105 protein-coding genes, 12 tRNA genes, 1 rRNA gene and 1 pseudogene (1 of these 119 running past the window's edge) are annotated in these 115,343 nt (G+C 39.3%); 7 read left to right on the forward strand and 112 right to left on the reverse strand.

Features of this window, described 5'->3' with window-relative positions; genetic code table 11:
- The 18 genes and pseudogenes from VPHSUH08_RS05360 to VPHSUH08_RS05440 all read right to left on the reverse strand — a co-directional run.
- Window positions 1-490: ribosomal RNA gene (locus tag VPHSUH08_RS05360) — 16S ribosomal RNA — on the reverse strand; the annotation flags it as partial.
- 332 nt (window positions 491-822) lie between these two features.
- Window positions 823-898 (reverse strand) — tRNA-Lys (locus VPHSUH08_RS05365).
- A gap of 4 nt (window positions 899-902) precedes the next feature.
- Window positions 903-977: transfer RNA gene (locus tag VPHSUH08_RS05370), tRNA-Gln, on the reverse strand.
- 24 nt (window positions 978-1,001) lie between these two features.
- Window positions 1,002-1,077, reverse strand: a tRNA-His gene (locus VPHSUH08_RS05375).
- A gap of 218 nt (window positions 1,078-1,295) precedes the next feature.
- The gene (gene speE / locus VPHSUH08_RS05380; protein ID WP_004695340.1) at window positions 1,296-2,135 is read right to left on the reverse strand and encodes a polyamine aminopropyltransferase; all 840 of its coding nucleotides are present in this window, start codon (window positions 2,133-2,135) and stop codon (window positions 1,296-1,298) included.
- An 83-nt stretch (window positions 2,136-2,218) separates the two neighbouring features.
- Complete coding sequence (locus tag VPHSUH08_RS05385) at window positions 2,219-2,848, reverse strand: hypothetical protein (RefSeq protein WP_004695338.1); 630 nt, start codon at window positions 2,846-2,848, stop codon at window positions 2,219-2,221.
- 4 nt (window positions 2,849-2,852) lie between these two features.
- Window positions 2,853-3,287 carry a peptidylprolyl isomerase gene (locus VPHSUH08_RS05390; protein ID WP_004695336.1) on the reverse strand — a complete coding sequence of 145 codons (435 nt, stop codon included), beginning with the start codon at window positions 3,285-3,287 and terminating at the stop codon, window positions 2,853-2,855.
- The gene (locus tag VPHSUH08_RS05395) at window positions 3,284-3,991 is read right to left on the reverse strand and encodes a ThiF family adenylyltransferase (RefSeq protein ID WP_004695334.1); all 708 of its coding nucleotides are present in this window, start codon (window positions 3,989-3,991) and stop codon (window positions 3,284-3,286) included. Before VPHSUH08_RS05395 ends, VPHSUH08_RS05390 begins: the two co-directional genes overlap by 4 nt.
- Complete coding sequence (locus VPHSUH08_RS05400) at window positions 3,991-4,365, reverse strand: VOC family protein (RefSeq protein WP_105086971.1); 375 nt, start codon at window positions 4,363-4,365, stop codon at window positions 3,991-3,993. The genes VPHSUH08_RS05395 and VPHSUH08_RS05400 overlap by 1 nt, the downstream gene beginning before the upstream one ends.
- 92 nt (window positions 4,366-4,457) lie before the next feature.
- On the reverse strand, window positions 4,458-5,354 hold the full coding sequence (locus VPHSUH08_RS09650) for an SbcC/MukB-like Walker B domain-containing protein (protein ID WP_369907514.1): 897 nt from the start codon (window positions 5,352-5,354) through the stop codon (window positions 4,458-4,460).
- A gap of 1,593 nt (window positions 5,355-6,947) precedes the next feature.
- Window positions 6,948-7,541 (reverse strand): annotated as a pseudogene (locus tag VPHSUH08_RS09655) (AAA family ATPase); the annotation flags it as partial.
- Window positions 7,542-8,774 (reverse strand): exonuclease SbcCD subunit D, encoded by a 1,233-nt coding sequence (locus tag VPHSUH08_RS05410; protein WP_004695328.1) that lies wholly within the window; start codon window positions 8,772-8,774, stop codon window positions 7,542-7,544.
- A 265-nt stretch (window positions 8,775-9,039) separates the two neighbouring features.
- The gene (locus VPHSUH08_RS05415) at window positions 9,040-9,876 is read right to left on the reverse strand and encodes a deoxyribonuclease IV (RefSeq protein ID WP_004695326.1); all 837 of its coding nucleotides are present in this window, start codon (window positions 9,874-9,876) and stop codon (window positions 9,040-9,042) included.
- 193 nt (window positions 9,877-10,069) lie between these two features.
- Entirely contained in the window at window positions 10,070-10,489 is a 420-nt protein-coding gene (locus tag VPHSUH08_RS05420; RefSeq protein ID WP_004695325.1) for a Fur family transcriptional regulator, read from the reverse strand.
- A 171-nt stretch (window positions 10,490-10,660) separates the two neighbouring features.
- The gene (locus tag VPHSUH08_RS05425; protein ID WP_004695322.1) at window positions 10,661-12,208 is read right to left on the reverse strand and encodes a DEAD/DEAH box helicase; all 1,548 of its coding nucleotides are present in this window, start codon (window positions 12,206-12,208) and stop codon (window positions 10,661-10,663) included.
- 97 nt (window positions 12,209-12,305) lie between these two features.
- Window positions 12,306-12,734: a hypothetical protein gene (locus VPHSUH08_RS05430; protein ID WP_004695321.1), complete on the reverse strand. Its 429-nt coding sequence runs from the start codon at window positions 12,732-12,734 to the stop codon at window positions 12,306-12,308.
- 105 nt (window positions 12,735-12,839) lie between these two features.
- Window positions 12,840-13,232, reverse strand: coding sequence for a hypothetical protein (locus VPHSUH08_RS05435; RefSeq protein ID WP_004695318.1), 393 nt, complete (start codon window positions 13,230-13,232; stop codon window positions 12,840-12,842).
- Between the two features lie 21 nt (window positions 13,233-13,253).
- The gene (locus VPHSUH08_RS05440) at window positions 13,254-14,204 is read right to left on the reverse strand and encodes a hypothetical protein (RefSeq protein ID WP_105086972.1); all 951 of its coding nucleotides are present in this window, start codon (window positions 14,202-14,204) and stop codon (window positions 13,254-13,256) included.
- A 303-nt stretch (window positions 14,205-14,507) separates the two neighbouring features.
- On the opposite strand from VPHSUH08_RS05440, the gene VPHSUH08_RS05445 reads away from it, so the two are divergent.
- Window positions 14,508-15,083: a hypothetical protein gene (locus tag VPHSUH08_RS05445; protein ID WP_058948040.1), complete on the forward strand. Its 576-nt coding sequence runs from the start codon at window positions 14,508-14,510 to the stop codon at window positions 15,081-15,083.
- Window positions 15,084-15,145: 62 nt separating this feature from the next.
- On the opposite strand, the gene VPHSUH08_RS05450 is transcribed toward VPHSUH08_RS05445, so the two are convergent.
- From VPHSUH08_RS05450 to recQ, 5 genes are all read right to left on the reverse strand, one after another.
- Complete coding sequence (locus VPHSUH08_RS05450; protein ID WP_105086973.1) at window positions 15,146-16,630, reverse strand: aldehyde dehydrogenase family protein; 1,485 nt, start codon at window positions 16,628-16,630, stop codon at window positions 15,146-15,148.
- A gap of 262 nt (window positions 16,631-16,892) precedes the next feature.
- Window positions 16,893-19,205 (reverse strand): Tex family protein, encoded by a 2,313-nt coding sequence (locus VPHSUH08_RS05455; protein ID WP_058948042.1) that lies wholly within the window; start codon window positions 19,203-19,205, stop codon window positions 16,893-16,895.
- A complete protein-coding gene (locus VPHSUH08_RS05460) occupies window positions 19,202-19,696 on the reverse strand; it encodes a dihydrofolate reductase (RefSeq protein WP_008715045.1) in 495 nt (164 codons plus the stop codon). The genes VPHSUH08_RS05455 and VPHSUH08_RS05460 overlap by 4 nt, the downstream gene beginning before the upstream one ends.
- 131 nt (window positions 19,697-19,827) lie before the next feature.
- Window positions 19,828-20,619 carry a thymidylate synthase gene (locus VPHSUH08_RS05465; RefSeq protein ID WP_058948043.1) on the reverse strand — a complete coding sequence of 264 codons (792 nt, stop codon included), beginning with the start codon at window positions 20,617-20,619 and terminating at the stop codon, window positions 19,828-19,830.
- Between the two features lie 125 nt (window positions 20,620-20,744).
- A complete protein-coding gene (recQ, locus tag VPHSUH08_RS05470) occupies window positions 20,745-22,613 on the reverse strand; it encodes a DNA helicase RecQ (protein ID WP_105086974.1) in 1,869 nt (622 codons plus the stop codon).
- Between the two features lie 316 nt (window positions 22,614-22,929).
- On the opposite strand from recQ, the gene putP reads away from it, so the two are divergent.
- The gene (gene putP / locus VPHSUH08_RS05475; protein WP_105086975.1) at window positions 22,930-24,417 is read left to right on the forward strand and encodes a sodium/proline symporter PutP; all 1,488 of its coding nucleotides are present in this window, start codon (window positions 22,930-22,932) and stop codon (window positions 24,415-24,417) included.
- 47 nt (window positions 24,418-24,464) lie between these two features.
- On the opposite strand, the gene VPHSUH08_RS05480 is transcribed toward putP, so the two are convergent.
- The 3 genes from VPHSUH08_RS05480 to nifJ form a co-directional block, all read right to left on the reverse strand.
- A complete protein-coding gene (locus VPHSUH08_RS05480) occupies window positions 24,465-25,493 on the reverse strand; it encodes a YafY family protein (protein ID WP_077707594.1) in 1,029 nt (342 codons plus the stop codon).
- Window positions 25,494-25,853: 360 nt separating this feature from the next.
- Window positions 25,854-27,470: a methyltransferase regulatory domain-containing protein gene (locus tag VPHSUH08_RS05485; RefSeq protein WP_058948046.1), complete on the reverse strand. Its 1,617-nt coding sequence runs from the start codon at window positions 27,468-27,470 to the stop codon at window positions 25,854-25,856.
- Between the two features lie 257 nt (window positions 27,471-27,727).
- Window positions 27,728-31,264, reverse strand: coding sequence for a pyruvate:ferredoxin (flavodoxin) oxidoreductase (gene nifJ, locus VPHSUH08_RS05490; RefSeq protein ID WP_008715037.1), 3,537 nt, complete (start codon window positions 31,262-31,264; stop codon window positions 27,728-27,730).
- 386 nt (window positions 31,265-31,650) lie between these two features.
- Here nifJ and VPHSUH08_RS05495 point away from each other — a divergent pair, with 386 nt between their 5' ends.
- Window positions 31,651-32,574, forward strand: coding sequence for a LysR family transcriptional regulator (locus VPHSUH08_RS05495; RefSeq protein ID WP_008602616.1), 924 nt, complete (start codon window positions 31,651-31,653; stop codon window positions 32,572-32,574).
- Complete coding sequence (locus VPHSUH08_RS05500; RefSeq protein ID WP_038125714.1) at window positions 32,574-33,002, forward strand: hypothetical protein; 429 nt, start codon at window positions 32,574-32,576, stop codon at window positions 33,000-33,002. The genes VPHSUH08_RS05495 and VPHSUH08_RS05500 overlap by 1 nt, the downstream gene beginning before the upstream one ends.
- Window positions 33,003-33,151: 149 nt before the next feature.
- Here VPHSUH08_RS05500 and VPHSUH08_RS05505 read toward each other — a convergent pair whose 3' ends face one another.
- From VPHSUH08_RS05505 to rplM, 58 genes are all read right to left on the reverse strand, one after another.
- The gene (locus VPHSUH08_RS05505; protein ID WP_105086976.1) at window positions 33,152-33,769 is read right to left on the reverse strand and encodes an SAP domain-containing protein; all 618 of its coding nucleotides are present in this window, start codon (window positions 33,767-33,769) and stop codon (window positions 33,152-33,154) included.
- 146 nt (window positions 33,770-33,915) lie between these two features.
- Window positions 33,916-35,229, reverse strand: a complete 1,314-nt coding sequence (locus VPHSUH08_RS05510) for an MFS transporter (protein WP_105086977.1) — start codon at window positions 35,227-35,229, stop codon at window positions 33,916-33,918.
- A 241-nt stretch (window positions 35,230-35,470) separates the two neighbouring features.
- A complete protein-coding gene (locus VPHSUH08_RS05515; protein WP_105086978.1) occupies window positions 35,471-35,827 on the reverse strand; it encodes a cupin domain-containing protein in 357 nt (118 codons plus the stop codon).
- 28 nt (window positions 35,828-35,855) lie between these two features.
- Complete coding sequence (locus VPHSUH08_RS05520; protein ID WP_024061617.1) at window positions 35,856-36,731, reverse strand: DUF4261 domain-containing protein; 876 nt, start codon at window positions 36,729-36,731, stop codon at window positions 35,856-35,858.
- 16 nt (window positions 36,732-36,747) lie between these two features.
- Complete coding sequence (locus VPHSUH08_RS05525; protein ID WP_024064552.1) at window positions 36,748-37,251, reverse strand: hypothetical protein; 504 nt, start codon at window positions 37,249-37,251, stop codon at window positions 36,748-36,750.
- 249 nt (window positions 37,252-37,500) lie between these two features.
- Window positions 37,501-39,048, reverse strand: a complete 1,548-nt coding sequence (gene citF / locus VPHSUH08_RS05530; protein WP_005385631.1) for a citrate lyase subunit alpha — start codon at window positions 39,046-39,048, stop codon at window positions 37,501-37,503.
- The gene (locus tag VPHSUH08_RS05535) at window positions 39,038-40,003 is read right to left on the reverse strand and encodes a CoA ester lyase (protein ID WP_004695279.1); all 966 of its coding nucleotides are present in this window, start codon (window positions 40,001-40,003) and stop codon (window positions 39,038-39,040) included. The genes citF and VPHSUH08_RS05535 overlap by 11 nt, the downstream gene beginning before the upstream one ends.
- Window positions 40,003-40,272 carry a citrate lyase acyl carrier protein gene (gene citD, locus VPHSUH08_RS05540; protein ID WP_004696923.1) on the reverse strand — a complete coding sequence of 90 codons (270 nt, stop codon included), beginning with the start codon at window positions 40,270-40,272 and terminating at the stop codon, window positions 40,003-40,005. The genes VPHSUH08_RS05535 and citD overlap by 1 nt, the downstream gene beginning before the upstream one ends.
- A gap of 123 nt (window positions 40,273-40,395) precedes the next feature.
- Window positions 40,396-41,799: a DASS family sodium-coupled anion symporter gene (locus tag VPHSUH08_RS05545; protein WP_012864718.1), complete on the reverse strand. Its 1,404-nt coding sequence runs from the start codon at window positions 41,797-41,799 to the stop codon at window positions 40,396-40,398.
- Window positions 41,800-42,187: 388 nt separating this feature from the next.
- Entirely contained in the window at window positions 42,188-43,099 is a 912-nt protein-coding gene (locus VPHSUH08_RS05550) for a LysR family transcriptional regulator (protein WP_105086979.1), read from the reverse strand.
- 13 nt (window positions 43,100-43,112) lie between these two features.
- Window positions 43,113-43,856, reverse strand: a complete 744-nt coding sequence (locus VPHSUH08_RS05555) for a Bax inhibitor-1/YccA family protein (RefSeq protein WP_105086980.1) — start codon at window positions 43,854-43,856, stop codon at window positions 43,113-43,115.
- 35 nt (window positions 43,857-43,891) lie between these two features.
- The gene (gene pyk, locus VPHSUH08_RS05560) at window positions 43,892-45,640 is read right to left on the reverse strand and encodes a pyruvate kinase (protein WP_105086981.1); all 1,749 of its coding nucleotides are present in this window, start codon (window positions 45,638-45,640) and stop codon (window positions 43,892-43,894) included.
- A gap of 199 nt (window positions 45,641-45,839) precedes the next feature.
- Window positions 45,840-49,247, reverse strand: a complete 3,408-nt coding sequence (locus tag VPHSUH08_RS05565) for a DNA polymerase III subunit alpha (RefSeq protein ID WP_105086982.1) — start codon at window positions 49,245-49,247, stop codon at window positions 45,840-45,842.
- Window positions 49,248-49,259: 12 nt separating this feature from the next.
- The gene (locus VPHSUH08_RS05570; protein WP_105086983.1) at window positions 49,260-50,027 is read right to left on the reverse strand and encodes a M48 family metallopeptidase; all 768 of its coding nucleotides are present in this window, start codon (window positions 50,025-50,027) and stop codon (window positions 49,260-49,262) included.
- Between the two features lie 150 nt (window positions 50,028-50,177).
- Window positions 50,178-51,068, reverse strand: coding sequence for an immunity protein YezG family protein (locus VPHSUH08_RS05575; protein WP_105086984.1), 891 nt, complete (start codon window positions 51,066-51,068; stop codon window positions 50,178-50,180).
- Window positions 51,069-51,082: 14 nt separating this feature from the next.
- Complete coding sequence (locus VPHSUH08_RS05580) at window positions 51,083-57,514, reverse strand: hemagglutinin repeat-containing protein (protein ID WP_105086985.1); 6,432 nt, start codon at window positions 57,512-57,514, stop codon at window positions 51,083-51,085.
- A gap of 44 nt (window positions 57,515-57,558) precedes the next feature.
- A complete protein-coding gene (locus VPHSUH08_RS05585; protein WP_105086986.1) occupies window positions 57,559-59,256 on the reverse strand; it encodes a ShlB/FhaC/HecB family hemolysin secretion/activation protein in 1,698 nt (565 codons plus the stop codon).
- 201 nt (window positions 59,257-59,457) lie between these two features.
- Window positions 59,458-59,847, reverse strand: a complete 390-nt coding sequence (locus tag VPHSUH08_RS05590) for a hypothetical protein (protein WP_105086987.1) — start codon at window positions 59,845-59,847, stop codon at window positions 59,458-59,460.
- A gap of 23 nt (window positions 59,848-59,870) precedes the next feature.
- Window positions 59,871-60,302, reverse strand: coding sequence for a hypothetical protein (locus tag VPHSUH08_RS05595; RefSeq protein ID WP_105086988.1), 432 nt, complete (start codon window positions 60,300-60,302; stop codon window positions 59,871-59,873).
- Window positions 60,303-60,458: 156 nt separating this feature from the next.
- Window positions 60,459-61,349, reverse strand: a complete 891-nt coding sequence (locus VPHSUH08_RS05600) for an immunity protein YezG family protein (protein WP_105086989.1) — start codon at window positions 61,347-61,349, stop codon at window positions 60,459-60,461.
- Window positions 61,350-61,619: 270 nt separating this feature from the next.
- Window positions 61,620-62,384 carry a DUF3969 family protein gene (locus VPHSUH08_RS05605; protein WP_105086990.1) on the reverse strand — a complete coding sequence of 255 codons (765 nt, stop codon included), beginning with the start codon at window positions 62,382-62,384 and terminating at the stop codon, window positions 61,620-61,622.
- 75 nt (window positions 62,385-62,459) lie between these two features.
- Complete coding sequence (locus VPHSUH08_RS05610; RefSeq protein WP_105086991.1) at window positions 62,460-62,708, reverse strand: hypothetical protein; 249 nt, start codon at window positions 62,706-62,708, stop codon at window positions 62,460-62,462.
- A gap of 361 nt (window positions 62,709-63,069) precedes the next feature.
- Window positions 63,070-63,330, reverse strand: coding sequence for a hypothetical protein (locus VPHSUH08_RS05615; RefSeq protein WP_042975892.1), 261 nt, complete (start codon window positions 63,328-63,330; stop codon window positions 63,070-63,072).
- 67 nt (window positions 63,331-63,397) lie between these two features.
- Window positions 63,398-64,138, reverse strand: coding sequence for a DUF3969 family protein (locus tag VPHSUH08_RS05620; protein WP_024060108.1), 741 nt, complete (start codon window positions 64,136-64,138; stop codon window positions 63,398-63,400).
- 155 nt (window positions 64,139-64,293) lie between these two features.
- The gene (locus tag VPHSUH08_RS05625) at window positions 64,294-64,767 is read right to left on the reverse strand and encodes a hypothetical protein (protein ID WP_042975889.1); all 474 of its coding nucleotides are present in this window, start codon (window positions 64,765-64,767) and stop codon (window positions 64,294-64,296) included.
- A 52-nt stretch (window positions 64,768-64,819) separates the two neighbouring features.
- A complete protein-coding gene (locus tag VPHSUH08_RS05630; protein ID WP_024060106.1) occupies window positions 64,820-65,323 on the reverse strand; it encodes a hypothetical protein in 504 nt (167 codons plus the stop codon).
- Between the two features lie 19 nt (window positions 65,324-65,342).
- Window positions 65,343-65,777, reverse strand: coding sequence for a hypothetical protein (locus VPHSUH08_RS05635; protein ID WP_233189889.1), 435 nt, complete (start codon window positions 65,775-65,777; stop codon window positions 65,343-65,345).
- A 65-nt stretch (window positions 65,778-65,842) separates the two neighbouring features.
- Window positions 65,843-66,493 carry a hypothetical protein gene (locus VPHSUH08_RS05640; protein WP_024060104.1) on the reverse strand — a complete coding sequence of 217 codons (651 nt, stop codon included), beginning with the start codon at window positions 66,491-66,493 and terminating at the stop codon, window positions 65,843-65,845.
- A 408-nt stretch (window positions 66,494-66,901) separates the two neighbouring features.
- On the reverse strand, window positions 66,902-67,363 hold the full coding sequence (locus tag VPHSUH08_RS05645) for a helix-turn-helix domain-containing protein (protein ID WP_105086992.1): 462 nt from the start codon (window positions 67,361-67,363) through the stop codon (window positions 66,902-66,904).
- A gap of 46 nt (window positions 67,364-67,409) precedes the next feature.
- On the reverse strand, window positions 67,410-68,714 hold the full coding sequence (hemL, locus tag VPHSUH08_RS05650; protein WP_105086993.1) for a glutamate-1-semialdehyde 2,1-aminomutase: 1,305 nt from the start codon (window positions 68,712-68,714) through the stop codon (window positions 67,410-67,412).
- A 9-nt stretch (window positions 68,715-68,723) separates the two neighbouring features.
- A complete protein-coding gene (gene hemB / locus VPHSUH08_RS05655; protein WP_008602583.1) occupies window positions 68,724-69,698 on the reverse strand; it encodes a porphobilinogen synthase in 975 nt (324 codons plus the stop codon).
- 9 nt (window positions 69,699-69,707) lie between these two features.
- The gene (cobA, locus tag VPHSUH08_RS05660; RefSeq protein WP_105086994.1) at window positions 69,708-71,216 is read right to left on the reverse strand and encodes a uroporphyrinogen-III C-methyltransferase; all 1,509 of its coding nucleotides are present in this window, start codon (window positions 71,214-71,216) and stop codon (window positions 69,708-69,710) included.
- Window positions 71,213-72,151 carry a hydroxymethylbilane synthase gene (hemC, locus tag VPHSUH08_RS05665; RefSeq protein ID WP_004696919.1) on the reverse strand — a complete coding sequence of 313 codons (939 nt, stop codon included), beginning with the start codon at window positions 72,149-72,151 and terminating at the stop codon, window positions 71,213-71,215. The genes cobA and hemC overlap by 4 nt, the downstream gene beginning before the upstream one ends.
- 4 nt (window positions 72,152-72,155) lie before the next feature.
- Complete coding sequence (gene hemA / locus VPHSUH08_RS05670; protein ID WP_105086995.1) at window positions 72,156-73,427, reverse strand: glutamyl-tRNA reductase; 1,272 nt, start codon at window positions 73,425-73,427, stop codon at window positions 72,156-72,158.
- Window positions 73,396-74,043, reverse strand: coding sequence for a bifunctional precorrin-2 dehydrogenase/sirohydrochlorin ferrochelatase (locus tag VPHSUH08_RS05675; RefSeq protein ID WP_105086996.1), 648 nt, complete (start codon window positions 74,041-74,043; stop codon window positions 73,396-73,398). The genes hemA and VPHSUH08_RS05675 overlap by 32 nt, the downstream gene beginning before the upstream one ends.
- 57 nt (window positions 74,044-74,100) lie before the next feature.
- Window positions 74,101-74,886, reverse strand: coding sequence for an RNA-binding protein (locus VPHSUH08_RS05680; RefSeq protein WP_060919678.1), 786 nt, complete (start codon window positions 74,884-74,886; stop codon window positions 74,101-74,103).
- A gap of 2 nt (window positions 74,887-74,888) precedes the next feature.
- Window positions 74,889-75,683: a pyrroline-5-carboxylate reductase gene (proC, locus tag VPHSUH08_RS05685; protein ID WP_105086997.1), complete on the reverse strand. Its 795-nt coding sequence runs from the start codon at window positions 75,681-75,683 to the stop codon at window positions 74,889-74,891.
- A 26-nt stretch (window positions 75,684-75,709) separates the two neighbouring features.
- The gene (locus tag VPHSUH08_RS05690; protein ID WP_004695224.1) at window positions 75,710-76,207 is read right to left on the reverse strand and encodes a cell division protein SepF; all 498 of its coding nucleotides are present in this window, start codon (window positions 76,205-76,207) and stop codon (window positions 75,710-75,712) included.
- Window positions 76,208-76,260: 53 nt separating this feature from the next.
- A complete protein-coding gene (locus VPHSUH08_RS05695) occupies window positions 76,261-76,947 on the reverse strand; it encodes a YggS family pyridoxal phosphate-dependent enzyme (protein WP_105086998.1) in 687 nt (228 codons plus the stop codon).
- A 176-nt stretch (window positions 76,948-77,123) separates the two neighbouring features.
- On the reverse strand, window positions 77,124-77,978 hold the full coding sequence (locus VPHSUH08_RS05700) for a polyphenol oxidase family protein (protein ID WP_105086999.1): 855 nt from the start codon (window positions 77,976-77,978) through the stop codon (window positions 77,124-77,126).
- 9 nt (window positions 77,979-77,987) lie between these two features.
- Window positions 77,988-79,715 carry a radical SAM protein gene (locus tag VPHSUH08_RS05705; RefSeq protein ID WP_105087000.1) on the reverse strand — a complete coding sequence of 576 codons (1,728 nt, stop codon included), beginning with the start codon at window positions 79,713-79,715 and terminating at the stop codon, window positions 77,988-77,990.
- Between the two features lie 120 nt (window positions 79,716-79,835).
- Window positions 79,836-80,555: a DUF421 domain-containing protein gene (locus VPHSUH08_RS05710; protein WP_105087001.1), complete on the reverse strand. Its 720-nt coding sequence runs from the start codon at window positions 80,553-80,555 to the stop codon at window positions 79,836-79,838.
- Between the two features lie 12 nt (window positions 80,556-80,567).
- On the reverse strand, window positions 80,568-81,029 hold the full coding sequence (locus VPHSUH08_RS05715; protein WP_012864742.1) for a DUF3290 family protein: 462 nt from the start codon (window positions 81,027-81,029) through the stop codon (window positions 80,568-80,570).
- A 173-nt stretch (window positions 81,030-81,202) separates the two neighbouring features.
- Window positions 81,203-82,210: a ketol-acid reductoisomerase gene (gene ilvC, locus VPHSUH08_RS05720; RefSeq protein WP_004695212.1), complete on the reverse strand. Its 1,008-nt coding sequence runs from the start codon at window positions 82,208-82,210 to the stop codon at window positions 81,203-81,205.
- A gap of 141 nt (window positions 82,211-82,351) precedes the next feature.
- Window positions 82,352-83,137, reverse strand: a complete 786-nt coding sequence (locus VPHSUH08_RS05725; protein ID WP_105087002.1) for an ABC transporter ATP-binding protein — start codon at window positions 83,135-83,137, stop codon at window positions 82,352-82,354.
- A gap of 11 nt (window positions 83,138-83,148) precedes the next feature.
- Window positions 83,149-83,637 (reverse strand): acetolactate synthase small subunit, encoded by a 489-nt coding sequence (ilvN, locus tag VPHSUH08_RS05730; protein WP_004695208.1) that lies wholly within the window; start codon window positions 83,635-83,637, stop codon window positions 83,149-83,151.
- Window positions 83,637-85,346: a biosynthetic-type acetolactate synthase large subunit gene (gene ilvB, locus VPHSUH08_RS05735; protein ID WP_012864743.1), complete on the reverse strand. Its 1,710-nt coding sequence runs from the start codon at window positions 85,344-85,346 to the stop codon at window positions 83,637-83,639. Before ilvB ends, ilvN begins: the two co-directional genes overlap by 1 nt.
- 18 nt (window positions 85,347-85,364) lie before the next feature.
- Window positions 85,365-86,588, reverse strand: coding sequence for a threonine ammonia-lyase (gene ilvA, locus VPHSUH08_RS05740; protein ID WP_105087003.1), 1,224 nt, complete (start codon window positions 86,586-86,588; stop codon window positions 85,365-85,367).
- Window positions 86,589-86,630: 42 nt separating this feature from the next.
- Entirely contained in the window at window positions 86,631-88,301 is a 1,671-nt protein-coding gene (ilvD, locus tag VPHSUH08_RS05745; protein ID WP_105087004.1) for a dihydroxy-acid dehydratase, read from the reverse strand.
- Window positions 88,302-88,836: 535 nt separating this feature from the next.
- Window positions 88,837-90,240 (reverse strand): DASS family sodium-coupled anion symporter, encoded by a 1,404-nt coding sequence (locus VPHSUH08_RS05750; protein ID WP_105087005.1) that lies wholly within the window; start codon window positions 90,238-90,240, stop codon window positions 88,837-88,839.
- Window positions 90,241-90,256: 16 nt separating this feature from the next.
- Window positions 90,257-90,700: a cupin domain-containing protein gene (locus tag VPHSUH08_RS05755; RefSeq protein WP_004696849.1), complete on the reverse strand. Its 444-nt coding sequence runs from the start codon at window positions 90,698-90,700 to the stop codon at window positions 90,257-90,259.
- 68 nt (window positions 90,701-90,768) lie between these two features.
- The gene (locus VPHSUH08_RS05760) at window positions 90,769-91,077 is read right to left on the reverse strand and encodes a heavy-metal-associated domain-containing protein (RefSeq protein ID WP_105087006.1); all 309 of its coding nucleotides are present in this window, start codon (window positions 91,075-91,077) and stop codon (window positions 90,769-90,771) included.
- Between the two features lie 14 nt (window positions 91,078-91,091).
- On the reverse strand, window positions 91,092-91,334 hold the full coding sequence (locus VPHSUH08_RS05765; protein ID WP_008602548.1) for a twin-arginine translocase TatA/TatE family subunit: 243 nt from the start codon (window positions 91,332-91,334) through the stop codon (window positions 91,092-91,094).
- A 36-nt stretch (window positions 91,335-91,370) separates the two neighbouring features.
- Window positions 91,371-92,126, reverse strand: coding sequence for a 6-phosphogluconolactonase (gene pgl / locus VPHSUH08_RS05770; protein WP_105087007.1), 756 nt, complete (start codon window positions 92,124-92,126; stop codon window positions 91,371-91,373).
- A 171-nt stretch (window positions 92,127-92,297) separates the two neighbouring features.
- Entirely contained in the window at window positions 92,298-93,089 is a 792-nt protein-coding gene (locus VPHSUH08_RS05775; RefSeq protein ID WP_004695189.1) for an enoyl-CoA hydratase, read from the reverse strand.
- A 143-nt stretch (window positions 93,090-93,232) separates the two neighbouring features.
- A complete protein-coding gene (locus VPHSUH08_RS05780) occupies window positions 93,233-93,871 on the reverse strand; it encodes a hypothetical protein (protein WP_105087008.1) in 639 nt (212 codons plus the stop codon).
- A 161-nt stretch (window positions 93,872-94,032) separates the two neighbouring features.
- Window positions 94,033-94,425, reverse strand: coding sequence for a 30S ribosomal protein S9 (rpsI, locus tag VPHSUH08_RS05785; RefSeq protein WP_004695188.1), 393 nt, complete (start codon window positions 94,423-94,425; stop codon window positions 94,033-94,035).
- Between the two features lie 20 nt (window positions 94,426-94,445).
- Window positions 94,446-94,886, reverse strand: a complete 441-nt coding sequence (gene rplM, locus VPHSUH08_RS05790; RefSeq protein ID WP_004695186.1) for a 50S ribosomal protein L13 — start codon at window positions 94,884-94,886, stop codon at window positions 94,446-94,448.
- 753 nt (window positions 94,887-95,639) lie between these two features.
- On the opposite strand from rplM, the gene VPHSUH08_RS05800 reads away from it, so the two are divergent.
- Window positions 95,640-96,845 (forward strand): MFS transporter, encoded by a 1,206-nt coding sequence (locus VPHSUH08_RS05800; RefSeq protein WP_024061821.1) that lies wholly within the window; start codon window positions 95,640-95,642, stop codon window positions 96,843-96,845.
- Window positions 96,846-96,942: 97 nt separating this feature from the next.
- Here the strand turns inward: VPHSUH08_RS05800 and rpsD are convergent, their stop codons facing one another.
- Window positions 96,943-97,530 (reverse strand): 30S ribosomal protein S4, encoded by a 588-nt coding sequence (gene rpsD, locus VPHSUH08_RS05805; RefSeq protein WP_004695181.1) that lies wholly within the window; start codon window positions 97,528-97,530, stop codon window positions 96,943-96,945.
- Window positions 97,531-97,827: 297 nt separating this feature from the next.
- Between rpsD and VPHSUH08_RS05810 the strand changes: the two genes are divergently transcribed.
- Both VPHSUH08_RS05810 and VPHSUH08_RS05815 read left to right on the forward strand, forming a co-directional pair.
- On the forward strand, window positions 97,828-98,727 hold the full coding sequence (locus VPHSUH08_RS05810) for a LysR family transcriptional regulator (RefSeq protein WP_004695178.1): 900 nt from the start codon (window positions 97,828-97,830) through the stop codon (window positions 98,725-98,727).
- Window positions 98,728-98,880: 153 nt separating this feature from the next.
- Complete coding sequence (locus tag VPHSUH08_RS05815; RefSeq protein ID WP_004695177.1) at window positions 98,881-99,204, forward strand: YnfA family protein; 324 nt, start codon at window positions 98,881-98,883, stop codon at window positions 99,202-99,204.
- 254 nt (window positions 99,205-99,458) lie between these two features.
- Here the strand turns inward: VPHSUH08_RS05815 and VPHSUH08_RS05820 are convergent.
- The 27 genes from VPHSUH08_RS05820 to VPHSUH08_RS05950 form a co-directional block, all read right to left on the reverse strand.
- A tRNA-Val gene (locus tag VPHSUH08_RS05820) sits at window positions 99,459-99,534 on the reverse strand.
- A 3-nt stretch (window positions 99,535-99,537) separates the two neighbouring features.
- Window positions 99,538-99,612: transfer RNA gene (locus VPHSUH08_RS05825), tRNA-Glu, on the reverse strand.
- Between the two features lie 8 nt (window positions 99,613-99,620).
- Window positions 99,621-99,696 (reverse strand) — tRNA-Asn (locus VPHSUH08_RS05830).
- Between the two features lie 7 nt (window positions 99,697-99,703).
- A tRNA-Gly gene (locus tag VPHSUH08_RS05835) sits at window positions 99,704-99,778 on the reverse strand.
- 3 nt (window positions 99,779-99,781) lie between these two features.
- Window positions 99,782-99,857, reverse strand: a tRNA-Val gene (locus VPHSUH08_RS05840).
- 5 nt (window positions 99,858-99,862) lie between these two features.
- A tRNA-Glu gene (locus VPHSUH08_RS05845) sits at window positions 99,863-99,937 on the reverse strand.
- Window positions 99,938-99,942: 5 nt separating this feature from the next.
- A tRNA-Lys gene (locus tag VPHSUH08_RS05850) sits at window positions 99,943-100,018 on the reverse strand.
- A gap of 3 nt (window positions 100,019-100,021) precedes the next feature.
- A tRNA-Asn gene (locus tag VPHSUH08_RS05855) sits at window positions 100,022-100,097 on the reverse strand.
- A gap of 5 nt (window positions 100,098-100,102) precedes the next feature.
- Window positions 100,103-100,177 (reverse strand) — tRNA-Gly (locus VPHSUH08_RS05860).
- 198 nt (window positions 100,178-100,375) lie between these two features.
- Window positions 100,376-101,494, reverse strand: coding sequence for a nicotinate-nucleotide--dimethylbenzimidazole phosphoribosyltransferase (locus tag VPHSUH08_RS05865; RefSeq protein ID WP_008602537.1), 1,119 nt, complete (start codon window positions 101,492-101,494; stop codon window positions 100,376-100,378).
- Entirely contained in the window at window positions 101,491-102,528 is a 1,038-nt protein-coding gene (locus VPHSUH08_RS05870; RefSeq protein WP_008602535.1) for a nicotinate-nucleotide--dimethylbenzimidazole phosphoribosyltransferase, read from the reverse strand. Before VPHSUH08_RS05870 ends, VPHSUH08_RS05865 begins: the two co-directional genes overlap by 4 nt.
- A 123-nt stretch (window positions 102,529-102,651) precedes the next feature.
- Window positions 102,652-103,539, reverse strand: coding sequence for a prephenate dehydrogenase/arogenate dehydrogenase family protein (locus VPHSUH08_RS05875; RefSeq protein ID WP_008602533.1), 888 nt, complete (start codon window positions 103,537-103,539; stop codon window positions 102,652-102,654).
- Window positions 103,540-103,646: 107 nt separating this feature from the next.
- Window positions 103,647-104,993, reverse strand: a complete 1,347-nt coding sequence (locus VPHSUH08_RS05880) for an MATE family efflux transporter (RefSeq protein WP_008602531.1) — start codon at window positions 104,991-104,993, stop codon at window positions 103,647-103,649.
- A 205-nt stretch (window positions 104,994-105,198) separates the two neighbouring features.
- Complete coding sequence (locus VPHSUH08_RS05885) at window positions 105,199-106,071, reverse strand: 2-oxoacid:ferredoxin oxidoreductase subunit beta (protein ID WP_008602530.1); 873 nt, start codon at window positions 106,069-106,071, stop codon at window positions 105,199-105,201.
- A 1-nt stretch (window position 106,072) separates the two neighbouring features.
- Complete coding sequence (locus VPHSUH08_RS05890; RefSeq protein WP_105087009.1) at window positions 106,073-107,824, reverse strand: 2-oxoacid:acceptor oxidoreductase subunit alpha; 1,752 nt, start codon at window positions 107,822-107,824, stop codon at window positions 106,073-106,075.
- Between the two features lie 295 nt (window positions 107,825-108,119).
- Window positions 108,120-108,905, reverse strand: a complete 786-nt coding sequence (truA, locus tag VPHSUH08_RS05895; protein WP_021148510.1) for a tRNA pseudouridine(38-40) synthase TruA — start codon at window positions 108,903-108,905, stop codon at window positions 108,120-108,122.
- Window positions 108,902-109,705, reverse strand: a complete 804-nt coding sequence (locus VPHSUH08_RS05900) for an energy-coupling factor transporter transmembrane protein EcfT (RefSeq protein ID WP_021148511.1) — start codon at window positions 109,703-109,705, stop codon at window positions 108,902-108,904. Before VPHSUH08_RS05900 ends, truA begins: the two co-directional genes overlap by 4 nt.
- Window positions 109,695-110,555, reverse strand: coding sequence for an energy-coupling factor transporter ATPase (locus VPHSUH08_RS05905; protein ID WP_004695160.1), 861 nt, complete (start codon window positions 110,553-110,555; stop codon window positions 109,695-109,697). Before VPHSUH08_RS05905 ends, VPHSUH08_RS05900 begins: the two co-directional genes overlap by 11 nt.
- On the reverse strand, window positions 110,555-111,463 hold the full coding sequence (locus tag VPHSUH08_RS05910) for an energy-coupling factor transporter ATPase (protein WP_004695158.1): 909 nt from the start codon (window positions 111,461-111,463) through the stop codon (window positions 110,555-110,557). The genes VPHSUH08_RS05905 and VPHSUH08_RS05910 overlap by 1 nt, the downstream gene beginning before the upstream one ends.
- 284 nt (window positions 111,464-111,747) lie before the next feature.
- Window positions 111,748-112,083: a 50S ribosomal protein L17 gene (gene rplQ / locus VPHSUH08_RS05915; RefSeq protein ID WP_004695155.1), complete on the reverse strand. Its 336-nt coding sequence runs from the start codon at window positions 112,081-112,083 to the stop codon at window positions 111,748-111,750.
- 12 nt (window positions 112,084-112,095) lie between these two features.
- The gene (locus VPHSUH08_RS05920) at window positions 112,096-113,100 is read right to left on the reverse strand and encodes a DNA-directed RNA polymerase subunit alpha (protein ID WP_004695153.1); all 1,005 of its coding nucleotides are present in this window, start codon (window positions 113,098-113,100) and stop codon (window positions 112,096-112,098) included.
- Window positions 113,101-113,170: 70 nt separating this feature from the next.
- Complete coding sequence (gene rpsK / locus VPHSUH08_RS05925) at window positions 113,171-113,560, reverse strand: 30S ribosomal protein S11 (protein ID WP_004695151.1); 390 nt, start codon at window positions 113,558-113,560, stop codon at window positions 113,171-113,173.
- Between the two features lie 19 nt (window positions 113,561-113,579).
- Entirely contained in the window at window positions 113,580-113,948 is a 369-nt protein-coding gene (gene rpsM, locus VPHSUH08_RS05930; RefSeq protein WP_105087010.1) for a 30S ribosomal protein S13, read from the reverse strand.
- A gap of 23 nt (window positions 113,949-113,971) precedes the next feature.
- The gene (rpmJ, locus tag VPHSUH08_RS05935) at window positions 113,972-114,085 is read right to left on the reverse strand and encodes a 50S ribosomal protein L36 (protein ID WP_004695148.1); all 114 of its coding nucleotides are present in this window, start codon (window positions 114,083-114,085) and stop codon (window positions 113,972-113,974) included.
- A 26-nt stretch (window positions 114,086-114,111) separates the two neighbouring features.
- Window positions 114,112-114,330: a translation initiation factor IF-1 gene (infA, locus tag VPHSUH08_RS05940; RefSeq protein ID WP_004695147.1), complete on the reverse strand. Its 219-nt coding sequence runs from the start codon at window positions 114,328-114,330 to the stop codon at window positions 114,112-114,114.
- 22 nt (window positions 114,331-114,352) lie between these two features.
- Window positions 114,353-115,123 (reverse strand): type I methionyl aminopeptidase, encoded by a 771-nt coding sequence (map, locus tag VPHSUH08_RS05945; RefSeq protein ID WP_008602519.1) that lies wholly within the window; start codon window positions 115,121-115,123, stop codon window positions 114,353-114,355.
- 3 nt (window positions 115,124-115,126) lie between these two features.
- Window positions 115,127-115,343, reverse strand: the 3' end of a protein-coding gene (locus VPHSUH08_RS05950; protein ID WP_004695145.1) for an adenylate kinase. 347 nt of this gene lie beyond the right edge of the window; 217 of the gene's 564 nt are visible here — the last part of the coding sequence; its start codon lies beyond the right edge, outside the window; its stop codon occupies window positions 115,127-115,129.

The raw sequence follows: 115,343 nt of genomic DNA on the forward strand, positions 1-115,343 counted from the left end.
ACTATTCGCAAGAAGGCCTTTCGTCCCGATTAACAGAGCTTTACAACCCGAAGGCCGTCATCACTCACGCGGCGTTGCTCCGTCAGACTTTCGTCCATTGCGGAAGATTCCCCACTGCTGCCTCCCGTAGGAGTCTGGGCCGTGTCTCAGTCCCAATGTGGCCGTTCATCCTCTCAGACCGGCTACTGATCATCGCCTTGGTGGGCCGTTACCCCTCCAACTAGCTAATCAGACGCAATCCCCTCCTTCAGTGATAGCTTACATGTAGAGGCCACCTTTCATCTATCCTCGATGCCGAGGTTAGATCGTATGCGGTATTAGCAGTCGTTTCCAACTGTTGTCCCCCTCTGAAGGGCAGGTTGATTACGCGTTACTCACCCGTTCGCCACTAAGATTGATAGAAGCAAGCTTCCATCGCTCTTCGTTCGACTTGCATGTGTTAAGCACGCCGCCAGCGTTCGTCCTGAGCCAGGATCAAACTCTCCAAGATATCTTGAAGCTATTTGAATAGCTCATTATTTGTTGTCGTTACATTGAAGTAACTTTGAATTATGGTTGGTTTTGACTGTGTCAAAACCCGCACTCTGGCATATGTTCAATCATATGATTGATTACCTATCATTGTTCAGTTTTCAAAGATCTGTTACGTTAGTTCTGCGCCCTAACGACTTGTATAGTATATCAATCTAACCTTAAATCGTCAACCTCTTTTCCAAAGATTTTTTCAACCGATTTTTGATTAAATTTATACTCACAATCATAACCAAAATCTCTAAAAATAGAGATAGAAAACTCACAAACCGAAGTTTGTGAGTTTTAATTTGGTGACTCACCCGCGACTCGAACGCGGGACACCCTGATTAAAAGTCAGGTGCTCTGCCAACTGAGCTAGTGAGTCATGTTGGCAGGGGTGGCTGGGATCGAACCAGCGCATAACGGAGTCAAAGTCCGTTGCCTTACCACTTGGCGACACCCCTACAGTGATTACGATGTGTAGGTTATGGGGTGAGTAGTGGGGATCGAACCCACGCGTAACGGAGCCACAATCCGCCGTGTTAACCGCTTCACCATACCCACCACCTTGTAGGTATCGAAGACATTGTCTTCGTAACAAAGAGAATTATATCTTTTCTAGAGATTTGTGTCAACACCTTTTTCTCAATTTCATTAATTTTTACAACCGAAACTTTTGATTGTGTTATCTCTAATATAAGCCCTTTAATCCTCATATAAATAAGGAAGCACTATCGGAAACTTTCATTTCACAAATGGTGCTCCCCCATTATACATATTATTTACTTAGTTGGCAAATAATTTTTTACAAAATTTGGCAATGCAAAAGCAGCTTTTTGAATGTCTGCATTATAGTACTTAGTTTCGAAGTTTTGTTCTCGGTTTGGAGTCCATGTTAGAGGATCAAATGTTTTGGACCCCAAGGTGAAACAATGCATCCCTGCAGGATAGATTGGAATGAAAGCTGTATATAAGCGAGCAATTGGGAAATGGCTATTAACGTAACCAAAAACTTTTTCCACTAATGGTTGATGTAACATCGGAGATTCTGTTTGTTGTACAAACAAGCCATCAGCTTTCAAAGCTTTTAATGTATTCTTATAGAATTCTTCTGTAAATAAGCCTTCACCAGGACCGATTGGATCAGAACAGTCTACAATAATAACATCATAATAATCTTCTGCCTCAGCCATGAAACCAATACCATCACCAATTTTTACAGTTAATTTAGGGTGGTTTTCAATCATAGCTTTAGCAATAGTTGGTAGATATTGTTTTGCCAACTCTACAACCTTACCATCGATTTCAACCATTGTTACTTCTTTTACACAATCATGACGTACACATTCTCTAGCTACGCCACCATCACCACCACCGATAATCAAAACGCGCTCAGGATTAGGATGTAAGAACAAAGGGATATGGCTCATCATTTCATGATAGATAAACTCTTCACGCTCAGATGTTTGAAAAACGCCATCTAAAGCGAGCATCATACCATACTCTTTTGATTTAAAAACTTCAATTTTTTGAAACTCAGATTCCCCAGAGTAAAGCACTTCTTCCGCTTCAGCGCTTAGACGTAAGTGAGGTGTTTGTTCCTCAGTAATCCATTGACTCATGTAGTACCTCCTACTATTTATACTACAATACGCATCGCAAATCACTGCGATGCGTATATATATTACTTTAATTACCCTGTTACTTACTCTTTGCGACTAATGTAACAGAATCCACCACCTAAAATAGTGTCTTTCATCCAATTCGCCAAAGAGAAATCACGAATTTCACCTTCATCAAAGATGCCACAGCGGATATCATCGCCGTCCATAAACATCTTGTGAATCGGAACCCAATGCCAGGTATAGAGAGCCTTCTCTTTTCCTTTATGACGATTTAAAAATGCTACAGGCACATCCTGTGCCAATGCATCATGTATAAACTGAGCTGCAGCCTCCACCTCTACGCGTGATGCACAGAACGGAGATACATTCAACATATGTACATCATAAGATAGGCTTTTATCCTCGAGTAAGCGAGTAAGACCACGTTCCATCCATTGAGTTTTATAAACACCACCACCAAAACGTGGCTTTACATATTTCCAAACTAAGTTCATCCGTTCTAAAGCAAGCGTTTGGTCGGATGTGGTTTCTAGATCTAATAAGCCATCCCTAAATAGCGAATAGCCCAATACTTGTGATGCCGATGTAGGCCCACAACCAGACAAGCGTTGCCACTCATCAGTGAACCACTCTTGGTCATACCCATATGATGTTTTACCATTTACATCGATATATAGCCATTCTGGATGTTTAATAGATACTTCATTCATGAGATTAACCTTCGATTACTTCTACAGTTTCCATAATAGCACCTTGTTGGATACCATCAACTACATCCATACCTTCAATGACTTTACCAAATACAGTATGTACACCATCTAAATGAGGTTGTGGCTCATATACAATAAAGAACTGACTACCACCAGTATTAGGGCCACGGTGAGCCATAGATAAAGCACCGCGCTCATGTTTATGCGGATTGCCAACTAATTCATCTTTAATTGTATAGCCAGGACCACCTGTACCGTTGCCATTAGGACAACCACCTTGTGCTACGAAACCAGGAATTACACGGTGAAAACGAAGGCCATTGTAGAAGCCTTTGTTAATCAAGTCGATAAAGTTTTGTACTGTGCCAGGCGCTTCTTTTTCAAATAATTCAATTACGATATCGCCGCCGTCAGCCATATGGATTTTCGCTTTTTTCATTGTTCAGGTACCTCCAAAATTGTACGCAACACATGTGCTGCTAATATAAAACCTGCCACCGGTGGCACAAAACTACATGTCCCAGGACTTGTGGCATCACCACGGAACTGTGGTTTTGTCGGTTTTTCAGTAGAAAATAAAACTAATTGTTTTTTTATACCCCGTTTTTTGAGTTCCCGACGCATAACGCGTGCCAAAGGACATGTATGAGACTTATTGATATCTGCAATCATAAGTTTTTCTGGGTAAAAGCGATTACCTCCGCCCATACAAGAAATAACAGGGATGCTTTCACGTTGACAAACCTCAATGATATTAAGTTTTGCCGTTACCATATCGATGGCGTCAATAACATAATCAACGTTCAAGCTTTGAATAAATCCAGGATAGTTTTCCTCAGTATACATAATATCATGAGTTTCTATCACCACATCAGGATTGATAGAAAGAGCTCGCGCCTTTGCTACCTCTACCTTACGTTCCCCAATCGTATTATGAGTCGTAATCATTTGACGGTTCAAATTGCTAGGCGCTATGGAATCTCCATCGATAATGACGATGCGACCTACACCAGCTCGCACCAATGCCTCAAGGGCACCACCACCTACGCCACCTACACCAAAGAGCGCGATAGACGTGTCTCTTAATGTTTGGATTTTATTGGGACCAACCAACCACTCTAAACGGGTTAACATATATTCCATTAATATTTCCCCGCCGGAATGATTTCTGTCCAATATCCATCTGGATCTGCTATGAAATAAATACCCATATCAGCATTCTCATAAGCAACAACGCCCATTTCTTTATGCTTTTTAAGAGCCGCTTCATAGTCATCTACATAGAATGCCAAGTGGAATTCATTATCCCCCAAATTATAAGGACGATCCCAGTCACGCAACCATGTAAGTTCTAATTCATGTGCTGTATAAGGACTTTTTAAATACACGAGGGTAAAAGCATCGCTTGGGTCTTCCAAACGACGAGACTCCTCGAGCAATAACGCCTCTTTATAGAATGCTAGACTTTTATCAAGGTCTTTAACATTTATATTATTATGAGCAAACGAAAACTTCATAGAACCCCCTTCGTAAATACAGGATGTTTTTGTAGGAATTCTCCTCTTTTTATAGTAACACATTTGGCAAATCTATATCTAGTTTATGATATCTAGTTAATAACAAATTTTGCCGTACTACCGTCGTCACCTCGAGTCACTTCTAAATGAGCAGGTATACGAGACTTTAACTCAGGTACATGAGAAATGATGCCGATGAGACGTCCTGACGCTTGCAACTGTAACAATGTTTCCATGGCGAGTTCCAATGTATCTGGATCGAGTGTACCAAAACCTTCATCAATAAACATCGTATCCATATGGATGCCACCAGCATAGCTTTGGATAACATCCGCTAATCCCAAGGCAAGCGCCATAGAGGCCAAGAATGTTTCACCACCAGATAAGGTATTTGCTGGTCTAGATTGGCCTGTAAAAGCATCCATAACCGCCAAATCGAGGCCTTGCTTGCCACGACCACCACCTGTATAGTCGGATCTCTCCAAGGAATATCTGTTGCGACTCATCTTCTGAAGTCGTAAATTAGCAGCATATACAACCTCATCTAAAATCGCCCCCAGTACATAGCGTTCAAAAGTAACATTTTTAAAGCCTTGCTCCCCACCATTAGCGAGATCATTTAATCGGCTTAAGAACTTCACCTTTTCACGAGCCTCGCCCATAGCAGCTTCGAGTGCTTCTAATGAGGTGAGCGTAGTTTCGATATGCTTTGTTTCTTTATCCCATGCCGCAAGATTACCTACTAATATATCTCGATGCTCTACTGCTGTAGCATAGATTTCATCAGAAACAGTATCACTTGGTTTAACCACAGTTTCTGCTACCTTTAACGCCGCATCATATACAGCTTGTGCTTTATTAAAGGCTTCATCCAAAGCATGCAGCTGTATTCTATAGGTCTCTATCTCTTTAATATCACGTAAAGCCTCTACAAAATCATTCTCTGTTAAAGAAATGGATTGTAATGACTTTGTATAGTTCTTATACATCAAAATAAGATTTTTTGTTTCTTCTTTTACTTGAGAGGACAAAGTTTCTAAGCGTCCGCGTTTGGCATTCAATTGTTCTCGAGCAGTATCTAAATTAGTTTTGCTAACTTTCACCTGCTCATCGTAGAGTGTAATATCACTATCCAATGACTCTACCTGTTTTTGCCATGCATCTATATCCGTGATTGGTAAAGTTTTAGATAGAGCATCAATGTTAGCTTGTACTGAGCTAATACGAATTTCTAGGTCGTGTAGATTTTTAAGTAATTCATTATGGGCAAGTTCTAAAGTTGCTAACTTATCTCTAGCTACTTTTAACTTATGTTCATTGTCAGCTATAGTCTTACTCAACAATTCAGACTCACCATGTAAAGCTGTAAGTCGCTCCATTTTAGTCAACAAATCTTGTTGAACAGATGTAAAGTTTTTCTTAGAAAAACCATCCATAGATGACTTAAGTTTGGAACATTGTTCTACTTCTAACTTAGCTAACTCCTTAAGACGAGCATCTAATGTTTTCTGTTGTCCCACTTCGCTAGCTTGCTTTTGCAGTGCCACGTCACGGGTTTTGCGAGCCTCTTCAATTTCATCCTTAGTCGGATACATCTCCGGCTTAGCAGCTAACCGTGGATGATCTGTAGAGCCACAAACCGGACAAGGCTCATTATCTACAACTAAATGAACTAGCTCAAAGGCACGCCCTTCTTGCATTAGATGCTCTAATCGTTCAAGATGTACCTTTGCAACCTGCAAGGTTTCATCTAAAGACGCTAACGTTTGACCTTTATCGTCGATTTCTTTTTGTACCTTATTAATTTCTTCTAGCAATTCAGAATATCTATGTAAATCATTTAGTTGCCCTTGAATAACATTAGCATCCTCTAAGAATTTGTTATTATCTCGTAACTGTTTACGCAAACGTTCTAAGTCGTTTTCTAAAGTTTTCACAAGCTTCCGTTGTTTAGCTAAGGCATCCTCGCTTTTTTTACTATCTAATTCTTCTAAATTACTCTGTAATGTGGACAATTCCTTTTTCAATACATCTAATTCATTAAACTTCTCTGCTTGTTGTTGAAATTGAGCCAAAGTAGTTCTTTTAGCTTGTATACTTTCAGCTTGACCTTCTAAGTCACTGTATACGTCTAAACATTTAGCCTCATGTTGAGTTGCTAGTTCTACATGTTCTTTCGTATCTGAAAGGGCTTGTTCTAAAGTTTTTAATACAGCTTGTTTCTCAATATATTGTTTATATAATTCATGAGTTGGTGCCAAAGAGTTAAGGAACTGAACCTTTTCGCTTAGATTTACACGCTCAGTTTTCCTTGCTTTCACCATGTCAAGTTTCGAAGTAGCCTCAGCAAGAGATTGTTGAGCCTGATTATATAAAGACCATTGATTTCGGAGCACATTAAACTGTTCTACCACGGTTACTGCCTCATCTCGTTCTACCGCGAGAGCATCTCGATGTGGGCCCCGATTTGCTAGTAACTCACGCACATGCTCAATGGTTACCATTGGAGTCGCTCCATCATGAGGGATGGACTGCATAAATGCAGTTTGCTTAGTTAGATTTTCTTCAATACCTGCCTTTGCTTCATCATAAGCAGCCTTCAGTGCTTCTTGTAATTTTCGATATAGCTCCGTTCTAAAAAGTGTATGTAGTAATTCCTCACGTTCACTCGTAGAGGCCACTAGCAACTTTCGGAATTCCCCTTGAGGTAATAGCACAACTTGTAAGAACTGATCCTTACGAAATCCTATAATTTGCTGAATAGTATCGCGAATGGCGACAGCAGAGGTAGCAATGACCTTCCACTCACCATCTTTCTTCTCATATACAGTAGCGCTAGCATTCTGCTCACGCATCCCTGTACCACGTTTCTTTGCTACCATCTGTTTCGGTAATCGTTCAACACGATATTGTGCATTGCCAATAGCAAAGGAGAAATCGACACGAGTCATACGATGAGGTTCTGCAAAGTCACTGCGAATAGCATCTGTTTTGCGTACTTCTCCACTCGGCTCACCATACAAGGCATACACTATGGCATCTAAGATTGATGTTTTCCCTGCCCCCGTAGGACCAGCAATGAGAAACATGGAATGGTCTTGAAGCTCATTAAAATCTAAAGTGACCGAATCACGATACGGACCAAAGGCTTCTATAGTTAATGATATAGGCTTCATTTAGTCCTCCTTAAGAATTCGGTCCCATACAGAGTTGATATATTGCTGTTCTTTCTCTGTTAAAGGTTCCTTCCACACAGTTTCTGCAAACTGATTAAATAGATCACGTTCATTTAATTCTTTGAAAATTGCCTCACCCATATCTGCTACAGGCCCTGCCACGCGACCAACTAGATCAATGGTCATACAACGATGATATACCTGGCGCAGTTTAGCCATTCCATCCATAATCGGCATCGTATCAAGTAAACGGGCTTGCACATAATCATCCCTATGTTTAGCCTGTAATGCTTTATCATTTAACAGGTCTTCAAAATATCCTTCCAAAATAACTACATCTCGCTTCGCCTCTACAGGAATCGTACTAATATCTACGTTCCCCTTTGTATCCATATCAATGATGGTGAAAGACTTCTTCTGCATATGTTCATCAAAGGAATATTTTAATGGAGAGCCACTATAGCGAATATAATCTGCACCCATTCGTTGAGGCCCATGTAAATGTCCCAAGGCAGTATAGTGAAAGTCTTTAAAGACTTGAGGATTTACCTGTTCGCTGCCACCTACAGACAAGGTACGCTCTGAACCCCCTACTTCACCGCCCATAACAAAGGCATGGCTAATAGCGATACTGCGCATCCCCTTAGGTACTTGTTTATACAAGTGGTCGCTCCAAGCCTGATACATTTGGTCATAATTGTGAAGATTCAAAGCGCTTTCGCAATTTTGCTCATAACACTGTGTTACTATGTCAGCAATTTCAGTATCGGTAGATTCTGCATTAGTAGCCTCTACATCAGCAAATAAAGCCTCTCCTATGCGCCGGGGTTCACTAAAAGGCATAGGACAAATTGCCACCTTGCCATCTGTCCCTTCAAATTCAAAAGGCATCAACGCGTGATGAGGAGAGCCCCAAATATGGATACCCGATTGACTCAACATAGAGCGTCCCACTTCAAGACGTTCCGCCCCATCGTGATTACCACTCACCACAAAGAAAGGTACCTTGTAGTCCATAGCGAGACGAGTGATGATGGAGTCCCACAATTCGATAGCTTCAATGGGTGGCACCGCTCTATCAAAAATATCCCCTGCGAGCAATATGCCATCGATGTTTTCATCTTTCAAAATATTAAAAAACTGATGTTCCAATACATGAGCTTGGTCCTCTGTTAAGTACTGGCCATAAAAAATACGCCCTAAATGCCAATCGGCAGTATGTAAAAAACGCATTTTGTCCCCCTTTCCAGTTCTCCCTATACCTTACACAATGTATGTATTCAAATGCCAAAACGAGCTCTTAGTCCCATAAGTTTATGGAAATTCAATAACTTTATATAACTTTATATAGCTTTATATAGCTTTATATAGCTTTATATAGCTTTAATAGCTTTAACAGCTTTAATAGTTTTAATAACTTTGTGTATTTGCAATAACTAGTATAGCATCAGGTATTCTACATATTTATTATATAACTAAATTAACTTCTGTATTTTAATTATTTATTCTCTACGATAGAACGTAGCATAGCAATTTCCTTTGCGTAACCGTCCAATTCATTTGGTGTTTCCAAATAGAATGGCAAGTTCGTCAATTTAGGATGTGTTACAACGCGAGCAATAGCATCGATACCAATATGTCCTTCCCCAATTTTTTCATGACGATCTTTATGAGCACCCATAGGATTTTTAGAGTCATTCAAATGAATGGCTTTCAAACGATCAAGACCTACAATTCGATCGAACTCGTCAATAACGCCATCGAGATTATGTACGATATCATAACCCCCTTCGTGAATATGGCAAGTATCAACACACACACCCATGTACTCTTTTAGTTTTACGCCATCGATGATGCGTGCAATTTCTTCAAAACGAGAGCCAATTTCTGTACCCTTACCAGCCATTACTTCCAAGAGGACTGTTGTCTTCATACCTGGGAATAAGATTTCATTCAAGCACTCTACAATGTACTCAATACCTTGATCTACGCCTTGCTTCACATGGCTACCAGGGTGAAAGTTATACATTTGACCTGGCAAATATTCCATACGCTCTAAATCTTCCATCATAGATTGCTTCGCAAAAGCGCGTAAATCCTCTTTGGCGGCACATGGGTTATAAGTATACGGTGCATGGGCCAACAAGGTACCAAAGTTGTGTTCTTTCATATATATACTAAGGTTATTCATATCCTCAACATCGAGAGCTCGCATGCTACCACCGCGAGGGTTGCGCGTAAAGTATTGGAACGTATTGCCCCCAATTTTAGTCGCTTCCTTGCCCATATGTAAATAACCTTTGCTAATTGATAAGTGACTGCCTATTACAAACATAATACTCCTCTATATATGACTATACGATTTCTACAATTTTATAATTATAAAACGCCTAACTCTAATATCTATTGTATTATGCTTATAGCTATTTTTGTTACTATAGCTATTCTATAACACTAATAGATAAAGATATATGATAACTAATATAACCCCTGCCGTGAAGGAGCCCTTCAACAACAGGGGTTATCTATTAATGACTTTCTTTTTTTGCACACTCAGGGCAAACACCTTCGAAGGTAATATGTTGACCTGTGATTTGATATTCACTACCTTGATCAGCAATCGTTTTGATAGCTTTCAAATCAATGCCCATCATGTCCTCTACCTTATTACAACGAATGCAACGGATATGGGAATGAGCTTGTGTGTCCCAATCGTAATGAGCGCGCTCATCACCAACTTCTAGAATTTTAACAAGACCGATTTTTTCAAAAATCTCCATCGTCTTATACACTGTAGCCAAGCTCATGCTTGGATGTTCTGGGCGCAACGTATGATACAACATCTCTGCTGTTGGATGATCATGATGACCACGCAAAGCATCATAAATCGCAATACGTTGTGGGGTTACTTTAAACCCCTGACTACGCAAAATTTGTGCGATATCCATAATAATCTACCTTTCTCCACTTGGAAATCTATAAGGCATAGGCCATTATCGACCGTTTACAAGAAATAATTATTATTTATTATATCAAAATTATCAACACTTATCAAGATAAATAGTATTAACTATTAAGTAATAAAAAATGTGGATTGCCCAGAAGCAATCCACATCCTATTAGTCTTTAAAGTAAGGCTTAAAACCTTCACTTTGATGGCGAGTTTTTTTCTCTCCACGCGGACGATCAGATTTACGATCATCTCTGCGACGGTCACCTTTACGGTCATTGCGACGATCACTTCTACGATCATCGCGACTGCGACGTGGGCGGTCATCTCGACGACGATTACCATCACGACGGCGACGATCACTACGACCACTTTCACGACGACGGCGTACGCGCAATGGTTTTTCTTCTGTAATATTTACAGGAGTAGTATCTGGTTCTTTTGTTAACAATTTAAGAGCTGCCGCCAAAAGTGTTACGGAATCTGTATCATTCAACAATTCCTCAGCACTAGATTTGAAAGGCGCCAATGCTTCTAAATTATCTGTCATTTCAACGAGGCTTTCAATTGCCAAACGTTGTTGACCTTCAAGAACTTCACCTAATGAAGGTGCACGACGACGTGCAATTTTACGTTTTGTTAAACGTTCGATAGCATGTAAATGCTCCATTTCACGAGGGATAACGAACGTGAAAGCTTGACCTGCTTTACCGGCACGACCTGTACGACCTACGCGGTGTGTGTAGCTTTCAGGATCTTGAGGCATATCATAATTATATACGTGAGACACGCCAGAAATATCAAGACCACGAGCTGCCACATCTGTAGCCACGAGAATATCAATGGTACCTTCGCGGAATTGGCGAATTACGCTGTCCCGTTTTTGTTGAGACAAGTCGCCATGGATGCCTTCCGCCATGTAACCACGTTTCTTAAGACCTTCTGTCACTTCATCAACACGACGTTTCGTACGCGTGAAAATAATAGCAAGTTCAGGTGTTTGGATATCAAACAAACGACAAAGAACATCGAATTTTTGACGGTCTTGCACTTCGATATAGTATTGTTCGATCAAGTCCATCGTAACTTGAGTCGGTTTCATGCGGATCAATGTTGGCTCTGTCAAATATGTTTCAGCTAATTGTTGGATAGCTTTAGGCATCGTAGCAGAGAACAACAATGTTTGATGGTCTTCTGGGATAGCACCCAAGATTTTATTGATATCATCAACAAAGCCCATATTTAACATTTCGTCGGCTTCGTCCAATACCACAACTTTCACATGGTCAAATTTAATAGAACCACGATCCATATGATCCATCAATCGGCCAGGAGTGGCAACGATGATTTGAGGGTTCTTTTTCAAGGCACGGAACTGACGATTAATATCTTGACCACCGTAGATTGGTAGTGCTGTGATATTCGTGTACTGAGCCATTTTGTTAAGCTCTTCAGCTACTTGAATAGCTAATTCTCGTGTAGGGGATAAAATAACTACTTGAACGTGACGCTCATTCCCGTCTACGCGTTCCAATACAGGCAAGCCAAATGCTGCTGTCTTACCAGTACCTGTTTGAGCTTGACCGATCATGTCCTTACCGCTCATGGCAACTGGGATAGCTTCCTGTTGAATTGGCGTAGGCTCTTCAAAGCCCATATCGTTTAACGCTCTTAGAACAGGTTCGCTAATCATTAATTGTTCAAATTTTTCTAACATCTAAATGTGTTTCCTCCTATCGCGCACGAACTATGCGCATTTAAATAGTATATCATATTTCGAGGGCGAGCGCTATAAAAGTAATTCTGAATCTAAGCTAAATAGGATTTCTTTTCCCCTTAAAATGTTCAATCAACACAATTCCACCTGATACACATAACAAAACAAGATATGACAAATGAATAGGTATATACAAGCATTCAACAAGAACAACCCATAGAATCAAAATTAATTTAGAAATCCATTTCGTTCTTATTTTATCAGTGATCATAAATATAGATAAATTGATAATTATTTTAATGATTATCGCAGCAATAATAACTAATGTCGTAAATTCTTCTCTATAATCTGTCAGTTCATATAAGGGATATAATAAATAACTTAATAAAACGCTAAGTATTATTAAAAACCAAATATTGAGTCCCTTTAAAAATTTAGATTTACTATAGTAAAATACGCCAACCAAAAGAAAAAGCAAAACACTAAGCAATATTCCTATAATTAATAGATAATCTAATTGAATCATGAATTATACTGTCCTTTAATCATTTTTTTATTTCTAAAAATCATTCCATAAGTGCCCACACAAAACAACACTATATTGATAAAATCTGAATTGATATATTTACTACTAAAAGAACATATTCTTTAATGCATAACCTAAACCAGCAATACCAAATAATATAGAAAAAATAGCAAAAAGGCCACGTTTATAATACAAACTATTCCGCTTTTGATAAAAACCTGTACACATTATAAAAAGTACGAATACGCCCCAAGCAACACCAAAGCGGGCCATAAATACATAATCTTTGTCAATTAGAAATTTAAAATTTAATAGAACTATACTTACAATTGCAATTATTGCTAAATACTTGGTTAAATCGCCAAAAGCTCTATGTTTTTTGATATATTCATATTCTTCATCAATGACACGTTTACTGATCTCAAGTTTATATAACCCCATAGATAAGGATATAGATATAAAAATCCAAATATATCCTAATATTTCAAGTTTATTCATCTTCCACCTTCCACTATATGGTTACCGACTCAAATACTGACGAAGTGTCTGGTTTTCTAACGGCCCTAACTGCAATGCCTTCCGATTTTTAATTGCATCAATGGTTAATGCTTCAAAGGTAATTTTATCAAAATCAGAAAACTCGTTAAAGGAATTAAACACGATGAATCGTTGATTTAGTAAATTAGTTAATACCTCTATGTCTTTCGTTCTTACTTTATTTAGCTCATTTCGTGCATAAGATTCATATCTCTCATCATCTGCATTATTCTTGCTAAACCGACCGATATCAAGACTATCAGAATAATAGCTATATATAGTTTTCTGAGAAAAATCAATTTTAGTCAATTTTCTGAATTCAAAATTATAATAAGCGTTGTTTCTATAAATATGCTCACTACCATACTTACCAATAATAGTTCCTGTAGAAAGATCTACTATATCATTATGCTTAACCATATCTTCCTTTCTATATGATACATAGAAAGGTAGCTTTATAGTATATCCAGCGTGTGGACCTGTATATCGTTTCTCACTATCAAAAAAGATTTCATGCCATATATCTCTATCACTTTCATCAAGACTAGAAATATTAGGATATAACTCATCAAGACTCACATTAAATTGCGTTTCTTTAGCATCTATCCGAGGAATGAAAGTGTTATATTTATTAATATCTTTATTCCAAGCATCTAACAAACTTACATTTTCATCAAAAATACCAATACCGTCTAAAGTTATATAATAAAGTTTATTATCCACCTCATGAACAGCAACTACATTATCAGCAATCTTACGGTTTTCATTGCCATAATATAATCCACTCTCTTGAAGGTCACTTAAATAAATCAGACTATTTTTAAAGTCTCCACTTGCCAAGAAATATATCAATACTCCCAATATGAGGATATAAAGCACTACCATTATGGCAACAATATATCCAATCCATTTAATTACTCTCTTCAAATTCATAATAACCCTCTCTAAATAACACGATTTCATGTGACTACAATTATAACATACCCTATACTTTTACATATAATAGACTATTGTTAAGTACAAAAAAGGCGCCTCTTTCGGGCTGCTTCTTTATTATGGTTTATTGAGAGTTGTGTGGTATTAATCAGCTATATGAGTAAACATTTAATTTAGATATAATATAATTAAAACAGTGTACTCCAAAATGTACTCCAAAATTCCGCCAATAAATTAAACGTGCCTGTTAAGCAATTACGATTTACTAAACTTTCTAAAGTAGTATAAAAGGAATATACAATGAAACCTTTTGCCCTAAAACGATTTATATTATTTCCACTGATTATACTATCCCTCATACTAACAACGGGTTGTCATCTTCTCTCACATTATAGTGAAGATGAGGTACAACAATATATAAATGAGGATTATCCTAATCTAACATATCACTTAGAGTCTCATAGGAACAATAGATGGCAAGTCACCTTTGACAAATATCCACAAATGCCCATTGAAATATCTGAAGCCTTGCATACCTCTGCACCTGTTGTACCACAAGTGGAGCGAATACTGATAACCAACATTCCGTTAATAACTGCATTCCCATTAATGAAAAACTATATAACAGAAGAGGAGTTATCCTATGCTACATACGATACATCTTCTTTGTATATTGAAATGCCTATTCCCTATTCGGCCATACAAAACCAAGATGTAACAAATTTTTACAATCGAATGGATCAATTCTGCAAAGAATATGCAACAACATATCCAGACTTCAAAGAAGATATATATATTAGAGTTATTATAAAACCTTCTGATGGTTCTAATGCACCAGAGGCGTATAGAAAAATATTCCGTTTATCTCAATATTAATAAAGAGGCACCTCTTTCGAGGTGCCTCTTTGTTATAGTTCATCGGAGAAGTTTATATGTTATTAATCTAAATCGTAGAAACCAGATGGTTTATCGCTCAAGTTTACGATGATGTTTTTCATTTGAGTGTAGTGCTCAAGGATAACTTTATGAGTTTCACGTCCGATACCGGATTGTTTGTAACCGCCAAATGGAGCGCCTGCAGGGATAGAGTTATATGTATTTACCCACATACGACCTGTTTCGATACCGCGAGCTACGCGGATAGCACGGTTGATGTTTTGAGTAAATACGCCACCACCAAGGCCGTATAAGCTGTCATTAGCTTGTTCAATAACTTCTTCTTCGCTGTGGAATTTGATGACAACTGCTACAGGGCCGAAGATTTCTTCGCGAGCTACACGCATATCATTTGTAGCATCTACAATAAGTGTAGGTCTTACAAAGCAACCTTTACCAAGTTCGCCATCAGTAACACGTACACCACCGGCTACAATGCGAGCACCTTCTTCTTTTGCAAGGTCTACATAGCTAAGTACTTTGTTCACTTGATCTTCGTAAATTAAGGAACCAAGTTGTGTAGATTTTTCCCAAGGCAACCCGACTTTTACCTTATCGAATAGTGCGGCAAGTTCAGCTACGAATTTATCATAAATTGTATCTTGTACAAAGATACGGGAACCTGCGCAGCATACTTGACCTTGGTTGAAGAGGATACCAAGCATTGCCCCATCAAGAGCCTGTTTCCAGTTCGCATCGTCAAAGAAGATATTCGCAGATTTACCACCTAATTCCAATGTGGCAGGAATCAAGCGTTCAGATGCTGCTTTATATACATCTAGACCTACCTCTGTAGAGCCTGTGAAAGCAAGTTTGCTAAAACCAGGATGATCAAGGATATATTGACCAGATTTAGAACCTTTACCAGTTACGATGTTTACAACACCTGGCGGCAAGATTTCTTTTAAAATATCACCAAGTTCTAATAAGCTAAGAGATGTGTGGCTAGAAGGTTTAATAACAACTGTACATCCTGCTGCAAGAGCTGGAGCCAATTTCCAAGCGGCCATTAGGAATGGGAAGTTCCAAGGTACAACTTGGCCTACAACGCCAATTGGTTCGCGCACAATAAGGCTCAATGTATTTTCATCAAATACTTGTGCAGAGCCTTCTTCGGAACGAAGCACGCCTGCAAAATAACGGAAATGGTCAGCCCCAAGTGGAATATCCACATTCAATGTTTCGCGGATAGGTTTACCATTGTCGTATGTTTCAACTTGCGCCAAATGTTCTTTATGCGCATCGATAGCATCCGCAATTTTTAACAAATAATCGGCACGTTCTACTTGAGATACTTTTTTCCATGTTTTGAAAGCTTCTGTTGCAGCCTCTACAGCTTTATCAACATCATCATTCGTCGCCTCTGCACAGATAGCGAGTTGTTCGCCATTAGCAGGGTTATATACATTAAATTCAGCACCGTCAGATGCCTTTACCCATTCATTATTAATTAAAAGTCCATATCTTTCTTTAAGGTTCAAGCTCATTGCATTACCTCCTCTTTAGGAATATGATTGAGGGAATTTCCCCTCTATGGTTTCATCATACTCCCTATATCTAATTTTTTCAATCAGATATATCATTTTCGATATATCTGTTCTGCATTAATATACATAGTTTTTAGCTATATAGAAAAACCGCACCCTCTAAAATCATAGAGGGTGCGGGTTTTGGTATAATGACTTTTAGTCAAGAATGACTATCATTTAAAATCTATTAATGTAGATTAACTAGTCTTCTAAGAAATTATCAGTTTCGACGATTCCCATTATTAAGAGAGCCATTATGGTGATTATCATTTTGACGTCCGCCATTATTACGGTTGTTATTTCGGTTATCATTATTTCGACGTTGACCATTATTATTTCTATTATGGTTATTATCGTTATTCTTCGGTTTTTCTGGTTGTAATGCTTTTACAGACAGACCGATGCGATTGCGCTTTACGTCAACAGAAATGATTTGAGCTTCGATAATATCACCTACAGCAAGCACATCTGATGGATGTTGACGGCTATTGCAAAGCTCGCTGCGGTGTAATAAACCATTCGTTTTAAGCCCAAAGTCTACAAAAGCTCCGAAATCAACTACGTTATGAACAGTACCTTTTACAACGGTACCGACCTTGATATCTTCAAGGCTCACTACGTGTTTTCTAGTAAGCGGAGCCGGTAAATCTTCCCGAGGATCACGACCTGGTTTTGCAAGAGCCGCCAAGATATCCCGAACAGTCGGCACGCCCGCATCAAGCTTGGCAGCCATTTTATCGGCATCCACAAGAGGTAATTTTACTTGCAATGCTTCTAATTGAGATTTATCTTGTAAGTCTTTTAAGGTAAAGCCTAATTCACCAATGATGCGCTCTGCCAATTCATAAGACTCTGGATGGACGGATGTATTATCCAGTGGATTTTTACCGTGTTGTAAGCGCAAGAAACCAGCACATTGTGTAAAGGCTGCAGGGCCTAAACGAGGTACTTTTAGCAATTCCTTACGGCTTTTAAACACACCATTCTCTTGACGGTATGCAACAATATTTTTAGCCACCGCACTAGAAATGCCTGCAACATGTTGCAAGATAGCTGGAGATGCAGTATTTAGCTCTACCCCAACGTGGTTTACTACAGTTTCAACTACTTGGTCTAAGGTATGTGTCAATTGTTTTTGATTTACATCATGTTGATATTGACCTACGCCGATAGATTTAGGATCGATTTTAACAGATTCAGCCAATGGATCTTGTACACGGCGTGCAATAGATACGGCACCTCGAATGGTAACGTCTAAATCTGGTAACTCATCGATAGCCAATTTAGATGCTGAGTACACAGATGCGCCCGCTTCATTAGTAATGATATAGTGGCAATCTAATTGTTCCTCTTCAATCATAGTAGACGCAAATTGCTCTGTTTCATAGGATGCAGTACCATTACCGATAGATAAAAGAGTAACCTTAAACTTACGGATTTTATCAGCCAATACCTTTTGAGCTTCCTTGCGAAGCTTTTCACTATTTGTTAAATAGTACGCACCGTAATCGAGCACATTGCCTTGTTGATCGATAATCGCCATTTTACAGCCAGTACGGTAACCAGGGTCAAGGCCCATGATAACATGTCCGGCCAATGGTGGTTGTAACAATAGATTTTTGAGATTTACACCAAACACCTTGATAGCTTGCTCATCGGCTTTTTCCGTCAATTCATTGCGGATTTCACGCTCTAAAGCTGGGAAAATAAGACGTTTGTACGCATCAGCTACAGCAGCCGCTTTATACTCTACGAAGATTGACTTCGGATTTTTCTCTAACTTTTGTAACATATAAGCAACATAGGTGTCACCTGGTACGGTGAGCGCCAATTTCAAAGCACCTAATTTTTCGCCGCGATTAACCGCCAAAATACGATGGGACGGCATTTGACGTACAGGCTCAGCATATTCAGCGTATTGCAAGAATTGTTGTTGTTCTTCCTCTTCACCGCTCAATTCAGCTTGAATAAAGCCTTCATTCCACATCTTCTTACGCAAGTACGCCCGGAAGTCTGCACTATCACTGACGATTTCCGCTACTATATCAGAAGCGCCTTGTATGGCATCCTCTGGCGTAGGAACCTCTTCTGTTATGTATTCTTTTGCAATCTCTAACGGATCTCCAGAGGTAACCGTATCGTTGATAATCATATCAGCCAATGGCTCTAATCCACGTTCACGGGCAATCATAGCACGCGTACGTTTCTTTGGACGGTACGGTAAATACAAATCCTCTAACTCTTGTAGCTTTGTAGCAGCTTCCAAAGACTTCATCAACTCGTCTGTCATCTTTTCTTGCTCTGTAATAGAAGCAATGATTTCTTGGCGACGTGTTTCTAAGTTGCGCAAGTATTTAATGCGTTCTTCGATGGTGCGCAATTGCTCATCTTGCAATTCGCCCGTTACCTCTTTACGATACCGTGCAATAAATGGTACTGTATTGCCTTCGTCCAACAATTCTACGGCAGCTTGCACCTGCTTTGGCTTAACATTTAATTCACTGCCGATAATGGCAAACATTCTTTCACTCATTTAGCTGCCTTTCTGCGATAGGTTACAAAACGATGAGGATATTGATTCTTTTCATCCACAATGCCGTCTACAACGGATTCGATGGTGAAAGCATCCTCTGAGAATTCAGGGAAAAATGCATCTCCATCAAATTCATGGTCTACTTCAGTGATATACATAGTATCTACATAAGGTAGAAAAGCTTCGTATACTTGAGCGCCACCAATAACGTAGGCCGCATCAAGCGCACGTGCGGCTTCAGCAGCCGCCTCAGGGTTATGGAAAATCTTAACACCTTCTGGTGCATCAAAGCCTTTATCACGAGTAATTACCCAATGCTCACGATTTGGCAACAAGAACGGTAAGCTTTCAAAGGTCTTACGGCCCATGATAATAACATGTCCTGTTGTTTTTTCCTTAAAGAATTTCAAATCATTTGGCAAATGCCAAATCAAAGTATTATCTTTACCGATTACACGATTATGTGCTACGGCTACGATTAATGCTAACATACTGCCCTCTTTCAGTTAATACTATATGGCAACAGTCATAAATTATACTATTTAGCAATGGCTATGAACACAATACTATATATCAATAGCCATACATATTATGCTATTTAACAATTGTCATGAATACAATGCTATACAGCAACAGTCATGGATAATTTACCTAAATGTTCATATCCATCTAAGGTAATGTCCTCTGGTGTGAAGTCATAGAAGTCTTTTACCTCAGGATTCACAATAATTTTAGGAGCAGGCAACGCTTGTTCACGACGTGCTAATTGCTCACGCAATGCATCTACGTGATTTTCATAGATGTGAGCATTGTTGATAACATGTGTAAATTTACCTGGTTTTAGACCGGTTACTTGAGCAATCATACATTGTAATGCCGCATATTGAGCCGTGTTAAATGGGACGCCAAGCCCCATGTCGCCACTGCGTTGGATGAGCATGCAGTTCAAGTAACCATCCCCTACATCCCATAAGGTTTCATACGCACATGGTTGCAACGCCATATCATCTAAATCTTCAATATTCCAAAGGGTTACAATCATTCGGCGGCTATCAGGATCTTCTTTAATCGTTTTGATGAGCTTATCTAGTTGTTTGTACTTCGCAATTTGATAGCCGTATGCTTTACCAATAGTACCATCTTCACGCATCCATTCATCCCATACGTGCACATTCATTTCTTGCAATTTGCGCACGTCATTGGACTGCATTTGCCAAATCCACAATAATTCTTTTACAGCTGTTTTGAAAGCTACAAATTTAGTGGTTAAAATTGGAAATTCCTCTTGCAAGTCAAATTGCATGATTTGTTGAGGCAATTTGTACGTTGCAATGCCTGTGCGATTTTGACCATAAATGCCATGATCTAAAATATTTTCAATAATACCGAGGTATTGTGTATCTGCTAAGCTCATTTATCCCCCTAGATCTATTTATAATAAGCAAAAAATACTAATGTATATCTTGATAATCTTACTAAAATATATAGTACTATCATACTAAAAAATATACAGTACTACCATATATACAGGAAAATTTATTATCCCTTATATTCTGCAATGGCCTGTAAAAAGGTAAGTCCATATTTTTTTAATTTTGCTTCCCCTACGCCTTTAACATTGCCAAACTCACCTAATGTAGTAGGTCGTAAATTTGCCAAATCTATGAGTACTGTATCAGGGAAGATAAGATACGGCCTAAGACCCGCTTTTTCTGCCAAGCGTTTGCGATGTTGCCGTAAATGTTCAAATAAGCCGCCCGATGTAGAGCTGGATTTTCCTCGCACCACTGAAACAGCAGACTTACTAGTGCGAGAAGGCACAGACACATGTTGTCTAATTTCCTCCACCTCTTTGCGACCGGCTAACACTTCCTCTGCACCAGCCGTTAAGGATAATACAGGATATTTACCTGTAGAGCTACGTAAGTATCCAGATGCTACAAACTGTTGGATAAGCCCTTTAATTGACTTTTCATCTACATTACTCAGTAAGCCAAAGACTGGCAATGCATCATGGCCTGCACGCATAATCCGATCCGTTCGATCCCCGCGGACAATAGAGGTTATCATTGATGCCCCATATCGCTCATCGGTGCCCATGATGGCACGGAAAATAGCCTTTGCTTCTTTCGTAACATTGACCTTATCAGTAGCCCCCTTACAAGAGCTACAATTATCACAGGTTGTCCAAACGGTGCTTTCACCAAAGTAATTAAGCATATATTTACGCAAGCAATTACTACAGAAACAGTAATCAATCATAGACTGCAATTTGCGTAACTCCACATCTTGTCGCTCAGGCGTTTCAATGGACTGTTCAATTAAATACTTATGAACCTGTACATCCTGCCCACTATAAAGCAAGATACATTCAGCAGGTGCCCCATCACGGCCAGCTCGTCCTGCCTCCTGATAATAGGATTCCATATTACGCGGCATTTGATAATGTAGCACATAACGTACATTACTTTTATCAATGCCCATACCAAAGGCATTGGTAGCCACCATAACCTGCAATTTATCGTCTGCGTAGGCATTCTGCATTTCACGGCGCACCTCGTCGTTGAGCCCCCCATGGTAATGGCCCGCTTTGATGCCCGCACGGGTTAAATTTTCATACACACGATCTACATCCTTGCGCGTTGCACAGTAGATAATACCATTTTCATTGGCGTGCTGACGCACATAATGAACAGCGTAATCCATCCGCTTTGGTGTACGGATAACAGAGAAGGATAAATTAGGCCGATCAAAACCCGTCACGTATACATTAGCCTTATCTAGGCCTAATAATTTTTTTATATCGTTTTCTACATATTTCGTCGCCGTCGCTGTGAAAGCCCCCACGATAGGTCTCTTTGGCAATGAATTGAGCCACTCACCGATAAGGCGATAAGACGGTCTAAAATCATGACCCCACTCAGAGATACAATGAGCCTCGTCCACAATGACTTGAGCAATCGGTAACGCTCGCAGTACATTACAGAAAAAATTAGAGCTCAACCGCTCTGGTGCAATATATAAGAGTTTAATCTTACCACTACGTACTTCGTACATGGTCTTATTAAACTCAGATTGTGTAAGTGTACTATTGATGAGCGCTGCTGGTATATTCTGCACCAAGAGACCATCCACTTGGTCTTTCATAAGAGAAATGAGAGGAGAAAACACAATAGTCAAGCCCGCCTTACAGAGCGCAGGTATCTGGAAACAGATAGACTTCCCAGCCCCTGTCGGCATGATTCCAATTACATCTTCATTCCGCAACAAGGATGCAATAGGAGCCTCTTGAGCTGGTCTAAAGGAGGTATACCCAAAGTAGGTCTCCAACATGCGCAATGCTTGTTGTTTCGTCACAACTTGATGTTGTCTAGATACATCTTGTTTTCCGCCTACCTGTTGTTCCATAGGGTCCTCCTTTCACGTTCCAGAAATATAAGTATTAATTTCGATTACTACTGACAAATATTTCGTACACTCAATACGAAATATCGTTTTTTCATTCTTTTATTTTATCATATTTCATTCGGTATGGGGCTTATTAATATATGATTTCATAAGTAATCAGCTAATGCGTATCTCTAAAATATATAGCCTAAATTAATATAGGAATCTTATTGATATCACCAATTTTTTACCCTCTAAAGTACTAATATGTGGTACAATAAAAATTATTTACTATACTATAGAATATAACTAGAACCTAAGGAGGTCTTATATAGGCATGACACAAGACAACTTAATGATTATTATCGCCTTTGCCTTATATCTAGGACTCATGATGTATATCGGGGTCTACTATTATCGTAAATCGAACAGCATTGGTGATTACATCCTCGGTGGCCGACAATTAGGACCATGGATTACAGCACTTAGTGCGGAAGCATCAGATATGAGTGGTTGGATGCTCATGGGTGTGCCGGGCCTAGCGTATACTACGGGGATTTCTGGTGTGTGGATTGCCGTAGGCCTCACATTAGGCACATGGGCCAACTGGAAATTCGTTTCTAGACGCCTGCGCAACCATACCGAGGTAGCCAGTGACAGTTTGACCTTACCGGATTATTTAAAGAATCGTTTCCACGATCAGTCTCATTCGGTAGCTGTCATTTCCGCCTTATTTATCTTGATTTTCTTCTTGATTTATACATCATCAGGCTTCGTGGCAGGGGGCAAATTGTTCAATACTATCTTCGGTCTTGATTACACCGTATCCCTCTTTATCACAGCTGGTATCGTCGTATTCTATACCTTCCTTGGCGGATTCCTCGCCGTATCTTGGACAGACTGTATTCAAGGCGCATTAATGTTCTTTGCCATCTTGGCAGTACCAATTACAGCAGCCATGTACATGGGTGGCCTTATAGAAACATTCCAGCTCATCCAACATGAGTTCCCACAAGGACTTAGCTTGTTTGGTAATCCGTCTGATTGGTTTACTTGGGCTATCGGCCTAATTTCTTCTCTTGGTTGGGGTCTTGGCTACTTCGGTCAACCACACATTTTAGTGCGCTTCATGGCTATCTCTGATGCGAAAGAACTTAAAAAATCTACGAACATCGCCATGGTATGGGTTATCTTATCCCTTATGGCAGCTATTGCAGTAGGTCTCATCGGTCATGTTTACATGCTGCCAGATAAGTTAGTAGGCACTGATGCGGAAACAATATTTCTCATCATGACTGAACGGCTCTTTACTCCATTTGTAGCAGGCCTTATCTGGTCTGCTGTATTGGCCGCTATTATGAGTACCGCATCTGCTCAATTATTAGTAACAGCCTCTGCTATTTCTAATGACTTCTATGCTAATATCATCCATCCAAAAGCAAGCGATAAAGAGCTTGTATTAGTAAGCCGTATCGTAGTACTTCTAGTGGCATTGATTGCCATCTATATGGCAATGGACCCAGACAGCTATATTTTGACAATGGTAGCCTATGCTTGGGCAGGCTTCGGCGCAGCCTTCGGTCCGGCCATCTTGTTCTCTTTGTTCTGGAAGCGCATGACGCGTCACGGCTGTATCGCTGGTATTGTTGTAGGTGGTTTGACAGTACTCATTTGGAAACAATTTGGATTCTTTGGCCTATACGAAATTGTGCCAGGCTTCATCTTCTCTTCTATCGCAATCTATATTGTGAGCCTCATGGGTAAATTGCCTCCACGTCCGGTTCTAAAAGACTATAGAGAAGCAGAAAAAATGCACGTTCTATAAGGAAATATAAAAAAGCTAGTTGATTCATCGATCAACTAGCTTTTTATTTATGAGTATTGGTGTAAACCTTCCTCAATTGCGGCTTTTACCTCTGTCACTAAAGAGGCTGGAGTAAGCACTTTTACACTTTGCATATATTGGAGCGCCCAATATTTAAAGGCGTCATGATTAACACGTACACGACATACAACATTATCGGCTGTTATATTCGTAAACTCTACATTGCCATCAAACCAATCTAAAATTTGATTTACGATGGACCGTTTAGCTTTAAACGTAACAGTAATAGATTCACCGCCGAACATATAAATATGTTCCTTTACGTATTGTGACACGTTAAAGGTACGTTGTTGTTGGTATCCCTTTATCTCCCGTAAAGGTTTTCTACGTTCATTTAGCACCGTAATATGTGCAATTCGATCGACACGTAATGTAGACATGTCATCATAATTTTCGTGATTCCCCACCAAGTAATAATGTCCCCGATTCATTACTAGTTGGAATGGGTTAAATACATACTTCCGTTCCTTATGATCTGGCCCAAGATTAATGTGTAATCGCTTATCCACATCTGGTTGGCAATAGGCCAACGAAATTTTTCTACCCTTTTGTATTGCTTCTTCTATGAGATCAATATTAAGAAATAAATCTTGGCTTCTATGAAGGTACTCCGTATTACTTTCAATATCAATACCATGAGGCTTAAAATAGGAGCTCCCCAATTTTGCAACACGCCCGATTAAATCTTTACGTTGAGATGCAGTAATATGGCGAGATGCCAATATACCATCAATCAATAACCGCAATTCAGAATCTTCAAAGGTATGAATCATATAGAAATCAGTACGTCGAATGGTGCCATCTGCTCCCACAGCAGACTCTTCACATTGAATACCAAAATCTCCAGATTCATATAAATCATTTAAATGACGGCCTAAGGTTTTCCGATCGACGGATACCTCGTACCGTTCGGCTAATATACTGCGAATCTCCTCTTGAGATAACGTATGATTAGCATCTGTTTCGTCTTTCAGGATTTCTAGTATGTATACTAGAACTGCCTTTTTAGATGCCATAAAAGACTCCTTTTACAAATAATACAATTAATACAACTTTATCAACTAATACAATTTATAGAATCATCCACAACACATCGGATGATATTTACAAAATACCCAAACACATTATACCATACTTTCATGAACGGTTCATTTTTTCCTCATTAAAATTATCGATTTACTATACTTTTTCAGCAATATAAAATAACTAAAAGTAATAAATATAAAATAAAAGTAAATTTAATTATATAAAACAAAACCCGTTAACACTTAATACATATATATGTTATAAGTGTAACGGGTTTCTATTTTAGCTATAAAATCAGCAGAATATAATACAGCCCCATAGCAACAGAATCAAATAAAGGGAGCTATCACTTAGGAAATACTACCTGTTTTCTTACTTCTAATAAAGCCTAATTGTTCCATACGCGTTGTTAATTCATTATAAAAAGCTTCAGCCATGGCATTTTGATGCTTTGTAGTTTGAGACTGATCTGCACTAAAGAGAGCCTCTTTAATCTTTTTAATTACCGTAGATTTCGCTTTTGGTTTGTTCAACAACTCCATAAATAATAAATCCTCTTCAGAAATATCACCAATAGCATCATTGAACATATCTGCTCCATACATATATTCACTGCCACCATGAACAATAGCTTTTACAAAGTTTGTAAAACGGGCAGGTATATAAGATAAGCCCTCCATATACTCTTCTTTTACAGGGAATGTTTTATAAAAGCGAATACCACCACGTACCATATGCTCTACTACAGCACGATACAAGCTACATACAGCAGGTTCTAATTCATCATCAGATGCATGAGCTGCCTCATGAGCTGCTTTTAAAATAGCTAGAGCCTCGATCATATTGAACGTACCACCATCTTTAATAAGCGCTTGGAAGGTATCTCTTACGAGTACATTTTCAAACATTTCTAGTGCTTCCTCATCAAAGAGAATTTGGAAAACAAAGCTATTTACAATAGTACGTACAGGAATTGTATTCACTTCAGCCGGATTTGCAACAGCAAAGTTGATATCTTTTGCAACGCTAGCTTTACAAATAATCGACTTGCGGAATGTTGTATCTAATATAAAATCTAAATATTGTTCTTGATCCGCTTGGCTATTAGGTGCCAATTGCTCTAATTTATCTGCAATACTTTCATCATAGGTACGAACCATAGATAGTGTAAGATCTGCATCACATACATAAGCAAGATTATGCGCTTTCAAGTGGTCATTGAATTGATAGAAATAGCATGGATCATTATGAGGTTCTAAATGGTCATGACCTACATAATAGTCATCCTTTTGCATAACAGAGCGCAATGCACCAAGGAATTTACTATTTCGTTCTTTAAGATTATCATAGTTAAGAATCTGAGCACCCACAAGACTACCTACGGTCTTCCCGCGCAATACCTTTTCCTTATGAGTCAAATTATCTTGTTCACGATTAGCAAATAGCATAAGCTGACGAACCTCTTCCATAGTATGCCAGCCTGGATACGTATTGTACGACACATAGGCAATACCATTATCCGCCAAATGATTAGAAATAATATTGAGCAATTTATCCTTCATTTCATCACTAATCCAAGAGTAGAATCCATGGGCAATAATGTAATCGAAGGTCCCCATCGATTCCTCAAAATTCAAGATGTTTCCTTGTATCAAGGATACATTATCTAGTTTGGCATCACTGATGATTTGATTGCCCTTCTCTACTTGGTCTTGTGAAAGCTCAATACCTACAAAGGTCGCCTCTGGATTAAATACGGCTTGAGAAATAATATTACCGCCATAAGTAGCACCTAGTTCAAGAACGCGAGCTGTCTTCGCAGGTGGAGTATTTAGCCCTACAAGAGCACCATACGCTTCTAAATAGGCCGGCGTCGTAAAAGGAAATGGATAGGATTTATAGCCTAACTCTTTATATATCGTTTGTTGCATGTCTTCCGTTGTCATTTGTGTATTATCCTTAGCCATATGTACCTCTATATTTAATATTAGAATTATCCAAAATATGTATTACTAAAATTATGCATGACTCCTTATCATTATACCAAATTCCTAGTATATTACCTATGTTTTAAGCAGTTAATACGTAAGTAATACAATAGCAACTAGCACTATAACTGATTTATGGAAGATACTTAATATGATATTTAGAAAACTAAATTTACATACAAAAGAGGCACCCTCGAAAGGGTGCCTCATATAGTTTTCAGTCGTTAAATAACGAATTATTTTACGTCTTCAAAACCTTTTTGTAAACGAACATAGCTTAAGCGACGTTCTTTAGCATCTTGTTCAGTTTTAGCGAACAATTCTTCTGCCACATCTGGAGCAGCTTTAGCCAAGGAAGCGTAACGAACTTCACCTTTAAGGAAGTCTTGGAAGCTTTCAGTTGGTTCTTTGGAATCCAAGGAGAATGGATTTTTACCTTCTTCTTTAAGTTGAGGGTTGTATCTGTAAAGATCCCAGTAACCAGCTGCAACAGCTTTACGTTGTTCTTCTTGAGCTTTACCCATACCAGCTTTGATACCATGGTTGATACATGGGCTGTAAGCGATAATCAAGGATGGACCTGGATATGCTTCAGCTTCTGCAACAGCTTTCATCAATTGGTTTTTATCTGCACCCATAGCTACTTGTGCTACGTATACATAACCATAAGACATAGCCATCATGCCAAGGTCTTTCTTCTTAGTACGTTTACCAGAAGCTGCGAATTGTGCAACTGCTGCTACATTAGTGGATTTGGAAGCTTGACCACCAGTGTTGGAATATACTTCTGTATCGAATACGAAGATGTTGATGTCTTCGCCAGAAGCTAATACATGGTCAACACCACCGAAGCCGATATCGTATGCCCAACCGTCACCACCGAAGATCCAGTGGGAACGTTTGATTAAGAATTGTTTTTTCTCAAGAATTTCTTTCAATTCAGGAGTTGTAGCGCCTTCAGCTTCGATAGCTGCCACTAAACGTTCGGAACGTTGACGAGTAGCTGCACCAAGGTTAGCAAATTCAATCCATTGTTCTAAAGCTTCTTTCAATTCGCCAGTAGCAGTTTCAACTGCTTTAGAAGCCAATTCTACTAATTGTTGGCGGATTTTCTTAACGCCGATGTACATACCATAACCATACTCAGCATTATCTTCGAACAAAGAGTTTGCCCAAGAAGGACCATGACCTTGTTGGTTAGTTGTGTATGGAGATGCAGGCATGGAAGCACCCCAAATAGAGGAACAACCAGTCGCATTGGCAATCATCATACGGTCACCGAACAATTGAGTTAACAATTTAGCATAAGGAGTTTCACCACAACCTGCACAAGCACCGGAGAATTCGAACAATGGTTGTTCAAATTGGGAACCCTTAACAGTTTCCTTTTTCATAGGGTTTTCTTTTACAGGAAGGTTAACACCATAGTTCCAAGCTTCAGCTTGTTCGATTTCAGTATCGATGGATGTCATCACGATAGCTTTGCCCTTAGGAGCTGGACAAATATCAACACAGTTACCGCAACCCAAGCAATCTAATGGGGATACAGCGATACGGAATTGAAGGTCTTTAGCGCCCAATGCAGGGATTGTATCGAAATGTTCTGGAGCCGCAGCCACTTCTGCTTCAGTTGCCAAAATTGGGCGAATTGTAGCATGAGGACATACGAAGGAACATTGGTTACATTGAATACAGTTTTCAGGCAACCATTTTGGAACGAACAATGCAGGACCGCGTTTTTCGAATTTAGCAGTACCAGCAGGTAATGTACCATCTTCATAGCCAGAGAATGTGGATACAGGAAGATCATAACCAGCTTGTGCATTGATTGGTTGTGCAATATTTTGAACGAAGGATGGGCAAGATTCGCAACCAGGTTTAACTGCATGATTGCCATCATCTACTGCGTCTTTCCAGCTAGCAGGAACATCTACTTTTACCAAAGCGTTAACACCTTGATCGATAGCAGCATTGTTCATGTCAACGATATTTTGACCTTTTTTACCGTAAGAAGTTACTACGGATTCTTTAAGGTATTTAACAGCATCATCTACAGGGATGATTTCAGTCAATTTGAAGAATGCAGCTTGCGTTACCATGTTGATACGACCGCCCAAACCGATTTCGGAAGCGATTTTCGCAGCATTGATGATGTAGAAGTTCAATTCTTTTTCTGCGATTTGACGACGTAATTTAGCAGGTAAATGTTCATCCAATTCTTCAGGAGACCAAGTACAGTTCAATAAGAATGTACCGCCTTTTTTGATGCCGCGAATCAAGTCGTATTCATGTACATAAGATTGACGGTGACATGCTACGAATTGAGGTTCAGTAATCAAGTAAGGCAAGTTGATTGGGTTTTTACCAAAACGAAGGTGAGACATTGTTACGCCACCAGATTTTTTGGAGTCGTAGTCAAAGTATGCTTGAGCATACATATCAGTGTGGTCACCGATGATTTTGATAGCGGATTTATTCGCACCTACAGTACCGTCAGAACCGAAGCCCCAGAATTTACATTCAGTCAAACCAGGAGTTTCAACTTCTACGCCTTCAGCACGATCTAAGGACAAGAATGTAACATCATCATTGATACCCAATGTGAAGAATTTCTTGCCATTTTCAGCAGCTAAGTTATCGAATACAGCAACGATATCTGCAGGGATAACGTCTTTGGAGCTCAAACCATAACGACCAGCGATAACTTTTACATTACGGCCACCGTCAACTACAGCTGCTTGTACGTCTAAGAACAATGGTTCAGCCAAAGCACCTGGTTCTTTAGTACGGTCAAGAACTGCAATGCGTTCTACAGTTTTAGGAAGAGCTTTCAACAAACGATCTGTTGCGAATGGGCGGAACAAATGAACGTTGATAAAACCAACTTTGCGGCCCAATTTGTTGAGGTAATCCACAGTGGATTCTACAACTTGAGCGGAAGAGCCCATAGTTACAACAACGTCAGTAGCATCAGGAGCACCATGGTAGTTGAACAATTGGTAGTTAGTACCTGCCAATTTGTTAACTTCGTTCATGTAGTGTTCTACAACGTCAGGAACGTTCAAGTAGAATTTATTGGATGCTTCACGATGTTGGAAGTAAACGTCAGGGTTTTCTGCAGTACCACGAGTTACAGGAGCATCTGGATTTAAAGCATTTTTACGGAAAGCTTTAACAGCATCCATGTCAACTAATGGTTTTAAATCTTCATAGTCCCAGATTTGAATTTTTTGAATTTCGTGGGATGTACGGAAACCATCAAAGAAGTTGATGAAAGGCACGCGAGTTTTAATAGCTGTCAAATGAGCTACAGCGGACAAGTCCATTACTTCTTGTACAGAGGATTCAGCTAACATAGCACAGCCAGCTGCACGAGCAGCCATTACGTCTTGGTGGTCACCAAAGATAGCCAAAGCATGTGCAGCCAATGCACGAGCAGCTACTTGGAATACACCTGGAAGTAATTCACCTGCTACTTTATATAAGTTAGGAAGCATCAATAACAAACCTTGGGAAGATGTGAAAGTTGTTGTTAATGCACCAGCTTGTAAAGAACCGTGGGTTGCAGCAGCAGCACCTGCTTCAGATTGCATTTCTACAACTTGAACAGTGTTGCCGAAGATGTTTTTTCGACCAGATGCAGCCCATTCATCAATGTGTTCTGGCATTGGAGAAGATGGAGTGATTGGATAAATCGCAGCAACTTCTGTAAAACCATAAGAAACGTGAGCAGCCGCTTGGTTGCCGTCCATAGTTTTAAATTTACGACTCATGTGATTATTGCCTCCTTAAGCATTTAGCAAAAATAGAACACTTGCTTAATCTATCATTATGTTTAGGAATAACAACCATTACAAACTTGCGCACATGAAAAAATAATGCAATAATATATATGTTATATATAATATGGCATTATGTGTGAGCATACTTTTTTGTGATGGGCACAACCATAATTCCTAATATCATAACTTGATATAGCCCTATATGCTAATTATAACGTGCTGGGCCCTATCAACGCAACACATACAGTGACTGTCGCTTTGCCAATATTGCTATCCATGCTTTACATAAAGTAATAGCTAATTGCATTACAGTAATAACTATTCTCATTTAGTTAGGTCACGTCCTATAACCAAGTTTTATTTTTAGGGGGTTAATTATGGATTTTCATCATTTGAAATACTTCGTTGAAGTAGCTGATCAAAAAAGCTTTAGTAAGGCTGCAAGGAATTTACACATCTCCCAATCTGCAATCAGCCGTACAATTAAAGCTTTAGAAGACGAACTTGGTGTTGTTCTCTTCATGCGTAATGCTAAATCTGTAGAACTTACTGATGGGGGTACCATCTTCTTAACCCACGCTAAACGCGTTGTGTTTATGTTTGAACATCTAAAAACTGATTTTGAAAACGAGTTTCGTTTGGAGCAAGGTTCCATCAGAATTGGTATTCCACCAATTACTGATGCTCCCATTTTTGCCCAGTTATTAGGTGAATTTAAAAAAGTATATCCACAAATCGAATTGGAACTCTACGAACAAGGTTCTAAAAAGGTTGAGATCAGCGTTCAGGAAGGTTTAATTGATATTGGCATCATCTGTACTAAACCAAACCCTAAAGAATTTGAATCTTTCTACCTTACGAGTGACCCACTGTCCGTTATCATTCCAAAATCTAGCCCTTTAGCAAAAGAAAAAGAAATTCGCCTAGAAATGCTAGCTGATGAATCCTTTGTATTGCATAAAGACGATTTCAACTTACATGATGAAATCATCAAAGCTTGTAAACACACCGGCTTCCAACCGCATATCGTGTTTGAAACGAGCCAACGTGATCTCATGTTACAAACGGTTAGTGCAAACCTTGCTATCGCATTATTACCATCTCGCCTCTGCCCTGAGGTAGGTGAAAATACGGAGGTTGGTTCTAAGGTTGTCGTAAGACCTCTCGTACCTGAAATTATTCATACCCTTTATGTAATTTGGAAAAAAGGTCATTACCTCTCCCACGCTTCTCGCTTGTGGTTAGACTTCGTAAACTCCAAATTACCATTACCTGGATTACAACTCGAGGATCGTCAATAATGAACAAACCATCTGGGCTCGCATCTAAATTGCGAGCCCTTTTGAAAGCTAAAGAAGCTCCCATGTGGGGCGTTATCATTGTGCTGGTTATCGTTATCATATTCCAGCAAATACAAATCTCTGAATTACAATGGCGTGTCGATGAAGACCACGATGGCTCTACCATCGACAGTGTAGCAGGTCGTCTTTACATTCTTGAAGGGATGGCTAATAAGCATAGTGATCAACTAGACGAAATCCTAAAAGATATTCGTCAACTACAAAATGACGGTGCCAAGTACGACTGGGAACTAAAACAACTGCAATGGTTGCATCCAGAGCTCAAAGTACAACCACCAGAGGCAAACCCACGCCCATTCAAATCCACAGATCTAAACCTCGATATGAATCCTGGGAAAGTGCCTGATGTAACAAAACAAAATCAATAAAGAAATCAGGAATAAATAAAAGCACCTTACATACCTACAAAAGTCATCACAAATGACTCTTCTCATAGGATATAAGGTGCTTTTATCGTTATTCTATTATAGATTTAATTGCTAGTTTTGCCATACATCTCTGCAACGACAAGTTGCTTCTACTTGCGATACGCTTCTAATTTATATGCATATTCACTTAAAAGCTCCTTTGAATAAATTTTTTCATTTTTTGAATCTCTAACTTCTTTCCAAATAATAGATGCTACTTTTAATTTATTCGAATAATTGCCACTACATTCGTCTGCACAAAAATCCTTAAAAAATTGATTCCATTGACAAACCGAATTGTCATACTTTGCATAATCTGATTCACCATAATATACTTTCAGCAAATCTCCAATGGTAAAGCTTATATTTTTTTCACTTTTTACTTTTCTCCAAGCAGTAGCCATATCAGCATTAAACTTAAATCGTGAAACACCTATTAAAGCAGAGAAATATTCTCTAAACTTCGTATTAAAAGAAAAATTACATTCAAGTAATGGCGTATCTAAAGTAATATTCTTCACTTGCTTTCTTCTATTTTTTATTGATGATTTTTTAATTAAATCGCCTTTAAAGTACTGCTCAATAATATAATTGAGTTCTTGTTTTGTTCCCCTATATTCTAATCCTAATGATTTACATATTTGTGAAAGTTCATCACGATACCAATAATATTTTTTAAATTCATCAAACGATGTAATTTCATCAAACTTAGGTCTACACTCTTTCAATATTCTGCCTCCTCAAGTTTAAATAATACTATTTTGTAAATTGTAACATAAAATTGAATAGTATCCAAAATCACACCATTGAAGCATTCGTTAAATATTTTCCTATTAAGTTGTCTATAATCTAGTTATCTATAATATAGCTCTACTTAATCCTCTTTATGCTCCATAGATTTTGGAAGTGTCAAAATTAATAGACCAGCAAGGAACATACAAGCCCCCATTACATAGTAACCATAAGCAAAGCTACCAGTGTGACCATTGATGAATCCAAGCATATAAGGACCTACCCAGCCCCCCATGTTACCTGAAGAGTTAATGAGTCCCATCGCCCCCGCTGCAGCAGCGCCAGATAAGAAGGTTGTTGGCATGGTCCACCATACACCCATACCACCGTAAACACCTACTGCAGTTAAGCATATAAAGAATAAGCTAACTTCTGGAGATGGACTGTGTGGTGTTGCTAAGAAACCAATAGTACCAATGAACAATGTAGTAGCAACGTGCCAACGTTTTTCATTGCGCTTTTCAGAAGAGTAACCACAGTATATTTGTACAAGTAAGGCTGCTGTCATTGGAATAGCAATAGACCACGCTACCACACTTGGTGGCCATCCAGATAAGCTTTTAAGAACTTGAGGCATCCAAAAACTAAAGCCCCAGAAACCAATAACCCACAAGAAATAGATTAACGCTAAACGCAATACTTTTGGGTCTTTTAACGCTTGCCAAATAGTATATTTCTTTACGGCTTGCTTTTGTTGCTCTTCTTTTTCAAGCTCGGCTTTAATATATACCTTTTCTACATCAGTTACCCAAGATGCATGTTCAGGACGCTCTTTCATCCAGAATGCGAAAATGAACGCAAAGATCACAGCAGGAATAGCTTCAACGATAAAGAGTGTACGCCAACCATGTAGACCAAAGAACGTTGTATCCAATAAAATACCTGCCAATGGCCCACCAATGATGTTAGAGAACAATAAAGATGTCAACATCAAGGAGATTGCCTTCGCTCGCTCCTTTGGCAAGAACCAATTTGGAATGAGTAATGAATAAATTACAGGATATAAAGAAGCCTCACATAGACCAAGTAAAAATCGATAAACATAAAATTCCAACTCAGTGGTCATCGTCGTCATAAGAATACATACGAGCCCCCAACTAAACATGATACGCGCCACCCAATGCATAGCATTACAACGAGCTGCAATTAAAGATGCAGGCACTTCAAACAAAACATAACCAATAAAGAAAATGCCTGCCCCCATACCAAATACTTCTGGCGTCAACCATGGTAAATTCTCCTTCATAGTCAAGCCTGCATAAGCAATGTTAACGCGATCCAGGAAGGCAATAATAGAAACAATAAACAATGGTAAGACTACGTGAAGCATACGACGTTTCGTAAAATCTCTGAAATTGATATCCCCACTTTGAGGCTCTAGTGTAGATGAGTTCATATAATTCCTTTCTACTTATTAAAATATTACATACTTTACCATCTTAAAAGAACAAACGTCCTCTGTCAATGGAATTTTATAGAGTATAGAAATAACAAATAGGAATAGTAAAACCAAAATAATGACATATAAAATAGAAAAGGTATATTCGCTAGAAATGACTGTATAAAATAAAAAAGCACTTTATAGTATGAATCTATCTCTATCACAAGAGAAGAAAATACTATAAAGTGCTTTCATATTAATTAGTCTTAACAGGATCATAATCAGCAGGCACTGGAGCAACGATACTCACAAAGACAATATCTTCCGTTCCAGTATTTTTTGCACCATGACATTCACCCTTTTTAGATACTATAACTTGCCCCTTTGTAAAAGGCACCTCTGTATTAGGCGTTGGATAAAATACACCCTTGCCTTGCAATATAACCCATATATCATCAGAGTGATGATGATAATGTTTTGGTAAGATTTGACCAGGTTTAATAACCCATACTGAACCACCTGTAGAATCAGTTTGATAAAATGGCGTCTTAACAGCGTTCTCCAAACTTTCAACTTTCACAAGTTCCATATCAAAAACACGTTGATCATTCATAATGCTCACACCTTTCATCGATTAATAACTAACGAGTGCCCGATGCATATTCTCGCATATTAATATCTAGAACCTCTCGAACCGGGTGACTTAGAGAATCCTCATATTGTACTTTCCACTGAATATCCTGATTCATCTCGCCATTTTGTAACCCCGCAATGGTTCCCCCATCACCTATTAGATTATCATGTTCGAAAATATAATTCAACACATTATAAGCATGAAATACTACATGATTAGGATCTACACCGTGAAAGTGATACTGTAAATCAGGTAAAAATAATGTACTCATACCCACAGAATCTACCATCATATCATTGGTACCTTGAATACTAAAATAACGTACATTTACAGCATAATAAATAAAACGAGTTACCGCTTTATCTGAATGATTTTCAATCGATTCACGACTTAAGAACTTACGAGATGGACCAAATACAACAGCTTTACAAGATGGATATAGCTCCAACAGTGCATCTACATATTTCACTAGCATATCGGCCCGTTCTTTAGCCTCTAAACCAGAGGCTAACATATCCGTAGCAAACACCCTGTATTGACACTCTGTCAACAACTCATCCACATTGGGACAATCCCACACCTGACTACGTTCAAAATCATCTAATACAGGCTTATCGATTTTCTCACAATCCGTCACCATTAACGTCGGTGAAATATCTGCATCAGTATCCTCGTAATGCACCTTATAATTCTGAGGAGCAAAACCAGCAGACTCACGACGGTGATCAAAACAATCAACAGGTCCTAGATGCTTCGTAAATATCTCTATCATTGTATCCCGATCAGGCATATCACACTGCTTCGGCATTAATAACTCAACGAAAAAAATACCACCTGGTCGGACTGAAGTATCTGTTAAATCTTGTTTAAAAACTTGGCTCATATGCTCTCTCCTATAGTTAAAGCGTAATATAAAATGCATCCTTTATCCTATAGTATATCGGATGTTTATAAGTACTACAATTACGTAACCAATGTTTTATAAATAATATAAAGTCTATATTTTGACTACAGGTTAGAGTAATTTCTATATACTGTGACATCACGTTTATATGATTTAAACATAGGGATTCATATTCAGGTTCAAGCTGTTTACTATTCTCTAATGTTTGTAGAAATTTTGCATATAAATAATCAATACTTTCATAACGATTACCAACCTTACAACTCCCCATATCAAATAGGTTACGATAAGAAATATCTCCAGGCAATACAGACATCCAGTTTAAGGCATACTCTGATACACCGAATACTGTATTTTCTGGATTAGGCCCATCTAAATCATCCTGTAACCACGCTGATATTATTTGGTACATATTTAGTATTTCATATTCGCCTATTTCACCATAAAACTCACCTAACCCATCTAGATCAATCTCTAAATTGGCAATACAACGATACATAAAAACTACCTCCTAAAAGTCTCCAATCTTCTTATAGTAAAAGTATAACTATAATCATGTACCATATTTGCCACATTAGACTTTATTTCTATCTTTGAAGTTAATAATAAAACAACGCATAAATTCAAAAAGACCCGCTTCATGGTCCTCGAACTCATGGAGCGGGTCTTTGTATTAACTTACTAGCATGGGATGGTGAGTTGACAGCGAAACCCAAACGGACTCTACCGGACTCCAACCCCTACTCAATTATAGAGGTTTACGAACCACGTCAAGGATAGAACCATCGCGGTATTCTACGATTGCCACGATGTCTTCGTCTTTGTCGGATACAGGGATATCTTGTGGTTTACCTACCAAGTCGAATGCTAATTGTTGTAATTCTTCAATTGTGTAGATAGGCAAGTTGCTATCTTTGAAGCGTTCAATCAAATCAGTACGAGCTGGGTTGATTGCAATACCGTATTCAGTAACAAGTACATCAACGGAGGAGCCTGGTGTAATTACAGTTGCAACTTTGTCACGGATCATTGGCAAACGACCACGGATCAATGGACAAGTAATAACTGTACATTTAGCACCTGCTGCTGTATCGGAGTGACCGCCAGAAGCGCCCATCAATACACCGTTAGAGTCAGTCATTACGTTTACGTTGAAATCAAGGTCGATTTCAGTAGCACCAAGGAATACTACGTCTAGGTAGTTTGTAGTGCAGTCAGTCCATGGGTTAGCATACATGGAAGCGGACATTTCGATGTGTGCAGGGTTTTTATCTAAAGAAGCTGCTGCAGTTGTATCGAATGTTTGAGTATCGTAAATTGCACGAATCAAGCCTTCTTCAAGCATACCAGTCAAGATACCAGTAGCACCACCGATAGCGAAGCCACCTACTTCACCGCGTTTGCGAAGTTTTTCAGCGATGAATTTTGCAACTGTCAATGGAGCACCGCCAGCGCCCAATTGAAATACGAAACCATCTTTAATGATGCCTGCTTGGTCAAGGAATTCACCAGCTAGTTCAGCAATTTTAATTTGGATAGGGTTTTTAGTGAAACCTACCGCACCAGAAGCGATACCTTCTGGATCACCAATGCTTTCAACCTCAACAACATAATCTACATCAGTTTGAGGAATTGCATAGTTGTGTACATAATCAACCAAATTATCAGTGATGATAACAGTTTTGTCTGCATAGTGAGAGTCAACTTTAGCATAGCCAAGTGCACCACATGCGGATTTACCCATACGACCAGTAGCATTACCACGTGGATCAGCTGTAGGAGCACCCATAAAAGCTACGTCGATATGAACTTCGCCAGATTCGATAGCACGAGCACGACCACCATGAGAACGAATCACTACAGGGCGTTTCAATACGCCTGGGTTTTGAGTTAAGAATTTACCAAGACGATCGCGCAAGCCAGATGTTTCGATAGCTGTTACAGTACCATCTTGAATCATTTCTACCAAGAATTCATGGCATGGGGACAAGGAAGAAGATGCGATAGTAATATCTTTGATACCTTTTGCTTGTACGCGTTCCATAACCATTTTCATTACATAGTCACCGTTACGCAAATGATGATGGAAGGACAATGTCATGCCATCTTTTACGCCAACCTTTTCGATTGCTTCATCGATAGAAGCAAGTACTTTATTTGTACCAACACGGCTCATGTGTACAGGTTTACCTGCGCGATGAGCTTTAGGTTCGATTGCGAATTCACCTTGATATACTTCGCGACCTTCTAGTGCTGGGATATTTGTTGGGATATCGCGACCTACTTTATTTAACATCGTATTCTGCTCCTTCCTCTAATTCAACTTTAATGCCTGCTGCACGTGCTTTATCAACTACGCGTTGTGCACGAACTACGATAGGACCATCGATCATTTTACCATCTACGGAGATTACGCCTTTATTGTTGCGCAATGCATCTGCATAGCTGTTCAATACCTTAACGGAATGAGCGATTTCTTTTTCGTCAGGAGTGAATACTTCGTGGATAATTTTGATTTGGCTTGGGTGGATACAAGATTTGCCATCATAGCCCAAAGCTTTAATGAATTCAACTTCTTCGCGGAAGCCTTGTGGGTCTTTCACGTCGGAGAATACAGTATCGATTACGCGGATACCTGCTTCACGCGCCGCATGAAGGATTGTTTGACGAGCGAACAACAATTCAACAGCTGGTTTATGTTTACCTGTGCGAAGGTCTGCACGATAGTCTTCAGCGCCAAGAGCGATAGCAACTACGCGAGGACCATGGCAGATTTCACGAACATTATATAAGCCGCGGACGGATTCAATAGCCACGATAATGTTGATTGTACCTTCCGGCCAACCGTTAGCTTTTTCCACTTCTTCAATCTTCTTCGCTACGATTTCAACTTCAGAAACATCTTCAGTTTTAGGTAAACGAATCATATCAGGTTTAGCTGGAACGATAACATCAAGATCGTCATAGCCATAAGGAGTTTGTGTAGGATGGTTGATACGAACAACTGTTTCTGCACGGAATTTACGGGATTTCAATGCTTCTGCAGTTAAAAGACGAGCTGTGTCTTTTTCTGTAATTGGCACGGAATCTTCGATATCGATCATGATGGAGTCAGCACCGTGAATATCTGCACTGTTAATCATTTTAGGTGTATTACCCGGTACGAACATCATGGAACGAGACAAGCGTTTTTTAGCAGCCTCTGTTAATGGGTTAGTTTTAACTTCTGGGAATGTTTTATCGTTAGCCATTATGCTTTGCTCCCCCTTTCCAATGCACCTAATACGCGAGCTTTAATTGTGTAATCCCAAGCATTTTTATCTTGTACGATTACTTTTACGCCATCATAACCAGCTTCTTTCACTGTGTTCAAGATAACGGATTTAATTTGGTCGCCGTATTGGCGGATAACTTTGGATGTTAATTCAATTTCGATACCGCTAGCAATCGGTTCAACCGTTACTAATGCATCATTTTTTTCGTCGAAGCCAGCTTGCGCAGCTTTTACTAATTGTGCCATGTTGCATCCTTTCGTTGTGAAACATATATAAAGTTCAAGTCTGTACAGGCTCGTCGCGAGAGCCCAGTACAGACATTGAATACTAACAATTAAATTCTAACACTCCATAGTGAAAGCTTCATATTACATGAAACCAGTGATTTTCCACCAAGGGATACCGATTACGTAGTTCAATACTAAACATACTAAAGCGGAAATCAAACCAACTGTCCACCAATCTTTTACGTTGTTGTAACCAGCGGAGAAGATGATTGGACCAGGAGCAGCACCGTAGTGAGTTACGGAACCACCATAGGAGTTTGTGCCGATCAAGATGAAAGCAAGTAATGTAGGATCCACGCCTGCGTTAACACCTAAAATCAAGAATACTGGAAGCATCGCGGAGATGTATGCAGTACCAGATGCGAAGAAGTAACGAACCGCAACGGAAACAATGGAGATAAGGATAAGCATCATGAATGGATCTAAACCGAAGTTCATGTGAGTTTCTAAGTATTTAGCCAACCATTCGAAGAATTTACCTTTAGTCAATGCAGAGGATAAGCCCAAGATACCACCAAACCAAATCAATGTGTTCCAAGCAGCTTTAGTTTTGAGCAAATCATCCCAAGTAATAATACCAAATACGAATGTAGCAAGCATCGCTACGATAGCAACTGCTGTTGCATTAAGAGTAACATCAAAAGTAGGAAGAATCCAGCCTACGATTGCAAGAAGTGCAATAGCGATAAGACCTTTTTCGGACGCTTTCATAGGTCCTAATTCCGCCAAACCGTCAGCAGCAATTTTCTTGTTGTCGATGTCTTTTACACTTGGACGTTCATACATGTAGCCAATAAGTGGGATAAGCATTAACATGATGAAACCAGGTACGAACATAGCTAATGCCCATTGAGCCCAGTTTAAAGTTACACCAGTCAATTTAGTAATGAAGTCTAAAGCCAATAAGTTTGGCGCCATTGCTGTCGCAAAGAAGAAGGATGTTACTTTAGTTGCAAAGTAACCATTCTGCAAGAGGTAAGCACCTGCTTTTTTAGCAGTCTCACCTGGGTAAGAACCAACTGCTTCAGCGATGGACAAGTTGATTGGATATACGATACCTGCCGCACGAGCTGTGTTGGATGGTGTTGCAGGAGATAAGATCATATCAAGGAATGCAGTTACATAACCAAGACGAAGTGTTGTACTACCAAAAGCGCGAACCAAGTAGTACGCAATGCGGTGACCAAGGCCAGTTTTACCGAATGCAACGGATAAAGCGAAGGCTGCGAAGATCAACCACAATGCTGTATTACTGTAACCAACCAATACGTCTTTTGTATTGTTCAATAAAACAGAAGATGTAGCAACACCTAATAATACTGTAATAGGAACTGGGAATGGTTTTAATACCAAGCCCACGATAGTAGCTAAATAAATACCAAATAATTTCCATACTTCTGGTTTGAGGCCTTCAGGTGTGCCACCGAACCACATAAATGCGACGATGGCAACCATAAGGCCAATGCGCCATAATTTGTCTTTCATGTGTGTCTTTCCCTTTCTTAACTAACTTAGGCATACATAAAATCATCTAGTCTTTAACAACATAACCGCTCGCGACGTCGATTACATTGATTAAGTCTACCCTCATTATAAATGTTTAAAAGTAATATGAAAAATAGATTACCTTTATAGGGGTTATAAAAACTTTTATATCTACTAATCATACTTTTTATGCATTTTAAGCATAGAAACACATCCCAAAATGAAAAAAATGCATGTATACCTCCCCAAAGGGGATATACATGCACTTACATGGTACTATATTGCTCTTAATCTATATTATGAGTTATTATATCGAAAAAGTCCAATACTGAAACAGCATGGATAAACAGTTAGAAAATCTCATAGATATACTCTATTATAATGCATCCTATGCTTTATATTCTCTAAATATACTGTCATCCACCACGGTATGTTCTTTGTAGTAATTGCGAACATATTCGATAAATGTTTTTACCACAACCAAGTTTTCCGCATCTTTTGTGTACACCATATTAGTATCACGGGTGATGTATTCACCATCTTTGCTACGCAATGGACTCACATAGATATCTTTATCCTTACAGGATCCAAGTCCCATATAGGTCAAGATAGACCAACCAAGGCCAGCACGAACAAAATGGCGACAAGTACTCATAGAGTTTACATCCATCGCCACACTTGGAGGCTCATCAAAATGTTCTGCACACCAAGTTTCGATAATATTTGCCACCGATGCATCTGTTTGATATTTAATGAATGGTACTTTTACCAAGGATTCAGGTGGCACTAATTCTTTATATACTAAACAATATGGTTCTGCTAGTAACAATTCAGACTTGCCAGACACATCATAACCACCACGAGCAAAGGCGACCATACAGTCACCGGTATTAAACATCTTTACCACTTGATGGCTGAAAGCAGTCTTCACTTGAATGTGAACATCTGGATATTGTTCTCGGAAAGATCTCAATAAGGCTGGTAATTCATAGTCTGCAAAGTTAATAGATGACGCGATTTTCAATGTCCCTTGAATCTTGCCAGAAGCGGAATTCATAGCATTCTCCAAGGCCTCTTGTTCTTGCATCATTCGCTTGCAGTAATCATAGAAAATTTCGCCTTGTGCCGTGAGGGCAATCCCTTCAGCAGTCCGCAACAACAGAGAATGGCTCAAGGCTTTTTCCATATGGCGCAACCGATAGCTCAACGCTGGTTGCGATAAAAATAATTTTTCAGCAGCCCTTGTAATATTGCCTTCATCCACAACAGTAACAAAGGTTTGCCATTCTCTATCGTCCATACAAACTCCTTTGTTATCGCTTATTACCAAAGATGCGTAATAAGGATAAGAATAAGTTAATGAAATCTAAGTATAGGCTCAAAGCGCCTGTGATTTCAATGCGGTCTAAAATTGTTTCATCCTCCATGAGCGCCACTTGTGTCACATTATTTTTAATGCGGTTCACATCGATAGCTGTAAAGATAGAGAACACTACAACACCTACATAACCTAGAACCAAACTAACAGTATCACTAAAGCCACTGAGTACAGTCCAGTTAAAGAAGCGGGCCCCCATCATCACCAAGGATACGATGATCATGCCGAACAATGCCGCCATCACATATGGTGTAAGGGATGATAAATTACGCTTAGTTGTAGCCCCTACCACTGCAAAGCCAATGAAGAAAGCAAGAGTACCTATTAACGCCGGAATAACTACATCAAACACATCATATCGCAAAGATACCAAGGTCAATGTGAGACCATTCAAAGCACTATAGAGGAAGAACATACCACGTAACGTCATTATATTAGCAGAATATGCACGAGCACTAAATAGGAATACCACACCAAGCTCTACTAATAAAATAATATTAAAGTTTTGATACGCAAAACGTAACCAGTTTGGATTTGCTAATGCGGCAAAGCCAACACCGATGGTTGTAAGCAAACCTACAACCATCCACAAGAAAGAGCCTTTTAATCGTTGGGATACGATACTTTCAACCTGTGCAACCTCAGCTGCAGTAGGTCCTGTTACATTATATGGATTCATACTATTCCTCCTTATTTAATTATCACTTATAGCGATTATCGAGCATTGGCAATGCCCGCAAATACCTTACCACGTTCTCCATCGATAGTCACTTCTTGACCTTCGAGGAGCACTTCGTGGGCATTTTTAGCGCCTAAGATAACAGGAATACCATACGTAATGCCCGCGATAGCACTGTCCGATGTATAACCATCTTCTACTGCGATGATACCGCCAGCGCGTTTGGCAATGGCCATCAATTCAGGCTCCATTGTACCTACTACTAGGATATCGCCGTCTTTGAAGCTTTCATAATTGTCCTTATGATTAGCAGCAATATACACATTACCTGTAACGGATTTGCGTAAAATACCATTACCAGACAGGAGCACTCGACCTGCAATATGAACGCGAATCATATTGGTCGTACCTGTTGCACCAGATGGTACCCCAGCAGTAACAACTACGAGGTCACCAGACTCGATGGCGCCAGTGCCGAGAGCACCGGTAATAGCTTGTTTAACCATTTCATCGGAGTTAATGATTTCATGCCCCTTGATAGCCTCTACGCCCCAGCATAATTGCATGCGACGAATAGTTTCCTCATGAGGTGTAACAGCGATGATTTTACAATCTGGACGATGACGAGCCACACTGAGTGCGGTATGACCAGATTCAGTACATGTCAAAATAGCTGTGGCCCCGAGGTTTTGAGCTACGCGCACGCTAGCCAAACATACGGCGCTTGTGGTAGTCATTTCTTCATCCTCACGAGCGCGGCTATAGCTATCATAAATTGCAGCCTTCTCCGTTACCTCTGCAATGCGAGTCATGGTTGCAACAGCTTCTACAGGATAGGAACCATTGGCTGTTTCGCCAGACAACATAATCGCATCAGTACCATCCAAAATGGCGTTGGCTACGTCACTTGCTTCCGCACGTGTAGGACGTGGGTTTTGAATCATAGACTCGAGCATTTGTGTCGCCGTAATAACGGGTTTCCCCAAGTCATTACATTTTTCAATCATCATCTTTTGAAGTACTGGCACCTCTTCTGCAGGAATTTCTACACCGAGATCGCCACGAGCAACCATGAGTCCATCCGCAACTTCCAAGATTTCATCGATATTTTTAACGCCTTCTGCATTTTCAATTTTCGCGATAATCTTTATGTCTTTTTTCTCAGACTCAAGAATGCGACGAATAGCCACAATGTCTTTGCCGCGTTGCATGAAGGATGCGGCCACAAAGTCTACCCCTTGTTGACAACCAAAGCGCAAGTCTGCTTCATCCTGTTCAGATACGGGTGGCAAGCTTAGTGCTATACCTGGTACGGCTACACGCTTGCGGTTACCGATTTCCCCGCTGTTTTGAACAGTTGTAACGATATTATTACCTTCGATAGCATCGATAACAAGTGTTACAAGCCCATCAGCCAAGAGGACTTTATCCCCTACGGACACATCGCCTGTAAGACCTTTGTAGTTCACGGAGCTAAGCTCTTTTGTACCTTCCACATCATCTGTAGTCAACGTAAATTGTTGACCGGCTTCGAGAAATACCTTGCCCTCTTTAAATAGACCAAGACGTACCTCTGGACCTTTTGTATCGAGCATTAATGCGATTGGTTTATTCACAATCATCGCCGCATCGCGCACCATTTGCATGCGTTCTGCTTGCTCTTCATGGGATCCGTGGGAGAAGTTAAAACGAGCTACGTTCATGCCCGCCCGCATCATATCTTCTAAGATACCAAATTTATCCGTTCCCGGACCTACAGTACATACGATCTTTGTACGTTTCATCTTTCCTCCTATGAAAGCACCTCCAAGATTGGATCTTTCATTTCTTATTATATCAATGTTGGTGAAAGCTATCTATGCCTCACGCAACATATGTTTCTCTACACCATTTATATACTTATGTATCAAGTATATGCTTATTACATGTTACACCTATATATGCTCATTATATGTCGCACATACTTGTGTTAACATTATATGTTTACTGTACCTCTACGGAGCCCTCGCCTAGAATAGATTCAATAGCCCTGATAGATTCATCACTAGGGTCAAAGCACATATTTGGTGGTAAATTAATGCGTTTTCGTTGACGGTGTAAATATAACGACGTTGGCACAGAGCCAGCGGTGCTAGTCAATACGCGTTTTAAGGCTTCGCTATTTTCTGGTGTATCATATTGGCTATAAATGTGGATTGCCACCTGTTTTGCCTGCCCATAGTTTACCTTTAATGGCGTAATACGGTCTGCAATGATTTGCACACCCTTTTCATCCGCATCAACCCGGCCTTTTACCTTAACAATCATATCGACCGCAAGGAATTGCTGACTTTGACTAAAGACCTTAGGGAATGCCACTACATTAGCCGCACCAGAATAATCTTCGATGCGAAGAATGGACATAACCTCATTGCGCTTTGTCATGCGATCCGATTTATTTTCGATGAGGCCACCAAAGGTAATGGTTTGGCCATCGTATTGCTCTGGATTTTCTACGAGAGCACCCAGTTCAAAGAGACCTTCCAATTCTTTCGCATATCCTTGCAATGGATGCCCCGTAATGTAAAAGCCGGTATATTCTTTTTCATCCTTTAACTTATCGTCTTCCGATAAATCCTCCACATTGGGAACAGGGATGAAATCGACAGATTCTTCCATATCGCCAAAGAGGTTCATGGTACCCATAGCAGCATCTTTTTGCTCTTTAGCACCAACGGCTTGTGCGCTTTCATACATGTGCAACAATTGGTTACGATTTTCCTTGAAGCCATCCATGGCGCCGCAGCGAATGAGACTTTCAAGAAGTCGTTTATTAACAACCCTATTATCCACCCGTTTGCAGAAGTCCACGATATCCGTATACAGACCATGCTCATTGCGCTCGCGAATCAAGCGATCAATAGCATTGTCCCCTACGTTCTTAATACCGCCAAGGCCAAAGCGAATGGCGTCGTCTTGTACGGCAAAACTGCGTTCAGAATAGTTAATATCTGGACCTAGAACCTTAACGTTATGCTTCTTGCAAGAGTTAATGTAATACGTTAACTTTTGCATATTCTGCATGAAGCTCGTCATGGTAGCCGCCATAAATTCCGGGAAATAGTGCGCTTTCAAGTACGCTGTCTGGTACGCGATATACGCATAAGCCGCACTATGTGATTTATTAAAGCCGTAGCCAGCGAAGTATACGAGCAAGTCGAATACTTCATTCGCAACGGATTCAGTAATACCGTTTGCTACGGAGCCTTGAATAAAGGACTCCCGTTGCGCCTTTAGAACAGATTCCTTTTTCTTACCCATGGCACGGCGCATCAAATCCGCTTGACCAAGGGAGAAGCCCCCCATGGCGGACGCAATCTGCATAACCTGTTCTTGGTATAAGATTACACCAAAGGTATCTTTCAAGATAGGTTCCAAAATAGGATGTAAATAAGTAACCTCTTTTTTACCATGACGGCGGTCGATAAAGTCCGCCACCATCCCAGAGCCTAATGGGCCTGGACGATACAAGGCTACCAATGGAATTAAGTCTTCAAAATGCTCAGGCTTAAGGTCCATAACGAGCTTAGTGATACCTTCCGACTCAAGTTGGAATACACCAGATGTGTCACCCTTGGTGAGAAGCTCACAAGCCGCCGCATCATCGAGCGGAATGGCGTCTAAGTCTAGGTCAATACCACGGTTCGCCTTGATGAGTTTTAAAGCATCCCCCATAACCGTCAAAGTACGGAGGCCCAAGAAGTCCATTTTTAGGAGGCCCAATTCCTCGATATTATCCTTATCATACTGCGTTACAAAGCCTTCATCGTTGGCATTTTGTACCGGCACATGGTCATCGAGAGGATCTGCAGAAATTACGACGCCCGCCGCATGCGTGGACGAATTTCGCGCTATCCCTTCTAGCTTTTTACCAAAGTCGAATAACTCTTTTACATTTGGATCGGTTTCGTATAAAGCTTTTAGCTCTTTTCCTTGTAGAGCCTTATCTAAGGTAATCCCCAGTTCGTTGGGAATCATCTTAGCGATGCGGTTCACTTCAGCCAGAGGTAAGTCGAGCACGCGACCTACGTCACGAATTACGGCACGAGCCGCCTCTGTACCGAACGTAATAATCTGGGATACACGCTCCTGTCCGTATTTTCGCGTTACATATTCAATGGCTTGACCACGTTTTTCATAGCAGAAGTCAATATCGATATCAGGCATGCTTACCCGCTCTGGATTTAAGAACCGTTCAAAAAGCAAATCGTATTTTAATGGATCAAGACCTGTAATACCTAAAAGGTACGCTACTACAGAACCTGCCGCAGAACCACGGCCTGGTCCTACTAAGATATCGTGCTCACGGGCATACCGCACATAATCCCACACGATGAGGAAGTAATCCTCAAACCCCATCGTACCGATAACATCTAACTCGTAGTCGAGACGCTTTTGTAACTCTTCAGACGTTTCACCATAAAGGCGTGGAATTTCTCGTTCACAAACCTTACGTAAATACGTTTTAGACGTTTCCCCTTCGGGCACATCAAAGTGAGGCAAGTGATGTTCGTCGAAGTTGAATTCTACGTTACAGCGCTCTGCAATTTTTAATGTGTTTTCAATGGCCCCAGGAATATGAGAGAACAACTGCGCCATCTCATCCCCGGATTTCAAATAGAACTCATCATTAGGGAACTTTAAGCGGTCCACTTCGGCACGGCGGCGGCCTGTAGAAATACAAACCTTAATATCCTGAGCGTCTGCATCCTCTTTTAAGACATAGTGGAAGTCATTAGACGCTACGATGCCAAGACCGTATTCCTTACTGAGCTTAATGAGCTCCTCTTGGGCCTTTGCCTCCTCTGGCAAGCCATGATTTTGAATTTCTAAGAAGAAATTATCCTTACCGTACGTCTCAATATACCATTCGATGGAACGCTTAGCGCCTTCCATATTGTCTTGCAAGATATACTGAGGAATTTCCCCTTGAATACAAGCACTAAGGGCAATAATCCCCTTGCTATATTGACGCAATAGATCGCGGTCTGCACGTGGGCGATATAACATGCCTTCTGTAGACGCTTTCGATACAATTTTAACAAGATTACGATACCCTTCCATGGTCTCAGCCAACAAGATAAGATGTTTTAGTCTTTCACGGCTACGACCTTCTGGACGATCAAATCGATTGTTTTCCGTTACATACACTTCACAACCGATGATAGGCTTAACGCCTTGGGCTATACACTCTTTATAGAAATAAATAGCTGCGTACATATTGCCGTGATCTGTAATGGCAAGGGCCGGCTGATTTAACTCCTTCGCACGACGTACCATGTCAGGCAAACGACTGATGCCATCTAGCAAACTAAACTCTGTATGACTATGTAAATGTACAAATGGCTGCATGGTACACCTCCTTTAAGGGCGATGAGCAAAATACACGTTCAATGACTTCTTACGAGCCTTCCAATCTGGCAAAAACTGCGCCACTAGATTGTGAAAGTTCTTGGAATGGTCTAAATATTTAAAATGAGCAAACTCATGAACCATAACGTACTCAATATACGCCTGTGGTCCCTCTAACAAACGGGTGTTCATCTTGACGAGCTGCTTTGCAGGCGTACAAGAACCCCAACGACTCTTCATTCGCTGCTGTTTTATGATTGGCATAGGCACATCAATACCTTGCTTGTGAAAGCGCTGATACACGACCTTTGCCCAATGGACAAAGACCTTCTCCCCTAAATTACGCCAATAACTTTGCATTAATTTATGTTTAGCTTCAAATGTCGTACCACGAGGTACAACCATGGTAAGAATGGCTTTTCCGTCAAAACCGATGTGAGGCTTTCCATCCTGCTCAACTAGGCGCAACGTAACGGGAATACCGAGTATTGATAAGCTTTCACCATTCACATACTGCAATGCATCGACGCGCTTGGCATTCAATGCATCAATCTTGTAACGAGCCCGCTCAATGAAGGGCATATTCTCAATGACAAACTTGTCCACCCTATAATCCGGCACATACCCATTCGCCGACACATGGATCACACCATCCTTTGTAATGCGCATGTTCATGTTCTTCACACGCTTGATGGTTAACTCATATTCAATTCTGTCACCATTATAGGTAATAGACCTAGTTGTTGAAGTATTCATACCTTTTATTTTATCATAAAACACTCATAAAAACGTAGAAAGCTGATGATTTTGATAGAATTGCTTAGATTTTAATTAATACTGATATTTTATTATTTTGTAATATAAAAATGACACCTATACCAAGCCCTTGTGGGTAGTATAGGTGTCATTATAATAGTATGTAATACTAAACTACTGATTTGAGTAAGATAATTCTAAAGATACCTCACCATTAGCTGTTAATATAAATATTAACCCAGAGAACGGATTTTGATTATAGAATTTGAAAGTCTCAATCATCGATAAAACTTCATTCTTTAAATCATACATAATTTCCGAAATAACAGCAGGTTCTTCTGTATTATTTTCTCCATACTTTATAATACATGAGTCATCCGCACTTTTATAAACAAAAATCTCTACAGAAGGATTATCAACATTCATCTCAAAATGTAATTTAGCACGATACCAATTTAGAGGCGTTAATTTAAATATATGTTTTGCCACTTTATTATAATGTTTCTCGAGCTCATCTTCCAAACTCTTATGTTCTAATCTAAAGGCCTTATCTATGGCAGTATAATTTTTTGCTAATACACGAGATTCCATATCCTCCAATAATAAAACACCGCGAGGACCTTTTAGCATTTCTTTATATACATCCGGCTCAAATTCATCTTCTCTAGCCAGAACACCAAAATTCTGATATCTCCACTTATGTATATTTTGAAGCCAATACTCATCAGTTACGCGATCATTATGAAATTCACAATGGGGTTCATAGTCATCTCGTGAAATATACATCGTTCCCCATGTCCATGGCTCAACAGATACATTATGTAATAAACGCACATTTACTAAAATCTCATCCATATTATTATTAATAGAATTTACTTTTTCAGTACTACAATTGTATAATAAATCACCATAATTAATTATTGACCCTGCTGGAGTCTTTACATAATAATATGCTGAAGTCATTGTGCCGGTTTCCGTACTATCAAAATATAAATAAGCCTTATACCAATGTTCAGGCATACAATCAATAAGTAAATCTCTTATTTTATTAATATATGTATTCATTTCTACTCCTATAATTAATTCGAAATAGTACGTTTAGCAGCAAGCTCTCCATTTATACTATAGGAGAACTTAAATTCAGATGGTCGTTTACTACCATTTCTAATAACCTCAATTTCTACAGACACAACATTTCCTTCCATGACAGCTTTTTTTATTGCATTTTCAACTCTTCTATATTCACTTTGATTTACTACTCTATCCATAGCAACCAAATTATCTATATCACCAGAGCCATTAAATATCTTTGCAATTAAATGTCCTCCATGATCCTCACCCGGTCTACCCGTTTGCTCTACTATAGCCTTTTGTGCGCTAGGTATGCGTTTAGCATCATTTAACTCTATTATGCCAGATACCTTTGTTATATTTCTATCGGCATCAGTATAATATGTATAACCATTTTTTAGATAAACAATACTAGGCTTTAATACTTTAATACCATCAACGACCTCCATATGAGTTCCATCTGTAATTCGGTTTAAAACTTGTTTTGACGGCTCTCTTTTTATAAACCCTCTTAGTATACTCTTACCCCCAAAGCCACGACCATTAAGATCTATATCTTCAGCATGCGTACTAATCCCTATGTTTTGAGCATTTAAAACTTCTGAACCAGAAAGAAATGATTCTACAATAGGATTTTCCATTATAGAATATTCTCCAGTTTCCCAATTCCATTTAGGAGTATAACCATATGACTTTCCTTGTAACGCACGCCTATATCCAGCTGTCAAAGAATCTTCACCGTATTGATTTTTATTAAATAATCCACTAAAAAAGTTCTTAGTTGAATACCAAAATTTTAAAAGCCGATTTTTTAAAACCTTAGAATCATCTATCGGTGAATTTAAACTACCATCATAGTCAGTTATTTTAAATGTACGTTTCTTACCAAGAGACTGTAGATTACTATTTGAATTAACTAAATCTAATTTTTTATAAGTCTCTGGCTCATAACTCTTACCTATATCTAATATCGAAAAATGATAACCTATTAATCCTGATGTAGTTCCACCATCCTTATATACAATATCAAACATCTGTAATTTATTATCAATAGCAATATTTTTATACCTATTCGTTATCTTATCTTTTACAGAAATAACATAATAAGCACCATTTTTCATATTTCTAAGGTCGAAAGACTTTCCATCTATTGATACAATGTAATTATTTTTTTTAATCAAATTTAACTGATCAAATAATTCAGGTTCATACTGAAATTCATTCCATTTAGTAGCATAAATTGATACTGCAGCCCCAGCATTTAAAGAATCACCACTTACGCTGTTAACTACACCACCTACTGCAGCACTCAACCATTGTGCTAATGCTGGATCATGTTTAGCCACTTTCTTAATTTCACCAATTAACAGCTCATTTGTCATAGTAGCTTTAAAACCACTACCAGGTGCATTACCAGCCATACGAGCTGCCAACTCACCTATTACACCATGAGCAATGGACTTAGCGACTTTGCCATCCTTAGTTGTTGGTTGCCAATTATGTAGTTGTTCGAATGCATTTTTAGAGAATAGACGAGCTAATTCCTGACGTTCTTCAATTTTCTTTTTATCGAAAATCTTATCTAATTGATGTAATGTATTTTCAGTATTAGTATTAACGGTCTTGGTATCAATTTCTTTACCATCTACAGTTAGTATACCATCAGAAATAGCAGATTGAGTAGTAGAGCTCGCTTTACCTTTAGATCCTACGCCTAAGTTTGGAACTAGGCCTATATTGTTATAAATTTTATCATAACCTTTTTTATCATTGGTCTTCATCTCTTCGAGTTTCTTTTTACTACCATAGTAGTTATAGCCAATACCATTGTTGCTATATGTATACTCGGCTTCGTTTTGGATGTCCTTCATCTCAAGAGATTTTGTGCTCAATTTATTCTTAGTTTTCGGAGCGTTACTTTTAATAACAGCACCTTCTAATGTAGTACTGTTACCTACATCAAGGTTGTAGCCCTCTTCTCCAGCATAAATACCAGCTTGTTGAGTTACGCTTTTCCATTTACTATCAATTCGACCTACGCTAGCATTTATGCTACCAGTTGGATCTTTGAAATTAGGTTTCGAGGATACAGAGAATCCAGCAGATTTACTATGTTCTTTAAAGTTATCTACATCTTGTAAGCTTTGAATATGTAAATCACGACCTGCATCTACTTCTACCTTTTTACCAGATACAGTGGAACCAATAATATTTGTATCTCGTTTTGCTTTAAGCTGTGCTAATTCGACTGCTTTAATCTTAGTTGGTACATAACTTTCTTGATGGGTATCCCCATTTTGACGAGCCATATGAGCACTCGCATTAATATCGAGAAGTCCACCACCAGTTAAACTAATACTCGCACCTGCACTCCAACCAGAACTCTTATAGTCATTTTTCACATCTACTGTACTCTTACCAGCCTCTATATTGATATCGCTAGCGCTAGCCAAACTAATAGATTGAGCAGATACGCTTTCACCAGTAAGGGTAATACCATTTTTCTTAGCATCATGAGCCGTTATACGAACATCGCCATCACTAATAACAGAGCCACCCTTATAAGTTGCGGTATCTACAGTTTGACCTTGTTTCTGTGATGTGCTACCAATTGATACAGATAAATTAATAGCATTATCAATATTTTTAGGACCTCGTTTAGCTTTACCATTTACTTTCTCAACTTTACCAGTCACTGCATCTCGTATTTTAGCTCCATGTAAAGCACTATCTACAGCTTCATATCCGTCTTGTAACTGTTTACGAGCTTCATTAAGTTCAAGTGCTGTCAAACGTTTATCATCACGGCCTCCAGCTTGTTTAATAGTTCGCGTTGCATTCGTTACACTATCAGCTAATGCACCACCTAATGCCACCGTTAAGCCGGACTTTTTATAGCGATCATCATGTGTCATATGTTGCGTATCAGTATTACCATCAAGGGTCACTGCAGCGCCCTCAATTGTAGTACCGGTTTTACTTACTACATCGGCACTAGTAAGATGTACCGTATCATTTGCCATAATGTTTACATTGCCCTTCGTACTAGCAATAGTATTACGTACGGTTTCCTCTTCACGATTGGTATCATCTATATTTCGTTTTTCTGTACCAATAGTAAATCCGATACCACTTCCCATTAAACCTGAAGTTTTATGACGATATGTACTCGTTTCTTTCGTTACATTCTTATCTGCACCGAGTTCAACCTTACCAGCTGCCGTCACTTGAACGCTTTTTTCACCCATCAGTTTAGCGGATTGTCCTGTCACATCATGACCAGATTTAATCACAACGTCTTTGCCACTCACAACAGAACCTGTTACAGCCGTCACTTGTGCTACACCGGTTGCATCCGTATGTTCCCGTTTAACTAAACTTTTCTTCTTGTCCTTATACACATGGTCAACGGTACTTGTTGCCGATGCCGTATCAAGTTTTACATTCTGACCTTCCACCTGTACCTTATCAGCTGCCAAAATTTCACTACCACTAAGTGCTACATCAGTATTAGCAGCCACAGTTACATTGTTACCTTCCACACTGCTGCCTACAGTGGTTACTTCATTCACTACATCATGTGTTTCTGTAGTCTGAGAATGACCACCACCGGATTTTCCTTTGTCATAGCGATGTTCCTCTAATTCATGATTCGCTGTCATAGACCGCATGTTTACCTGACGTCCAGCTACTAGAGCAACATCCTTATCGGAAGTCACTTTACCACCCTGCATAGCAACATCACGACCTGCTGTAACTACAGCATCGCCTTTCGCCGTAATTTGACCTTGATCTACAGCAGTTACTGTTTCACGACGGCTATTGGCACTATTCCATACAACCTTACTATTGCTGGCTTCATACTTAACGCCCTTATTGATAACATCACGATCTGCCGCTACGACAAGCTTTCCTTTTTCATCGGTTTGCTTAATCGTACCGCCCTCATTTATCACATCATTCTTAGCATATACAGTTGTACGATCACGGCCTTCTATCGTGCCTTGTGTATTACGAACATCGGTATCCGCCACCACTATTGTTGTGCGACCTTTAATCAGTCCGTTATCATTGTGTATCGTATTACCATGTACAGTTATCGCATCATCCGCCACTATGCTACCGCGATTATGCATCGTGCCTACCTGCAAATTAATCGATTGAGCCTGCATATTCGCAGCCCCCTCAACACGTTGTGTGGTCGGCGCCAAATATAATGTTGGCACGAGTAAGGTTTCAGTCTTACCGTTCGGCAATACTACCGGTTGACTAACAAGCATTACCACATCTTCTGTCAATTGCTGTTGCTCCGATTCAGTTAATCCTTGTCCGAGCATCATCGATTTAGACTTCATCACGGTAAGACCTGCATCCATTAATTTACGGTACTGCTCTTCTTCTGTAAGTCCTGCCTGTAGTCTACTTTTACCTGTTTGACGTAAAATAGCCTGCATTACCAATTGTTGTTCGTAGTAACCATCACCTAATCGTTTTTGTGTACGCATAGGATTGAGTTGTAAACGATTGATGACATAATCAGAAGATAAGAAGGTTCTTCGATTGGTAAAATTCGGATCTGTTTCCATCGCATAGGATGTATTTGGATTTGTAGATAACTGACTCATAGACGTCAATACCGACGTATCTACCGTAGCACCTGTCGTGCTGTTCGCTATATTGCTACCATAAACAGCTACCGGTATATCTATCGGTTGCACTATATCATTATGATACTCCGCCTCACGAATATTCGTGGAATCCCATCCATGATGTTTATGGCGACTATAACCAGTAGCAGTCCCATTCTCACTAATATATTCATTTCCTTTCGGATTAAGCGCTTCATAATGCCCGATTTTACCAGCCAATGTACCCGCTGCACTGATTTGGCTAGCATCATTAGTAACAACGTCTGCTTCAATCTGTAAGTTACCACCCGAAATAATACGCCCTGGTTTGGAAGTATCCACTACTTCTTTTACTCGTGTACGATCATATTCATATTTCGTCCAGCTATCATGATGCTCTCCATTAATAGACAATTGTAAATTTTCAGAAGAGTGAACTACAATCTTATCTTGTGGAATTGGATCATCATGATCATAAATACGTTCCTCAGATAGCTGATATCGTTTGATACTGCCTGCCGGTGCCACTTCATTTTTAATATGCTCCGTAGTTCCTGTAGTAGCCCGTTTCAACGTAATACCACCATTTGTATTAGCAATGGATTTTGCAAGAATCACTCCCTGCTGACCGGCCTCGATAGTAGCCGCCACATTAGTCAACGCATCCATCTTGCCGGCTATAGCGCCGTTATAATCCATCGTCTTTCCTAGCTGTAACACACCCTCAGACTTCAGCACACTACCATTCGTATTTTTTATTGTATTGGTAGCCACCGCTAAATTATTACGTGCGATGAGTACCGGTGCATCTTTCGTAACAGCATTACCGGTTTGTGTGAAAGCATCTGCTGAAATACGTGCCGAATCAGCATAGAATTTAGCCTTACCGACTTGTGTAAAGCCTTTTGCACTAATGCTTATATCCGGCGCCACCACAGTCCCACTATTTTGTACCTTGCCGGTACTGTCTACAGAAATATGATTCTGTGCGGAAAGAATCCCTTTATTATTCACGCCAAAACCATCATTGGTTCCTACTAAGTACATGCTATTCGCATACATACCACCGATTTGAGAAACGTCAAGACCTACCTGTTCTGAGTTACTGGTCTTCGTAACATTAGTTACCTTACCACTACCATCGACAGATACTGTATTTTTACCGGTTACCACATGGCTTTCATCAGACCATACCTTGCCGTTGAGCTGTACCGCTTCAGCCAAAATATCTGTACGAGATGTACGCGATGCATCGAGACCTTGTCCAGATACCGTCACAGTACCTTGCTTTACATCATATCCAGCAATAGTTCCGTCTGTAATAATAGGGTTTCCTGTTGTCAGAGTAGCCGCACTAGTATTAATAAATGTCCCATTATTAACAGCAATCCCATTTGGGTTAGCAATGATAACATGTGCCTTACGACCTGCTACCTCTAAGGCACCATTCATAGCAGTCGCACCCGTTCCAGTTACTTCATTTAAAATCGTCTTAGCTGCAGCACCTCTCAAGTTAGGATTCCCCATCACATAGCCAGCTAGTTCTGTAGATACAGGTCTCCTTGAGTTATTTAGAATAACCCCTTTGTCATCTACATTAAACATATCATATTGATTGTGAGATAAACCATTAGCATTCGGTTTATTAATATTGACAATGGGCGTTCCATTAGGGGCTTCATCCATAGTTGGACCCATTTTTCCTTGATTCGGTACAATAGATTGTGCCACTGCTAGCGGAATCCACGGTCCAGAATTTGTAACTAATAAGGCTGCACACAATGCGGTTGCTGTATACTGTTTAATTTTCATTATTCTTTCCTTATACTCTCTCATTTAATAACACACATTTTTAATTAAAACTGATAACTGGATCTGAAAGCCCATACACTTGTATCAGTAGTAAAACCGTCCGGCTTTTTAAGTGGAGTGCCTAATGACACATCATAGCGAAATGCATCACCGATATTCCCACGAACACCGATAACCCCACCTACTAAGGTATTACCAATTTGTGTCGCTGTGGACGGCCCCCATACATGACCTATATCTATACCTATATACGGAGTTATTCGTTGTCGTCTAAATGGTAAGGCCCATTCATTTTGAATGTAGTAACCGGAGTCACCACGTAATGTTTCTTCCCCACTGAAGCCACGTACGGAATAGCGTCCACCGATACTAAATTGATCAGTTCCAAACAATCGTTGATTTGTAAACTGACTTCTAAAACGCATCGTATACACACCTTGTTTATGACCTATTCGTACACCGCTTTGAATTTCACCTTCAAGTCCCGCCATTTTATATAACGTAGTCGGATTATCTGCCAATCCTTCCCAACTACGTACTGTAGCACCTAGGCCTCGTATGCCTTGACGATAAAAGAGATATACATCAGACATAGTATTCCCACTATACTGACGATGGGATAATCCTAGTTCCAATGCTGTGGTATGTTGCTCTTGTACACCGATTTCTATATCATCAATGTAACTATGGCGTGTTTTATGAATCACCTTAGCGACAGCAGCGGTCTTGGAGCGACTCGTCCGATTCAAAACCTGCTCTACAGAAAACTCAATCCCCCGAGTATTCCCAGAAGAACGGAATGCTTCTGGCATAAATACCAATTGATGATAACTATATTGATACGTGGATAAGCGATACATTCGATTTCCATCAGGTACGGCATAATTTATGGCATACTGCTTTGATCCATGTCCATCACCATGATGACCAATATCCTTCGTTATACTAGCCGATAAAGTATCATTAAGCCCTGCCAACTGACTAAATGATACATACATAGTGCCTTGGTATTTTCCTGTCGATTCGTAACCTGCATTGTCTAAAATCAGCGACCCATGCACAAATCCTTTTTGTTCTACCGTTAGTTTCACAATAGAGTGAAGTGGCTTTGTACCTGGCTCAATACTAAGCTTTACATCTTGTCCCGGTACATTTCGCATCTGGTCTATACCTTGCTCTAATGCTTGTCTACGCAATACATATCCGGGACGAACAGGAAACGCACTTCGCCAATTCGTGCGAGCTTTTGGATTCGTGAGAACAATATCTTCCACATAGCCCGGTAAAATTTCAAAAGTAAGTGTACCTGATTGTAAATCCTGATTCGGAACTACTACTTGACTCGTTACATACCCATCAGCAAGAATTTGCTCTTGTAATTGCTTTTGCAGTACAGCAATCCCCTCTGCCCCAATGTTGTTATGATTATATATTTTCAGTCGATTCCTATACTTCTTAAAGACCGGTTCTGATGACGTAATCACAATCTGGTCAATTGGAAATGACACTGCTTCTTGTGGCAATGCATCCATAGGTGCGCCATTTAAATTGTCATAATGTGATTCTGAACGCGACAAAGCGGCCCTTGCCATCGGTGCCTCCGCGCGTTGACGCAAAGAAGCATCGGCTCGAGCCGCTTCTTGTTGAATAAATGAGGAAGGTACATCCGCTGCCAAAGTTGTCGTTGCACACATAACGCCAACTAAGCCCACACAACTGGCAGCGATTGATACTACTTTCATAATTCTCTCTCCTATATATTACTTTCAAATAATTATTAACTTATTAGTCTGATTATATCTCTCAGAAAACATAAAATCAACATTTTATGTATATATATGTTTTATATGACAAAAGAGAGTTGCTTCATACAACTCTCTTTCACTAATCAATCAAATTATACTTAATTTTAGTTATATTCAGTTTCATATTGCAATTTAAAATTATTTAAAATTATCAGTTATCACATTAAAAATAATCATAAGCATAAAAATAACTATTATAGGTATTACAGAATAAAAATCTTTTTTTGCTTTTTTCAATAGAATAGGCATTTTCTCTAAAGTAAGTGAAGAGTCAGACTTAACGGCCAAAATTCTCAACCACAATTCTAATACCCAACTCAATATGCCTATAACAGCTAACAGATGAATTAAATTATCACCATCATAAGGAATATTAATGAGTATAAAAACCAGACAGCCTATTCCTATTTCCGTATATAACATAGATTTAGAACGTTTAACTTGTTCCTTGTCTAATACAAAATAAGGATTCCTAATAAAATATAGACAATATATACATAATAAAAATAATGAAAGACCACTCTTCATATATAGCTCCATTTAAAATAAAATTATAAATGCAATCTTTCTAACCAATTATTACGTGCTAAAACTACAATATATCCATCATTCCTTGGATCCTCTAATACATATACTCTATACGATTCATTTTCATATACATAACGAGTTTTAGCTTGGTCAATTAACTCCCAATTCCCACTCAAGGGTTTTATTGATTCTATATCTTTATGTAATGAATCTTTCCTTATATTTCTTGCCATACCTTTTGAGAAAAGAGTTCTTCTGTTCGACTCATATACTTCGCTAGCATTCAAATATTGTTCTCGAGGAAAATATGCATTTAAAGCTTGTATCAATTCTACTCTAGACTGCTCAACTTTATCATTATAGAAGAAATTGTAGCATAATCCACAAATTAGCCATACAAAAGAGCAGCCTAAAAATAAGTACCAAAAAACAGAATAAATTGTTTTAAATTTCATCACTAATTTTCCCTCTTATCTCATCAATATCACTAATATCAGAGTCAACTCTATTAGTTAACTCTTTGTAGTATAGTTTGCCACCCATCGATTCCGAATACCTAATGAACAGGTCCATAAAAGCTTATCTAATCAATTTCATCAACGAACTTTAAATCATTTATCTCCATAAGTTAGCTCTAAAGATACCTCACCATTAGAGGTTAATGTATATACTAAACCAGAGAATGGGGTTTGATTATAGAATTTAAAAGTCTCAATCATCGCTACCACTTCATTTTTTAAATCATACATAACTTCCGAAATAATAGCCGGCTCTTTATCATTATTTTCTATATACTTTGTAATACATGAATCATCCTCAGTTTTATAAACCAAAAGCTCTACAGAAGGATTATCAACATTCATCTCAAAATGTAATTTAGCACGATGCCAATTTAGAGGCGTTAATTTAAATATATGTTTTGCCACTTTATTATAATGTTTCTCAAGTTCCGATTCTAAGCTTTTATGCTTTAACTTAAATGCCTTATCAATGGCAGTATAATTTTTTGCTAATACACGAGATTCCATATCCTCCAATAATAAAACACCTCGTGGACCTTTTAGCATTTCTTTATATACATGCGGATCAAATTCATCTTCCCTAGCTAGAACACCAAAATTCTGATATTCCCACTTATATCTATTTTGAAGCCAATAATCGTCAGTTACAGGATCATTATGAAATTCACAATGTGGCTCATAATCATCACGTGAAATATACATTGTCCCCCATGTCCATGAATCTTCAGATACATTATGCAACAAACGTACATTTGTTAAAATTTTATTAATACCATCATTTATAGAATTTACTTTTTCAGTACTACAATTATATAATAAATCGCCATAACTAATGATTGACCCAGCCGGAGTCTTTACGTAGTACTCAGCTGAAGTCATTGATCCAGTTTCTGTACTCTCAAAATATAAATAAGCCTTATACCAATGTTTAGGCATACAATCAATAAGTAAATCTCTTATTTTATTAATATATCTATCCATATATCCTCACATTAATTATTAGAAATTTCGTCGGAAAATCTTCTATTCCTCTTACATCATCATTAGTAATGATTCGATGTTTATCTAAATCAAGAAATGTTAGTTCATAACCTAAATAATACCAGCGATTATTGTTAGTATTTAGCATCATGGTCTGAGTTCATTAGCATTTTTCTAACGTTATATAAAGCCTCTTTTGAAAAGTCTTCTAGCTTAGTTTTCTTAAATAATAATCATAAGTATATATACAACTTAAAAATCTTCTAGAATCTATAATCCTAAGTCTATAAACTTCCCTGAAACTTTAATCTGCCAAAACATCCCTTTAGTAGCTTTTAAATCAATGCCTGATTTTAACTTGTCAAAACTCACATCATAAAATGGTAATAATACCTGTAATGATGCTAATTTTGCTTTCATAGTAATTAAATCTTTACTTAATTGCCCGGATATATTAGTATCGGATATCTCCTGTAAATTGGAAATACATGCCTGAAAGTCTTCATCCTGAATACGTTCACACGTATATATTTCAGACAAATAGGACTGTTTAATACAACTTATGATTGATTCAGAAATGAATTCAGGTTTTTGTAAGACTTCATACAGCCCCAACAAAAACAACGCCCAAAATATCTCCTCTACATAATCGGTAAAGAAATAGATACCGAGCTTATTTTCATCATGTGTAGAAATCTTTAACGCCTCAGATAAAGTATCCCCCTCTAATTCCCGTTCTATTAAGGCAATCCAACTACTGTATTCAATATCATCTAACGTATCATTTAATGCTGGTATAGGGATTCTACGAGCCATCCACTCATCAACATCCTCTAAACTCATCCCATCTCCAATTATATTTAACAGTTTAGCGGACAGATGTACTTTTCTACACATTAAACGAATTGACATACTAAATATGTAATATTCTAGAATGGTCAAATCAATATAATTTCGTCTATATGCCTTAACAGCACCCAATATAAAGACCATTAAAAATGTATCTAAGTTTTTTTTATTTTTAAAATAAATCATATTTATTCCTCTATCCACTAATTTATTCTAACTTAAACTCTATACGTTCATCATTAACCCGTTTTACTTAGTGAATTATAATAGTCCATTATCCATCAGCAACCCCAACAAAGTAAATATTGCAAAAAATAAGAGGATACTTAAAATAATCCTCACTACACGTCTCACTACAGGCTTAGCGGGAGTAAAAGATTCTATACTATCATGATTACCAATCAACTCAGGAATACAAATAAATGCAATTAAAAATCCTATAGCCTGAATTGTACCTCTAACCTCATAATTAGTATTATATAAGTTCAGTAAAGACATGATAAAATCCATATATTTTTACCTCTTAGTATAATAGTAATATTTCTCCATAAGCTCACTATAATATAACCACCTGCAAGATCTTTTATCCCTAATACAGCTTCATCTTAAAAAGTCATATAATCAAATTAATTATCGATTCTATATTTCGTTTATAAATGTTAATAATAGTAAATACCGAAAACAGATTGACTTGCTCCGTTTACATACTGTAACACATCAACACACTTGGTATTCAATACATCAATATTGTCACGCCCCTGCTTAATGGTTCAATTGTATCTCCATTGCAGATAATAGCCATAGTTGTTGAAGTATTCATGCCTTTTTATTCTAACATATAACACTCATAAAATTTTAAAAATTGGGTAATTTAATAAGAAGTCACCATAGAATCGGATACTTTACCTATCATCTTATTACTTGTAATAGCTTGTAATGGCGGAATAACTAGTTCAGCAGTCTTCGCTTCTGAAAGACTCGATTTAAAGTGGATATGATTTCCCCAGCCACCACCTTTAATACGACCACCTACACCTATTTCAGTAATCTCTAGTTGGTCATTATTTTGTATTATATCTTTACCAACCATAATAAGATTATCGACTCGTTCACGATGAAACGGTCGTTGCATCGAATCTCTAATATTGAACATTACAAAAAGAATAGCAGTCATTACTAAAACTTATATAACTAATATCTTATTTTGAATCTACATAATATAGTAAACCGTCTGATTTATAGAAATCGATATCAGCCTCAATCTTCTCCTTAGTAACAGAGACAAAATACACTCTAAGTTTAATACTAATTTTCTTTAAAAATAACTGTTGCCGTTTAGGATTAAATCTATTCTCACGGAAATCAATTATATCAAAAAGCTCAATCGCCTCTTCAAATGACTCAGAATATTTATAGCCTAAACTTTTAATCTTATTTAAAACTTTATCCTTAAATGATAACAACGCCTGAGAAAGCCCTTCATCAATTTCTATTAGCAATAATGTATATCCTAACATAAATATCATCATATTAAACTCAAAGTTTACTAATGAAACATAGTCTATATCTAAACTTAAGTTAGCACCATCTACTGGTTCAAACAGTTTGAAGTCAGTTAAGCAAGAATAATATTTAGGATCCATTAACAACGTCTTACAATCTATCTCAATAGCATCTATTGTATCAACTAACAACATGCTTGGGAAAAACCCTTTAACCCACGCTTCAACATCTTCTAGTCCCATACCATGTAAAACAATTTCTTCTAAGTCCAAAGACAAATTATTCTTATCTATAATCTTCAACATTTTCATTCGATAAATTAATGATTCTAATGTGTCTAAATCAATACAATTATATTTATATGCCTGTAAGGTACCTAGAGCAATTAATAAAAAATAAAATTCAATATTTCTTTTTTCTTTAAGAGTTATTTTCATATTTATCTGCCATTACAATAACGGAATATTTTAATAAAAAAGTATTGGTTCTAATATTACAATATGATACTTTAAGTCTTCATACGATAACTATAAGGATACCTCCCCCTTAGAGGTCAGTGTATACACTAAACTAGAAACATTTAACATAACAGCTACTGTTCTGTTACTTTAACAATAATAGAACGATTTGGATATCTCATCTTTTTCTCCTTTAAACTATTATAAATATCCTGCTCTTCTGTAGTTAGCTCGGACTTACTAGACCAAATATGTGTTTGTATTGGTTTCTGTTCTCTCTTCTCTATTAAACATCTATTTAAAATATTAGTTTTGTAAATTTCATCAGTTTCCTGATCAAACAAATAATAAGTTTGACCTGAGTTTAAATCAAGCTTTAGAAAACCTGTTTTTCCATAACTATATAAATAGTCTAATTGTGTTTTATAAGAATATCCATTATGTTCTAATGTAACACCAGTTTGAGTATCTAATATATAATTTTCACCCTTGGAATATCCCAAAAAATAACGAGGTTCATATTTATCTGAATTAGATTCACCAATATAAACTATTGAACCTGCTACTAAAAGAAAGATGCCTGCCAAAATAGCTAATATGTATTTCATTTTTATTAGTCTCTCAAATCGCATAAAACAACCGTATTATATTGAAAGAGCACTAAAGATACTCCCAATTGTCACTTTCAATTAAACGACGATATCTAATAGGAACATTATCATAGTTATCTATAACCTTAGCACGTCCAATAAAATCATTATATCGTTTTTCATCCATATCAAATTTAAGGTTAACAAATATATAGTGGTCTAAATATCCATCATAAATAATGTATTGCTTATTATCCCTATCAATTTCACCAATAAAAATTTGACAATTTCGAATTGCTTTATATATATGATAATTATCTGATTTTAAAGAATCTACCAATTTATATGACTTTATACCAGATACAATTCTAATCATCTGTCTATAGTCATACAAATCACCTTTATTATTTAGCTGTACTAAATAATTGGGTTTTACACCAACTACACTTCCTAATTCAGCATAAAAAAACCATGAGTTCACTAAAAAATAGATTCCAATTAAAAATAGAGAAAAAATATTTCCCAATATACTTATTATTAACAGTCGCTTCTTTAAAGTTTTACTTATCTGCATAAGAGTACACTCACTTATCTTATCCATTTTTTTCTAAAATGACAGTTATACTTTTAGTTTTTATATCACGTATAATTTCAATACTAATATTATCATCCATATCATATCCGATAAGTTGTGCTTTATTTACTTCACGCCATTTTATATTCTCTTCTGAAAGTATATTCCTCACTTCTTCTAAAGTAATACTTTCATATGTAATTTTAAAATTATAAGCCTGCCCATTTCTACCTGTAACATAATGATCTTCGCTAACTTTATGTGTAGATATACTTGTTAACTTTTGCTCATATGCTTCTAGTTGTTGAATTTGTTTTGGTCTATTAATAATAGCTACTACTGTCATCAAAGAGATAGTAATCATACATATGAGTGTAAATCCTAAAATTATCTTAAAAGATATGGGAAGCATATTAAAGTAATAGGATATCTTTTTCAAAACTATCAACTCCATCAAAGCATCTCATTAAAGTACTAACCATTACTACACAATATTATAAAAATAAATATAGCGTATTTCTAATTTTTACTAACATAGTTATCTCGTAATTGTAATAAAATAGTTCGTTCTTCTTCTCCAATTTCATCTAAACTATTCAACATAATAAGATGATCCCCATAAGTATATTTCAACATAGTAATTAAAGAGTCTCTAATCTTTTTACCAGCAATGCGTTCATCAAAGTAAACTTGTATATCATTTGTTTCTTTATCAATGATAAGAAAACCACTCACATTAAATATCAGAATCTTTGTAGCCGTATCTTTTACGTCTCGCACATCATTCGTAATAATGAGATGATTATCTAAATCTAGAAACGTTGCTTCATAGCCTGAATAATACCACCGTTTATTAAAGTACTTTGCACCACGGTCAGAATTCATTAACATTTTTTCAAAGTTGTCTAAATCCGTTTTGGAAAAATCTTCTAACTTATTTTTCTTATTAACGATCATCTTTGATCTTGGATGATATAATTTATGCTGTTCGGTTTCATCACCATAAATTGTAAATTCCCATACATCTAATTTATGATTTTTGATATCGTACCGACCTATCCCATCATAGCCTAAATAATAATAGAAAGGCTCATCAAAATATACAGCTAAAATACGATTAGAAATCGATTCATTGATTAAAGTATCTACTAGCTCATGAGACTCATCCATAATAACTATATTATTAGGAGAACCATCAAACCATCATGATAATAATACTGATAAATAGCGGTACTAATAATTGCTATAACGATCAGTATTAAAGAACAAATTTTTTTCATACCAAACTACCTAAGCTATATAATCAAATACCTTTATACAAAACACCAACATCTTTTAATAATATCAAATATCATATCTAATTAATAAATATTTATTCCTCTTCTATAATTCAATTATATGTTAAACTAGCGTATACCACCAACGAATATTTTGTTATGTTGCGGCAAAAAAAGTACCATCTATCAAGGGACGACTTATGTGTCGTTTAGCTCCCCAAATAGATGGTACTTTTTATAATTAAGTTAATTAAATTATTCAAATAAACATGTCCTACTCGGTCTACAATGTAGTATAGCACTACTTTATATTTCGTCGTGCCGCCAGACTACCAGCACTGCTAGCTAGGCCAGCCCGATTGATATGTGGGTTTCCATGCTTATACGTTTTTGGCTTGCTTCCTTTATCTTCTACCTTTGATTTCTCAAATTTAATAAATAAATTATCAAGCTCGCGCAAGAGCGCACGTTTTTGTGAGTCTTTCAACTCGAATACTTCACCTTTATAGGCGATGTATTTATTTTTTAATACAGGACTGAGATCATAGATGGGCTCGTGTTCTTCTCCATTTACATCCAACAGCTCATCCAAGGTCAATCCATAATAGCGAGACAGGGCACAGAGTGTATCTAAATCTGGTTCGCGATACCCTGTTTCGTAATTTGAAAGCGCCGCATTACTGATACCTACGGCCTTTGCTACTTCGATTTGGCTTTTGCCCATGCGCACGCGAGCACGCTTTAAGTTCTTGTAAAACTGCATGTTCATCACCTGTATCGATACATAAACAACTACAAACTATAACTTCTTATAATAATGTATCACTGATTTTTTTGAAAGCTTCATCAGCAACGGCTAATGTGCGTTCCACTTCACTGCTCTTGTGGCAGATAGATACGAAATTACTTTCATAAGGACTTGGCGCATAGTAAATACCATGGCTCAAGTTATGGTGGAAGAACATTTTAAATTGTTCTTCGTTGCAAGATGCCGCATCATCAAAGTTCTTAACTGGTTTGTCAGTAAAGAAGATGGTGAACATGGAGCCTACTCGTTGCACAACAACAGGCACATTGTATTGTGCCGCCAATCTTTCAAAGCCGTCGCAAAGGGCAATCGTCGTATCTTCTACTTGTTTAAACACCGTTGGATCCCGTTGCAAAATGGAAAGTGTTGCTAAACCAGAGGTAACAGCAATTGGATTACCACTCAATGTACCAGCTTGGTAAATAGGACCAGCTGGAGCGATTTGGTTCATAATCTCACGAGAGCCACCAAACACGGCAAGTGGCATACCACCGCCAACGATTTTACCAAGGCATGTAAGATCTGGTTTAATATTATAACGTTTTTGAGCACCGCCACTACTAGCGCGGAAGCCACACATAACTTCGTCGAAGATCAATACAGCACCGTGAGCCTTAGTTACTTCGCGCAAGGTTTCGAGGAAGCCTGGTACTGGAGGTACGCAGCCCATGTTACCAGCTACAGGTTCTACGATGATAGCCGCAATGGTATCGCCCATATCGTCGAATAGTTTACGAACCGCTTCAGAATCATTGTACGGCAATGTTATGGTATTCTCTGCTACGCCTTGAGGAACGCCAGGGCTATCCGGCACGCCAAAGGTAGCAAGGCCAGAGCCAGCTTTCACCAAGAGAGCATCGCTATGACCATGATAACAGCCCACAAATTTCACGATGCGATCGCGACCAGTATACCCACGAGCTACGCGCAAGGCACTCATGGTAGCCTCTGTACCAGAGTTAACGAGGCGGATAACCTCCATAGACGGCATGAAGGCTTGTATCTTTTTAGCCAATTCTGTTTCTAATAGTGTAGGTGCACCGTAGCTAGTACCACGAGGAATCGCCTCTTGCAAACTAGCAATAACTTCAGGGTTCGCATGGCCCAAAATCATAGGGCCCCAGCTCAACACATAGTCGATGTATTCGTTGTTATCGATATCATAAATGCGGCTGCCGCTGGCGCTGCTGATAAACGGAGGGTTAGAGCCTACGCTACGGTAGGAACGCACAGGGCTGTTTACGCCGCCTGGCATATAACGTTTAGCCTCATCAAAGGCCTTTTCAGATTTACCGAGTTGGAACATAGTTCCTCCTTATTGTTGTAACCATTTAGCAATATCTAAGGCATGGTACGTAATGATGATTTTAGCACCAGCACGCTTCATGGAAAGCATTGTTTCCATAACGAGGCGTTCTTCATCGATGAGACCAGCCGCAGCAGCAGATTTAACCATCGCATATTCGCCGGATACATTGTATACCGCCACAGGCAATTCATAGCGGTCACGCGTTTCACGAACGATGTCCAAGTAGGACAAGGCCGGTTTAATCATGATAATATCTGCACCTTCAGCGATGTCGAGTTCGATTTCTCTGAAAGCTTCTAAACGATTAGCCGGGTCCATTTGATAAGATTTGCGGTCACCAAATTTTGGCGCAGAATTAACAGCTCCGCGGAACGGACCATAGTAAGCAGATGCGTATTTTGCCGCATAGCTCATGATAGATACATTGGTATAACCTGCCGCATCAAGGGCTTCACGAATAGCACCTACGCGACCGTCCATCATATCGGATGGAGCCACCATATGTGCACCAGCTTCTGCTTGGCTTACCGCAACTTTACAAAGCAATGGTAATGTTTCGTCGTTCAAAATTTCATGGTCATCGATCATGCCACAGTGACCGGTAGAGGTATATTGGCACAAGCATACGTCAGAAATAACCAAAAGATTTGGTACGGCTTCGCGGATGGCTTTGATGGCTTGTTGTACTGGTTGGGACATATCCCAAGCAGAGGAACCTTGCTCATCTTTATATGTAGGAATACCAAAGATTTCTACACCACGCACACCAAGATCATAAGCCTCTTGAGCTACTTTCACAGCCTCATCAACAGATAAGTGATATTGACCTGGCAATGTGTCGATTTCTTTTTTGATACCTTCACCAGGCACGATAAATAATGGATAAATCAAATCAGTTACGTCGAGTGTCGTTTCGCGTACCAAATCACGCATTTCTGGATTGATACGCAAGCGGCGAGGACGGTATGTTAAATCGTACATGTAATCCTCCTAAATGTCTTTTACAATAGCATTTACTAAGCCATCTGTTGTATATACATCGCTGATGATAGCCAGTTTAAGACCTGCACTCATAGCCGTAGCAGCCGTAATTGGACCGATGCAAGCCACTTTAGTTTTGCCTAATAGCTCTAGTGCATTGTCGCCCAATAATTGGATTGTATTTGTTACAGTAGAGGAGCTTGTGAAGGTAATATAATCTACATTGCCTTCTGTTAACGCTGTTACTAATGCTTCTTGTTGAGATGTATCTTGTGTCGTTTCGTATAAACGCAAGATATCTACATTCATATCGCGGTGACGCAAGCAACGTGGAATCACATCGCGTGCTACCTTTGGTTGAATCAACAGTACAGAATCCCCTTCATTAAGTTCTTCTTCAAGAGCCTCTACAGCAGATTCAGCCTTGTAGTCTACAGGAATGATATCCGGTACGATGCCATATTTTTGAAGTTCACGAGCTGTAGCACAGCCGATAGCCGCCACTTTAGAATTACCTAAAGCACGTGTATCTTTGCCTTCTTTATATAGAGCATCGAAGAAGTAGCGAACCCCTTCAGCAGATGTGAATACGATGCATTGGTATTGTTTTGTATTATTAATGATACGTTTATCTTCCTCAAACAATTCCAATGGAGATGTTTTGATTGCTGCTGCTTCCACTACATTTGCGCCTTGAGCCGCTAATTTTTCGCGGAATGCACTTGCTTGGGAGCGAGCGCGTGTGACCACAACAGTTTTTCCGAATAAAGGTTTATTATCAAACCATTGTAATTTTTCACGAAGGTTGACAACATCACCTACTACGATGATAGCTGGCGCTTTCAATTGAGCCTTTGCTACATCTTCAACGACATGTTCAAGGGTAGAAACTAATACCTCTTGTACTGTTTTTGTTCCCCACCGAACAAGCGCTACTGGTGTAGAGGCTGCTCGCCCATGAGCCATCAATTTTTCCGCAATGACAGGCAAGTTACCAACACCCATTACAAAGCAAAGTGTATCTACCGCCGTAGCAAGGCCTTCCCAATGGATGCCAGATACTGCTTTTGTAGGATCCTCATGACCTGTTACCACCGCAAAGGATGTGGCCATAGCGCGTTGTGTTACAGGAATCCCTGCATAGGCAGGCGCTGCGATAGGAGATGTTACACCTGGCACGAACTCAAATGGCACACCGGCTTCGCCAAGAGCCATCGCTTCTTCACCACCACGACCAAATACGAGCGGATCACCGCCTTTTAATCGTGCTACGATTTTGCCTTCTTTACCTTTTTGGACTAATAGCTCATTGATTTCCCATTGATGCATTGTGTGATCTTTACATTGCTTACCAGCGTAAATCAGTTCAGCATCTGGACGTGCCCATTCTAACAGATGGGCATCCGCTAAATAGTCATATACAATTACATCTGCTTTTTCGATGCATTCACGGCCTTTTACAGTGATGAGTTTAACATCGCCAGGGCCCGCACCAATTAGATATACCATACCTGTCATTTTATGATTCCTTCCTCTATGAGAGCATCCACAATACGTTTGCCCCCTTCTTCATATAAGGCTTTTGCAAGATTTTTACCAAGGATCTCGCCCTTTTTAGCGGGACCAGAGATTTCCCCTTCGTACACAGTTTTTCCATCGAGGGATGCAATCATAGCCTTTAAAGTCAATTGACCTTTATTGATGGTGCCATGTACGCCCATTGGCACTTGACAACCACCATTTAATTGACGCAAGAAACTGCGCTCCCCTTCAACGGCATAACGCGTTGCTTCATCGTTGATAGGATCCAACATGTCAAGCATTTCCGTATCGTCGGCGCGGCACTCAATAGCGAGAGCCCCTTGACCTACGGCAGGAATCATTTCATCAGCCTTGAAGACTTGTGTGATTTGGTCTTCTAAACCTAATCGTTTAAGCCCTGCTTGAGCCAAGATAACACCATCTAACTTTTCCGTTTCGATCTTGCTCAAACGAGTCTGTACATTACCGCGAATAACCTCTACCTTTAGGTCAGGTCGAGCATGCAGTAACTGCGCTTGCCGGCGTAAACTGCTGGTACCAACGCGAGCTCCTTGTGGCAATTTGTCTAGTGTTTTATACACGGGACTCACCAGCGCATCATAAGGCACTTCACGAGCAGAAATAGCCCCAAGAGTGAGGCCTTCTGGCAACTCTGTAGGCATATCCTTTAAGCTATGTACGGCGATATCGATATCGCCTTTATGCATAGCCTCTTCTAGCTCAGCAGTAAATAAACCTTTACCACCAACTTGAGCCAGTGGTTTCTCTAGGATACGGTCACCCTTTGTATTAAAGTGAACTAGCTCTACCGTAATATTGGGGTACAGACGTTGTAATTCTGCACTAATATGTTCAGCCTGCCATAGGGCAAGGGCACTTTTTCGCGTGCCGATTCGAATATGATCTCTCATGGCATTAGCCTTCTTTCTCAAGATTAAACATATCTTTGAATAAGTCCCAGTACAGACCTTCTTCCTCCGTACCAGCAATTTCGTTGAAGTGAATCATCGGTTCACGCAACATTTTGCGAATGATCATGCGACTCATCGAGTCCATAACACGGCGCTCTTTATCGGAAATATCTGGTAATTTAGCTAATGCGCGATGTAATTCACGACGGCGAATACGCTCAGCCTTTTCCGTGAGCAATGCCATCATAGGACGCACTGTTAAATAGCTCAACTTATCCAATAACTCTTCAATAGCATCATGAATAATAGGCTCCGCACGACGAGCTTCTTCTTCGCGCTGCGCCTTATTTTCTTCTACTACACTTTCAAGAGAGTCAATATTAAATAGGTAAATACCGTCCAAATCTGCCACCGCAGGATCGATATCACGAGGTACCGCTATATCGATCATAACAATTGGTTCACCCTTGCGAAGAGTCGTAATTTTCTTCGCTTCTTTTTCAGTAATAATATAATGCGGTGCCCCTGTAGATGTGATAAGAATATCCGCATCTTTAGCATACTCTACAAAGTTATCGAGCTTAACAGCTTTACCATTAAAGCGTTCCGCTAACATTTCAGCCTTAGCAAAGGTTCTATTAGATACGAAAATCGTTTTTACACCCTTCGCTTGTAAATAAGTAGCTGTCAATTCACTCATCGTACCAGCACCCAAAATAAGTACTGTAGCTTCGGATAATGGCTTATCTAAACTGTCCTCCGCAAGATTGACCGCCGTGTAACTAACAGATACAGGCGTATTAGCAATGCCCGTATTAGTACGTACCTTTTTACCAACGCTAATAGCCCGTTGGAATAAAATATTAAAAATTGTTCCCGTACAGCCTGCGCTATAAGCCTGAATATAAGCCCCTTTTAATTGGCTCAAGATTTGGCCTTCCCCCAACACAAGGGAATCAAGACTAGCAGAAACACGGAATAGATGCTCAATACAATCTCGTTCTTCATAGAAGAAGAATGCATCTGCATCGATATGATCTGCTCCTTTTAAATCTTTTAACACTGCCAACATGTAATCCTTCGGGAATTCTACACCTTCTAAAGCAGCATAAATTTCCGTTCTATTACAGGTGGATAATATAACGCATTCTGAGATACAGTCAAATTCATAGAGGCGATTTAGTGCGGCAACTACCTCGTCTTTATCAAACGAGAAACGTTCACGCACCTCTACAGCGGCACTTCTATGATTTAGACCTAATACCACTAATTGCATAGTTTAGTTTCTCCTCTATAAACATCCACTCTCCCTTGAGAATGGCTTCAAATGTTTCTACCGTCAGATTGTCTCGCCAAAATTTCTGTCGAGCCTCTGGAGTAGGAAGTAGTAACTTTACTTCTTCTCTAAATATTTTAAGTCTAGGCATAGCCTTTTGCAACTGACCATAACGATTCATCATATCTTGTCGTACGAGACGATTGATACGAGGTCCTACATTATTGGCACTAATAGCAATATGAAGATCGCCGAGTTCAAGGGATGACGGCACAGTAAAGCTACACGCGCTCGGATCATCACTACGATTTGTCCACACTCGATGTTTTTTTCCTAGCTCATACAAGGTATCGTTTAGTTCATGATTATCTGTGCAGATAAACAGCAAACTACTCGAAATAATATGCTCTTCGTCGTCCATTGTGAAAGCCCGATTACACCAAGTGATACGATTTTCCTTTGCCCATTGGCTAATCGTATCCGTTACAGCAGGAGCGATAACGACAATTTGGCAAGGCTCCTCAATAAAAAGCTGCATCCGTCGTTCCGCTACTTCTCCGCCGCCTACGAATAAGATTATATCTTCAGTTGTAGGTTGAAATGTTATGGATACCATGGCTGTCCTACTATATACAAAAAAATCGGCTTGATGGTCAAGCCGATTTTCAACTGCCTACATAAATCGTTTCAGATATACGCCGATACGCCCTTTACGAGAGGTACCTGTAATAGCTTCTACCTTCATTCGGCCACGACCACGCATGGAAATGACATCTCCTTCTTTAACCTCTTGGGATGCCCCCTTAGCTGGTTGCCAGTTTACTTGTAATAAGCCCGCATTGATAGCACTCACCAATTTAGTGCGAGATACACTAAATCCAGAACTTGCTACCGCATCTAAGCGCAAGGAAGCGACTGTAGTGCGAACTTCTTTAATTTTTTCTTCTTTTGGTGCAATATCTGATAACTCAATAGCCTCTACAGATACAGAAACCATAGCAATTTTCGTAAAGTTTTGAATTACGAAATCAGCCACGCTTTCATCCACCATAATCTGAGCGCCCCCTTGCTGGACGATAACGTCCCCAAATTTGGAGCGATCAATGCCAAGGCCCATCAAGGAGCCCAGCACATCGCGATGGGTAAGCAATCGGAACCGTGGGTCCCAATTTACCTTAAGGGCGCGAATGCCCATGTCCACGGTACCGTTAAAGTCGCTATCTACAAAGGCGATACGGATACGTTCCGCCCCTTCATAGCCACCATCGGTCTTAACGATAATCTGTGGGTAGTTAGCCTTGATTGCGTCTGCAATGACAAGACCTGCAGGGCTCGTAAAATCCGCCACGCGATAGGGGCGACCTTTAACAACCTGCTCAGCCAAGTCAAGCATGCGACGAGCTTCCTCACCACTGCCACTGGCTTCAAAATATCGAATTAATTTACTAGTATCTGCCAAAATTATTTCCCCAATTCATTCGACCGAGCAAGACATGCTACTACGCCGTCTTGGAGAGCACTGCGAAGTCCACCTTTTTCCATGGCACCAATACCAGCAATGGTGGTGCCACCGGGGCTGGTCACTTGATCTCGTAGTACTGCTGGATGATTGCCACTTTCAAGAGCCATCTTACCTGCACCGTACATTGTTTGAGCAGCTGCCTTTATAGCTAGCTGACGTGGTAAACCAATACGAACGCCTGCATCAGCTAAAGCATCAAGGATAACGAACATATAGCCAGGGCCCGCGCCAGATAGCGCGCCTAAGCGATCTAAATCGGCTTCGCTCACCACTGCTACCTCACCTACAGCCTCAAATAAGGCTTGTACAGCACGACCTAGGTCAGTATTCACATCATCCCCGGCAAGTGCCGTCATACCTGCACCGATAGAAGCCGGTGTATTTGGCATAGCTCTAAACCAGTTAGCTTGTGGAATAGCCGCATCAAGAGTATCTAAGGTGACACCTGCGGCAACAGAAATCATAACAGTCCCATAAGGTACTTCTTTTAAAGTCTCTAACACAGATGGTAACACTTGTGGTTTTACAGCCAATAGAATAGTGTTGTACTCGTTTACATTAGGCAATGTAGTAAAACCTACTACACCAAGCTCCTCTACAAGAGCCTTACATTGTTCTTCGCGACGCACTAGAATGTGTGTATCACAGGCTTTCAACACACCATGCTGTAATGCACCGCGCAATAGAGCGCCCCCCATTGAGCCAACGCCTATACATAGGATTTTACCTAACATAGTTATCACCACCATTTATAGAGAGATTATTTGTTTTCCCAAGAATATTCGTTTTGCTCAGTTGTGTTGCTTTCATTGTCATTATAATCAATGGAAATATTTACAGGTACACACATGAAAATGTCTTTACCTACTTTTTCCAATTTGCCATCCAATGCATAGGTCGCACCAGATACGAAATCTACAATACGAGCTGCTTCATGAGGGTCTGTATTTTCAAAATTAATCAATACAGGACGCATGTCGCGCAATTGATGTGTAATATTTTCAGAATCTTCAAATACTTTTGGTTCAATTACAACTACTTTCATAGCTGTTGGACGTTGTGTCATCGTAGATTGGCCTCCTACCTTGCGTGGATGAAATTCAGATGCACCGGACACGGGAGCCGCTGTTGCTACTGGGGTAGGTTCAGCTTCGTATTCCTCTTCATCTTCGTATTCGTAATCATCATATTCATAGTCATCATCAGTTCTGCCTAAGAATAAGTTTTTTGCTTTGTCTAAATAATCTCCCAATGCCATTTGGATTTCCTCCTAATACAATTAACGCTTCCGATTATCAGGTAAGCCGAACCTTAATAATATACACGTTCCCCAAAAATTGCTGTGCCTACACGAACGATGTTAGCCCCTTCTTCCAAAGCGACCTCAAAGTCATGAGTCATCCCCATAGATAAATATTGAATCTGCCCTTCTTCAAAGTAGCGTTTCATATCCTCAAACAAGGCATTCGCTACGCGGAAGATTGGACGAGCTTCCTGTGGATCATCGAAAAATGGTGCCATACACATCAAGCCCTTTACGCGTACATGAGGCAATGTTTTTGCATAATCTCGTATTTCTGGAAACTCTTCGACGGTCATTCCCGTTTTAGAAGCTTCGCGGGCCACATTGACTTGCAGTAATACATCTTGTATCTTGTCGTGCTTTGCAGCAACCTTTTCGATTTCATCTAATAATTTACGGCTATCCACAGAATGAATTAAATCAAACATAGGAACCGCTTGGCGCACCTTATTGACCTGTAAATGACCAATCAAATGCCATGTTAATTGTGGCCCCTTATAGGTTAGCTGCTTTTCTTTGGCCTCTTGTACTCGATTTTCTCCTACATGAGTGACACCGAGCCGTGCGACCTCTTCCACAGCCGACACAGGGTGGTTCTTTGTAACCGCCACTAATAATGCTGTATCTACGCGACCAACACGCGCCATAGCATCGGCCATGCGCTGCTGTATAGCGTGTAGGGATTCTTCAATCACGTGAATGCCCCCTTCAATCTATATATCATAATCATCAAATATATTTGTATAGACTATTTTATTATATAGTATTTAAGGTCAAATGTACATGATTTAAGGCTTATCCCTTCCACAAATTCAAGCATGTATATATATAAAATATCATACTTTATTATGATTCCTGTGAAAGTCGAATTTTATCGGTCTTGTAACATCGCAAATAAGGCCATCCGACCTGTTAGGCCTGCCTCTCGACGATAGGAATAACAGTCTACTTCCGTTACACTATCGGTACCACCAATCGTGATATTCTCTGAAGGAACTCCATTTACAATGAGATCCTCACCAATAAAGTTCCATAAATTGATATAAGCCTTGTCTAATTTATCACCAGGATAATTGACAACATCAGATGCATCTCGGTCTGTCATATCTCTCCATGCTAATTCAAAGCGTTTACCTAGTTCTACATCTACTTCAAAGGACTCTGGTCCAATACTAGGCCCAAGATATATATAGCAATCTTTGAACTCGGTCCCATAAGCCTCTTTCATGGCCTCAATAGTAAGTACTGGTAAGCGGCCAATGGCACCACGCCAACCTGCATGTGCCGTTGCAATCGCATGATGTTTGGCATCGTAAATGCCTACGCCAACGCAATCTGCAGTGAACAGAAATAATGGCACATGAGGTAGATTTGTAAATACTGCATCACAATCATCGATGGCCGTATCTTCTCCAAAAGCACCGGCCCCAATAAGGTCTTCTGTGATTTCTACAGCCTTTAAACCATGGACTTGATTGCCACAAGAAATACGGTTTGGTTCAACACCTAAATATTTCGCAATAATAGCTCGATTTTCTCGTACGCTTTGAGCTTCATCCCCTACATGAAACGCTAGGTTTAATGATTCATAAGGGACTTTAGATACGCCACCATGACGATAGGTATCGCCCATAACAATAGGAAATCGATCAACCCAGCTTGGCGCCTCATAAGACCATGTTCCATAAGGACCTTTCACATCTATACGTTTTACAGATTGATTCATCTGTTCCTCCTATTTACAAACGCCACAGCGTTTACAACCTTTTGCACATGGAGGGGTATATGCTTCATCGAGGGATCGTTGCCATTCCATTTCAAGATACCCCTCCTGCATCCCCATGTCTAAATGGCTCCACGGCAAGAATTCATCAAAACTGCGTTCGCGATAGTTCATATCGTCCATATCTAGTCCAGCCGCCTTCATTTCAGACTTAAAAGATTTACTACCTCGATCGGCTGCACACGCTGCAATAACAGCACCTAAACGACGATCTCCACGAGCAAGAACCCCTTGAATATATGCCTCTTTAGGGGACTCTACAAGAACCTCCATGCGGCGATTCTTTTGCAACGCTTTTTTTATATATTGTAATTTTTTCTCCACCGTTTTTTGATTGTCCATGGCCATCCATTGGAACGGGGTAAAAGGTTTCGGAATAAACGGATTAATGCTGAGCGTTAAACGACCTTTACAACCTACTTTTTCCATATGAGCTTGCGTTCTTTCCGCAAGTCCTACAATAGCCTCAATATCTTCATCGGTTTCCGTTGGCAGCCCAATCATTATATATAAGCGCATATGCTGAATACCTGACTTTGCAGATAAGGTAGCTGCATTTTGTAAATGCTCTTCACTGATACCCTTGTTGATGACGCGACGCAAACGTTCACTGCCCGTTTCTGGCGCAATGGTAATAGTCTTTTGTCCACTGTCTGCTAGTCCATCCACCACGGCTTGTGTTAACGAATCAGCACGCAAGGATGCACAAGAGTAACGCATATCTTTAGAGCGAATATAATTAACGAGTTCATCTACCTCAGGATAATCCGAGATAGCAGCACCCATTAGGCCTACCTTTTTACCTAGTTTTTCTGCGCGCTCTACGCCTTCTTTCAAAATGTCCAAAGGACGTACACGCGGTACGCGGAAGCAATACCCAGCCATACAAAAGCGACAGTGACGACCACAACCACGAGCTACTTCTATGATATACATAGCGCCAAATTCAGTATAGTTCGTAGCCACTACCGTTTCACCACCGCTGGTGAGCATTTCAAAGTGACGTTTAATCGTCTTAGGTACGCCCTCGACAATATCATAGCCTTTAAATTCACCATCTTCACTGTAAATCGGCACATACAAGGATGGTACGTAAACCCCCGATACATCCGCTAATTGACGTAAAATAGCGTGACGATCCAAGCCTTCCATTTTTCCATCTCGAATGATATCTAGTACGCGACTGACGATACCTTCCCCTTCACCGATGATGAAAGCATCAATAAAGTCGGCAAAAGGCTCAGGGTTAAAGGTCGCACAAGGGCCCCCTGCAATAACGATAGGATCAAATTCGGTACGGTCTTTTCCCATGATAGGTACACGGCCATGGCGCAACATCAAAGGAATATGGAAATAATCCATTTCAAAGGTGACATCAAAAGCAACTACATCAAATTGATGCATAGGCCTTTGTGTTTCAACGCTCATAAGCGGAGTCTTAGTCTTATCGTAAGCTTCTAATTCCTTTTTCTCAGGCAAGAAGATCCGTTCGCAGACGCTATCATTTCGTAAATTGATTTCCTCATAAATGATATGAAGTCCAAGATTACTCATGCCCACAAAGTATATATTCGGATAAACGATAGCTACTTTTTGCCCTGCATGAGGATTTACTGTTATCCGACTGTCTTCATCTTTATATAATTCTTGTAATCGATCAATTAAATCTTTACGATTCACTAATTTCCTTTCTATATAAGCCCACTACGAATAGTGGGCTTAATAACACTTTACATATCATTTGTACATCTATAAAATTAGATAATACTAATTTCGCCTATAATAAAAAACCAATAGATATTACAATTTAGATTTCAATTTATCCTTAGTATGAGCGGTCTTACTTTTAAGAGTGCTTACAATTTGTGGGCGATATTTTCTTTCATAAGGATATACAACAACTTTTCCATCTTTATATTCTGCAATATATATGTCCTTAACAGAGTATCCTTGAGCTTGGATTTCTTGTTCAAGCCAATCTCTATCTTTTTCAATTACATCGAGAGTAAACTGATTAATTTGACCATCATCGATAAGGTCAAATCGAATATTATCTTCACCGAATTGAACTACATTAAGCTGTCCATTTTGCTCCAATACGGCACGCTTAACATCCGTAACATATTGAACACCGGCAGCGCGAAGTTTTAATTTAAGTTCAGCCGCTTGTATACCATAACGCATACATTCTTCTGTTAGAATATGACCTTTTTCGATTACTATAACTGGATGACCATCAAGAATTGCTTTAAAAATACGAAGATTCCCTTTTAAAAACTTAAGAGTCATTACGAGGATAGTCCATAAAATAAGAACTAACATAAATTGTAAAATGCCAATTTGATCATTGTAAATAATGGCACCAATAATACCACCAAGTACGTAGTTTTGCAATTGGTCTAAAGCAGAGGTTGGGGCTAAATTGCCCTTACCCATTAAATTGATTTGTAGAATAATCGCCAAAAGACCGATGGCGAGTTTTGCAAAGACCATCCCATAGACGGCCATAGCTTCTGTCATATGTGGTCCTCCTTATGGTAATGTGTCCGCTTTATCATGAATTCGATCTATAGGACTTACCTTATAAACACGTGTAATAGTATAGGTTGAAAATTCTGGATTAAATTGAACCTCATAGTAAACATCACTTACTTTTAAAATCATACCATTACGAATCTTTAAGGAGTTAACCGCCAATTGGTCACTCGGCACAGAACGATCCGAACTAAAAGAATGTAAAAATTGGGCCATTCGAGAAGAATCCTCAGAATAGGTTTTCATCCGATTATACTCTTGGTATTCAAGCCCTAAGAAGAACACTACGATTAAAGACAATATAATCATCAGGTCACGATAGCGACTAGTAAAACCATTTCGCAATACTTGTACGCCCAACACGAGTAAGGCTAATAGAACCGCTACAATTATAATAAATCCCCATGTCTGACCAGCCGTAGCCTGACTTTCAACATAGGCTAATGTGTAAAAATCCATGCCACACTCCTTTCAAATATTATTTTTTATTATACCATATTTGATTCCAATATTTTCGATGTAATCGTCAAGATGGCCCAAAATAATGTAAGAAACGATAAAAAATAGCGACCCCTTACGGGGTCGCTTTTAATAAGCATATAATCTCACAAAAGATTACCTAAGTAATACTCTTATTTTAACCAGCTCATCAAGTTGCGAAGTTCTGCGCCAACTGGTTCAATTGGATGATTAGCAGCTGCTTCACGATGTTCTTTAAGGAATTTTTGACCATTTTTAGAATCTGCTAAGAATTCATCAGCAAATTTACCAGATTGAATATCCGCCAAGATTTGTTCCATAGCTTTTTTAGTATCTGCAGTGATTACGCGAGGACCTGCATGGTAATCGCCGTATTCAGCAGTGTTGGAGATGGAGTGGCGCATTTTTTGGAAGCCACCTTCGTAGATAAGATCTACGATTAATTTCATTTCATGCAAGCATTCGAAGTAGGCGTTAACAGGTTCATAACCAGCTTCAGTTAATACTTCAAAGCCAGTTTTGATCAACTCAGTAACACCACCGCACAATACAGCTTGTTCACCAAAGAGGTCAGTTTCAGTTTCGGATTTGAAGTTAGTTTCCAAAATACCAGAACGGCCACCACCGATACCAGATGCCCATGCTAATGCCACTTCTTCAGTATCGCCAGATGGGTCTTTTTCTACAGCGTACAAACAAGGAACGCCAGAACCTTCTTGGTATGTACGACGAACTAAATGACCAGGACCTTTAGGAGCTACCATGAATACATTGATGTCTTCACGAGGTACGATTTTACCAAAGTGAATGTTAAAGCCATGAGCAAATGCCAAGTACGCACCTTGTTTCAAGTTTGGAGCAATATCTTGTGCATATACGTCTGCTTGCAATTCGTCTGGAATCAATACCATAACGATATCAGCGCCTTTAACGGCTTCTGCAGTTTCTTTTACTGTAAGACCTGCTTCTTCAGCCGCTTTCCAGCTAGAAGAACCACCGCGAAGACCAATTGTTACGTCCATACCATTTTCTTTCAAGTTCAATGCATGAGCATGACCTTGAGAGCCGTAACCTAACACTGTAATTTTTTTGCCTTCCAATTTGCTTAAATTACAATCTGCATCATAATAAACTGTAGTACCTAAAATTTTACCTGCCATATTAGACAACCTCCAAACATATTCAATAGAATATAGATTATATATACTGTACACAATCTAACAAATTTTTGCAAGATGTGGCGTACATTAATTTACTATCAGTAAGCCAAGTTTTAAGCCTCTGATAAAAAAATTTGATAACTACCGAACCATCACCCATGGACGATCATCTTTCCATACAACTTGTACGGAAAGTCCAAAGACATCAGATAAAATATCATCAGTTAGTACCTTATATTTAGGACCTGCATGAATCATCTTACCCTCTCGCAAGATAGCTACATGAGTAATAAATGGTAGTATCTCTTCAATTTGATGTGACACATAGATAATCGGTGTCTGCTGCTCAGCTACCAAAGTGGATACGGTGCGTAAAAACTGCTCCCTCGCTGGTAAGTCCAAACCAGAGCAAGGCTCATCCAAAATCAATAATTCTGGATTTGCCATAATAGACCTCGCTAACAATACCCGGCGCTGTTCGCCAGCAGATAAGGTGCGAAAACGATGACCTTCCAAATAGTCTAGTCCAAATTCAGATAATAATTGCATACCTCGTTGGCGCACCTCAGGTGCTACCTCTTGGTATATACCAATGCTACTAAATGCACCAGAAATAACGATATCTTCAACGACTTGTTTATCTAAGGTTGACTGAAATTGTCCAAGCGCAGAGCTAACAAATCCTAGTCTAGCCTTGATTTTGGGCCACGCATATTTACCAAATTCCTTGCCAAACACACGTAAAGTACCCGTTGTGGGAATTTGATAAGCAGGTATCATGCTGAGTAGCGTTGATTTACCAGCCCCATTAAGCCCTAATAAGGCCCAATGTTCACCGTCCTCTATATGCCAATTTACATTATCTAAAATAGGTCTACCATCACGGCGAAAGCAGACATTTTCATAATGGAGTAATTCACGCCCCACGTTATCAGCTCCTACATTTTTTCTCCGCGACTCATAGCGGTGATACCTGTTTTGGCAATTTCAAGAATACCATAAGTTTCCATAATTTGAATGAAGCCACGTAATTTTTCTACACTGCCAATGACTTCAATGATCATAGATGTAGGAGAAATATCTAACACATTACCACGATATACATCGGCAATCTGTACAATTTGTGATCTTGTAGAAGCAGATGCTTTTACCTTGATAAGCATTAACTCACGGCATACCACATCATGATCTTCAAACACTTTAACCTTAACAACATCGATAAGCTTGTAGATTTGTTTTTGCACTTGATCGAGAATTCGGTCATCGGCCTCTACAGTAATAGTAATACGTGCATAACCTGGCTGATTTGTAATGCCAGATGTCATTTTTGTAACGTTAAAGCCACGACGGTTAAAGAGTGCCAAAATACGTGTACCAATACCCGGTGCATTTTTTGCAATGATTAAGACTTGATGTTCTTTCGCCATTATAGCACCCCTTTCTTACCCATCATACCGCTTATCGTGCCGCCTGCTGGGATCATTGGCAATACATTATCCTCTCGTTCAACGCGACAATCCAAGACAATGCTTTCATCCGATGTAATGTATGATTTAAATTCTTTGTTGAAAGTTTCAACATTATCTAGACGAGCTGCTTTTAGGTCAAATGCATCTGCGAGTTTCACGAAGTTCGGACTCACTTCTAAGTCCACATAGGAGTAGCGTCTATCATTGAAGATTTCTTGCCATTGACGAACCATACCAAGATAGCCGTTGTTAATAATAACAATCTTGATTGGCAAATTATATTGGCGAACCATCATGAGCTCTTCACAAGTCATTTGGAACCCGCCATCACCGACAACAAGGATAACTTGTTTCTTAGGCGCCCCTACTTGAGCCCCAATAGCCGCCGGCAAACCATACCCCATGGTACCCGCACCGCCAGAGGTAACGATAGTATGAGGTTTTTTATGAGTTAAGAATTGAGCCGCCCACATTTGATGTTGGCCTACATCACTTACGATTATGGCATCATCCTTAGCAATTTTATTAAGCTCAGATAACACATATTGTGCATGTAATACACCATTTTTAGACTCAGGGATTACCATAGGGTATTCCGCTTGCCATTCTCGGATTTGCTCAAGCCACGCTTCATGCGTTGTAGGTTCTACAAGAGCATTAAGCTCCGTTAATACCTGTTTCAAATCCCCTACGATAGGCACGTTGATTGTAACATTCTTATCAATTTCAGCTGGGTCGATATCGATATGAATAATTTTAGCTTTTTTACAGAAGAAATCTGGATGGCCTGTGATGCGGTCATGGAAACGAATCCCTGCAGCAATCACGAGATCTGCCTCATCTGTACTATTATTAGCTGCAACAGAACCGTGCATACCAACCATACCAAGAGCCAACTCGTGATCTCCTGGGAAGCCACCAAGACCAACTAATGTATTCGTCACCGGGATTTGAGCCTTTTCAGCTAATTCTTTAAGCTCATCCATAGCACCAGACTTTAATACACCTGCCCCAGCAATGATAAGTGGGCGCTTTGCATTTTTGATGAGAGTAGCTGCTTTTTTGATTTGACCTTGATGACCTTTATAGGTTGGATCATAGCCTTCAAGATGAATAGGTACTTCGTACAATTTGTTGTATTCCGCCATGGATATTTTTTCTGTTTGAATATCCTTCGGAATATCGATAAGTACAGGGCCTGGGCGACCTGTACCAGCAATAAAATACGCCTCTTTAATGATGCGAGGCAAATCATGAATATCTTGAACAAGATAGTTATGCTTGGTTATAGGCATCGTAATACCTTGGATATCCGCCTCTTGAAAGGAGTCCTTACCGATAAAGGGCCGTCCAACCTGACCAGTAATGGCCACCATAGGTACGGAATCCATGTACGCAGTCATAATACCTGTCACAAGATTCGTTGCGCCAGGACCAGACGTAGCAAGACATACACCTACGCGACCAGATACGCGAGCATAGCCATCTGCCGCATGTGCAGCACCTTGTTCATGACGGACGAAGTAATGTTTAATTTCAGGGAAGCTATATATTTCATCATAAATTGGAATTACCGCACCACCTGGATAACCGAACATATCGGTTACACCAAGGCGATGCAAAGTTTCAAGGACAATGCGTGCCCCATTGATTGTTTCTGCGCTCATAGGAACCCTTTCACCCAGCTATTCAGATAAAATCTCGCTGGAATTTAATCGTTTAATAATGTAACCATTATGTTTGAAAGTATCAATAATGTGTTGGATATGCTCTTCACCATTTGTTTCTACCGTTACTTGCAATTCCACTTCATGGAAACGGTCAAGGTTTTTGAACTGATTATGGTCAAGTTTAATAACATTTGCATCTGCATCGGCTAACATTTTAGATACAGCCACTAACTGGCCTGGTTTATCAGGAAGATTAACGGAGAAGGTAAAGATACGACCACGCAATACGAGACCTTTATTAATCATGGACGATATAGTAAGTACGTCGATATTACCACCGCTGACGATAGCTACCACCTTTTTATCGCGGCACTCTAATTTCTTAAGACCAGCGAGTGGTAAAATACCGGAATTTTCGGCTACTAACTTATGTTTTTCAACAAGCAATAAAAATGCTTCCATCAATTCATAATCAGAAACGGTAATAATTTCATCTACATATTGTTTGATATATTCTAATGTAGTTTCCCCAATTTGGCGTACTGCCGTACCATCTGCAATCGTCGCCACTTCATCGAGAGGTACAGGATGATCAGCCTTTAAGGCAGCTAGGGCACTCGCTGCACCTTCTGGTTCTACACCGATAATCTTAACGCGCGGATTTTTTAATTTCGCAGCAGCAGCAATACCAGATACGATACCACCGCCCCCAACAGGAACGAGCAAAATATCCGCATCAGGTAATTCATCAAGAACCTCAAGGGCAATAGTACCTTGCCCTTCGATGACATCTTCATCATTAAACGGATGAACGAACACATAGCCATGCTCTTTCTGCAACTCCATCGCCTTTTGATAGGCTTCGTCATAAATCTCGCCAAATAGTACAACATCTGCACCGTATTGTTTTGTAGCATTCACCTTGATAAGAGGGGTATGTTTCGGCATGACAATAGTCGCTTTAATGCCAAGGCGTTTCGCAGCAAGGGCCACGCCTTGTGCATGATTACCGGCAGACGCAGCGATAACACCGCGCGCCTTTTCTTCTTCTGTCAGCTTTGCAATTTTATTATAAGCTCCACGAACCTTAAAAGAGCCTGTTATTTGCAAGTTTTCTGGCTTGATATATACATTATTGCCACACTCGTCGGAGAACACATCGCTGTGAAGCAATTTCGTTTTCACTGTGATTGTGCTTAATCGCTCTCGAGCCTCCATAAAATCATATAATTTGTGCATGTACACTATCTCCTCTAGTTAGTATTAAATGAAAGTCTAGTATTAGTCTTCAAATACTTCGATAGCACCTTGTGCAGCAGAGGATACGTGAAGAGCGTATTTTTTAAGATATCCAGTTACATTGGATTTGAACGGTTTCAATGCAGCTTTACGACGAGCGATTTCATCATCAGATACAGCTAGTTCCAATTTACCGTTTGGAATATCGATGTTGATAATATCACCATTTTCAACGATAGCAATGGTGCCGCCTGCAGCTGCTTCTGGAGATACATGTCCGATGGACGCACCACGAGTAGCACCGGAGAAGCGTCCATCTGTCAACAATGCTACATCTTTATCGAGACCCATACCGGCAATCATAGATGTTGGAGTCAACATTTCACGCATACCAGGACCGCCTTTAGGGCCTTCGTAACGGATAACTACAACATCACCTTTCACGATTTTACCGCCTGTAATAGCTTCAACCGCTTCTTCTTCACTGTTGAATACCTTTGCTGGACCAGAGTGAACAAGCATATCTGCATCTACGGCACCGGCTTTTACAACGGAACCATCTACAGCAAGGTTACCTTTAAGAACCGCGATACCACCAGTTTCATGTACTGGATTATCCCATGGGTGAATAACATCTTCATCCACAACATGAGCTGCCGCTGCAATTTCACCTTGTGTTTTAAGAGCAACAGTTTTGCAATCTGTATGAAGGCGACCATTTTCTGCTAAACGTTTCAACACGGCAGATACACCACCTGCAGCGTACAAGTCTTCAATGAAGTATACGCCAGATGGAGATAATTTAGATAATTGAGGTGTATTTTGAGCGATGCGATCAAAATCGTCTAAGGATAATGGTACACCTGCTTCGTGAGCAATAGCCGGTAAATGAAGCGCCGTATTAGAGGAACCGCCCAAAGCCATATCAAGAGCTACCGCATTTTCAAAGGCTTCACGAGTCATAATATCTTTAGGGCGAAGGTTTGCTTTTAATATCTCTACCGCTTGCATACCAGCTAACTTAGCTAAACGCAAACGTTCAGAATATACCGCTGGGATTGTACCATTGCCAGGAAGGCCCATACCGAGAGCTTCTGTTAAGCAGTTCATTGTATTTGCCGTATACATACCAGAGCAAGAACCACATGTAGGACATGCCGTATTTTCGATATCAGCTAACTCAGCATCATCCATTTCACCAGTTTGATGTTTGCCTACGGCTTCGAATACGTCGGACAAACCAATTTTTTTACCTTTATGTACACCAGCGAGCATGGCCCCACCAGATACGAATACAGATGGGATATTAAGGCGAGCAGCTGCAATCAACATGCCTGGCACTACCTTATCGCAATTTGGAATGAATACCATCGCATCGAATGGTGTAGCCATAGCAGTAGCTTCGATAGAATCTGCAATGATATTACGTGTAACTAAGGAGTATTTCATGCCGATATGGTTCATTGCCAAACCATCGCAAATACCGATAGTATTGAACTCGATTGGCACACCACCTGCGTTGCGGATGCCGTCTTTTACGGCTTGTACAATATTTTTCAGGCCTACGTGACCAGGGATGATTTCATTGAAAGAGTTGGCAATACCGATGACTGGTCTCCCCATTTCTTCATCAACGAAACCCAGAGCTTTTAGTAAAGATCTGTGTGGTGCACGTGCTACGCCTGTTTTCAAATTGTCACTTCTACAACTCATGTTAATCTCCTCACTTTTGAAAGCATCCACTTGGACAGCTTTCACGACGCATAAAAAAAGACGATTCCAATGAATCGTCTTAAAAGTTTACAAATGATATTCCTTTTGTTTACAGAATTCCTATATACATAAATAATCCTATGTACCCCTTGGAAAATATACACATAAGAAACAAACCATATAGTCAAATCTTATTGATTGTATATTAAACCATTCGCGGAACTTCTAAGACAAAAACGTGTTAAGTTGTTGTTCATAATTCGAATGTCATTAATAATCACGACTAGCGCAATAATCAATAAGCTAATGACTAAACCTAACATGTTTCCTCCTAAAATATTCTGTAATAATAATCACGGAATAATAATAACACGTTATATTATCCCGCGCAAGATAATTCACAATAAATTCTATAGATTCATCATAGTTTTTTTATGAAGTTCACCATATCCAAAAACTATAGCAAACCTAGTAAGGTATAAAAAATATAGATATAACAAGAAAAATCCCTCACCGTAGTGAGGGATTGAATATATTATAAAATACCAAAGAGCCACATGCCAAAAGTGCCGCCCCAGAAATGAATGAGGAAACTTACCACAGAAATGGCAAGGCCTACGCGCCACCACGTACCTTGTGGCACATAACCAGCACCGAAGAAGATCGGTGTTACACCTGAACTATAGTGAGTCAATGTACAACCAGGGCTGTTCATCAAACCAAAGAGCAATATCGTAAACGGAATAGGAGCCCCCATCGCCACTAAAATAGCTGCAAAGGCGGAGAATAAAGCTGTAATACGCGCCGTACCACTGGCAAAGAAGTACTGAGAGTACACAAAGGTAGCGGAAATGATAAAGGATGCCCAGAACCAGTCAAAGCCAGCTAAATGTTGACTTACAAAATCTGCAAAGACAGCTACTACACCGAGTTTACCAAGCAGTCCAGCCATGCCCACAAGCGTACCCATCCAGATGAGGATATCCCAGCCGGTGCGTTCACCCAAAATATCCTCCCACGTAAGGGATCCTGTTACAACACACGCTAGAACACCCATCATCGCAACAACTGTAGGATGAAGCTTAGTCCAAATTGCTGTAGCCCAAAGCAAGATGCAAAGTACAAAGATAATAGCAACAGAAATTTCAGCCTTCGTAATAGGTCCAAGAGCCTCTAGTTCTTTTTGAGCCATTGCAGCAGCCTCTGGTGTTTCCTTGATTTCTGGTGGATAGATTTTATAGATGAACCAAGGCATCAAAATCATACAAATCACACCAGGAATGACACCTGCTTGGAACCATTCCCACCAAGATATATCATAGCCAAACAGTTTAGCACCTAAAGACGTAATAAGCAAATTACCGCTACATGCGGTCAAGAAGATTGTCACAGTAATAGTGTTAATAGTATGTGCTGTCGTCATCAAGTACGCCCCAATGCGGCGGGCCGTATTAGCATAAGGTTCAGAACCAAAAGCTAAGGAAATATTTTGTACGATGGGGAATACAATACCACCTCCACGCGCCGTATTAGATGGTGTAGCTGGAGAAATAATCAAGTCCGTACAAGCCAACGCATAGGCAAGCTTTAATGAGCTTGTGCCAAAAGAACGAATCAAGGTGTACGCAATACGCTTACCAAGACCAGAATTAATAATACCTCGTGAAAAGAATACCGCCGCTACGATAAGCCACACATTCGCCTCTGCATAGCCACCTAGAGCCTGTACCATAGTGATGGAATTAGTGGCTACGGCTACAACAATACCAAAAAGCGCCATAATGCCCGTTGGCCAGGGACGTAAGATAAAGCCCACAATAGTAGCCGTAAAGATAGCTAATAAATGCCAACCTTCAGGCTTGATTGCCTCTGTATGAGGTAAAAACCAAATAACGAGGCCCACTAAAACGGTAAGGGCCGCTCGTGTAAAAGTATTCATAGAACCTCCATCAGGCTTAACAACTTTCCAAGAATTCTTTGATCTTAGGATTTGCTCGTAACATTTCCATCTCTTCAGGGGATAATAACTTTACCTTATCTCGATCTTGATTTACCAAGCAAAGAAAACCAATATAATCACCCTTATTAGCACGGAACTGATGAATTGTTTTGCCTGGAATTTCGATAAAATCACCAGCTTCTACATCGTGGATTTCATCGCCCAATAAGACTTGCCCCTTGCCGCGAAATATCATAACCATATGCGTATGATCGTGATACTCCAAGGTAGAATATCCCCCTGGCAAACATTCAAAATAGCGGAATTGACACGGAATATCATAAGCACCATCATATAATACTTGACGTGTTACATCTTTAAAAGGACTACCATCTTGTTTATATACCAAGGTTTCAATACCATCCCACTTAAAATTTTTAGCATCAAACTTACGTATCATCGTATTACCTCTTTAAACAAAAAAGGGCTGCATCGAAACAAGGTTTCAATACAGCTCCATCGGTTCGATTATTTGAAGAGACGTTTCAAAGTGCCTAGTAATCCATGACTATGTTTTTGTACACCGTCTGCAACGCCTGTCACTTCAAAGCCAGTTCGTTCAATGGCTTTTGTAATAACTTCTACAGATGCTTTTGTTGGATCAAAAGAAACGGTAGCTGTCTTTTCTGGCAAATCTACTTCTGCACTTAATACGCCAGGCAAACCTAGAGATGCACCTTCAACTGTTTCTTTACAGTTGTTGCACATCATCCCCGGTACAGTAAATACCTTTGTTACAACGCCATTATCTTCGCCACAACCACAATCTTTGCACATAGTGTTACCTCCTATTAATCCTTAGCTTCTTTATGTTTATCGTCGTTCTTAGCCCCTGCTGTCACATCGATAGTAGTCGCTTTCTTAACGGCTTCTTTCGTTTCATCAACAGCCTTTTTAGGCCCCGAAATAGCATCTTTAAACTCATTGATGCCTTTACCAATAGCTTTACCGACTTCAGGCAATTTACCAGGTCCGAAGATAACTAGAGCAATCACTAATATAACTATTAATTCAGGTGTTCCTATAGACCCCATATGTATCTCCTTTATTTTTACTACTACTTATACTCTTTAGTGTACATCATCATAGGCTGCCTTGTCCACATACCAGGTCATAGCTTCTTGTGAAAGCACCGCTCCAGGCAATACACGACCAATGCGTTTTTCCCAAGGTAAATCCTCGTAATCTTCGCGTTGATACAATACCTTTGTCAAAGCAGTTCGCTTACTTTCACCAGTTACGGTAAACCAAACCGCATCAGATTTTGCTAAGAACGAAAAGGTCATAGAAATACGTTCCCACACCTTTCCATCCTCAACAGCTACCACCTCTTGATCTGTGACACGCAATGCATGAGAACCTGCAAATAGACCGGCTGTATGACCATCTTCGCCAAGATCGAGCAATGCCAAATCTAGGCCGCTTTTTTTACAAGCCTTGAGAACATTCTTAACCTCTTTCTCGTATTCCGCTGCCGCTTCTATTACAGTTTTAGAATCTGTATTGATTGACAAGAAATGAGCCGCCCCTTTCGCCTTGCACAACAAATAAGGTTTCACGCGATTGAAGTAATTATCCTCATGAGATTGCGGCAAGAATCGCTCATCAGTCCACACAAAGAATATGCGTTCCCAATTAAGGCGCTCTATATATTCTGGGGAATTAAGCAATTCTAATAAACCATTAATAACAGTCCCTCCCGTGATACCAACTATGCACGTTTCAGTGCGATTGATTTCCTCATTGGTGAAAGCAATAAAATCCTCAGCCAAGGCTTGAACAACATCGCTAGGACTGTCATAACATTTAATTGTATCTTGAGCCATGTAATAATGACCTCCTAAAACTATTATAATAGTTCTATTATATACACTTTTTCGCTGTAATGAAAGCAAAAACCGATGTAACTCAATAGTTGGAGCCACATCGGTTCTAATTATATTTGTATTTACCTATGAATTACAGGAAATTCCATTCCGTATATTCATAAATCAATATTATTGTTGACCAAATTTAGGACGGCGACGCTCTGTGAAAGCACGTACACCTTCTTTGAAGTCCTCTGAAAGACCTAATGCACATTGGTTTTCTACTTCAAACTTCTTGTACTCTTCCCAGCCAGCTAAGAAGCTATTCCACATCATTTCCTTCATAACTCGATAAGATTGTGCAGGTCCTTTTGCCAACTTCTCAACAAGGCGTCTTGTAGCAGTCTCTAAATCTTCTAATTCACAAACCTTATACACAAAGCCAAGTTCCTTACCCTTTTCAGCAGATACGGCTTCACCGGTCATAACAATATGCATAGCACGGTTCATACCAATAGAGCGAGTTAGTAGGAATAAACCGCCTGCATCAGGAGCAAGACCTACATTTACGAAGGCTTGAATAAAGCGTACGTTATTAGCAGCCACAACAAAGTCCGCCGCCAAAGCCATATTAAAGGCAGCACCTGCTGCAGCCCCTTGAAGGCTCATGATAACAGGTTTTGGTAACTTCTTCATAGCCATAGAAATCTCAGCTACCAGCTCAACAATTTCAAATAAAGACTCAGTATCCCCTTCGTTTACAGCGCGCTCCATCTCTGTTAAATCGCCACCCGCAGAGAATACCTTACCCTCTGCATTGATAAGCAATGCACGAACACTTTCATCATTATGAGCCTTATCTAAGACCTCAAGAATCTCCTTGCACATCTCGATATTAAAACCATTGGCTACAGTTGGACGATTAAACGTCAACGTACCAATGCCGTTGTCCACTACGTACTGAATTGTATTATAAATCATATGAGTTCTCCTATATGAAAAGCTATTTTCGAAAAAATTCGATTATATCTCTATTATAGGAGAATTAAATCGCCATGTAAATAATTGAATTAAATATCGATTTACTCCCAATATATTAAATCTAATTATTATTTATACCCGCATTATTTTTCAAGTATTTTCTCAATATCATTTATAAAAATTGATAATAATCCTCCCTTTTCAACCGATTTAACACCTAGATCTTTACGCATTTCATTCATCACATCTTCAATAAGAATTAAAGTATTTTCAGAATTATTTTGAAGTGAGTTTTTACGAAAGGCATTCCACTTTTTTACAACATTTGGAGAACCCCATAGTATCAATTTACTATTAAAGCTACTTATATCTTTAAGCATATCTTCTTCACTATATATACAGTTATTATTTCCTTGTTGAGATACTTTATTAATCAATTCTATAAATTCAGAATATGGTGTTTCTCTTTTTGAGGATAAATATTCTCTTCGTTTATTCTTTGATTCAGAATACTTAGAATAAAAGGAATTTAGTAAAGTTATCCCACCTGTAATCAAAGCAACTAAAACTACTGCATCAAGAGTTGATGTCATCGTATGTAAAAAAGTAATTATAAAGATAATAAATGGGGGAATATATTCTATTAAAAGTAAAACAAATTGATAAAAGCCAAAAATTATCAATAATAACAATAGAGATTTTAAAATTATACTATCATTATTTTTCCTACCAATAAAACTTGCTAAAATGAAAATCCCAATAATACAAGCTACAAAAATCATGATATTCCCCTTTATTAAATTATTTATTGATGAAAGAAATAAATTAAAAACAAATAATTCTGCCAATAAAACTATATACTATTACTTTAAAATATTTCTACCCAAAATGCAAAAACACCTGCAGACATTGTCTGCAGGTGTAATATCCTGTATTCCAAATATTAACGTTTGGAGAATTGGCTTGCTTTGCGGGCTTTTTTAAGACCGTATTTTTTACGTTCTTTCATACGTGGGTCACGAGTCAAGAAGCCAGCTTTTTTCAAAGATTGACGAAGTTCACCATCTACGTCCAATAACGCACGGGAAATACCGTGACGAATTGCACCAGCTTGACCGGAAGGACCGCCACCAGCTACAGTTGCGATAACATCATATTGTTCAACTGTGTTAGTCAAATTCAAAGGTTGTTTTACGATCAATTCCAAAGTTTGGCGACCGAAATAATCATTAAGTTCACGTTTATTAACAGTGATTTTACCTGTTCCCGGTACCAGACGAACTCTAGCAACGGAAGATTTTCTACGACCAGTGCCGTAATATTGTGCTACTGCCATTATATATTCCTCCCTCTAGATTATCGTACGGAAATTTCTAACACTTCTGGTTTTTGAGCTGCATGTGGATGCTCAGGACCAGCGTATACGTTTAATTTGCGGTATTGTTGTGCACCCAATTTATTTTTTGGAAGCATACCACGAACTGCCATTTCAACAACACGTTCAGGTTGTTTTTCAAGCATCATGGACAATTTAGTGAAACGGGAACCACCTGGGTAACCAGAGTGACGGAAGTATTCCTTTTGTTCCAATTTTTTACCAGTTACGCGAATTTTTTCAGCGTTTACAACGATCACATGGTCACCAGTGTCTACGTGTGGTGTGAAAGTTGGTTTATTTTTGCCCCGAAGAACTTTTGCAACTTCGGCAGCAAGGCGTCCTAAAGTTTTACCTTCAGCGTCAACAACATACCATTTCCGTTCGATTGTGTTCGGATTGGCCATATATGTAGTTTTCATGCTGCATATCCTCCTAATAACGTCATAATTCTACCAAAATCAGCTTGTCCTTTGCTTCCGGGGCTAATGGAAACACGACTAAAGCTTACTCAAAATAGTATACAGATTTTATGGGTTTGTGTCAATTAAAATTTAGTGGTTATATGCTGTCATCAAATTAATTTTTTAATATAGAATTACATTGCTGTATTACCTTATTCAATACGGTCTGATCAGTATTAAGAAGAAGTTTAACCCAATTATCACGCCAACTGCCTCCTAATTGAGCTTCTACTTTTATCTGTCCATATGATTTACATATAATATGGACATAATCATCCGAATCATCATAAGCAATACGAATGTCTCCATCTAATGTTATATATATTAATTTGAGTTGACTGATTAATTCTCTAAATTCATTTACAGTATAAACAAATGTACCTCAACCAGAAAAGTCTCCACTTTTGATATATACACTAAAAGCTATATACTCTTCCCAAGGCTCAACATCTGCAAAATATTTTTCTTCTAACTCAACACGTATAAAATCCATTAGTATCTCCTCTAAATAATAAAAATGAATTGTTCCCTTTATTATCTTTCATTAGCAGAAACCTACTTATATTACATATTACTTTATATTGTGCAGGAAATTTATATATTTATATAGAATTATGAATATATAATATCAGAAATTGATAAAAGTTTAGTTTAGATTTTGTAAAACAATACATATTATATCTGTACTTCTATAATCTAGGAGATGATAATATGAATCTAGAAAATAAGAACTCATTTTTCTTAAATAGTGCTCTATTTTTTTCGACAATGGGAAGCACAGCAACAACACTAGGCTTTATAACATATATATTTAATACCACCCACAGTCCCTTTAATACAGGGGCAGTTACGATAGCAACATTATTAGTTGGAATGTTATTAGGCCCATTTTTAGGGATACTGGTAAAAGAAAAAGGCTTAATGTGGTCTATGGTAGTTCCTGAAATAGTTTCGGGTTTTATATTATTAATTTTTGTTTTCATAGATAACCTTTATTTAGTATATATCATAGCTTTTCTTATAGGTTTTAATAATAAAATTTTAGGAATCGCTAGACTTTCTTTTATACCTAATATAACAAATGATCTAGTCAAATTTAATGCACTGCTCCGGTCTATTAATCGTTTTGCATTGATAAGTGGTTCCTTATTATTTAGCGTTATAATTAATTACTCTTTAACGATGGTGTTTGTTATTGATGCAATTACTTATATTATTTCAGCCTACCTACTTTATCGATTAAATAGAAATGTGAGAATACAATCACACTCAACTATCTCCCAAAAAACTATTAGACAAAGCATATATGACCGCATTCAACTTTTAATAAAAGGATATAAATTATTATTCCTAAATAAAAAAATTAATTTTATAGTTTATTTGGGTATATTAGCTAGAATATTTTATATGTGTATTCCAATTCTACTATTAATATTTATTAAAGATATCTTACATTTAACTGATAGTCAGTATGGATATACACAAACAATCTCTAGATTGGCATCATTCATTATTTTTGGACTTCTTGCTAAATATTTTACTATTAACTTAGCAACGAGTTTTAAAAAAGTTTTGTTCCCTCTTTTTATACTATATGGAGGAAGTATTTTTTGCATAGGCTATATAGAAACAATAGAACAACTTTATATTCTATATAGTATATCTGAAATATTATTATTTACAGCCGTTGTTTTAGTTCATGCATATATACAATCTATTTTTTCACAGGAAGAGTTAACATTAGCTAGCGGTTCTGTAAGTACAGGCTTCTCTATTGGATCAATATTATCAATAACTATATTTACAAACTTAGCAAATATATTACCGCTACATGATATATTTTTTATATGTGGACTGGGGATAATTATAAGCACAGTTATTATAATAGGCTATACTCGATTAAACCAAGAAAGATAGATTTTATGATAATTATTTGATTTACCCTTTTATAAATAATACACACATAATATATAAAAAATCCGCAGTGCGTTGCACTGCGGATTCTTGCGCCAAATTATTTGGAGTACAATTCGACGATAAGTGTTTCATTAACTTCGATAGGAAGTTCTTCACGTTGAGGAAGACGAGTGAAAGTAGCTTTGAAGCCTTCCAAGTCTTTTTCAATGTAAGGAAGTTCGAAAGAACGAAGTTCTTGGAAGTTAGTTTTGAACATTTCGTTATCACGAGATGCTTCGCGCAATTCGATTACATCGCCTGGTTTGCAGGAGAAGGAAGGAATGTCTACGCGACGACCGTTTACCAAGATGTGGCCATGGTTTACCATTTGACGAGCTTGACGAATGGAGTTACCGAAACCGATGCGATATACAAGGTTATCAAGGCGTTGTTCCAAAAGGATCAACATGTTTTGACCTGTAACACCTTGCATTTTTTTCGCTTTATCATAATAGCGTACGAACTGGCGTTCTAGCAAGTTGTAGTAAGCTTTAACTTTTTGTTTTTCTAATAATTGTGTGCCATACTCAGACATTTTCTTCTGACGTTGGTCTTTTTTGACGCGATTCAAGGCTTTTGCGTGACCGAATACGTTCACACCAAAGCGACGACAAAGTTTGAATCGAGCCTCTCTTCTCGTTGCCATGTGATTATCACCTCATAAGATTAAAATAAACCTGTACCTACACATAATGGTACCCAAGTATAATATCATTTTCATCTAGTTATGTCAATTATCGATACTTGTGAAAGTCATTGAAATAAGTGCATAATCACAATTTTAAATTACACTTTTTTACGATAATACGACGCACTATATTGATTGTGCATGTTTCATCATATTTTATAGATTTAGATGAAAAATCAATTATAGTATGCTACAATATGAATAAGTAAGGTAATAGGTATCATTGGAGTCTTATGTCTAAGTTGGGGGAATAACATGAAAGAGTTACCTACAATGCAAGAGCTACAAAGTTTTATTACCTATAATAAAACAGGAAGCTTTACATTAGCTGCACAATCTATGAATATTACACAATCAGCTTTCAGCGCTCAAATGAAAAAATTAGAGCGTTTAGTTGGTGTGAAATTAATCTCCCGTTCCACAAGAGGTAGCCGTTTAACACCAGAAGGTGAGTTATTCCTACCAGAAGCAGAACAAGTTCTCGACACATTGGAACGAGCTATCCAATCCATTCGTTTGGCTAGCAAGGTTGAACGCCCAATTCTAAACATTGGCGTATTACGTAGTCTTGGGGATATCCGTCTAAACGGTTACGTTTCCCACTTCTTCCAAAATCATCCTGAATTCTCTGTCAGCATTTACGATATGGAAGAAGAAGAATTGATGCTCGACTTGCGTGAAAACCGCATCGATATTGCATTACTCTATTTACCAAATAATAAGGATATGTCCGCATATGAATCCACCGCTCTTAGAGAAGACGAATTTGTATACTATGCACCAAACTTAGTGAACGGTATGGAAACAGCCAGTTTAAAAGCTATCCAGCAACAACCACTGCTCATGTATCCACCTAAATACTTTATGTATCGCACATTAAAAAACTATGTTGGGAACGGTCAACAAAACCTACATATCCGCGGTAGCCGTCTATCCAATCCATATACAATGATCGACTACTGTCAAAAGAATAAATCTGGTTGCATCGTAGCACGCCAAATTTTAAGTTCTTTAAACATCAATGATGGCTTTGTGCCTTTAGAAAAACCATTCAAACTACAAGTGTGCTTCGCATTTAAGAAGAATAATTCTAAAACAGAAACTATGCATACCTTCATGGATTATGTACAAAGCGAATCACCACCACGTTTATAATAACTAATAGAACCCCGTATACCTTTTGGTGTACGGGGTTTTACTATAAACAACAAATGACCTATCTATACAAAACAATTGCCCTCTCTTGTCCTAAGTTGTAAAATAGAGAATAGATTTCAATTAATACAGTAAGAATACAGTGAGGTTACTATGCTCTTATCTATTCTATTCTTTATATTAGCAGGACTTGCGGAAATCGGTGGCGGCTATCTCGTATGGCTCTATATGCGTGACGACAAAGGACCTATTTACCTAATCGCAGGTGCTTTTATTTTATTCTTATATGGCATCATCCCTACCTTCCAGCCAGAAGCTAGCTTTGGTAAGGTATATGCAGCATACGGCGGCGTATTCATTGCCCTCTCTATTCTATGGGGCTGGCTTGTGGACGGCTTGCGACCAGATATGTACGATATCATCGGCGGCCTTGTATGTCTCGTAGGTGTATATATCATCATGTATGCGCCACGTTAAATATGTAGTTTCCAGATGTGACTATAATAAAATTTATATTTTTAGATATAACAATAACTAACTATATATTTTTGAAAGTACAACCATAGCAACTATATATTTTTTTACATAAAACTATATAAGCATTACAACAAAAGGAGTACAACTATAACAGTTGTACTCCTTTATTTATCTACATGACCATATGTATTTTTTATACCCATATGTACTTTTTACATACTAAAAAACGGTCATCCGAAGATAACCGTTTGCTTTGGTGGACGATGACAGGATCGAACTGCCGACATCCTGCTTGTAAGGCAGGCGCTCTCCCAGCTGAGCTAATCGTCCATGTGGTGACCCGTCCGGGAATCGAACCCGGGATACCGCCGTGAAAGGGCGGTGTCTTAACCGCTTGACCAACGGGCCAATAAAAATGGCTCCTCGAGTAGGACTCGAACCTACGACCGATCGGTTAACAGCCGATTGCTCTACCGACTGAGCTATCGAGGAATGTGTATGGAGCGGGAAACGAGATTCGAACTCGCGACCCCCGCCTTGGCAAGGCGGTGCTCTACCGCTGAGCTATTCCCGCAAATGGTGGACGATGACAGGATCGAACTGCCGACATCCTGCTTGTAAGGCAGGCGCTCTCCCAGCTGAGCTAATCGTCCATATGTGGTGACCCGTCCGGGAATCGAACCCGGGATACCGCCGTGAAAGGGCGGTGTCTTAACCGCTTGACCAACGGGCCAGAAATGGTGACTCACCCGCGACTCGAACGCGGGACACCCTGATTAAAAGTCAGGTGCTCTGCCAACTGAGCTAGTGAGTCAAGTGGCTCCTCGAGTAGGACTCGAACCTACGACCGATCGGTTAACAGCCGATTGCTCTACCGACTGAGCTATCGAGGAATGTATGGAGCGGGAAACGAGATTCGAACTCGCGACCCCCGCCTTGGCAAGGCGGTGCTCTACCGCTGAGCTATTCCCGCATACAGAACCGATAATTACTATAACATAATTATCAATCTGTCGTCAAGGATGAATTAAGTCCATCCTGACTGCCATATAATAATATCAATTTACACATATAGTGTCAATGGTTTTTCCGTAAAGTTCCTTGAAAATATAGCATACAAGAACATCTTTTACCCGAGAAAGGGGGATATACAATCCCCCTTTAAAATAGATTATTCTTTATCCTTTTGTCTACCTTTACCAGCCCCATCTTCAGCCACGCTAACTTCCGCTTCGATGAAGGTCTTCATGTCATTTAGCATATGCATGGATGCATCGATTATAGATAGTCCCATAGTTGAACCTAAGGCTTCATCGATTAGCAGATTATAGTGCAAATAAGGCTTTACCCCTAAGAAACGACATTGTTCCTTATGTATAGGTTCATCATGTATAGGCTCATCATAGACAGCTGATGGGAACACATAGTCCTTAACTAGGGGATCAATGGTAACCGCCGCCAAAATAGCTGCACCAGTTACTACATTATCAAAGACTACAGCCATGCGATGGCTAGCAGCCCCCAAGATGAAGGCCGTTAAAAACGCAATATCTAAACCACCTGCTACATGAAGCAAGTTCAATACCGCATCACGGCGCTCGCTTTCACTCAAAGCAGACCAATCATCAACACCGATATTAAATCGATCTACAAAAGAATGAATATGAGCAGCACGTTGCTCTACTGTAGGTCCATATTCATTATGAACGAGAATATCCTCATACGCACAACCTGTGATCGTCGCCGTCGTGACAAGAGAATCTAGAAAGGCCCTCTCCCCTACGTTACCAATCGCCACCACTTGTAATCCATCAGCATGTAATCTATCTGCATAGGTAAAGCCGAGCTCAAGAGCACGCTCTAATTCCTCACGAGAAATAGCAGGTTCTACGCCAAAGAAATGGGATCCTTTTCGAATCACCTGTTGCTCAATATTTGCTAAATCAGAAGTGTCTTGTTCTAGACCTACATTCACCACGTGTACAACAGCATTTAATTTAGCTGCAGCCCCTTGTGTAGCTGTTCTTCCCTCATTAAAGCGTTTTATGGCAGCATAACTTTCACTACCATGTTGATTATTTTGCGGTCCATCTACCAAGTGATCAGCTGCCACAACGAGCACACCTTGACGCAAATGATTCGGTTTAGGGTCTCCTAAAATTCCTGCAAAACGCTCCGCTATAGTTTCTAACGTAGCCAGGCTATAGATAGGCTTTGTCAAATTATCAATACGGAATCGACATATTTCCATTGCTTGTGTATCTAACGGCTCAACTTTGAAAGTTCTCATTTATTACCTCCTGTAATGGCCATATACATATGCACCGCAAGATCTAGCATCCCCATTTGTATGGACCCACCAGAAGCCTCACCTAAACAAAGGCCTAAATCTACATAGGCTTCAAGGCCTAAATTTTCTAAGGAAGATTTGGCCGCTTTTTCAGCAGATAAATGTGAAGCCATCACATAATCCATCGCTTTTGGAGCCAATGTTTTAGCCACCAATGCACAAGCCGATGTATTAAATCCATCGATAATAACTAACCCATGATTTGCTGCAGCGCCTAAGATAACACCCACAATACAAGCAAATTCAAAACCGCCTACAGAAGATAAAATACCAAGAGCATCATCCTTACTAATATCCTTATATTTTTCTAGCACATCATGAACGATCCGCTGTTTTAGTTTGAGTCGTTCATCGGAAATATTCGTTCCTCGTCCCGTCGCCTCTTCCGCTGTAAGTCCTGCAAACTTAGCGGTCATAAGGGCACTAGCTGTCGTATTCGATATGCCCATTTCGCCTACTAAAAATACATTGAAGCCTTCATCAATTTTTTCTTTTACTAGACGAATCCCTGTTTCGATGCCCTCCACGGCTTGTTCGCGCGTCATGGCGGGCTCTTCTACGAAGTTTTTCGTACCCATCCCAAGTTTATGAATACGAAGGCCTGGAACCCAACTCATATCCGCATCAATGCCCATGTCGATAACTTCCATTTGAGCTCCACAGTAATTCGCTAGAGAATTAGCGCCAGCCCCCTTAGGAATCAGGTAATTTTGTGTCATCCCAACGGTCGTTTCTTTTGGATACGCACTGACGCCCATATCAGCTACGCCATGATCTGCAGAAGCAATAATCATACATGGTTTTGGCACGGTTACCTGCTCTTGATTTGTAGCCGCCCCATATTGAGCCACAACATCTACAAGACTACCATATAGTTCCACCGGCGATTCTGCATTCCAACTATTAAATATATATTGTTCAATCTCTAGGCTGCGACCTGTAATAGCGCCACAAGTTTCTTGTAACAAACTCATAAAAGCTCCCTTAACATAATATATTTACATACTCATATCGATATATAGTATACACGATTCTTGATATATGTCATGTTTTTTCAGTTACATTTACTCTCTTATAGGATACAAAACTACGCCATTTTAATTATCCTTGATTTGACCAGTTAAATACGGTAACTTTCCTCGAATCTCGCGACTTCGTTCAAGATAGCTTTCTAATTCTTGTCCTTCGTCATCTTGTGAAAGTATCACTTTAACATGTTCAATTTCTGATTCAATTTGTGTAAGGCCTTCAATAACATTATGACGATTGCCATAGATAATTTCGCGCCACATCGATGGTAATCCACCAGCCACACGTGTACAGTCTCTAAAGCCCCCTGCGGACAATTTCATACGCAATTCGCCCAATTCATCGCCTCCCGAAACTTGTGTTAAAATAGAGGCCAATAAGTGAGGCATATGACTAACCATAGCCAGATATGCATCATGAGCATAAATATCGACAAACTCGATACGAGACCCTAAGGCACGACCCATGTCAGCTAATTCTTGAGCTACTTCTTCACTATATACATCAGATGCCTTATCTTCTAACACGATCCAGCCCATACCTTTGAATAGGTTTTTATGAGATACTTCATACCCACCCTTTTCGGATCCTGCCATAGGATGGACAGATACGAAAACGGTCCCCTTAGGAATCGATTCATAAACGGCTCGTACAAAGTTTTCCTTCGCACTAGATACATCGGTTACGACTTGCCCCGGTCTAAATAGATGAGCCGTTTCAGTAAAAAGCCGTGCGTTTGTATCAGGTGGCAAGGAGAACACAACGATATCTGAGTTCTTAATCAATGGCTCAACTTCAGTCCACGCAGCTTTTACCACACCATCTTGAATGGCCGCATCACAGACCTCTTGACGACGTGCATAGCCTACTACCTCATAATCTGTATATTCCTTTAAGGCCTTTGCCAAGGATCCACCTAATAGGCCTAAGCCAATAATGCCTACTGTCTTACTCATATAAACCTACTTTCAAGTAAAACTAGCAATATCTATTCTCCAATATAATGCTAGTTATATTACATTATTATTTAGCTAATTGTAAATCAAAATTAGGGAGAATGAAATTAAGCTTCGATAAGATGCTTGTTTCTCCATTTACCGCTATACCAACGATATATAAACAATAAACCTCGCAAGATTTCATCAGCGGCCATGGCAATCCATATACCAACAAGGCCCCAACCCCAGTAAATACCAAATAGATACGATAATGGCACGGCGCATAACCACATGCCAAAGATTCCCACTAGCATAGGTGTACGAATATCACCGGCAGCCTGTAAACAACCAACCATAACGATATTTACTGCACGTCCTAACTCAAGAAAGATCTCAACCAGTAATACATTATGTGCTAACTCTAGGATTTCCGGATCCGAAGTAAACACAGAGACAACAAAATCACTAGTCACATAGAAGAATGTAGCAAGACCTACGTTAATAGCAATCGCTAAATACATGGACTTCCATACACGACTAGTAACCTCCTCTTGGCGTTTAGCGCCCATTAGGAAACCTACGATAACTTGTGAAGCATTGGATAGTGCTATGGTGTATACATAACAAAGCATGGCGATAACAGATACATAAACTTTAGTATTAATAACTGCTAAGCCTAAAATATTGACCATTTTCATAATCGTAGTTTGAGATAATTGATAGCTCAATGTTTCTCCACCAGAAGGAACACTGATATGCAATAAAGATTTAACCGTATGCCACGGAAATGGTTTTAAGAATGTAAAGCTCACCTCTAAGGTTAATAATTTCTTAAAAGTATATCCAATAATCACGAGCCCTACCACTTTAGATAGCCATGTTGAAATAGAAACGCCTAATACCCCAAGACTTGGTATTGGACCATGTCCAAAGATTAATACATAGTTTGTTAGAATATGAATGATATTCATCACAAGAGCAATGTACATGGTAACGCGTGTTAATGAGTGACCTCTAAATACGGCTACTAACGCATAATACATCGCTTGTATCGGTAGCCCTGCAGCAACGATAGTAGTATATATCGACGTATCACTCATCGTTTCTGGTGGTATACCTAGCCATGTAAAGATCCATTCATGGCAAGTAATAAAGAATACTGCCGCTATAGATGAAAAGAGAAAATTCATCACTAAGCTGACCGTACATACCTCTGATAGCTTGGACTGGTTTCTCGCTCCTAAATATTGGGCAATCAAAATCGTCGTAGCTGTACTCATGACGATGATGAGCATAATAAAGATATTTAAAATCTGATTGGCATTAGCTACCGCTGCTACCGCTTGAGGCGAGTAGTGACTCATCATCAATTGGTCTATATTACCTACTAGCATCTGTAGGAACACTTCAATAAATATAGGCCAACTCAAAGTCCAGATAGATAGACTAATCCCCTTTTCGTATGCTTTCATAAAAACCTCTGCAATGAATACGATACGATTGCAATGAATATCATACAATGTCCTTATTATATCACGTTATATAACCACATGGGACAAATCGCAGAAAGCAATATACTAAATAGTTTTTCATAAAATAGTACATACAAAAAACGTGCCACCCAAAGGTGACACGTTTCTTTAATCAGCATCCTACCTAATGGGTACGATACTAATATTATTTAAATTGATTGCAAAGACTATCAAATAATGCTTGGTCAGGTTTTACAACATCTTCAGTCAATGGACGAGGATGTGGTCCGCCATTTGCTGCAGCCATTGCTTTTTCAAAGGAAGGTTTAGATGTATTTTGATAGATAAGGCCTGTAACCAAACCATCAGTATCACCCAAAGTTTTAAGCGCTGTTGCACGATCTGTTGGGTCATAACCTTCAGGCAATGCTACTAAATGTTCTTTGAACCAATCATAGCTATTGCGTTTGTTGTATGTAACACATGGGCTAAATACATTGATGAAGGAGAAGCCCTCATGATCCATAGCTTGTTGAATCAAATCAACGAGCTCTTTACGATTCACCATATAGCTTTGCGCTACAAATGTAGCACCTGCTGCAATCGCAGTTTCACAAACGGACAATGGAGACTCAAACGCACCATGAGGAGTTGTTTTTGTAACAAAACCGATGTCAGAACGAGGGGATGCTTGACCTTTAGTCAAACCATATACATGGTTATCCATTACTACGTATGTCATGTTTACATTACGTTTAAAAGCATGAATGGTGTGACCCATACCGATAGCAAAGGCATCACCGTCACCAGAAAATGCAATAACTTCTAGGTCTTGGTTAGCAAGCTTAACGCCTTGCGCATAAGGAAGCGCACGGCCATGAGTTGTATGCGCACCATAAGCGTAAAAATAGCCACCGATACGGCTAGAACAACCGATACCGGAAATTACGGCTAATTTTTCTGGTGGAATATTTTTCGCTACTACAGCGTCAGTAATCGCCGCTTGAACCCCATAATGGCCACAGCCTGGACACCAGTTAGGACGAATATCATTTCTGTAATCTTTAGCTGTTGTCATATTATAGGACCTCCTTAATCGCATTTTTCACATAACTTTTTGTGAATGGATTACCATCGTATTTCAAGCAGCTAGAAATCTTATGTTTCTTATGCATGTTGATTTTAAATAAGTTAGCCAATTGACCAGTTTTATTGTGTTCTACGATAACTACTTTTTTCGCAGCATCAAAGAACGGTTGTAATTGCTTTGCTGGGAATGGTTTAATTAAGCGCAATTGTAAGTGGTTAACTTTAACGCCTTCTTGATCGAATTCAGCAACGGCTTCTTCAATAGCACCACGGCTAGAAGCCATACCTACAACGAGTACATCTGCTTCGTCGTATTTAGCATTATTCAAGAATGGTTCATAGTTATCAGCTACAGTTTCCAATTTGCGGAAACGTTTATCAGTTTGCGCTACGTGCATTGTAGGCGCTTCTGCTGGTTTACCTTCTTCATTATGCTCTAAACCTGTGGAAAGGAATAGACCATTTTTCATGCCTGGAATTGTACGCGGAGAAATGCCATCTTCAGTTAATTCAAAGCGTTTGAAGTAGTTAGGTTGTACCAATTCAGGAAGTTCAGCTTCTTTCATCATTTTACCGCGATTAATAGGTACGCGGTTTAAATCGAAGGAAGGAACGGATTGTTTATTCAAACCTTGTTGTAAGTCAGGCATAAAGATAACTGGACATTGATACATTTCTGCCAAGTTGAAAGCTTTTTGAATTTCATAGAAGCATTCTTCGATAGATGTTGGAGAAATTACGATACCAGAGTAGTCGCCGTGTGCATTGTAGCAAGCCGCATCAATATCGGATTGTTCAACTTTTGTAGCCATACCAGTGGATGGGCCAGAACGTTGAACGTCGATAACAACCATTGGCAATTCAGCCATGGAAGCCATAGACAAGGATTCTGCCATCAAGGAAAGGCCTGGACCAGAAGTACATGTGAAACCACGAACACCTGCGTATACACCACCCATAGCTGTCATACATGCTGCGATTTCGTCTTCTGTTTGAACAACAGTTGAGCCCAACTTATCCATAGTTTTAATCATGTATTCCATAACTTCGGATGCGGGCGTAATAGGATATGATGCCATGAAACGGGAGCCCGCAGCAATAGCACCAAGAGCACATGCTTCGTTACCTAATAAGAACATTTGATCTTTCTTACCAGGCGCTGGCAATGTATCGATCTCAACATCGCCTAACTTTTCCATTACAAGGCTATGACCATCATCGAAAGCAGCCAAGTTTTTATCTATAATCTCTTGGGATTTCTTTGCAAATCTCTCAGTAATAGCATCTTTAAACATCTTAGTATCAAAGCCAAGAAGCGCTACGGACATTCCAAGTGCTACGATATTACGCATCAACAAGGAGCCTTGTTTCATTGCTGTTTCAGAGATAGGCAAAGATAAGCAATTAATCTTTGTACCTTCAAATTTAGAAAAGTCTGGATTAACTTTGCTATCACAGATGATATATCCTCCATCACGTACTTCGGAACCGTGCATATCAACGGTTTCTTGATCAAGGGAAAGCAAGAAGTCTACCCCTTCACCAATGGACATAATTTGTTCCAATGCTACGCGCAATGCGAATGTAGTATGACCACCTTTGATGCGAGATGCAAATAAACGTTGGCTATACAAAGAGTAGCCTTCTTTAGCAAGGATTGTAGCCATAATTTCGCCGCAACTCTCGATACCTTCACCTTGCTGGCCGCCCATTTTCCAGATAAAATCTTTACGTTTTTGCAAGAGATTCACCCTCCTTAGGATAAAAATTACACTGCTGACAAGAGTCTACCTTACTATGTTAATGTTTTATAGTACGAACCTGTCTTATATCGCCATTGTATCATGTATATTTTAGGTTTACAATGTATCATTTCACATAATAATAGGTATAAATTAAGGTATTATAACTAAAAATTATAAGAAAAAAAGGATACTACTTTTGAAGTAGTATCCTTTTAGTATTTATGCTCAACGTTTTATACTTTCACATCAAAAAAGAGTCTATATAAAATTATATAGAATATTTATTCTCGAATCATCTAAAATATTTATTCCGTAATACCTCTTGTTGTCGCTCTTCAGTGAAGAATATTTCTTCTAAACATAAGCCTTGAGCAGGTGCAGTTTTCCCTATAGCACGCCGGTCTTTAGCGGCTAAATATCCTTTAATATCCTCAACCTTGCGACGACCAAGACCTATATCTACAAGTAAGCCTGCAATATTGCGGACCATATGATATAAAAAACCATCACCAATCACAGAAATCGTCACCTGTGAACCTCGGGCCTCAACACGAATTCCCATAATTGTCTTTACAGGATCCGCCGGAGTTGAGTTGGTTCCCTTTAGGGTTGTAAAGTCATGAGTACCTACTAGTTCATTACCTGCAGCCTGCATACGAGCAATATTTAAGGGCTTTTTCACATGCCAATGATATCGCTGCGTCAAAGGATCTGCAATGAGCTGATTATGAATCGTATATACATACTCTTTACCGTATATATTCCATCGTGGCTTCCAATCTAGCGGAATTTCTACCGCTTCTAGAACGACTATATCCTTAGGAATATGAGCTATCATGGCGCGAGGAATATTTTCTACTGGTATAGTCCCCGACGTTTGAAATGTACAAACTTGAAATTTAGCATGCACCCCTGCATCCGTACGAGAGGCACCATAAATTTGAATGGGTTCATTACAAATACGTGATAAACCATATTCCAAACACCCTTGTACCGTTAACCCCTTATCATTAGGTTGCTTTTGATAACCGGCTAAATCTGTACCATCATAAGCCACTATGATCCGTATATTTCTCATAGGCCAAGCCACCATAATGCAATGAGTATAATTGTAATCAAAACAACAGCACCAACGCCGATATAATCGACATAGGTAACTTGTAATTCTTTCATACGTGTACGATTGACGCCACCTCTATAGCAACGCGCCTCCATAGCGATAGCTAATTCGTCGGCCCGTCGAAATGCACTAATAAATAATGGCACTAAAAGTGGCACCATGTTTTTTGCGCGTTGAATGATAGACCCTGTCACAAAGTCTGCCCCACGAGCAGATTGTGCTTTCATAATACGATCCGTCTCGTCCAATAAGGTAGGAATGAAACGCAGCGCAATAGTCATCATCATAGCGAGCTCATGAGCAGGAACACCTATGCGACGGAACGGATTGAGCAAGTGCTCGATGCCATCAGTTAAGCGAATTGGTGATGTAGTATAGGTCAACAAAGAGGAGAACAAGATTAAGAAAATTAAGCGTGCCGCCATTTGAAGGCCCATTGCCACGCCATGGTCGGTAATATTGATAATCCCCCATTGAAAAATTGGATTGCCTGGTGTCGTAAAAATATGAATCCCCATAGTAAATACGATGATAATCCAAAGCGGTTTAATAGCAGACCACATCAGACGTAACGGCAAACGTGATAACAACATTGCAAAGATAGTGAACCCACCTACAACGCCATATGCCAATGGAGAATTCGCCAAGAATATGGCTACAACGAATATGGTAGTAGCAATAATCTTTGCGCGTGGATCCATGCGATGCAAGAAAGAGTTTCCTGGGAAGTATTGACCAATAGTAATATTATTTAACATGGTTACCTCCTTCGAGAATTGCTTGTACCGCATCATCTACAGATAGTACACGATTAGACACATCAAGACCTTGTTCGCGCAAATATTCCATGGTAACAGACACTGGCGGTACATCTACACCGACGGCCTGTAATTCATCACGATGATTATTAAAGATGTCCATCGGTTCACCATCGAGAACGATACGCCCTTTATCGAGTACTACAAGACGAGAAGCCATGCGAGAAATATCTTCCATATTGTGAGATACAAGAATTACAGTGATTCCCTTTTCTTTATGAAGTCGAATGATTTCTTCAAAGATTTCTTCCCGTCCAAATGGATCAAGACCAGCAGATGGTTCATCGAGCACGAGAAAATCTGGATCCATAGCCACTACGCCAGCAATAGCCACGCGGCGCATTTGACCGCCAGATAAATGGAAGGGAGAACGTTCTGCATATGTGTCATAATCGAGCCCTACGAACTTCATCGCATCTCGCACACGCTCGTCTACGTCATCAGCACTAAGCCCTAAATTTTTAGGACCAAAGGCGATATCTTGAGCGATGGTTTCTTCAAACAATTGATGCTCTGGATACTGGAATACCATCCCCACCTTATGACGCATTTTTTTAGCTTCCTCTGTGGAGGCGCTAATATCTACACCATTGACAGTAACTGTACCAGTTGTAGGATGTAATAGCCCATTTAGATGTTGTACAAAGGTGGATTTACCGGAACCAGTATGACCGATAACACCTAGAAACTCCCCATTTTCAATGGTAAGTGATACACCACGAAGCGCAGTCTTTTCAAAAGGGGTACCCATGCCGTAGGTATATGTAATATTATCTAACACAATCGCCATTAATGGGTTCCCTCCCCTCTTGGAGCATCTGTTGAGTGTATAGCGGATAATTGTTTACCTAACTTTGAGCCTTTAAGGCCCTTTGCTAACTCTTCATTATTAATGATACTCTTACCCACTTCATAACCTTTAGCATTCAATTTGAAAGCAATCTCAGAGGCTACCGGTACATCGAGGCCCAGACCTTTTAAGGTATCTACATGGCTAAAAATTTCACGAGGCGTACCATCATGTAATTTCACACCATTTTTCATAACCACAACGCGGTCTGCCGTAACAGCTTCCTCCATGAAGTGCGTAATATATACAATCGTAATGCCCTCTTCCTTATTGAGTTTGTGAACCGTTTCAAGCACTTCGCGGCGACCTTTTGGATCGAGCATCGCTGTTGGCTCATCAAGAACGATGCAATCAGGCTTCATCGCTAATACACCTGCGATAGCAATACGTTGTTTTTGTCCGCCCGATAATAAATGGGGACCATGTTCTCTATATTCAGTCATATTAACAGCGGCTAACGCTGCATCGACACGTTGTCTAATTTCTGCACTAGGAATACCTAAGTTTTCTGGACCAAAGGCAACGTCCTCCTCTACAACGGCCGCTACGATTTGGTTATCAGGATTTTGGAATACCATTCCTACATGTTGGCGAATATTCCAAATATGCGCTTCATCCCGCGTATCAAAGCCACATACATTGATATGACCTTCACTAGGTTGTAATAACACATTAAAATGCTTGGCAAGCGTACTTTTACCACTGCCATTAGTGCCAATGATACAAACAAATTCACCACGCTTAATGGATAGATTCACATCATCCAAGGCACGTACATCATTGCCGTTTTCATCAGTATAAATATGACTCATATGATTGACCTCAATCATAATGTCTTGTTCATTCATGGATAACCTCATATCTTTCTAGTCAATTTCGTTTCTATGAAAGTAGAACCATTTGCATCATCTATCATACTCATGTTGTGCATAATCCCCATATTTCAATTTATCCTATTTAATAGAACTTGAATTTAATAATGTCTTAGATATTATGCAAAAGGTTGACAATACATATTCATCCTTTACGATAACTGCTAACATATTACGATATTATACTAGTCGATTGTACCATAAAATTGACAATAAAAAAACGGTGCTGCAACATAAGTTACAACACCGTATGAGTTTGATTAAACTAACTCGATAATAGCCAAAGGTGCAGCGTCACCTTTGCGAAGACCAGTTTTGATTACACGAGTGTAACCACCTTGACGGTCTGCATATTTTGGAGCAATTGTATCAAACAATTTTTTTACTACACTTTCATCCATGAGGTATGCAAGAACTTGGCGACGTGCATGAAGATCACCACGTTTAGCCAAAGTTACCATTTGATCAGCTAAAGAACGAAGTTCTTTCGCTTTAGCTTCAGTCGTTTCAATACGCTCATATTGGAAGAAAGATGTTAACATGCTACGGAACAACGCTTTACGAGCGGAGCTGTCGCGGCCTAATTTTCTGTACATTCGTCTTCCTCCTTATTCGCCTTTTTGTTTAAGTTGAAAACCACCTGGATGATTATTGAGTTTTTCCTCAATTTCATCGATAGATTTTTTACCTAAGTTGCGAACTTTTCCTAAGTCATCAATGGTTTTGTCTAGCAAGTCTGCAATTGTATTAATGCCAGCACGTTTCAAGCAGTTATACGCACGAACAGAGAGTTCCAACTCATCGATGGAAATCTTTGCTGGGCCGTCATCTACAGCTGGTTCTTCATTATCGGAACCTACTGGATCTATAACGATACCGCCTTCACCAGTGTTTACATCTACAACATCTGCAGAATGCGCTAATTTAGTGAAGTTCCCTAAATAACCAATCATAATGGCAGCAGATTTTGCCACTGCATCAGCAGCAGTAATGGAGCCATCAGTCCAAACTTCTAATGTAAGTTTGTCGAAGTCCATTTCATTGCCTACACGAACATCACTCACTTCGTATTTAGCACGAAGAATTGGAGAGAAGATGGAATCGATTGGAATACAACCAATAACATCAGTATCTTTTTTATTCTTCGTTGAAGGAACATAGCCTTTACCTCGTTCGATTACTACGTCCATTACGAGATGAGCTGTCTCATCCATTGTCGCAATCACGAGTTCAGGATTCAATACTTCTACCTCTGGTGGGAATTGTTCAGCCAAATCAGCAGCTGTCAATATTCCATCCTTTTGGAAGTCAAAATGAACTTCCAAAGGTAATTGTGCTTCTTCTTCAACTTTGATGCACAATTGCTTTAAGTTAAGGATGATATCCGTAACGTCTTCGCGAATACCAGGAATAGTAGAGAATTCATGAAGAACTCCATCAATTTTGATAGAGGTGATAGCTGCCCCATCCAAGGATGAAAGCAAAATTCTGCGTAAGCTATTACCGAGAGTGATACCATAACCACGATCTAATGGTTCACATACGAACTTACCATAACGACCGCCATCGGCGATGTCCACTTTCTCGATTTTAAGTTTCTTTTCTTCGCTCATCAGGAACATCCTCCTATATAACACACGTTCATAGTTAATTATAGCACCGTATCATATCGGTCGCTATAAATTATACACGACGGCGTTTTGGAGGGCGACAACCATTGTGAGGAATTGGAGTTACGTCTTTAATGGAAGTAACTTCAAGACCTGCAGCTTGTAAAGCACGGATTGCAGCTTCACGGCCGGATCCAGGACCTTTTACGAATACTTCAACAGTGCGAAGGCCATGTTCCATTGCAGCTTTAGCAGCTTGTTCAGCAGCCATTTGAGCAGCAAATGGAGTGGATTTACGAGAACCACGGAAGCCCAAGCCACCAGCGGAAGCCCAAGACAACGCATTACCGTTTGTATCTGTCAAAGTTACGATAGTGTTATTGAATGTAGAACGAATATGAGCCGCACCGGATTCAATATGTTTCTTTTCTTTTCTTTTAGTTCTAACAACTTTTTTAGCCACGCTTTATCCCTCCTTTATCTTATTTCTTTTTACCAGCAATTGCTTTTCTAGGACCTTTGCGAGTACGTGCATTCGTTTTAGTACGTTGACCACGAAGTGGTAAACCCATACGATGACGTTTGCCTCGATAGGAGTTGATTTCAATTAAGCGTTTAATGTTAAGAGCTTCTTCACGACGAAGGTCACCTTCTACTTTGTAATCAGCATCTAACACTTCACGGATTTTCGCTACTTCATCTTCAGAAAGATCGCGAACGCGTGTGTCAGGATTGATGCCAGTTTTAGCAATAATTTCAGATGCTAAAGTTGGACCAATACCATAAATATAAGTTAAACCAATTTCCACTCGTTTATCACGAGGTAAATCTACACCGGCGATACGTGCCATCTAATCATCCACCTCCTATCAGATTATCCTTGTTTTTGTTTATGTTTTGGATTTTCGCAAATAACCATTACACGGCCTTTGCGTTTAATGATTTTACATTTTTCGCATATCTTTTTAACTGATGGTTGAACCTTCATTAGTACCTCCTTTGTGGACCCTATGCTTATTTAAAGCGATAGGTGATGCGACCACGATTTAAGTCATACGGTGTCAGTTCCATAGTAACTTTATCACCAGGAAGAATACGGATAAAATTCATACGCATTTTACCTGACACATGAGCCAATACGATATGACCATTTTCCAATTCAACTTGGAACATGGCATTCGGTAATGCCTCAACGACCGTACCTTCCACCTCAATAACGTCTTCTTTTGACATATCTTTTCCTCCGGTTACCTGTTTATTTAATTAACCGCGGTTCTTCCCGCATAGTTAATATTTCAGGGCCGTTTTCTGTAACAACCACTGTATGTTCGAAATGAGCAGCAGGTTTACCATCTACTGTAACTGCTGTCCAGTCATCCCCTAATACACGAACACGGTGAGTACCTAATGTAATCATCGGTTCAATACACAATACCATACCTGGTTTCATAAGAGGTCCTTGATCAGGACTACCATAGTTTGGTATTTGCGGATCTTCATGCATTTCGCGGCCTAAACCATGACCTACGAAGTCGCGTACGACACCGTAACCATGTTTCTCACAATACGTTTGAACAGCGTGACCGATAGCACCAATACGGTTACCGACTTTCACTTGTTCAATTCCCTTGAACAGACTTTCCTCTGTAACTTTTAACAATTTCATCACATCGGGTTTGACGTGACCGATAGGAATCGTCACAGCCGAATCGCCGTGATATCCATCAATAGATGATACGAGATCAATACTGAGGACATCGCCGTTTTTAAGCTTACGTTTAGCGCTCGGAATACCATGAACGACTTCTTCGTTAATAGAAGCACAGATTGTAGCGGGGAATCCATAGTACCCTTTACAACTTGGTATACCACCGTGGCTGCGAATATATTCTTCGGCAATTGTATCTAACTCAAGCGTCGTGATGCCAGGTTTAGCCTTTTCTACTAACAAGGACAACGTGTCTGCTGTAAGCTTACTTGCCTTGCGGATACATTCAATCTCATGGGGCGATTTCAAAATAATCATAGATTATTTCTCCAACGCCTTAATGATGTCAGCAAATACTGCGTCTACATCTTGTAAACCATTGATTTCTTGATACAATCCGCTATTGCGATAGTAATCAATTAATGGTTTAGTAGATTCTTCGTACACAGCTAGACGTTTCTGTACTGTTTCAGGGTTATCATCAGCACGATTTTCTAGAACAGCTCGTTCGCTAATACGTTTAACCAATTCCTCGGAA

It is taken from the genome of Veillonella sp. S13054-11 (genome assembly GCF_002959795.1).
In the GTDB taxonomy this organism is placed as follows: Bacteria; Bacillota; Negativicutes; order Veillonellales; family Veillonellaceae; genus Veillonella; species Veillonella parvula_E.

What these genes read in the sequence shown, in the direction of transcription:
- VPHSUH08_RS05500 (WP_038125714.1), top strand. Translation starts at nt 32,574, where the DNA reads ATGAACAAACCATCTGGGCTCGCATCTAAATTGCGAGCCCTTTTGAAA.
- VPHSUH08_RS05520 (WP_024061617.1), bottom strand. Translation starts at nt 36,731, where the DNA reads ATGAGCCAAGTTTTTAAACAAGATTTAACAGATACTTCAGTCCGACCA.
- hemL (WP_105086993.1), bottom strand. Translation starts at nt 68,714, where the DNA reads ATGTTCCAACTCGGTAAATCTGAAAAGGCCTTTGATGAGGCTAAACGT.
- VPHSUH08_RS05810 (WP_004695178.1), top strand. Translation starts at nt 97,828, where the DNA reads ATGAAAGAGTTACCTACAATGCAAGAGCTACAAAGTTTTATTACCTAT.
- VPHSUH08_RS05555 (WP_105086980.1), bottom strand. Translation starts at nt 43,856, where the DNA reads ATGAATCCATATAATGTAACAGGACCTACTGCAGCTGAGGTTGCACAG.
- VPHSUH08_RS05600 (WP_105086989.1), bottom strand. Translation starts at nt 61,349, where the DNA reads ATGGATAGATATATTAATAAAATAAGAGATTTACTTATTGATTGTATG.
- VPHSUH08_RS05615 (WP_042975892.1), bottom strand. Translation starts at nt 63,330, where the DNA reads ATGCAACGACCGTTTCATCGTGAACGAGTCGATAATCTTATTATGGTT.
- VPHSUH08_RS05590 (WP_105086987.1), bottom strand. Translation starts at nt 59,847, where the DNA reads ATGAAGAGTGGTCTTTCATTATTTTTATTATGTATATATTGTCTATAT.
- VPHSUH08_RS05460 (WP_008715045.1), bottom strand. Translation starts at nt 19,696, where the DNA reads ATGTTAGCATTAATCGTAGCCGTAGCACATAATCGTGTAATCGGTAAA.
- VPHSUH08_RS05595 (WP_105086988.1), bottom strand. Translation starts at nt 60,302, where the DNA reads ATGAAATTTAAAACAATTTATTCTGTTTTTTGGTACTTATTTTTAGGC.
- ilvB (WP_012864743.1), bottom strand. Translation starts at nt 85,346, where the DNA reads ATGAGCGCAGAAACAATCAATGGGGCACGCATTGTCCTTGAAACTTTG.
- VPHSUH08_RS05450 (WP_105086973.1), bottom strand. Translation starts at nt 16,630, where the DNA reads ATGAGCTTGAACCTTAAAGAAAGATATGGACTTTTAATTAATAATGAA.
- VPHSUH08_RS05510 (WP_105086977.1), bottom strand. Translation starts at nt 35,229, where the DNA reads ATGAACTCATCTACACTAGAGCCTCAAAGTGGGGATATCAATTTCAGA.
- VPHSUH08_RS05620 (WP_024060108.1), bottom strand. Translation starts at nt 64,138, where the DNA reads ATGAAAATAACTCTTAAAGAAAAAAGAAATATTGAATTTTATTTTTTA.
- VPHSUH08_RS05565 (WP_105086982.1), bottom strand. Translation starts at nt 49,247, where the DNA reads ATGCAGCCATTTGTACATTTACATAGTCATACAGAGTTTAGTTTGCTA.
- hemC (WP_004696919.1), bottom strand. Translation starts at nt 72,151, where the DNA reads ATGAGAGATCATATTCGAATCGGCACGCGAAAAAGTGCCCTTGCCCTA.
- VPHSUH08_RS05545 (WP_012864718.1), bottom strand. Translation starts at nt 41,799, where the DNA reads ATGAAAGACAAATTATGGCGCATTGGCCTTATGGTTGCCATCGTCGCA.
- rpsD (WP_004695181.1), bottom strand. Translation starts at nt 97,530, where the DNA reads ATGGCAACGAGAAGAGAGGCTCGATTCAAACTTTGTCGTCGCTTTGGT.
- VPHSUH08_RS05410 (WP_004695328.1), bottom strand. Translation starts at nt 8,774, where the DNA reads ATGCGTTTTTTACATACTGCCGATTGGCATTTAGGGCGTATTTTTTAT.
- speE (WP_004695340.1), bottom strand. Translation starts at nt 2,135, where the DNA reads ATGAGTCAATGGATTACTGAGGAACAAACACCTCACTTACGTCTAAGC.
- VPHSUH08_RS05780 (WP_105087008.1), bottom strand. Translation starts at nt 93,871, where the DNA reads ATGATTTTTGTAGCTTGTATTATTGGGATTTTCATTTTAGCAAGTTTT.
- VPHSUH08_RS05420 (WP_004695325.1), bottom strand. Translation starts at nt 10,489, where the DNA reads ATGGATATCGCACAAATTTTGCGTAGTCAGGGGTTTAAAGTAACCCCA.
- VPHSUH08_RS05690 (WP_004695224.1), bottom strand. Translation starts at nt 76,207, where the DNA reads ATGGCATTGGGAGATTATTTAGACAAAGCAAAAAACTTATTCTTAGGC.
- pyk (WP_105086981.1), bottom strand. Translation starts at nt 45,640, where the DNA reads ATGAAACGTACAAAGATCGTATGTACTGTAGGTCCGGGAACGGATAAA.
- VPHSUH08_RS05715 (WP_012864742.1), bottom strand. Translation starts at nt 81,029, where the DNA reads ATGGATTTTTACACATTAGCCTATGTTGAAAGTCAGGCTACGGCTGGT.
- VPHSUH08_RS05875 (WP_008602533.1), bottom strand. Translation starts at nt 103,539, where the DNA reads ATGAGTAAGACAGTAGGCATTATTGGCTTAGGCCTATTAGGTGGATCC.
- VPHSUH08_RS05645 (WP_105086992.1), bottom strand. Translation starts at nt 67,363, where the DNA reads ATGCAGTTTTACAAGAACTTAAAGCGTGCTCGCGTGCGCATGGGCAAA.
- putP (WP_105086975.1), top strand. Translation starts at nt 22,930, where the DNA reads ATGACACAAGACAACTTAATGATTATTATCGCCTTTGCCTTATATCTA.
- VPHSUH08_RS05485 (WP_058948046.1), bottom strand. Translation starts at nt 27,470, where the DNA reads ATGGCTAAGGATAATACACAAATGACAACGGAAGACATGCAACAAACG.
- rplM (WP_004695186.1), bottom strand. Translation starts at nt 94,886, where the DNA reads ATGAAAACTACATATATGGCCAATCCGAACACAATCGAACGGAAATGG.
- citF (WP_005385631.1), bottom strand. Translation starts at nt 39,048, where the DNA reads ATGTTAAATAAAGTAGGTCGCGATATCCCAACAAATATCCCAGCACTA.
- VPHSUH08_RS05910 (WP_004695158.1), bottom strand. Translation starts at nt 111,463, where the DNA reads ATGAATGAACAAGACATTATGATTGAGGTCAATCATATGAGTCATATT.
- VPHSUH08_RS05385 (WP_004695338.1), bottom strand. Translation starts at nt 2,848, where the DNA reads ATGAATGAAGTATCTATTAAACATCCAGAATGGCTATATATCGATGTA.
- nifJ (WP_008715037.1), bottom strand. Translation starts at nt 31,264, where the DNA reads ATGAGTCGTAAATTTAAAACTATGGACGGCAACCAAGCGGCTGCTCAC.
- VPHSUH08_RS05675 (WP_105086996.1), bottom strand. Translation starts at nt 74,043, where the DNA reads ATGGTATCCATAACATTTCAACCTACAACTGAAGATATAATCTTATTC.
- VPHSUH08_RS05580 (WP_105086985.1), bottom strand. Translation starts at nt 57,514, where the DNA reads ATGAAAATTAAACAGTATACAGCAACCGCATTGTGTGCAGCCTTATTA.
- VPHSUH08_RS05445 (WP_058948040.1), top strand. Translation starts at nt 14,508, where the DNA reads ATGAAACCTTTTGCCCTAAAACGATTTATATTATTTCCACTGATTATA.
- VPHSUH08_RS05610 (WP_105086991.1), bottom strand. Translation starts at nt 62,708, where the DNA reads ATGGATTTTATCATGTCTTTACTGAACTTATATAATACTAATTATGAG.
- VPHSUH08_RS05775 (WP_004695189.1), bottom strand. Translation starts at nt 93,089, where the DNA reads ATGATTTATAATACAATTCAGTACGTAGTGGACAACGGCATTGGTACG.
- VPHSUH08_RS05465 (WP_058948043.1), bottom strand. Translation starts at nt 20,619, where the DNA reads ATGAGCTTAGCAGATACACAATACCTCGGTATTATTGAAAATATTTTA.
- VPHSUH08_RS05760 (WP_105087006.1), bottom strand. Translation starts at nt 91,077, where the DNA reads ATGTGCAAAGATTGTGGTTGTGGCGAAGATAATGGCGTTGTAACAAAG.
- VPHSUH08_RS05905 (WP_004695160.1), bottom strand. Translation starts at nt 110,555, where the DNA reads ATGGCGATTGTGTTAGATAATATTACATATACCTACGGCATGGGTACC.
- VPHSUH08_RS05435 (WP_004695318.1), bottom strand. Translation starts at nt 13,232, where the DNA reads ATGAATAAACTTGAAATATTAGGATATATTTGGATTTTTATATCTATA.
- VPHSUH08_RS05885 (WP_008602530.1), bottom strand. Translation starts at nt 106,071, where the DNA reads ATGACAACAGCTAAAGATTACAGAAATGATATTCGTCCTAACTGGTGT.
- hemB (WP_008602583.1), bottom strand. Translation starts at nt 69,698, where the DNA reads ATGTACGATTTAACATACCGTCCTCGCCGCTTGCGTATCAATCCAGAA.
- ilvN (WP_004695208.1), bottom strand. Translation starts at nt 83,637, where the DNA reads ATGGCGAAAGAACATCAAGTCTTAATCATTGCAAAAAATGCACCGGGT.
- VPHSUH08_RS05430 (WP_004695321.1), bottom strand. Translation starts at nt 12,734, where the DNA reads ATGATTCAATTAGATTATCTATTAATTATAGGAATATTGCTTAGTGTT.
- VPHSUH08_RS05585 (WP_105086986.1), bottom strand. Translation starts at nt 59,256, where the DNA reads ATGAAAGTAGTATCAATCGCTGCCAGTTGTGTGGGCTTAGTTGGCGTT.
- VPHSUH08_RS05575 (WP_105086984.1), bottom strand. Translation starts at nt 51,068, where the DNA reads ATGAATACATATATTAATAAAATAAGAGATTTACTTATTGATTGTATG.
- ilvC (WP_004695212.1), bottom strand. Translation starts at nt 82,210, where the DNA reads ATGGCAGGTAAAATTTTAGGTACTACAGTTTATTATGATGCAGATTGT.
- map (WP_008602519.1), bottom strand. Translation starts at nt 115,123, where the DNA reads ATGATTATTTTGAAATCGCCCCATGAGATTGAATGTATCCGCAAGGCA.
- VPHSUH08_RS05635 (WP_233189889.1), bottom strand. Translation starts at nt 65,777, where the DNA reads ATGGAGTTGATAGTTTTGAAAAAGATATCCTATTACTTTAATATGCTT.
- proC (WP_105086997.1), bottom strand. Translation starts at nt 75,683, where the DNA reads ATGTTAGGTAAAATCCTATGTATAGGCGTTGGCTCAATGGGGGGCGCT.
- VPHSUH08_RS05750 (WP_105087005.1), bottom strand. Translation starts at nt 90,240, where the DNA reads ATGAATACTTTTACACGAGCGGCCCTTACCGTTTTAGTGGGCCTCGTT.
- VPHSUH08_RS05640 (WP_024060104.1), bottom strand. Translation starts at nt 66,493, where the DNA reads ATGGATGAGTCTCATGAGCTAGTAGATACTTTAATCAATGAATCGATT.
- VPHSUH08_RS05455 (WP_058948042.1), bottom strand. Translation starts at nt 19,205, where the DNA reads ATGAGTGAAAGAATGTTTGCCATTATCGGCAGTGAATTAAATGTTAAG.
- VPHSUH08_RS05395 (WP_004695334.1), bottom strand. Translation starts at nt 3,991, where the DNA reads ATGGAATATATGTTAACCCGTTTAGAGTGGTTGGTTGGTCCCAATAAA.
- VPHSUH08_RS05390 (WP_004695336.1), bottom strand. Translation starts at nt 3,287, where the DNA reads ATGAAAAAAGCGAAAATCCATATGGCTGACGGCGGCGATATCGTAATT.
- VPHSUH08_RS05815 (WP_004695177.1), top strand. Translation starts at nt 98,881, where the DNA reads ATGCTCTTATCTATTCTATTCTTTATATTAGCAGGACTTGCGGAAATC.
- VPHSUH08_RS05920 (WP_004695153.1), bottom strand. Translation starts at nt 113,100, where the DNA reads ATGAGCGAAGAAAAGAAACTTAAAATCGAGAAAGTGGACATCGCCGAT.
- VPHSUH08_RS05630 (WP_024060106.1), bottom strand. Translation starts at nt 65,323, where the DNA reads ATGCAGATAAGTAAAACTTTAAAGAAGCGACTGTTAATAATAAGTATA.
- VPHSUH08_RS05625 (WP_042975889.1), bottom strand. Translation starts at nt 64,767, where the DNA reads ATGAAATACATATTAGCTATTTTGGCAGGCATCTTTCTTTTAGTAGCA.
- VPHSUH08_RS05415 (WP_004695326.1), bottom strand. Translation starts at nt 9,876, where the DNA reads ATGTTTGTAATAGGCAGTCACTTATCAATTAGCAAAGGTTATTTACAT.
- VPHSUH08_RS05710 (WP_105087001.1), bottom strand. Translation starts at nt 80,555, where the DNA reads ATGACAGAAGCTATGGCCGTCTATGGGATGGTCTTTGCAAAACTCGCC.
- VPHSUH08_RS05495 (WP_008602616.1), top strand. Translation starts at nt 31,651, where the DNA reads ATGGATTTTCATCATTTGAAATACTTCGTTGAAGTAGCTGATCAAAAA.
- VPHSUH08_RS05755 (WP_004696849.1), bottom strand. Translation starts at nt 90,700, where the DNA reads ATGATACGTAAGTTTGATGCTAAAAATTTTAAGTGGGATGGTATTGAA.
- VPHSUH08_RS05400 (WP_105086971.1), bottom strand. Translation starts at nt 4,365, where the DNA reads ATGAAGTTTTCGTTTGCTCATAATAATATAAATGTTAAAGACCTTGAT.
- VPHSUH08_RS05440 (WP_105086972.1), bottom strand. Translation starts at nt 14,204, where the DNA reads ATGAATTTGAAGAGAGTAATTAAATGGATTGGATATATTGTTGCCATA.
- recQ (WP_105086974.1), bottom strand. Translation starts at nt 22,613, where the DNA reads ATGGAACAACAGGTAGGCGGAAAACAAGATGTATCTAGACAACATCAA.
- rpsI (WP_004695188.1), bottom strand. Translation starts at nt 94,425, where the DNA reads ATGGCAGTAGCACAATATTACGGCACTGGTCGTAGAAAATCTTCCGTT.
- VPHSUH08_RS05525 (WP_024064552.1), bottom strand. Translation starts at nt 37,251, where the DNA reads ATGTATCGTTGTATTGCCAATTTAGAGATTGATCTAGATGGGTTAGGT.
- citD (WP_004696923.1), bottom strand. Translation starts at nt 40,272, where the DNA reads ATGGCACAATTAGTAAAAGCTGCGCAAGCTGGCTTCGACGAAAAAAAT.
- VPHSUH08_RS05700 (WP_105086999.1), bottom strand. Translation starts at nt 77,978, where the DNA reads ATGAATCAATCTGTAAAACGTATAGATGTGAAAGGTCCTTATGGAACA.
- ilvA (WP_105087003.1), bottom strand. Translation starts at nt 86,588, where the DNA reads ATGCACAAATTATATGATTTTATGGAGGCTCGAGAGCGATTAAGCACA.
- VPHSUH08_RS05550 (WP_105086979.1), bottom strand. Translation starts at nt 43,099, where the DNA reads ATGGACGATAGAGAATGGCAAACCTTTGTTACTGTTGTGGATGAAGGC.
- VPHSUH08_RS09650 (WP_369907514.1), bottom strand. Translation starts at nt 5,354, where the DNA reads ATGTATAAGAACTATACAAAGTCATTACAATCCATTTCTTTAACAGAG.
- VPHSUH08_RS05900 (WP_021148511.1), bottom strand. Translation starts at nt 109,705, where the DNA reads ATGTTAAATAATATTACTATTGGTCAATACTTCCCAGGAAACTCTTTC.
- VPHSUH08_RS05865 (WP_008602537.1), bottom strand. Translation starts at nt 101,494, where the DNA reads ATGAGAACTTTCAAAGTTGAGCCGTTAGATACACAAGCAATGGAAATA.
- VPHSUH08_RS05880 (WP_008602531.1), bottom strand. Translation starts at nt 104,993, where the DNA reads ATGAAAGCATACGAAAAGGGGATTAGTCTATCTATCTGGACTTTGAGT.
- VPHSUH08_RS05425 (WP_004695322.1), bottom strand. Translation starts at nt 12,208, where the DNA reads ATGTTAGAAAAATTTGAACAATTAATGATTAGCGAACCTGTTCTAAGA.
- VPHSUH08_RS05480 (WP_077707594.1), bottom strand. Translation starts at nt 25,493, where the DNA reads ATGGCATCTAAAAAGGCAGTTCTAGTATACATACTAGAAATCCTGAAA.
- VPHSUH08_RS05765 (WP_008602548.1), bottom strand. Translation starts at nt 91,334, where the DNA reads ATGGGGTCTATAGGAACACCTGAATTAATAGTTATATTAGTGATTGCT.
- rplQ (WP_004695155.1), bottom strand. Translation starts at nt 112,083, where the DNA reads ATGTACAGAAAATTAGGCCGCGACAGCTCCGCTCGTAAAGCGTTGTTC.
- rpmJ (WP_004695148.1), bottom strand. Translation starts at nt 114,085, where the DNA reads ATGAAGGTTCAACCATCAGTTAAAAAGATATGCGAAAAATGTAAAATC.
- VPHSUH08_RS05870 (WP_008602535.1), bottom strand. Translation starts at nt 102,528, where the DNA reads ATGAGTTTGTTACAAGAAACTTGTGGCGCTATTACAGGTCGCAGCCTA.
- infA (WP_004695147.1), bottom strand. Translation starts at nt 114,330, where the DNA reads ATGTCAAAAGAAGACGTTATTGAGGTGGAAGGTACGGTCGTTGAGGCA.
- pgl (WP_105087007.1), bottom strand. Translation starts at nt 92,126, where the DNA reads ATGGCTCAAGATACAATTAAATGTTATGACAGTCCTAGCGATGTTGTT.
- hemA (WP_105086995.1), bottom strand. Translation starts at nt 73,427, where the DNA reads ATGCAATTAGTGGTATTAGGTCTAAATCATAGAAGTGCCGCTGTAGAG.
- VPHSUH08_RS05535 (WP_004695279.1), bottom strand. Translation starts at nt 40,003, where the DNA reads ATGGCTAACGATAAAACATTCCCAGAAGTTAAAACTAACCCATTAACA.
- VPHSUH08_RS05515 (WP_105086978.1), bottom strand. Translation starts at nt 35,827, where the DNA reads ATGAATGATCAACGTGTTTTTGATATGGAACTTGTGAAAGTTGAAAGT.
- cobA (WP_105086994.1), bottom strand. Translation starts at nt 71,216, where the DNA reads ATGACAGGTATGGTATATCTAATTGGTGCGGGCCCTGGCGATGTTAAA.
- truA (WP_021148510.1), bottom strand. Translation starts at nt 108,905, where the DNA reads ATGAGAAATATACGGATCATAGTGGCTTATGATGGTACAGATTTAGCC.
- ilvD (WP_105087004.1), bottom strand. Translation starts at nt 88,301, where the DNA reads ATGAGTTGTAGAAGTGACAATTTGAAAACAGGCGTAGCACGTGCACCA.
- VPHSUH08_RS05800 (WP_024061821.1), top strand. Translation starts at nt 95,640, where the DNA reads ATGAATCTAGAAAATAAGAACTCATTTTTCTTAAATAGTGCTCTATTT.
- VPHSUH08_RS05605 (WP_105086990.1), bottom strand. Translation starts at nt 62,384, where the DNA reads ATGATTTATTTTAAAAATAAAAAAAACTTAGATACATTTTTAATGGTC.
- rpsM (WP_105087010.1), bottom strand. Translation starts at nt 113,948, where the DNA reads ATGGCACGTATCGCCGGTGTAGATTTACCTCGTGATAAACGAGTGGAA.